Origin of the sequence: Chitinophaga pinensis, assembly GCF_007896845.1 — a bacterium.
GTDB classification, from domain to species: domain Bacteria; phylum Bacteroidota; class Bacteroidia; order Chitinophagales; family Chitinophagaceae; genus Chitinophaga; species Chitinophaga pinensis_C.
This window is the reverse complement of record NZ_VOHS01000006.1, coordinates 1-115,343: the sequence shown is the minus strand read 5'-3', so window position 1 is coordinate 115,343 and position 115,343 is coordinate 1. Positions and strand designations below refer to the sequence as shown.

The window sequence follows — 115,343 nt, the reverse complement described above, 5'->3', positions numbered from 1 at the left end:
CACTCTTATACTAATTTTAACAAGTTTCTTAATTGGATAATTGCATTCCTCATCCTCGTTTTCACAGTACCCAAAGGGATTTCCAGCACCTTGGAAATTTCTTCCTGGGTGCAACCCTTATAGTACGCTAAATCAATGATGATTCGTTGTTCCTTAGTTAATTTTTCCAGAACCTTTGAAAGTCCAAGATGGTCAACGGACGGGTGTACAGTTAAATTACCTGTATATAAATGTACGTCATCACCAATGTCTTGGATTTTCTGATCCATTTTATGTGCCTTCGAGCGGAGCGTATCAATTGCGGAGTTACGTGTAATGTTGAGCATCCATGTGAACAGACGTCCTTTGCTTTCATCGTACCGGTCAATATTACGCCAGATTTTAAGGAACACTTCCTGCAATACATCATTCGCGTTGCTTTCGTCGTTGAGCACTTTAAGTGCTACTCCGTACAAAGCAGGCGAATATCGGTCATACAGGTAGCCGAATACCTTCTGGTCTTTGGCCTTTAGCCCCTGTACCAGCTCAGATTCCGTATATGTGAACGCGGATTCCAAAACAGTTAAAAATTTTGTTAAAAATACTTTTCACAGTGTTCACCACATTTCAGCTGCAGGTGCTACAGTACTCGAAACTGTTACCAGTACAACCTGATGTTCCAATCCAAATAAGTCCTAAAATGATGGTTAATGGGAATGCAATAATAAAGGAAAGATAGCAATTATTACGGAATAATTGATAATGAGCGCTATAGTTGGAGGAAAGGAGTAAATGAAGCGTTAAGGTCAACCAGCAACTTTACCGGCGACGAACATTTGTTCGAGTGTCGGTTCAGGGCTGCCGCCTTTCTTTTCGAGGGTTACTGCGAATACCTGTGCATTCTCAACCTGTTTCACCTTTTGCAGTGTGTGCGCTTTGGCGCCCAGTTCGAATACACCTGCGTCGATGGGTTTTCCGTTTACGATAGCCCAGAGTTGGTATTGTTTATCAGCAGGAGGCTCAGGTAATGCCTGAGCGAGGATGAATGTTTCTTTTGACTGAGGATTCCATCCGATAGTGGCCATTGCACCGGTATGTTTACCGACGCCGGGCATGCGGACCCATTTGAAAGAAGGATCTTTCATCAGGCCCAGTTCTTTATGTGCATAATCAAGCTGTTCTTTCAGCGCTTCTTTCTCTGCGGAAAGAGCGGCCTGTTCATCCTGCAGTGAGGCAAGTTGACCGGTCACGCTGTCTGATTTGCTATATGACATAATGTTCATGCTTACACTACCGAGCAGCAGTGCGATTGCTGCTGCTGCAGTATATTGCCATATGCGGTTTGGAGAGCTGTTTGTCCCTTTATCTTCGGAGAAAATGTCTTCGTATGTTGCTGTGCTTAATACAGGCGTTGCGGTAGTGGCTGGTTCTTCGCGTACATCGTCTTTGTGCAGACGTTCCATCAGCTGCCGTCTGATACCGGCAGGAGGTTTTTGCGCCCACAGCTGTATGTAATACTCCATATCCTGCTGTATGGCATCCGCAGCAGCCTTTATCTCAGGATGTTGCTGAATGGCACTGACAACCTCACGTGATTCTGGTTCTGATAGTAATCCCGTAACATGGTTTTCAATAACACCGGACGATATGTAACGTTGAACATCCACTTGCTTAGATCTGTTTTAAAATATTCCGCAATTGTATGATCGCATTACGCATCCTGGTCTTCACCGTTCCAAGAGGGATGTCCAATATCTTCGCAATTTCATCCTGAGTGCATCCCTTATAATAAGCCAGGTCTATAATAACACGTTGTTCCTTGCTAAGTTGTTCCAACACTTTCACCAATCCGAGGTGATCCACGGAAGGATGAATAGCCAGCTGGTCTGACGCAAGAGCGTTGCTCCCTAATTCTGCAACTTTTTGTCCCATCTTGTGAGACTTTGAGCGGAGGGTATCAATGGCAGTATTACGGGCAATATTCACCATCCAGGTGAACAGACGTCCCTTTTCGCTATCATAGCGTTCGATACCACGCCAGATCTTGAGAAAGATTTCCTGCAGCACATCACCGGCTGTCGCCTCATCGTTCAGCACTTTAAGGGCAATACCATATAATGCCGGTGAATAATGATCATATAAGTACCCGAAATGTTTTTCGTTCCTCGCCTTTAGGCCAAGCACCAGTTCGGATTCTGTATATGTGACTGCGGATCCCAATGTATTGTATTAGTTTGCAGGCACTAAAATAAAAGGGATTTCTTACATTACAAAATTTTCACTTGTTTTATTTATGAAATATCATCTTATAATCCACGTTGATCTTGCCTTTGGAGATATCATCCAGCTTACCTTTGATCATTCTGCGTTTTAATGGTTTCAGGTGATCGATGAACAGTTTACCATCGATATGGTCGTATTCATGAAATATAACACGGGCGGTAATGCCGGTAAAGGTCTTTTCCTGTGGCTGGAATTTTTCATCTACATAACGCAGCGTTACGGATTCCGGACGGTATACGTCTTCACGCACTTTCGGAATACTGAGACAACCTTCGTTGTACGCCCATTCTTCTCCTCCGGTGCTTACAATATGTGCATTGATAAATGCCTGTTTGATACCATTATCGCCAGGGTAGTCTTTCTTCTCATCTTCTTCGAGGCTGCTGATGATCTGTTCACTATCCACTACAAATAAACGGATCGGTCTGTTGATCTGCGGAGCAGCCAGTCCTACACCATTTGAAGCATACATGGTTTCCCACATATTGGCAAGCAGTTGCTCTAACTGAGGGTAATCAGGGGTTATATCTTCACACATTTTACGTAATACCGGATGACCGTAAGCAACTATAGGTAGAATCATTTTATATTTTTTTCAGAAATGCAAAGGTAAGAATGAATTAGGAATTACTTGTTCTGCAAGTACTCCTGTAATATGATTGTAGCGCTGATCTCATCTACCAGCCCTTTATTCTGGCGGTCCTTCTTTTTGAGTCCGCTGTCAATCATGGTCTGGAAAGCCATTTTAGAAGTGAAACGTTCGTCCACTTTCTTCACAGGCACCTGTGGAAAATTCTTTTCCAGAATACGCACGCATTCAATAACCAGTGGGGTCGCATGTGTAGCGCCGCCATCCAGATTTTTGGGCTCTCCTATCAGAAACAGCTCCACAGCTTCCTGTGCCAGATATTTTTTCAGATAAGGAATGAGATCGTGTGTCGCAACGGTGGTCAGACCGCTGGCTATCAGCTGTAATGGGTCAGTTACTGCCAGCCCTGTTCTCTTTTTTCCGTAATCAATTGCAAGTATACGCGCCATATTGCTATTTTATCCGATGATGAACATATCAGCGATCGCAAATACAGCATACACCACACTCGCAATACCATTTGTAGTCATAAATGCAATATTGACACGGCTCAGATCATTCGGTTTCACCAACAGATGCTGAGATACCAGCATAATAATAAATACAAGGGCGCCGATCGCATACAGCCAATGGAATGAACCATAAAGGCCGATAATCACTGCCAGTGCGCCTGCTACGAGGTGTAAGCCTTCGGAGAAATGCAGGGCACCTGCCTTACCCAACCATGTAGGAATTGAGTTTAAAGCCAGTGAACGGTCAAACTCTTCATCCTGCAAGGAATAGATAATATCGAAACCAGCCACCCAGCACAATACCAGTACAGACAACAATACCGGCAATACAGCAAATTGTCCTGTTACAGCCAGATAGGCGCCTACCGGTGCCAGTGACAGTCCCAATCCAAGCACCAGATGACAAAGCGCTGTGAATCTTTTAGTATAACTATAACCCAATACCACCAGCAATGCTATAGGTGATAACAGGAAACATAAGAAGTTAATGAACCATGTGGCAGCCATGAACAGTAAACAATTCACGACCACAAATATGAGCGCGTTCTTTTCTGTGATTACGCCTCTCGGGATTTCACGCTGTACGGTACGGGGGTTTTTCCTGTCGATGTCAGCATCCAGATAGCGGTTGAAAGCCATGGCTGCACTACGTGCAAAAACCATACAGAGCACTACCAATAAAAATAACTGCCAGCTGAAACTGGCGTCAGTCTTGATGGTGGCAATAAAAAAACCGGTCAATGCGAAAGGCATTGCAAATATGGTGTGGCTGAATTTAACCAGCGATAGGTATTTATTAACCGTTGCGATCATTGTGCCTGTTGTTTTTTCAGTTTTGCAAAGATATCCCAAACCACGATACCAGTACTCACAGAGATATTCAAAGAATGTTTCATACCGGATTGCGGTATTTCGATGCAGCCTTCTACCATTTTCATGACTTCAGCATCTACACCGGTAACTTCATTTCCGAAAACCAGCGCAAGCGGTTTATCTGCTGCCGGCGTAAACTGATCCAGCATGATACTGTTCACTGCCTGTTCTACTGCCATCACGGTATACCCTGCTTCACGGAGTGCTGCCACAGCTTCGACAGTTGTTGCAAAGTATTGCCATTCCACTGTTTCCGTTGCACCCAGTGCGGTTTTCTGAATATCGCGGTGAGGAGGAACCGGTGTATATCCACAGAGAACGACCCCCCGTAAGAGGAACCCGTCTGCTGTCCGGAATACCGATCCGACATTATGCATACTGCGTACATTATCCAGTATCAGTACCAAAGGTGTTTTATCTGCCGCCCGAAACTGATCAACCGTCTTACGGCCCAGCTCATCCATGCTTAGTTTTCGCATTTTGCAAAAGTACGATAAAATGTAAAGTGTTCAGGAACTGACAGCTTTTGTGCCGGTTCCTGCCAAAGCCCCCTCCTTCTCCAAAAGGTACCAGAAGCATCTGCAAGACAATGAAAAAATAGATAAATCCTTGTTTTTCAAAGGAAAATACATCTTCACAGCTAAAAAAAGGGATGTGTACATCTCAAATTCAGCACATCCGCACATTATTATATATTTGCCGAATGGCAAAAAGCAAATCGGTAGAAACCCCGCTCATGCAACAGCACAACGCCATCAAGGCACGTTACCCGGATGCTGTCCTGTTGTTCCGCGTGGGAGATTTTTATGAAACTTTTAATGACGATGCAATCATCGCGTCGAAAGTATTAGGTATTGTACTCACCAAAAGGGCCAATGGTTCTGCTTCACAACAGGACCTGGCAGGTTTTCCCCATCACTCCCTCGATACATATCTTCACAAACTGGTAAAAGCTGGTTATCGTGTAGCAGTATGTGATCAGCTGGAAGATCCTAAAATGGCCAAAGGCATCGTGAAACGTGGTGTGACCGAAATGGTTACTCCGGGTGTGGCTGTGAATGACAAGATTCTTGAAAATGCCAGTAACAACTTCCTGGCTGCCGTTCATTTCGGAAAAGAATTGACTGGTGTGGCATTCCTCGATATTTCTACCGGTGAATTCTTCGTAGCACAGGGCAACCTGGAATATGCGGATAAACTCCTGCAAAGCTTCAAGCCGGCAGAAGTCATCTTTGCCCGTCCGCAACAGAAACATTTCAAGGAACAATTTGGTTCCAAATTCTATACATATACTCTGGAAGAGTGGATCTTCACAACCAATTACGCAGAAGAAACCCTCCTCAAACAATTTGAGACGCATAGTCTGAAAGGGTTTGGGGTAGATGGTCTGCAGGACGCTATTATTGCTGCCGGCGCCTGTCTGCACTATCTCCGTGACACAGAACATCCACATCTGCAACATATCACCAACATCCAACGCATCGAACAGGATGATTTTCTCTGGATGGATCGTTTTACGATCAGAAATCTGGAACTGTTGGGCAGTAGTGTTGAAAACGGTCATACCCTGCTGAAAACACTGGATACGACTGTTACCCCTATGGGCGCCAGACTGCTGAAACGCTGGATGGTATTACCATTAAGAGATATTAAACAGATCAACGAAAGACTGGATGTAACGGAGTATTTCATCAAAGAAACAGATCTGTCAGGAAATATACTGCAACACCTGAAACAGACAGGGGATCTGGAACGACTTGTATCCAAGATACCGCTGCGCAAGATCAATCCACGTGAAGTGATGATGCTGGCGAAAGCATTACAGCAGGTAGAAGGTATCAAACAGTTACTGGCACAGACGGGGCATCCTTATCTGACTGCTATTGGCGAGAAACTGAATCCATGTCCCGGTATTCTTTGCCGCATCCTTGAACAGATCGTAGAGACACCGCCAATATTAGTCAGCAAAGGCGGTGTTATACAAAACGGTATACATACTGAACTGGACAACCTGCGTACCATCGCACATTCAGGTAAAGAGTACCTGCTGCGTATTCAGCAGACGGAATCTGATGCAACCGGCATTCCAAGTCTGAAGGTCGCTTTCAATAATGTATTCGGCTACTATCTTGAAGTAACGAATGCGCATAAGAATAAAGTACCGGAGAACTGGATCCGTAAGCAGACATTAGCCAATGCGGAACGTTATATTACACCTGAGCTGAAGGAATATGAAGAAAAGATCGTAGGAGCTGAAGAGAAAATCCTTGCACTGGAAATACAGTTGTTTGATGAATTACTGGTTGCCTTACAACCACACATTCAGGCCATCCAGCAGAATGCACAGCTGATGGCGCGGTTAGATTGTCTGCTGAGCTTTGCCAATAACGCTATTCAATATAAATATCGTCGCCCAAATGTCACTGATGGCTATCATCTGGATATCCGTGAAGGCAGACATCCGGTTATTGAAAGAGGTCTGCCACCGGGAGAAAGTTATGTAGCAAATGATATTGTACTGGATAAAGAACAACAGCAGATCATCATTCTGACGGGTCCGAACATGAGTGGTAAATCAGCGCTGTTGCGACAGACAGCCCTCATTACACTGATGGCGCACATGGGTAGTTTTGTACCGGCAGCGGCGGCGGAGATTGGTCTGACAGACAAGATCTTTACGCGTGTAGGCGCTTCCGATAACCTGAGCGGTGGAGAATCTACCTTCATGGTTGAGATGAACGAAACAGCCAGCATTATCAACAATATTACGCCACGAAGTCTGGTAATACTCGATGAGATCGGCCGTGGTACCAGTACCTATGATGGTATTTCGATTGCGTGGAGTATTGTGGAATACCTGCATGATATGACGCCGCATATGCCTAAAACACTTTTTGCGACACACTATCATGAGTTGAATGAACTGGAGAATAAACACAATCGTGTCAAGAACTATCATATTACCAATAAAGAGTCCGGCAACAAGGTGATCTTCCTCCGTAAGCTGGCACCGGGTGGTAGTCGCCACAGCTTTGGTATACACGTGGCACGTATGGCGGGTATGCCTCCTCAGTTACTGCAACGCGCGAATGAAGTATTGTCACATCTGGAGCAAAAGCATATTGAAGCACCGCTGGAAAAACATGTGAAAGAGATGGCAGGTCCTACGCAGAAAGTACAGCTCAGTATCTTTGATGCGCATAGCGATACTTTCAAAGAGATCAGGGATATGTTGAATGATGTGGATATTAACAGACTGACACCGGTAGAGGCGTTGCTGAAACTGAATGAGATTAAGAATCTGTTGTAGAAAAATTAAGAATTAAAATTGCAGCTGGTTTGCTGTTAACATAAAACGGGCATGGTCCTTCTGACTTGAAGAACCATGCCCGTTTTTATATTATTTCAGGCAATTTAATTCTTAATTGCTTATTGACTTACGGTCGCTTCACCTCTTTCTCTTCATCTCCTTTTTCATAGGACAGCGACATAATAATCATGGTCATCATCTCATCTTTCGTACGCATGGCGCCATAGACGAGTTGTGGCGGGAAGGATGGATTGGCGGCGTTATTTACAGTATTGTCGTACTTACCTTCCATTGTCAGTATGGTGCCTTTCGGGATCTTTACCATTTTCGGGAACCAGTATATTTCCTGCCAGTTGAAATCCCATTGTGGAATGGACACGAGGCGGATCGTGTCTTTTTCCGGCGTTACGGCATAGGCTTTAAAAGTCTGGCCGAGGAGGTGCATATGTGGCCATACGTATAAGAGTGATTGTGTTTCGGTAAGTTTTACATTCAATTTAAAGCTCTTTTCCACATTCGCGGGAATATAGAAGAAAGGTTCGATTTCCTTCTCTCCTACACCACCGGAGCCATAACTGGTTGCTCTTATAATGCGTTTTACCGGCTTCTTTCTGAAAAAGAACTGTACCCCACTGATCACTTCTTCATCTTTTCCTACCGGTGCGTAATGAACAGTCAGCAGTACAACGCCCCGTTTGGGCATTACCCATCCGATGTCTTCAGGGTATGATTCATAGCTGCTACCCGGGATCCATCCACCGAAGTATTTCATCTTTTTACGATATTGTACATACTGTTGATAGTAGTCGAGATGTGACTCTGTATTATCCACATAATCTGCGGTGTTGGTGAAGTCAGCATCCGGCACGTCGTTAATCTCGTAGTTGGCGTGATGAATGACCTTGCGGTTATTGGAGGTAAATTCGATTGCTTCCACGGCAACTGAATCCGGTATTTCGAAAGGCAATTTATATACAATGAAGCGTTCAACGTTATCACCTTTAAGGGTATAGGCGGTATTCATTTTCACAACGAGGTCAGGCGGACGATGGAAGAGGGTCCCTTCTACAAAGGCTTGTGGCACCTCTTTTACTTCTCCTTCTCCTTTTGGCATACCATGTTCTGCCCAATCCCCTAACAGTTTAATTTCTTCGTCGCTCAGTCTTCTTTCATTGGCGAAGGTGACGTAGTGCGGGTCAGGTTTCCATGGTGGCATGTACCGGCTTTCCGTCACACGTTTAATAAAGGAGGCTCTCTTGGCGACTTCATCATAAGTCACGAGAGAGAAGGGAGCTGCTTCACCGTGACGGTGGCAGGGTGTACAGTTATGGTGAATGATGGGCGCAATATGCTGGGACCAGGTCACCTGCTGTGCGGAAACGTGGCGTAACGGCAATATCAGCAGGAGGCAGCAGCAAAATGATAGAAAACCTTTGTGCAGCATTTTCACAGGAATAAGGAATAAGTTAAGAACTGTAAGGTAGAAAAAAACGGGCAAAGGTGTGGGCAAAAAAAGGGCCGGCATAATGCCGGCCCTTTTTTGGATATCATTAGTGGAGATTATTTAGCCTCCCAGAAGATTGGCGTCTCACGCGTATCTTTTGCTTTTACTTTGTTGTACTCAACTGCGTTGTACAGTTGTTCGTTAGCCGGATACAACAGGCGTTTAGGTGGCTTAGGCGAAAGGCTACCTGAAACCGGGAAGTTCAATACAGGGTAACCTGTTCTTCTCAGTTCAGCCCATGCCTGACCAGCCTGCATGATGAAGAAGTTCTCCCATTTCTGGGTGTAGATTTTCACCAGCTTTTCAGTACTGGTACCAGTGTAAGCAATCGCTGCTTTAGCAAGATATGTGTTTATCTCTGCGTCAGTAGGAGATGCCAGTGGTTCACGGCTGAAGTTATCCTGACCTTGTCTCTTGATAGCACCTTTATTGATACTGTAATAGAAACCGATGGACTGTCTGATACCATTGTTATATTCAACAGATGCATCGCCACCGCCGAATCTTTCGAATGCTTCAGCTTTCAGGAAACTTACTTCAGCAGCAGTCATGATAACGCCAGGGATATTGTCATTGTAAGTGAAAGTAGCAGTATCAAATACAGCATACAGACGCTTAGAGTTTTCGATATCACCAACAGTACCATTCCATGGGAAACCTTTGTAACCATTCTCATCATCTTCATCCCACATTACACGGAGACGAGGATCGCCATTTGCTTCCTGAATGGTGTTGATCAGATACTCAGGTGCATAAGAACCGTTGAATGCATCTATCAGGTCACTTCTTACTGCGGTTGGGCTTTCCTGGAACAGTACGTTCTGATCGTTAGAAGCAACTAACGGGAAAGTAGCCGGTGCAGCCAGCATAGCGGAGATCTCAGCTTGTGCAGAAGCATCACTGTTAGAAATACGCATCAGCAGGCGCAGACGCAGGGAGTTTGTATAACGCTGCCATGCAGTCATATCACCTTTCAGTACGATATCAGCAGTTGTCAGTTCAGACTTAACGTCAGTTGCAACATTTACTGTGTCGAAGAAAGTGTTTGCAGCCTTCAGTTCAGCGATGAGTTTTGTATATGTTGCTTTCGCATCATCATAAGGTACATTCTTGGCAGTACGATCAGGGCTATTCAATCCACCTGCTTCGGAGAAAGGAATATCACCCCAAAGATCGATCATTTGCGCTGTCTGATCGTATAATATCACTTCAGCACATTTCATGAACACCTGATTTCTTGCCTGCTGATCTGCAGACATTTTGCTCAGGGTTGTCTGCATCTCGCGGTAGGAGCTCAGGATACCAGGACCATTGTAGTTATAGTCAGGTGTCTGTCCATCATCCGCACGTGAGCCGGAATAAAAATCTGTCCAGCGACCTTCCAGATAAGATGGGTTAGGCACATACATCTGATTGCCAGGAGCGGTTGCAACCAGCTGAGTGTAGTTCGCCATTGCCGGCATCAGGAATGTATAATAGTCATAGTAGCTTGGATGTATCCTTTTATTCAGATACATACCAGAAAACAGCTTACTCAAAGACCCTTCAGAGATTTTCTCAGGGTTTGTGTAAGACTCTTCGATCGTTTTTGAACAAGAGCTGAACAAGCCAGCCATTGAGCAGAAGAGAGCTATATTTACGAATACTTTTTTCATTATTTTCTTTTTATCCGATTTTCACAATTACATTTTAGAAACGTGCACGAATGCTTGCACCGTAACTTCTTGTAGGACCTGCTGTACCCTGATCGATACCCTGCTGCCACCACATAGAACCTACACCAACTTCAGGATCCAGACCTTTAGGCAGTGATTTGTAAACATACAGGAGGTTACGTCCGATTAAAGACACCTGCAGTCCCTGGAAGCGCAGTTTATCGCTGATCACTTTTGGAACGTTGTATGTGATAGCAACTTCACGCAGTTTGATATAATTGTTTTTCAGAACAGAAGCACTGTAGTCGCCATCGCCACCCCACTGGTATTGGTTGAAGTAGAAGTCGCTGGCAGTGATTACTCTGTCGTTTGGAGTACCATCAGCTTTAACACCCGGCAGGATCAGACCATCATGGTGAACACCATTTGCAGCCTGTGCCAATGTGAACTGAGACGGATCCTGCGAGCTTTCATCACCTACTACATTGTAAGCCAGACCACCTCTTGCAGCATCTCTGTACTGCAGGGTATTGTTCAGCAAACCTGCACCCATTGCATAGTAGTATGGAGTTGACACCAGGTTACCACCAAAACGGTAGTCCAGGGTGAAGTCCAGGGAGAAGTCTTTGTAAGCAACTGTGTTAGAGAAACCACCTACTAATTTCGGCAGGATGTTACCAACTTTCACATATTCACCGGTATTAGTGCTATACAGACCGTATTCATTCACCAGCTTGTTGCCTTTACCATCTGTGTTAGATGGGTGTATATAGATATTACCCAGAGACTCACCAACCTGAGAACGGATTACAACATATTGGTTATCCAGGTTTGTTGCATCCAGGAAAGTCTGACCGTCAGGCAGTCTTGTCAGTTTGTTTTTGTTGATAGCGAAGTTGAAACGGGTAGTCCAGCGGAGATCTTTTGTTTCGATCGGAGTTGCGCTGATCGCAGCTTCATAACCGTAGTTAGAGATATCACCTGCGTTTACCAGCTGGCTGGAAGCACCATTTGAGCTGGAGATAGAGCGATAAAGGATCTGATTACTTACCTTATTATTATAGTAGCTCAGGTCGAGGCTGATACGGCTATCGAGGAATCTTGCTTCCAGACCGATTTCAGATTCTCTCTTTCTTTCAGATTTCAGGTCTTCGTTACCGAAAGCTTTACCGTTAGGCTGCTGATACAGCAGGTTGTTCTTACCATAATTTACACCATACTGAGTGTACAGTACGTTTGCCTGATAAAGATTCGGGTGGTTACCTACGAAACCGTAAGAACCTCTCAACTTAGCGTAGTTGATTGCTTTAGGCATTTTCACTACTTCAGACAAGATGAAACCTGCGTTGAAAGACGGATAGAAGTAAGAGTTTACTTTTACAGGTAATGTGTTGGTAGACTCATAACGACCAGTACCTTCTACATACAGGAAGTTTTTATAAGCAAAGTTCAGGATACCGAAACCGGCAACATCATACTGAGTAGCGCGTTCTGAACTTGCATTCAGCTGCTGAGCGGAGTTACCCATGCTGAACCAGTTTTCAGATACCAGACCGCCATTGGTGGATACCTTGTTGTATCTGTAAGTAGTTTTACGCGCGGTATAACCACCTGTAACTGTCATATCCAGATCTTTAGTCAGCTTAGGATTGTAGACAGCCATTACGTCACCATAGAACACGTTATTATTTCTGCTTTCTGTTGCATAAGAACCGGTATAACCAAGCCTTGCAGGTTTTTCGTTATACCTTGTTTCAGAAGCAGCCAGGTTGGTGAAATCGCCACCCGCTCTACCTCTCAGGGTCAGGTTATCCAGTAATCTGATGCTCAGGGTAGCACTGTTGATGAAACGGTTCTGAGTTTCATTATAGCTGTTACGCAGGTTATCCCAGAAATAATCCAGCAACTGAGAAGGTCTCATGTTGTACAGGAACTTGTCCTCAGAGCCATAAGCGTCGTTGTTGTACAGCACGTATTTATAACCATCTCTTGTCTGATATCTTGTTTTCAGCACATTCATATCATCCATACGACCGAAGAAACCATTATAAGAGTTGGTAATGTTATTAATGGTGTTTGGACGGTTGTGGCTGAAGAAGTTGTTGTAGCTGGAAACAACATCGAGGGTTACTCTCTCGTGCAGTTTCAGAGTACCATTGAAGTTGAAGTTATTTTTATACAGATCACTACCTGGCATGATGCTCTTATAGTCGATACGGGTATAAGAGAAACGGAAGCTACCTTTATCGCTTGCGTTAGAGATCGCTACGTTAGCCTGGGAGTTGTAACCAGTCTGGTAGAAATCTTTATAGTTATCAGGCTGTGCCTCATATTTTCTTTTAGAACCATCCCAGTAAGTAACCTGACGGCCATCGAACTTAGGACCGAAAGAGCCATAAGCTCTGTAGTATGGGTGAACATCACCATTGTTCTCGGTGATCCAACCTTCACGGCTCTTATTGCCAGAAGCAGACAGGTTCAGTGCTGGTGTATAACCAGGACCAAATTCGTTCTGATAATCTGGAGACATAGCCAGTCTTTCCTGGTTGTAAGAGTAATTAGCTTCTACACCCAGACCGTTTTTACCTTTTGCACCTTTTTTAGTGGTGATTACGATTACACCGTTGGTTGCTTCTGAACCGTACAGCGCAGTTGCACTCGCACCTTTCAGAACGGTCAGACTTTCGATATCTTCAGGGTTGATATCGTTGGCACCGTTACCATCGATACGACCATTAGTAGTACCAAAAGTGTTGTTAGTAGGGTTGTTGAAGTTTCTCAGAGGCACACCATCAACTACGTACAGTGGCTGTGTGTTCAAACCTACAGAAGAGACACCTCTTACCTGGATGGATACACCACCTGCAGCACCACCTGGCGCCTGCGTGATCTTCACACCCGCAGCTTTACCATACAGTGCAGAACCGATGGTTGGGCTGGCAGTCTGAGTCAAATCTTTAGAGCTCACAGTGCTTACGGCATAACCCAGTGCACGTGATTCTCTTTTAATACCCATTGCAGTAACAACTACCTCATTCAGGTTTTTGTTGTCTTCTTCCAATGTTACGTTGATGGTAGTTTTTCCAGCAACCGGAATTTCCTGGGTAACAAACCCTACATACGAAACGACTAATGTGCCTTCAGCTGGAACCGACAGCTTGAAAGACCCGTCCGGGTTTGACATGGCGCCATTAGAAACACCCTTTTCTTTAACGGTTACGCCAGGGAGAGGAGTGCCCTTGGCATCTTTGATAGTTCCCGTCACTGCTATCTTAGTCTGTGCTAAAGCAGTAAAGCAGCAGCATAAGAAAAGCAATGTACACACTAAGAGAGATCTTCGCATAGCTTTCTTTTGGATTTTAGTTTATTATGTTTTGTTTAGTCCTTATGAAACACACAGGTATAGATGCACCTCTCCCATTAAGAGGTAACACATTATGTTACTCCATAAAAAATTTACTTGCAATGCTGAGATTAAAAAGCAGATTTCGATATACCGCCTGGCACAGTTTCCTTCTTCTTACAATAGACTAGCTTACGAAAATGGTACCGGGGATAAATAATTCGGCATAGGTATTTTATCTATTTATTCCCGCTACCTCTATTGTTGAAATTTCCATTGTTCTACATGTCCCTATTCTTTCGCTTTCCTCAAATCACACATTAAATAATATCATTATTTCACATTCGAACGCCAAGCTAAAAAATAAAAACAGAACGAGCAAGAAACATTTAACAGATTTTTGTGTTCTAGTTAACAATTGGGTTAAAATGATAATATTACACAATGAAATAAGAAAATAGTATTACTTCCTATTTCAGATTGCTTTCATTTTTTAGGTTAATCGTTTCGTCTTCTTTCTCATACGTCAGGTAAAGCATCACAAGTGTTAACATTTCATCTGTCGATTTCATGTCTCCGTTCGAGTAAATCAGCCGTGGTGGCGACGATGGGTTAGCCGGGTTAGCAGCGGTGTTATCGTAGGTCGCCTCTATATGGATGATCGTACCCTTGGGTAACTTCAATAATTTCCGATACCAGTAGACCTCCTGCCATTTGAAGTCCCAGTCAGTTACTGATACCATTTTAACTGTGTCTCCAGCAGGTGTAACGCCAAATGCCTTAAATTTTGTTCCGATGTAGTGCATGTGTGGCCACACATACATGATCGATTGGTCTTCAGGCACTGTAACTTTAAGACGGAAGGTTTTCACCGCATCCGCCGGTATATAAAAGTAAGGGTCGATGTCCTTCTCTCCTACTCCGCCTGATCCGAAACTTACAGCCCGGATCTCTCTTTTGACAGGCGTTTTGGTAAAAAACAGCTGAATCCCACTGATATTATCTTCATCTTTTCCGACCGGTGCATAGTGTACTGTCAGTAATATGACACCCCGCTTAGGCATTATCCAGCCGATATTTTTAGGGTAAGATTCACAGGTAGCGCCTGGAATCCATCCTCCGTAGTAAATCATATGCTGGCGAAACGGCACATACTGCACATACTTGTTCCGGTCGTCTTCTGTCAGATTGATATAGTCCTGTCCGGCATAAATATCCAGTCCAGGGTCAGACACTGCATCAATTTCATAATTAGCATGATGGATCACTTTCCGGTTATTGGATACGAACTCGATCGCTTCCACATTCATATCGGCGGCTAACTCGAACGGTATTTTATATACAATGAACCGTTCTTTGTTATCGCCCGGAATATGAAAGGGTTTTGGCATCTGCAGTACAGTATCCGGTTTGCGGTTATAATGTGTTCCCTCTACGAAGTGTACTTCCTCCTGCCGGGCAGTTTCTTTTCCTTTCGGCATTTTAGTGTCAGCCCATTCAGCGATCATGGCAATCTCTTCATCCGTCAGTCTTCTTTCATTGGCGAAAGAGGCATAGTGACTATCTGCTTTCCATGGCGGCATGTACCTGCTTTGGGTGACCTGTTTTATGAATGTGGCCCTTTTGGCAACATCATCATATGTCATCAGTTCAAACGGTGCAGCATCTCCTTTTTTATGACAGGGTGTGCAATTAGCGTGAATGATCGGCGCTATATGCTGATTCCACGTAATCTTCTGCGCTGACGCAGCCGGCATCTCCCATAAAAAAAGCGATAGTAAAATTATAACAACCCTGCACCGCATACTCACCTGATTGGCATATTGACTTAATAGTTACTGATAAGACAACCTATTGGTTGTGTAGCATATGTCAGGTCACTTCCTGACAAGAGGTTTTCAATCGCCAGCGCCAGGTACAGCTTTGTTGCTTTTGCACGTTTGGTACCCAGACCGGTTACCCAGTCATCAATCAGTCCTCTGTAATATTCACGTCCGTTCTCACCTATCAGCAGTGCTTCCGGCGTAACCGTTGCTCTTAATGATGCTGCTGCATGTTTATCCGGATCCATCAGTATAGGAAAAGTGATCTTGTAATCTTTAGCGTATGCTGCAACAATTTCTTTTGTAAACGTTTTTCCGCTCACGATACCATAAAATTGTATTTCAGGATATTTCTGCTGCATCGCCTGTAACACGGGGGCATAGTTTTTACACAAAGGGCACTCAGGTGAAAGGAACAGGTATACAACTGCTTTTCCTCTTGGCTTTATGGTATGCGTTTTTCCGTTGTAATCTTTCAGGCTCCCTCCTGTTGTAAATCCAGTGCCGGCTATCAAATTTGTCGTAATGGTTTGTAAGGATAGCAGCCCTGTTAACAGGACACACACAAGTAGTTTAGGCATAGTGGCTTTCGTTTTCTCATAACAATAAATCCGATCGTTGATGATGCAGAGTGGTGTAAGACCAATACTCAGGCTCTCATAGATTCCTACAGATGATCCGGTTGATAAAATCCCTTAGTTGTTTTTCACGTGGAAGCAATATACAATAAAACAGGTAATAAAAAAACTCCATGCATGATGCATGGAGTTTTTCTGATAGCTCTTGAGTATTAGTGCTTAGCCCACCAGAGCGGTGTCAGTACAGCATCTGATCCTCCGAGGAGAGAAACCGCTGCTGCATAACCGGCAGGGTTGCTGTTAGACAGACTGCTTGGGTATCTGATACGCTGTGGGAAGAACTTGATGTCGCTGGTCATATAATTGCTGGCAGTCAGGCCTGGCAGGTTTGGCAGCGGACGTTCAATCGCCGGATTCTCATAGAACGGCAGACCAAGTCTACGTTGATCGTTCCATGATTCCAGTGGCAACCAGGGCACTTGTGCAATAAATTTCTGCGTAATGATCTTGGTCAACGCGTCGTTCTTCACAGTACCACCTTTATACAGTGTGTTGGAAGGATAAAGGATGTTGGCAGTACCCGGTGCTTTGGTATAAGCATCGATGTAGCTCATGGCATGTGTTGCAGGAGGTTCTGCATTATGTCCCCAGCTTACAGAAGTACCTACGTTATTGTAAGCAGTAGAAGTCAGGTAAGCTCCGAGGAATTCGGTTACACCCCAGTATTCAAAACTTTTTGCGATACCTGTCTCATATGCCGCCTGTGCAGATACTGGTGTAGTCCAGCCTTTTACAGCAGCTTCTGCCATCAGGAAGTAAGTTTCCCATGGAGCAAAGAAAATACGCTGATTTTTACTGTTTCTGAAACGCTGTGCCAGACGAGGGTTGGTACCCGGATAAGTGAACAGGAAGTTCTTCGCACCTTTCTCACCCCAGTCACCTGTGGTAGAAGCATTCCATGTGAATGTCGCGTCAACTTCGCCATAACCATCCATACTACGTTTTACTGTTCTCGCATCGTTAGTATAGCTTGGATAAAAAGAGAAGTCAGGGTTATTGAACTGACCCGGTATGATAAACGCTTTATAGGCACGTGGATCCATTGTTTTATGCAAACCATCAAACCAGTAACCGATCGTTGGTTCGTTAGACATTGAAGCCATGTGATTAGCAAACTTCAGACCCAGATAATCAGCATCCTTGATAAAAGCATGCAGCGAATCAGGCAGCTGCTGTTCGGAGGTAATACCACCCAGACCAATATAGAGATTGTTCAGTGTGGCTGACAACAGCTGTGCATTCCATTCACGGCTCATTACACCTGTCAGGTCATCCCAGCCTTCTTTTTCCTGCACTTTAAAAGTCTGATCAGCATCAGTGATCAGCATACCTGAAGCTGCAGCTGCTTCAAATTCTGTTTTTGCTTTTGCTCCGTCTACTTCTGATAAACGCATTGCCAGACGCATACGCAGTGAGTTGGCATAACGTTTCCATTTTTTATAATCGTAGCCATATGCAGGATCGAATTTATCCAGTCCATCTGCATTTACTACAGATTCATCAATCGCTGCTACTGCTTCGGTCAGTTCTTTCAGTGCATAGTAATACACATCTTTCACACTGGAGAAAGTTGGATTCTTACCCTGAAAACCTTCAATAGGCATAGGACCGAAGTTATCAGACGCCTCGCTCAGCAGGTAAGCACGCCAGATACGCGCAACCTGTAAGAGGTTTTTGGTGTATGGTTTTGCAGTATTAGCCGCAATTCTTGATTCTGCCAGTTGCGCTGCCAGGTTCACTCCATTCAGCCAGCCGGACACCTGATTGTAATATGCTGTTGTCCAGCCATCATCATAGCCACCGCTGGATAAACCGCCCTGTCTGTGCTGACGACCTGCAGTTTTCCAATAGAGCACGAAAGATCTTTCTGCCACATCCGGGTTCATCTGCGCACCGGTAATTGCACCGTTGATCGCATATTCAACCTCTATCTGACTTTCGCTTGCGGAGTTCGGATCGTTGTTGATCTCCTCAAATTTGGAGCATGACTGAAACAGCATGCTACCGGCCATTAATATACAAGCACTCTTTATTATACTTTTCATAAATTCTTTTTTTCAGCAGTTAGAAACCAATAGATACGTTGAACAGGAAAGTGCGGGAAGTAGGCGCACTACCAGCTTCGAAACCTATAGCATTCGTGTTGGTCGCATATACAGACTCAGGATCTATACCTTTCATGTGGCTGGAAATGAGCCATACGTTTGTGCAGGACAAACCTACAGTTGCTCTCTGTACCAGTGTTTTTGACAGTAATTTAGAAGGCAGATTGTAAGCGATATTCAAATTTCTCAGACGAATGTTAGAAGCATCGTACAGGTTAGCTTCTACGATACCTACGTTTCTTACGTTGATACCATCCACCCAATATTGCTGAGGATTAACCGCTACAGTATTCTGATCGTATGTTTTGGTTGCATCATTGTATACAACACCATCTACTACGATCGGATCACGTTTTCCGTTCACAACAGTTTCTGCAGCTGCACCACCTCTCTGTAAAGAAGACAGGGTACCGGAGAACATCTTACCACCGAAACGGCCATCTACCTGGAAGCCCATAGACAGGTTCTTGTAGTAGAAGGTGTTGGAGATACCCAGCATTGCACTTGGCTGTTGATTACCTAATCTTACTTTATCACTGGTAGCCAGAGGATAACCACTTGCGCTAACGATCTGTTTACCGAAAGCAGGGCTCGCAGGATCTGTTACTCTCTGGTATGCAGTACCCCAGATCTCACCATATTTCTGGCCAGCTGCTGCATAGATCTGTACATCATCAAATCCACCCAAAGAATACAGGGAAATATCCGGAGAAATTGATTTCACAGTGTTCTTGTTGTTGGAGAAGTTCGCACCCATATCCCATGATAAGCCAGAAGGATTATCAATCAGACGGGCATTCAGCATCAACTCAATACCTGTATTCTCGATATCACCTGCATTAATCTTTCTGAAGGAATAACCACTCAGCGGATCCATTGGCAGATCAATCAGCTGACGGGTAGCATTGGATTTATACCATGCGAAGTCAACACCCAGACGGTTGTTGAACAATTTCAGTTCAGCACCAACTTCTGCGGATTTAATCAGCTCACTTTTTACAGTAGGATCGAACAGGGTGTTCTTTCTTTTAACAACAGTGTTGCCGTTAGGATCTTTACTTACATCATAGGTATTGTACAGGCTGTAAGGAGCAAGGTCATTACCTACCATTGCATAAGACGCACGTACTTTACCGTATGATATCCACTTAGGCATCTCGCCACCCATGTGACTGATCATGTCTGTCACGATGAGGGAAGTGCTCACAGATGGATAGAAATAAGATCTGTTAGCTTTGCTCAATGCAGAAGACCAGTCGTTACGTAATGTTACGTCTACGAACCAGTAAGCGTCCCAGTTTGCACCGATTGAACCATATACGGAATTGATTCTCTTCTCAGTTGAAAGCGGCGTAAGCGTTGGATTAGAACGGCCGTTGTTCAGGAAGAAGAAGTCAGGGATCTGCAGTTCACCCACATTCGCCTCCAGACGGTCACGTTGCTGCTTCATCAGGTTACCACCTGCTGTGATTGCACCACCGAGTTTACCAAACAGATTGTCTTTGCGGGCAGTCAGCAATGCACTGTAGTTTACTTCAGAGAAGGTTTCTTTAGTGCGGTTGTAGCTACCGTTTGCCGGAGATGGACTACCTGCATAACGTTTTGCTTCTGCATTGGTACCATAAATATCAGCACCTGCTTTCAACTCAGCGTTTAACCATGAAGTGAAATCATATTTCAATGATCCTGTCATCAGGAAACGGTCTCTGATATCTTCGTTCAGGTCATACAGCTTGCCCCAGTATGGGTTTACTGCATTTCCGGAACCAAACCATAACATTTTACCGTTCTCTCTTTTAGCAGCGCTGAAATCTCTTATATCAATATTGCTTGGCAGTGCATAAAGTGTACGGAATACGTTACCGGTATTATCACCATTCTGAGGGCGGTTGTTTGCCTTTGAATTGATGTACTGTACTTTGGTATCGCTGGTCCAGCGTTTGTTGGCACCAAAACGGGATACTGCACGTGCAGTCAGGTTGGTACGGTTCAGTTTACTGCCAGGGATGATACCTTTGTCAGTCAGGTGTGTAATAGAGGTATAGATAGAAGTACCTTCACTTACCTGCTGTTGAAAGGAAATTGTGTTTTTGAAGTTCAATCCTTTATCGAAGTAGTTCTTCACGTTGTCATAAGACTGCAGGGTTGTTTGTTTACCTGACCAGTCTGTTACGCTACGACCATCGATCGCTGGTCCCCAGCTGCTACCGGACAATGGATCGAAAACACCTTCACTACCCTGAGCAAAAGTATTTTGTCTGTCAGGGCTGGCAAAGATTTCAGAGAAACCTACCTGAGAACTGTAAGTGATACCTGCACCTTTCTGTTTTCTACCTGTTTTAGTGGTGATGAGGATAACGCCATTACCTGCACGGGAACCGTACAATGCAGCAGCAGAAGGTCCTTTCAGCACTGACATTGTCTCAATGTCTTCAGGGTTAACGTCAGCAAGACCGTTACCCATGTCTTTGGAAGGGTTCCAGTAATCGTTATTGGTGGCACCGGTGAAGTTATCTAACGGAATACCATCTACGACAATCAGCGGCTGGTTAGTTCCGGTCAGGGAGTTGTTACCACGCAGCGTGATCTTTGTAGAACCGGCAGGACCATTACTGGAGCGTAATACCTGCAGACCAGATACTTTACCAGTCAATGCATTTGCCAGGTTGGATTCTCTTGCTTCCACCAGTTTGTCACCACTTAATTCCTGCAGTGCATAACCCAGTGATTTCTTTTCACGTTTGATACCCAATGCAGTTACTACTACTTCACCGAGGTTTTTGTTATCTACTACCAGACTTACATTTAGGCTGGAGTTGCCATTTACGGCTATTTCCTGTGAGATAAAACCGATTCCGGAAATTACCAGCACAGCTTTGGGGTTTACCTGTAATTTGAAAGATCCGGCCGCATCTGTAAGCGCGCCGTTTTTAGTGCCTTTTTCGAGGATCGTAATGCCTGGCAGCGGACTGCCGTCTGCGTCTCTGATAGTACCTGATACCGCTTGTTTATCCTGAGCGGACACATTGAAGCATACGCATAGGAATAGCGATAAAAAGATCAGTAATCTTCTCATAGTTCGATAGATTGATGATGAATGTGGATAATAAAAAATATGACAATGCAACCAGTTAAACTGATATGCAAAAGTTGCATACAGCTAAGCAGCTCCCGTTTGTTTTTCCGTGTTTCTGTCCCTCTGTTTTGTTAATTAATTATTTAGAAAATTTCCCGAGTCCTGAATAATTAGTTGGTGGAATGATTTAGTTCCAGTTGATTTAAATATTGTTGATGACGTTTTCCTGCCAGAGCAGATGCTATAAAAACGTTTTAGTTGTTCTCGCTTACAGTTCGGTAAAAATACAGTAGTTCCGCGCTAATCAAATGACACAATGATGTTATATTCCTGAGTAGTAATACACGCAAAATATAAAACTATAACATGAAATGACCATGAAATGTTGGAACCATAAAAAAGCTATGTGGAAATACCTTGTTTTTTGAAAATTGATATAATAAATGCTAGCATAGTATCAGACATCCCATATCGTGGCTCGTGGAATCAGGCGTTCACATGGTGAACTGCCGGCATAGATGATTCTCTCTTTCTGAGTTCGAGAGACAGTACAACATGTTGTGGTTCACTTACTTCAGTGCTATGTTCCAGTTCTGCGATCAGCATATGTATCAGACGACGGCCTATTTCTTCTACCGGCTGTGCTACGCAGGTGATAGAAGGACTATGCAGACGGAAAATGTCATGATCGTCGAAACTGACCATGCCTATGTCTGTACCGATATGTAATCCGATAGAACGGATGCTTTCAATACCACAGATACCCAGATAGTTAGTAGCAAAAAACAAGGCATCAAGGTCTTTGTTTTGCTGTAGGTACTGGGTAATTTCCTGAATAAATCCTGCCCTGTCAAGGTCAAAAGGGAGGCGTTTGATTACATTCTTACCGGCGGGAAGATCATGTTTCTTCAAAGCATCTACAAACCCATCCAGACGCTGTTGCATCTGTATCTGAGCGGAAGTAGTGGTGATAATACCGATCTTTTTATACCCCTGTTCTACAAGATGACTGACAGCCGTATAGGCTCCCTGAAAGTTATCTACTACTACATAGTTAGAATCGGCAATATTGGGAAAGTAACGGTCCATCAGCACAACCGGCTTCTGGAGGGCGGCAATTTCCTTATCAAGATTGAGCGTAGGGGTGATAATATAACCATCTACCTGACGGTAACGAAGTACCTCAAGCAGACCTTTGGCTTTCTCTTCATTGTCTTCCGTACTACCGAAAAGCACTTTATAACCAAACTTATCCGCTTCGTCTTCTACCACTTTGGCAACATTGGCAAAAAAGATGTTGGCGATATCTTCGACCATTAATCCGATAGTTTTCGTTTTGCCGGTGCGTAACCCTCTGGCAAGCTGGTTGGGCTTATATTTCAGTTTTCCAGCTATTTTCAGGATCCTTTTGCTGACCTGTTCACTGATTCTTTTTTCTTTGCCTTTACCGTTCAATACAAAAGAAACTGTTGTAGGAGAAACACCTGCCTCTTGGGCAATATCTTTAATGGATATTCCTTTCACGAAATTCAGATTTGGTTTGATATTCGTTAGAAAATTAGAATCTTAAGTGCAGATTGCCAAATAAAATAATAGCAGGGGCCGTATTTTTTCAATGTGATTATTACGAATAAATGATGCTTTTTTAACCAAAATTTGATAATTTGGCACTTTCTGAGGAAAAGTTCTGTCAGGGGGATTTTAATTACTGCCGGCATATTATGGCAGGGGTCATATACCAGGATAGTGTTTACTACTATTTCGAGAGTCATTACAGGGTTAAAGGGAAGTTTAAATTTATAATTACATGAAACCCATACTTATAAAAGTGGGGGCATTTGCCGACAATCAGATCACCATCATTGAGCGATGTGATCCTTATTTCAATACACCGTTTCACTTTCATCCGGAATGCGAACTGGTATTCGTGATGGAAAGTAATGGTAAGAGGATCGTGGGAGACAGCATTGAAAGTTTTGATGTAGGCGACATGGTATTTCTGGGGCCACATATTCCACACGTATGGTATAATGATGAAAGCTACCACAAAAATAACGATCAGCTGAAAGCAAGGTCAGTAGTGATCTATTTCCCGAAAGATATCTTCGGAGAGAAATTTTATGGTCTGCCGGAAACCAAGTCACTCACAGATCTCTTTCATAGAGCGCAACGCGGTATGAAAATACTGGGACCAACCTACGACCTGCTGAAAGAACACATATTATCCCTGCCTAAAAAGGAAGGACTGGAACGTATTATCTCCCTGCTCAGTATCCTTAAGATACTGGCGGAGACAAAAGACGTGCAGTACCTCGCCAGCACAGGTTATTCACATGCCTTCAATGCCAAAGACAACCACAAGATTGATGAAGTATTCAAGTATGTGATGGGTAATTTCTCCAAAGAAATATCCCTGCAGGATGTAGCCAGCATTACCAACCTTTCTCCACAGTCATTCTGCCGTTTCTTTAAGAACCGTACGAAGAAGTCTTTTGTACAGTTTCTCAATGAGGTACGTATCGGCCATGCCTGTAAACGACTGACAGAAGAAGACTGGTCTATTGCAGAAATCGCCTATTCCTGTGGATTTAAGAACCTTTCCAACTTCAACCGCTTTTTCAAAGAGATTGTTGGTAAAACACCGAAGGAATATAAGAACGAATTAAGACTGAAAGAAGCGTGAGAGATACGCTTATAATAGCTTACTCCTAAAAATAGTAAGCCTATGCACTGATCCTCAGCCAGGTAAGCACCATGGCGCGGATAGGCCATTGTAAATTATTTGGTAATTGATTAAAATGTATTAATTTCCTTCCGGCTGATAACGAAAGATGCCAATATAAATGGAGTTATTTGCTGATAATAAACCATTTATCAACCAAAATCTTTTTTCTGTATTCCATGTATAGTAATTATACTGACCAAGAATTACTATCGCTGCTCCAACAAGACAGTGTAAATGCTTTTAACGTTATTTATGAGCGTTACAGTCAACCTTTATACCTTTATATCCTCAGTAAAATAGACGGTGCAGAAGCCGGTAAGGACGTTCTGCAGGACCTGTTTACCTCTCTCTGGGAAAGAAGGCAGTCCATTAGTGTCAATGAATCTCTGAAATCTTACCTGTACCAGTCAGCCAGACACAAGATCATTGATATCTACCGTAAAAATTCCACCTACCGTAAGTACCTGCAACAACTGATTGAGCACTTCGACGTACAGCCGGGCGGCATTGCCGAACTGGTTGACAGCAAGACCCGTACACAGGATGTGTTTGAAACCATCAATCATCTTCCCGAGCGTATGAAAGAGATCTTTATGCTGAGTCGCGTTGAACATCAGACAGTTGAGCAGATAGCCGTCAGGCTCGGACTCTCCCAGCAAACCGTTAAAAATCAAATTACCAAAGCCCTTAAGATACTTCGGGCCAATCATGCCAGAACAGATCTCGTACTATTTTTACTCACAACACAGGCGATGTACTCATTTTTTGCCAATTAATGGTACTTCTACCGCTCTGGTACGACATCAGATTATCATTGGGACATTTCAAAATTGCAAGCAGTGGAGCAAGATAAGATCAGGAAAATATTAGAACGTTATAACGAAGGCCAATGCACTCCGGAAGAAACAGCAGTTATCGAAGAGTGGTTTAACAGCATTGGCGACCAGTATACGTCGCCTAAAAATGAGCGCGAGATTCAGGCAGACCTCGCAGCAGTACAGCGTACGCTCATGAATCATATACAACCTGCCACCCCGGTACGCCGCCTCATGCGTTCCTGGTATTACGTAGCAGCCGCTGTTGCCGTACTGGTAGCCGCAGGTGCATGGTTTTTCCAACAAAAACAACGGGCAGCCAACCCCTCCTCGCCAGAACAACCTCTGGCAGGAAACATTGCCCGGACCAGCCGTACCGTGGCCGATGGCTTTGTCACCGTCAATACGCCCAAAGGTAACCGGGAACAACTGGTACTGGAAGACGGTAGTACAATCGTGCTCAATGCCGCTACCCGCTTACGCTATCCGGAACATTTTACAGGCAATAGCCGCGACATATACCTCGAGGAAGGTGAGGCATGGTTTGATGCCGCCCCGAAGCCTGAAAATGCATTTACCGTGCATGCAGGCAACGTCAGCACCATCGCCCTTGGTACTACCTTCAATGTGCGTGCTTACCCACACGAACAACAGATCACCGTGGCCCTGCTGACCGGCAAGGTGAAAGTCACCACCGCCTCTCAGGCCCCTGTTATTTTACAGCCAAGCGAACAGGCTAGCTTTGACCGCCGTTCATTACAGCTGGTGAAAACAACATTTAACACGGAAGAAACTATTGGCTGGCAAAAAGGATATCTGGTGTTCAAAGACGCTTCTTATGAACAGGTACGCATCGCTATCGAAAACCGGTACGGCGTAACTATCATTAATCAAAGCGACAAAAAAGACTGGACCTATACCGGCAACTTCAGACAGGAAACCCTGGCAAATGTGATCGAAACCATTTGCCTCACAGAATCACTTTCCTACACCATCGGAAAGGACACCGTACTATTAAAGAATAAATAAAAATATGCTGACAATACAATTGCCCCGTCAGCGGGCGCAGAACTTTTCACGACTAAAGCTGCTTTGTATTTAAACGTAAATGGGGCTATATGATGGGAGAATCATACTTCTGCAGAGTATGTATTATTGCCAGCTTCCTGTTAATGACCTCATTGACAGGAGTCACTCCCCTGCGTGCCCAACAATCCGCTTCCTGCCCCCAATGTGTTACCATCGCCGCCACTAATAAAACCCTCGCGGAAATCATGGCGGAGGTATCCACACAAAGCAGACTCAATTTCCACTACGACAAAACCGCCATAGACCTGCGGAAGAAAATTTCCCTCCACTGTAAAGACCTACCCATTCAGGATGTACTCGATAAACTATCCGTCCGTACCGGCTTGTCATTCCTCGTAAAAGGCGATAAGATCATAGTATGGGCCGGTATGCAGGAAACAACCGCCTCCGGCATGGAGACCGCTGACGGGAATGAACAGCTACAGATATCAGGCCGGGTAGAAGACAGCCGCGGACGACCACTTCCCGGTGCTACTATCCTTGTAAAAGACTCTCATAAAGGGGTACATACAGACGATGAAGGTTACTACAGCATCAAAGCAGCTCCCGCAGATGTACTGGTGTTCCGTTCCGTAGGATTCATCAATAAAGAAATCAGTATCAGCGAACGGCTGCTGATCGATGTTACACTGACAGAAAGTGTGCAGGGACTCAATGAACAGGTAGTAACCGCACTGGGTATTCCTAAAAGCAATAAAGAGCTTCCTTATGCCACCGGACAACTGCTCAATGAAGATATTTCCACTGTCAAAGACGCCAATGTGATCAACAGCCTGTCCGGGAAAATCGCCGGTGTCATGATCAACAGAAGCGCCTCCGGTATTGGCGGCTCCGCCAGAGTGATACTGAGAGGAAACAAATCTACCCGCGAAAACCAGCCCCTGTATATTATCGACGGTGTACCAATGGCCAACTTCACACCTTCACAACCAACCGATATATGGGGACAATCATCTGGTATCGTCGGTACCAGCGGAAGAGATGGCGGAGATGGTATCTCCAATATTAACCCTGACGACATTGAAAGCATCAGCGTACTAAAAAGTGCTTCTGCGGCTGCCTTGTATGGCAGTCAGGCCGCTAATGGCGTGATAATGATCACTACTAAAAAGGGACTGGCAGGGAAAGCACGTGTCAATGTATCATCTGATCTGATGATAGATAAACCGCTCCTGCTACCGGATCTGCAATTCCGTTACGGACAAACAATCCGCCCTTATAAAGACGATAAAGACAATCTGCAGCCGGGTTCTTCTGACAGCTGGGGTAATAAAACAACCGCCCGTAATCATGTAAAGGACTTCTTCCGCACCGGTCTTACCTCGACGAATGGTATTTCTTACAGCGGAGGAGTTGCCAATACGCAATATTACCTGTCATATGCCAATACGATGAACAGGGGTATATTACCTGCCAATAATCTGCAAAGACATACTTTCAACACACGTATCACAGCGAATCTGCTCAAAAAGAAGCTGTTGGTAGACGCCAACTTCTCTTACCTGATACAGGATGTCCGGAACAGACCTTCCTCCGGACTGTACTACAACCCTCTGACAGGCCTGTATAACCTCCCCAGAGGGCTAGATTTCGATAACTACAAACAATACCAATACTTTGATACCCAGCGCAATCTGCCGCTACAGAACTGGTGGAATATCCACAGTGACCTGAACTGGTCCGGACTGGACGATCAGCAGAATCCATACTGGATACAATACAATGCACAACGCCATGAAAGCAGGAACCGTACAATGTTCTCGCTGACTTTAAAATATAAACTGAAAGAATGGCTCTCCCTGCAGGTCCGGGGAAATGTAGACAGAAGTTATGATCTCTACGAAATGTCTGCCCATGCAGGAACACAACAGGTGTTAAGTCCGCCGAATGGACGCTACACCCGCGAAGCTGAACATAACACACAACTCTATGGCGATATGATGCTGACTGCCAGTCGCCAGTTATCCCCCAGCTTCAAACTGCAAACCATGCTGGGTGTCAGTATCACAGATGTGAAAGCGCATGACCGCTCTCTGGTCAGTACCAATCCGACGGCTGCGGAAGGACTCGTTATTCCCAACATCTTTTCTGTACATAACATCTCTCCCAGCGCCCTTGATGCGCAACAAAGTATAGATAAAAAGCAGCTGCAGGCCCTGTTTGGCAGTGCACAACTCAACTGGAAACAGCGCATTTTTCTGGATATGACAGGCCGTAATGACTGGTCAAGCACCTTCGCATTTACGCCTATCAAAAGCAAAGGTTATTTCTATTATTCAGCGGGTGTAAGCTCCGTATTGAGCGAGTGGTTTACCTTCCCATCTGCCATCAGTTTCGCGAAAGCGAGAATATCTTATGCAAAAGCCGGTAACGACATTGCACCTTATGCATCCCGTCCGGCCCGCTTTTTATTACAGACAACCGGTGGCGTCACAAGGGTCAATTTCAACACCCGTGCACCTTATCCCGGTATCTATCTGAAACCGGAAGATAACCGCTCACTGGAAGCAGGCGCTGAAATACGTTTTTTACAGGACCGTATCGGCATAGATCTGACCTGGTATAAAAACAATAACTATCAGCAGTACATGGAAGTGCGCGCACCTTCCGGCTCAGGCTATCTGTTCTATTATCTGAATCTCGGCAATATCCAGAATCAGGGCTGGGAAGCAGCAGTAAATCTGGTACCGGTACAGCATGCCGATCTGAAATGGAGCAGCACATTCAATCTTACCATCAATAATAACAAGGTGGTAAAACTGAGTAATAACAGTATTCCAGGCGCCGGTCCGGACAACTACTATATCCTGACGGATTTCGTTACCAATATGTACGGATCCTTTATTAAGGAAGGTGGTTCATGGGGAGATATTTATACTAATAAAGAGCTTTATAAAAACGAGAAAGGACAGTTTGTAATTGACAGCAGAGGAAATCTTGAAACACGCAACGTACTGAAAAAAGTAGGCAACCCTAATCCCCGCTTTATGCTCGGATGGAATAACTCTCTCAGCTACAGAAGTTTTGCCCTGAGTTTTCTGATTGATGGCCGTTTCGGCGGCAAAGTCATGAGCGTCACCAATTCCGTATTGGATGCTTATGGCGTCAGTGAGGCCAGCGCAAAAGCCAGAGATGCAGGAGGTGTGACCATCAACGCAGTATATGAAAACGGCACCCCGCTTACGACCCAATACGACGAACGCAAATTTTACGCTACGATCGGAGGAAGAGCAGGCATCGGAGAAATGTATATGTACGATGCCACAAATATCAGGCTAAGGGAGATATCACTGACCTGTAAATTACCGTTAAAGAGCAAATGGATCAACAGACTGCAGGTCGGTTTGATCGGCCGAAACCTTTGCTTCTTCAGTATCCGTGCACCGTTTGACCCTGAAGTATCCATGAGCAGCGGCAATGGATTACAGGGAATAGATGCATTCGGTGTATCGGCACTAAGAAGTATGGGGGCCAACATTAAACTGGTTCTTTAAAAAGAGCTTATGAATGAATAAAGGAAAATCTGTCTTTGTAGCAATCACCATTCTGCTAACAATATTGATATTGCAGGTTGCCTGTACCCGCAACTTTGAAAGTATCAATACCAACCCCTATGACGTTTACGATAATGAACTGCAGGGTGATTTTAAACTGATTGGTGACCCATTGGTACAGTCAATGCTGAATGTCTATGTCAGCAATGACGTATCTGTCTTACAACTACAACAGAACCTGATGGGAGACATTTTCTCGGGGTATATGATGACGCCCAGTCCCTTTCAGGACAACCGTAATAATATTACCTACGATCTGCTCGACAACTGGAATGACGACGCGTGGCTGACTGCATATGGCAATGTAATGCCCAACTGCCGTTTCGTAATGGATAAATGCAGAGGCAAATATCCTGACTTCTATGCATGGGCCCAGATCATCCGTGTACTGGCCATGCACAGGCTCAGCGATATTTATGGCCCTGTTATCTACACACACTACGCTATTATTAATGAAGACAGAAGTATTGATTACGACTCTCAGGAACAGGCTTACGATGCCTTTTTTAAAGACCTTGATTCCGCCGTCACAGCATTGACATTGTATGTACCTTCTGCCACCGACAACAGGTTTAAAAAATTTGATCTTTCCTACAATGGTGATTATGTCAAATGGATCAAACTGGCAAACACTTTACGTCTGCGACTGGCGCTCCGTATTTCCAATGTGAATCCCTCAAGAGCCAGAAAAGAAGGTGAAGCCGCTATCAATCAGACATACGGCTTACTCAGCACATCAGATGAAAATTTCAATATCAATATATCTCCTGTCACACATCCATTGAACGTTATCTGTAATTCGTGGAATGATATCAGGATGGGCGCTCCCATGGAATCTGTCTTATGTGGATATCATGACCCCAGACTACCTTACTATTTTGTGCCTGCAGATACAAAAGATTCCATTTACCATGGTATCCGCAACGGCATCACCATCACCAGCAAAGACGTCTATGCAGGATGCTCCAAACTGGCATGGCAGCCTTCGCGTATACAACTTTGTACGGCTGCGGAAGCATGGTTTCTGCTGGCAGAAGCCGCCCTCTATTCATGGAAAGGCGCCGGTGATGCAAAAGAGAATTATGAAAAAGGAATCTATGCTTCCTTCAGACAATATAATATCAGCAGCAGCCGCTATGAGAAATATAAAAATGACGATACCCTTACAGCAAAACCTTACAGTGACCCTCATAATAACCTGAATAATATTCCGGCAGGCAGTCCTTATCTGAGTAAACGAACCATCAAATGGGTCCACAATGCACCTGTACATGAAAAGCTGGAGCGTATTATCACACAGAAATGGATCGCTGTGTTCCCCGACGGACAGGAAGCCTGGTCTGAATTCCGGCGTACCGGTTATCCAAAACTTTTTCCGGTGGTAGTCAACAACAGCGGTGGTAAGATCTCCTCTACCCTATTTATTCGCCGCATCCCTTTCATACAATTTGAATACGCTACTAATCCCGCAGGCGTAAAACGCGCTGTGAGCAAGCTTAAGGGAGATGACAACGGCGGCACCAGATTGTGGTGGGATAAAGAATAATTTTTTTTCACTTCGCATGGTACCATTTTAATTTCCACACGACACCTTTTTATGCGCACGGTATTACTTGTTGAGACACAAAGGGACAAGGCCGCGTATCACGTAATGAACATGTAACTATTAATATCAACTAAGACGAATCGCAACATTCACATGTGTGGAAACCACACTGGTATGCATTGTTATGCCGTTCATCAACCAAAAGAAACACGTATCACAGAAATAGTATAGATGGCTTCTGGAAAAAAGAATGCATGGATGCATCCCCGCATCCAGACGCCCGTACTATGTCAAAAAAGGGTTCAAACATTTCAACCAAAAGGAGTATCTATGAGAAGTAAACTACGCTTTAACAAAGCATGCGTTACTGCAGGAGTAATGCTCGGTCTGATGCTTACGGAAGGCATACAGACCACATACGCAGCTCCTATGCCCCTCTCCAGCATGAGGCAGCAGAAGCAGGTAAGGGGTGTCGTTAGGGACAAAAACGGCAATCCCATCCCAGGTGTCAACGTTCTGGTTAAAAATGGTGCAGTAGGTACTGCCACCGGGCCAGACGGAAAATTTGTTATCTCTGTTAAATCCCCTACTGACATTCTTGTATTCAGATTTATCGGCTATCTCACACAGGAAGTTGCGGCCGGTGAACAAAGCTCCATTGATGTAACCCTGCTCGAAGATGTTGCTAACATTAATGAAGTCGTAGTAACAGCATTGGGCATACGTAAAGAAGCGCGTAGTAACGGTTATGCCGTATCAAAAGTACAGGGCGCTGATATGACCAAAGCGAGAGAGATCAGCGTAGCTAATGCACTGGTAGGCCGCGTAGCCGGTGTGAACAGTGCTCCTCCTGCAACAGGTCCGGGTGGTTCTTCCCGCGTAACAATCAGAGGTAACTCTTCACTGAGTGGTAACAACCAACCTTTGTATGTAGTGAACGGTGTTCCTATGAACAACGCTAACCTCGGTTCTGCCGGTAAATGGGGTGGTACTGACCTTGGTGACGGTATCTCCAGCATCAACCCGGATGATATCGAAGATATGACCATCCTGAAAGGTGCAGCAGCATCTGCATTGTATGGACAACGTGGTGTAAATGGTGTTATCCTCATCACCACCAAGTCAGGTAAAGCTGGCCAGATGCGCGTTGAACTGAACAGCAACGTGACTGTGGAAAAAGTAAATGACTTCTTCGATTTTCAGGAAGTATATGGTCAGGGTATCAAAGGCGCCAAACCTACCGATCAGCAGTCTGCACTTAACAGTGGCTTGTCCAGCTGGGGTAGCAAACTGGATGGTTCTTCCACAACACTGTTTGATGGTAAAGCACATCCTTACTCCAAACAAGGTAACCATATTAAAGACTTCTATAAAACAGGCGCTACTTACAGCAATACCTTAGCCATCGCAGGCGGTAGTGATAAAACCACCTACCGTGTAGCATTGGGTGACCTGCGCAGCAAGGGCGTATATCCAAATACAGAGTATATCCGCGATAACGTAAACATTGATGTCAACTATAAGTTATCTGACAAATTCAGCGGACAGACCAATGTTATTTACGCGAAAGAAATCACTAACAACCGTTCTAACCTGAGTGATGCACCCGGTAATGGTAACTATGGTATCGCATTCCTGCCTGCCAACGTTGCCGCCAGCTATCTGGACCCCGGTTACGATGGCCAGTTCAAAGAACAGGTGTATAGCAGCGACCTTTTCAGCACTAACCCTTTCTTCGCAGCCAACCGCTTCCGGAACAATACAAAGAAAGACCGTGTGATTGGCGTAACCAGTCTGCGTTACACTCCGTTACCATGGTTATTTATACAGGCACGTGTAGCTAATGACTACTTTGGCTTCAATGCAACCTCTATCACGCCTACTGGTACTGCTTACCGCCCTGCGGGAAGTCTGGATCTGGAGCGTAACCGTCAGTTCAATGAAACGAACGTGGACGCGTTACTCGGTATCAACAAAGAAATCACCAGCAAGTTAAACCTGAGCTTCACTGCCGGTGCTAACCTGTTAAAGAAAGTAGACAAGGTGAATGACGTAACTGCATCCAACTTTGCTTTCCCGTTTGTATACAATCCGGCTACTGCTGCTACCAAGAACAGTACCATTATACAATACAATAAACAGGTACAATCTGTATACGGATCATTGGAATTATCATGGGCCAGCACTTTATATCTGACCGTTACTGACCGTAACGACTGGAGTAGTACACTGCCAAAGAAAAATAATTCCTATAACTATCCATCTGTAAGCGGTTCTTATGTTTTCTCTGAAAATATCAAAACCAACTGGCTCAGCTTTGGTAAAATCAGAGCAGGTTATGCACAGGTAGGTGGTGATGCGGATGAATATAAAACTGCGCTGTACTACAGCACACTGGGAAATACTGTCAATGGTGTACCATTAGGTGATATTGACAACAAAATTCCAAACAAAGAACTGAAACCACTCAAAGTAAAAGAGATCGAAGTAGGTGCTGAATTGAAACTGTTCGACAATCGTTTATTCGGAGATTTCAGCTGGTATAATAAACAGGCATCTAATGACATCGTAACGGCTACAGTATCTTCCGGATCCGGCTACACCAGCGCACTGGTCAACGTAGGTAAACTGGAAAACAAAGGTATTGAAGCAATGATCGGTGGTACACCGGTGAAAACTGCCAACTTCTCATGGACCACTACTTTCAACTTTGCTCACAACAAAAACAAAGTAGTACAGCTGGCAGAAGGTCAGGCATCTATGCTGGTAGAAGGTGGTGAATCGCGTACAGAAGATGGCTTCATCAACCATGTAGTGGGTCTGCCTTACTCCCAGATCATGATATATGATTTCAAACGCAACGCAAAAGGAGAACTGATCGTAGACGCATCTGGTGTGCCTCAGCGTACAGACGCACTCATCGCGGCAGGTTCCGGTGTAGCACCTTATACTGGCGGATGGAGCAACGAACTGTCTTATGGCAAGTTCCACCTGAGCTTCCTGATCGACTTCAAATCAGGTGGTAAGATCTATTCAGGTACCAATGCCAATGCTTATAGCTATGGTCTGCACAAAGAAACATTGGCAGGACGTGAGGGTGGTGTTGTAGTAACTGGTGTAACTGAAAGTGGTGATGCAAAAACAACAACCGTTGTGGCTGACGACTACTATGCAAGACTCTCCAGTATCTCTGCATTGCATGTATATAAATCAGACTTCATCAAATTCCGCTCACTGGCACTGACTTATGACTTTTCAAGAGCAGCTCTGCACGAAAAACTGAATGGTATCAGCATTTCACTGGTAGGACGTAACCTTTTCTACATCAAGAAATCTACGCCTAACATCGATCCTGAATCCAACTACAGCAACAGCAACGCACAGGGTCTTGAATATGCAGGTCTGCCTACTACCCGGTCTATCGGTGTGAACCTGAATGTTAAATTCTAAAATCTGGAATAATGAAATCTCTGCATAAACTAATACTTGTACTCTGTCTGCCGGCATTACTACTGGCACCGGCTTGTACGAAGGACTTTGAAGATATCAACACTGACAAGAATAAATCCGGCGAGGCCAGCGGCGTACCTGAATACAACTTCTCCCGCGCTGTGCTGGAATTCACGGGTAACAGTGACTATAGCTATGACACCTGGCGTGTAAATATCATCTACTGCGCGATGATGATGCAACAACTGTCTAATGCGACCTGGTATGCGGGCGACAAATACCTGCAGAACGACGGATGGGCCAGTGCATACTTTGAACGTGCTTATCCTGATCAGGTGAAATACATCACAGATGTGGTAAGAGTAACAAAAGACAATCCTTTCCAGACGAATCTGTATAATATCAGCCGTATCACCAAAGTGCTGATCTTCCATCGTCTGACCGACATCTACGGAGACATTCCTTACTCCGAAGCTGGTAAAGGTTATAGTGACCGCATTTTCACACCAAAATATGATGCACAGCAGGATATCTATCTGGATATGCTGAAAGAACTGGATGAAGCAGCGAAAGCATTGGATGCTACCAAACAGATACCGGGACAGGGTGATCTGATCTACAACAAAGGCGGTTCTCAAAGTGCTGCGCAAGTTGTAGCTAACTGGAAAAAACTGGCTTACTCCCTGATGCTGCGTCTCTCCATGCGTCTCACCAAGAGAGATGAAGCACTGGCAAAAAGCTGGGCAGAGAAAGCATATGCAGGTGGTGTGATCTCTTCCAACGCAGAGAATGCCTATATTCTGCACGATGCGACCGGTGGCAGAACTACCGTAAACAGAGTAAGCAACATCCTCTCCGGAGAATGGAATGCGATCAATACTCCCGGTGAAGCAAGCATCAGCAAAACCTTCATGGACTTCCTGAAAAACAACAGCGATCCACGTCTGCAATATGTTGCTGTCGTACCTGCGAGCAACAGCGAAGTACCGGCTGACCAGCTGGGTATGCCAAACGGTTTTGATACCAATGGTTCCAGCAGTCCTACTGATATCACCAAAGCACCTGGTTATCCGGGTGATCTGAAGAAATATTCAGTGCTGAACAAAAATGTATTACTGAAACTGAACGGACCATCCTTCCTTGTGACTTACGCCCAGACAGAACTCTTACTGGCAGAAGCTGCAAAAAGAGGATGGAATGTAGGATCCGGTGCAGCTACCCACTATAACAATGGTGTAAAAGCAGCCATGGAACAACTGGCACAATACAGCGCCTCCGCTTCTATCAGCAGTGAAGCTATTCAGACTTATCTGACAGCGCATCCTTATGTTGACGCTGACGGTTACAATCAGATCAATACACAATATTGGGCAGCTTGTCTGCTCGACTGGTATGAATCATGGTCCAACTGGCGCAGAAGCGGTTATCCGCAGCTGACACCTGTAAACTATGTTGGTAATGCCACCGGTGGAAAGATACCGCGCAGAATGCTGTATCCTTCTACAGAGTTAGCCTCTAACCCTACTAATTACCAGGAAGCCATTACAAGACAAGGCACAAATGCTTTGACCACCCCCGTATGGTGGGATAAGCAGTAACAATTCTCGTATAGCCATCTATACCGCTATAAAAAAAGCAGCAATAACAAGCCGGACCTATCGAGGTCCGGCTTTTCTTTTGGCCGGTACTGCTGTGCAACTACAGGCATCGCTCATTACCTTTACAGCAGCATTCTGTCATATACAACCCCACAACACTCCTTACCGATGATGATATCCACAACATTTTCATTCATGTAATACTATATTTTCTAACACCCCAAAACAGATCATTCATGTCAAACCGATTATTACCGGCAGGTATACTGCTGGCCTCACTGTTCCTTTACGCATGTAAAAGCAATCAAAAGAAAACACCTGCAAAGAATATTGCCGCTGCCGCCGCAGTCATACCGGAGTTTGAACGTACCCCTCCCATCGCCGGCAGTATTCAGGTAAGATCCCTGAAAGAGCCCATAAATGGCAATAATGTACTGCTTACGGCGACTTTCCCACGGGGAGTGGTAAGGGATAATACCCTGTCCTTTCTGGTGGGTGATGAGACCTTAAGCCTCCGGGATGATGGTGCAGATGGAGACGAAAAAGCAGCAGACGGCGTTTTCTCTATTGCGGTTAATGAAGACCTCAATCGCTTCAAAGAAGATCTGATAGCTATCCAGAACGCAAATCTTGAAAAACTGAACAAAAGGGAACATCTCTTCAGATGGTCCGGCAGATCCGCTACCGTGATCGATAATATCGTCCGGGAAAGTCCGGTGAAAAGTCTGGATTTTGACAGGGGAGCCACACTCGACCCTGATCTGTTCAAACTCATTCCCGATCCTGCACTGAGAGAACGCTCCCTGATGATCACAGATCTGGGCGTTATAGAAGACCCCTCCCGGACATTCAATCCCTGTACTAAAAAGGGCAATCCCAAAGGCGTGTGGACATTCGGCCATCTTATCACACAAATGGCCAATACACCGTCCTCCGGCATCAGTGTAACTGCATTTATACAGTCCTGGCTGGAAAAATGGCTGGCCACACAGAACATCAATGCCGATATAGTAAATGCCCGTACCAATATGTTCAATACGGTGATCCTTCCGTGGGTAGAAAAAAGTAATCCCGGCGCCACTGTGACGATCAGCAACTGGAAAACATTCAATATCGATCCAACCCTCGCGCCTTTCCGGCTGCTGGCGATTGTAAACCGTCTCGACCTGCGGGGTAACAGTGGTTATACGGTAAGCAATGCAGGAGAAGGCCGGTTTGTATTTGGTGTACTGAATACCAACTGTAATCCGCTTCGTTTTACAACTATTCTGGAATATGGCATTCCGAAGAGTAACTGTAAGGAATTGATCGGTTTTGCACAGCAATGGTACAACCTTAAGAACCTTGTACCCGGTTCGGCTGCCTATAATGACGCTTTACAGGCGATTACAGACCAGTTCACCACCGCCGGAACAAGTCCATCCAAACCAAACGGAAGCAGCTTAAATCAGCTTAGAACAAACGAACTGGCAATAGGTAGTCCATGGGAGCTGCGGGAGTTTGTTATCAGTAAGAAAGGCGTATTTGACGAAGTAACTGTCAAACAGGAACCGCAGTCGAGGTTCAACCGGATTGCAGGGGCCACGCCGGCCAATCAACTATTGCTGGCTACATACGCGAATGGTAATGAGCCTTCCATCCTCGACCAGACTTACGCGATTCAGGATATTGAAGTAGGAACTAATTTCCTGGGAGGTAAAGCACATACGCTGACACCCGGACATTTCTGGGATGCCGCGACTACCGCAGGTGCTTCCCGCATTACCAATGATACAGTAAGACATATTCTTTCTGTGAATACCTGTAGCGGTTGTCATGGAGGAGAAGCCAATACGGCCGTGGGTAATCTGATCAATGATCCTGCCGGCGTATCGCATGCGGCTTTTCTGCAGATAGCGCCACAGCCATTTGGTGTAAAACCTACGCTGGCCGCATTCCTGACCGGCGATCCGGCACAGGTAGATGGCTTGTTTCGCGTAACAGATCCCGCTGGCCGTCCTTCCGGTGCCCCGATCAAATGGACCTTCAATGACCTCGCCAGAAGAGCGGAAGACCTTGAACAACTGATAAAGACGGGTTGTGGTAAATCGAGGTTAGAAAGTATTATCAGGGTGTTGACATTTAAGCCGCTGAACTTTACACACTAATGTTTCATTTTGCATTGTTCACTTCCTGAAACTGCGGACTAAAAGCCTGATGAAACTGCTCTGCATCCATTCAGATTAATTTTGTAGCTGTCTCCTCTTTCATATATACTCTGACTATACTCATCTTACGCTAATGCTACGTTTATAACGTAGCATTAGCGTAAGATGAGTATAGTCAGAGTATAGTCAGACAATATACAGACTGACACATCATTGTTAGTCAAGCCTATACAAATCTTTTCGGCATATTTATCTGAAATAACGGTGGAAATACATCAGCTGGTACATGATAGAATTACTCCAATAGTCCCACGCATGTGCTCCCGGTCTTTCAATATAATCATGTGATATTCCCAGTTCGAGCAGACGCTGATGCAGCTGACGATTCACGTCTATAAAAAAGTCCTTTACACCACAATCGATGATCAGTGACAATGAATCATTCTTCAGATCAGAGAGCTGATTGACCACTACGTTTTTATCCCAGTTAGTGGTATTATCTTTAAAAGTTCCCAGCCTTTTTGCGATATCCCAGTTATTAGGGAAAGGACGAAAATCCACCCCACCACTCATACTACCTGCTGCACCAAAAGTCTCCTGATGACGGATAGCGAGGTATAATGCACCATGCCCTCCCATACTCAGTCCCGTGATGGCGCGGTGCTGACGGTCTGTTTTCGTACGATAATGCTGATCGATAAAAGAAGGGATCTCTTTACCCACATATGTTTCAAAACGGATAGCGCTATCCAGCGGACTATCCAGATACCAGCTACTGAAGCCGCCATCCGGGAAGACCATGATCATCTGATACGTGTCCGCAACGGCCGCAAGACCCGGAATCTTTTTGACATAATCGGCATAATTACCACTGTACCCATGAAGAATATATACTACCGGATAATGCTCCTGTTTGTCTTTATAACTATCCGGTGTGACCACCACACATTTCAGACTTTTTTGCATGGCCTTGCTATAGATCGCTATTGTATCTACCTGAGCCGCTTTTGCGCCCGTAAAGCCAAGCAATAACAACATAACGCCTAATACATACTTCATATCGTGAATTTTGCTTTAAAATAATGCGTTTAGGCGATGACTGCAAATTCCCGTGGTGTAAATACAGGGAAAACTCTCTTTTGGCGGATTAATTCCTTTTGATTAGTTTTGATATCGAAATGATATCAAAACTATACTATTATGGAAAAGATCGTTAAACCCGTCTCCGGCTATCTGGCCATCTTTCTTAGCATTATCGGCTTCATTGCAGCTGCCTGCCTGTTTTATTTGGGAACGCAGACAGATATGGGCATTCTGGCATTGCTGGGAATCGTGCTTTTTATCGCGTTTGTCCTCACTATAAAAGGTATTATTATAGTGAACCCCAACCACTCACGCGTGCTGACATTCTTTGGTAAGTACATCGGCACCGTAAAAGAAAACGGATTAATGTGGGTCAATCCCTTCTATAAAACAGCACACCTTTCCCTGAGAGCGCACAACCACAATGGTCAGCAGCTGAAAGTGAATGACAAGCTGGGTAACCCTATCGAAATTGCCGCTGTAACCGTATGGCGGGTAACTGATACCTATAAGGCCTCCTTTGAGGTGGATAACTATCTGCAATATGTGAATGTACAGAGTGAAGCAGCCGTACGTCACCTCGCGGTGAGCTATTCTTATGACAGAATGGAAGACACGGACGTTGATGCAGACATCACCCTGCGTGATGGTGGTGATAAGGTGAACGAGATGCTGGAAAAAGAACTGAACGAGCGACTGAGTCCTGCTGGTATTACGGTACTGGAAGCACGTATCAGTCACCTCGCTTATGCACCTGAAATTGCTGGTGCAATGCTGCAACGTCAGCAGGCAACAGCTATCGTGGCTGCACGTACCAAGATCGTAGAAGGTGCTGTAGGCATGGTAGAACTGGCACTGGACAGATTATCACAAAAGGAAATCGTAGTTTTGGATGAGGAGCGTAAAGCGGCTATGGTGTCAAATCTGCTGGTAGTACTTTGCGGCGAATCAAAAGTAGCACCTGTTGTGAATACAGGTACCCTCCATCAATAACCAGGTAAATAAGGGGTATGGCGGATAAGAAAACATTTGTATTAAGGATTGATACCCAAACATATGAAGCAATTGAGAAATGGGCTGCAGATGAGTTCAGAAGTATCAATGGTCAGCTGGAGTGGATCATACACCGTGCACTGAAAGACGCAGGACGTACGGTTAAAAAAGGACCGGAAAAACCGGAAAAACCTAAAAAGAATGATCCGGCATAAGCTACCGCAACATCATTAAAACAGGAAGGCCTGATCTGTAACAGATCAGGCCTTCTTTATATACAGTGAGGTAAATCCTTCATTTACTATTTCCTCGCTTTCTGCATTGGGTTGCCACCTGTGGATGCACCACGTATGCCCTGTGACTGGCGGAAGATTTCAAAACGGGATGGAGCTGCTGCACGTGGCCAGCTATTGTTAGCCTCGTCAATATCAGCCGTCTCACGTAATGGATCCAGTTTCACACTTACAACTTCTTTATCTTTTGCGAAAACCTTTGTTACATTGTTTTCGTTTTTACGCCAGATGTAAGCAGAGATACGATCTGTTTCCTTTGTACCATCTGCAAATGTCCACTCGATGATCAGCGGCATTACCAATCCGCCTACGTTAGAGAAAGACAATTCGTAGAAATTCTTTTTGCTTTCGTACAAACGTTTTTCTTCAGGTGTCAGTCCGGCAGTAAATGCATCGTAAGCTGATTTATCTTCAGGCGTTACTTCGAAACGGTTCCATTTTACATAGAAGTCCTGCAGACTTGTATCTTTATCCACTTCGAAAGTCATACCTGCTGCTTTGTTACGTGCACGGGAGATATGATCTGCAGCACGGTCATATTTCGCCTTTGCTTCCGCTTTGCTGATCTGTGGATCTTTGGTATCAAGACGGAACCATTTCACGCTATCAAGAGAGATATCAACTGGTTCGGTACCAAAGAACCAACCACGCCAGAACCAATCCAGATCCACAGCAGATGCATCTTCCATTGTACGGAAGAAATCAGCTGGTGTAGGATGTTTGAATGCCCATCTGCGTGCATATTCACGGAAAGCGAAATCAAACAGATCTCTTCCCATTACTGTCTCGCGCAGGATATTCAATGCTGTAGCTGGTTTAGCATATGCATTCGGACCGAACTGGGAGATATCTTCGGAGTTTGTCATGATAGGCTCCAGCTGGTCTTTCGGCATCTTCATGTAGTCAGTGATCTTGTAAGCAGGACCACGGTTGGAAGGGAAGTTGTTATCCCACTCCTGTTCTGTCAGGAACTGGCAGAAAGTGTTCAGACCTTCATCCATCCATGTCCACTGACGTTCGTCAGAGTTAACGATCATCGGGAAGAAGTTGTGACCCACTTCGTGGATGATCACCCCGATCATACCGTTTTTGGTAGCTTCAGAGTAAGTACCGTCTTTTTCTGCACGACCGTAGTTGAAACAGATCATCGGATACTCCATACCATTGGCAGCTTCTACGGAGATCGCTACCGGATAAGGATATGGAATAGTATGTTTGGAATAAGTCTTTACTGTGTGTGCGACTACTTTCGTAGAATAGCGGTTATACAATGGATATGCCTCAGGACCGTAGTAAGACATCGCCATCACTTTCTTGCCTTCTACGTTGGTGGCCATTGCATCCCATACGAGGCGGCGGGAAGAAACCAGAGCGAAGTCACGTACGTTGTCTGCTTCATATACCCAGGTTTTACGACCTGTAGAATGACCTGCCAGCGCTTTATTCGCCTCATCCAGCGTTACTACCTCAACAGGCTGTTTCGCTGTCTGTGCCTGCTGCCAACGCTGATATTGCGCACCAGTCAGTACTTCTTTATAGTTCTGACACTCACCGGTAGCACCTACTACGTGGTCAGCCGGTACGTTCATGCTTACATGGAAGTTACCAAAGGTCAGTGCAAATTCTCCGCGGCCGGTGAACTGTTTGTTCTGCCATCCCTGAAAGTCAGAATATACTGCCAGACGAGGATACCACTGCGTGATCGTGTATAGGTAGTTTTTATCTTCCGGGAAGTATTCATAACCACCACGGCCACCCTGTACCATACGGTCAGAGATGTTGTACCACCACTCTACCTTGAAACGGAGTTTCTGGCCCGGTTGCAGGGTCTGTGGCAGATCGATACGCATCATGGTCTGATTGATGGTATAAGGCAGTGCCTTACCACTTTCGTCTGTTACCTTTACGATATTCACACCGAAAGCTTTGCTACCCGGATTACCGAGTAAACCATTTACCGTACGCATGCTCATTCTCTCTGACATGGTGCTCCCATCAAAGCTGTTGTTATCGCTTTTCAGGTCATGTTCGTTCTCATCCAGCTGTAACCAGATGTAGGTCAGCGGATCAGGAGAATTGTTAAAGTAGGTAACAGTTTCCGCTCCGGTGAGCTTCTGTTGCTCATCATCGAGGGTTGCGGTAATGTCGTAGTCAGCCCGTTGCTGCCAGTATTTTGGTCCGGGAGCGCCGGAAGCAGAACGGTACATGTTTGGATCTGCGATCATCGTACCCAGCTGTTCAAAGCGGTTACCATGATTAGAGCCAGGATTCTGCGCCTGCGCCACGGCTGTCATAAAGCCAAGGGCAAGCGCCAGTCTGAAGGATTTTTTTCTCATAAACAAATCTATATTTCAAAGGTCGCAGCTGGTTGAATACTGCTTACTTAACCAATAATTCTTTAAACCGCTCAACGGCCATCATAAAAGCAATCCCAAAAATAGCAGAAGAGAGAAACATATTCCAGTCTCTTCGCTTTACCCGGGTAATGTTGACAATAATGCCTGCCAGTAATAATACACCTGTAACGATCAGTATCTGACCAAACTCCAATCCCAGATTAAAAGCCAGTAGGGGTTTAACAATGTTTGTCTGGGATCCCAGTAAACTCTTCAGATATCCTGAGAAACCCATTCCATGGATTAAACCGAAAAAGCCTGCAAAAAAGTAGTTGACCTGCAGCTTCACCGGTACAGTCTGCTTCCTGATGATATTGGAAAATGCGGTAATAAATATAGTGACAGGTATCAGGAATTCTATCAGTTTACTACTGATATGTACCACATTCGTCACGCTCAATGCAAGAGTAATAGAGTGCCCTATTGTAAAAGCAGTCACCAGCACCAGCACTTTTCTCCAGTCTTCAAGCAGGTAAATAGCACACAGAGCAGCGATAAACAGAATATGATCTATCCCCTCCCAGTCTACAATATGCTGCCACCCCATCTGAAAGTACATCACAAACTCATTCATTACCCTATATTTGTTGCTAGTTTTAGTAATTATACAAAGCTCATCTTAATATTTAAAATTTTTTAGGCAAGTGGGGGTATTATTATATAAATGGTTGGTTTCGGCCTGGATGGTATTCCATCCATTTTACGTAAGTGTTACAGAAATTACGCATAACAAATCCGGTAATGAACTGGAAATCAGTTGCCGCATCTTTGCGGATGACCTTGAAAATACCCTCAGAAAACAGTCTAAAACCCCATTGGATATCATTCACCCGGCCAATAAAGCGGCCACTGACAGCCTGATAGCCGGTTATCTGCGCAAACACCTGTTTATACAGATTGAAGGAAAACCTGTCCGCCTGCAATACCTTGGCTACAAAATCGAGGAAGAGGCCGCGTGGTGCTTTCTCGCTGCCGAAAATATCCCTGCCTTTAAAACCGCGCATGTCAGGAATAACGTCCTGTATGATGAGCATCCTAATCAGATCAATATGATCCATGTTATTCTGAACGGAATCAGGAAAAGTACCAAACTGGACAACCCGAAGGCCGACGCCGACTTCTCCTTCTGATTATCGTCTGTCGATGAACTTGATAGGCTTCCTGCTGCCTTCAGGGAACTGCATTTTCATGACGTCTGCCTGTGAACAGTAACGCACCTGTGGTATCACCCGCAGTTTTGCCTGCAGATAGGAACGGATCTTCCTGTCTATGTCTTCTGTTTCCGCTACCGGCCAAAGATGCAACAGGATCTCATCTGTACCTATCTCATTAGAAAACACCTCCACTACAAATTCCTTTACCTCCTCCATATCATTCAGTAGATCAAACAAAGCAGGTGGATATAAAGTGGTTCCCTTGTATTTGATCATTTGTTTACGGCGACCGATCACCGGAGATAAACGCATGGTTTGTCTGCCGCAGGAACAAGGCTCCTCAAAATAACGACAGATATCGCCTGTCTTATAACGCAACAGAGGCATACCTTCCACGCCCAGCGTGGTAATGGTTACTTCTCCATCCTGACCGGGTCCCACCGGCTGATTATTATCATCCAGCAATTCTACATACAACAGTTCCGGGTGATGGTGTCCGCCCTGACCTGCCTTACATTCTGTAAAGGCTGTCTGCATCTCAGTAGATGCATAAGTCGAATACAGCTTAATATCCCATTGTTCTGTGATCTTCTTGCCCAGCACATTCAACGAGAAATCCACATTACGGATATTCTCTCCAATACATATCGCGCTTTTCACAGAAGAAGCGTTTATATCGATGTTGTGTTCCTTCGCAAAAGCAATCAGCTTTACAATGAAAGACGGTACCGCCACAATAGTGGTCGGCTGTATTCTGCTGATATTTTCCCATTGCAAAGAAGGTACACCCGGACCTACGCGCAGTACACCGGCACCCAGTTTACGGATACCATTGTAATATGCCATACCTGCCATAAACTGACGATCCAGTGTCAGCATCAGCTGATAGATATCGTTCTCTGTACCACCTGCGCAGCAGAATGAAATATATTCATTGTAGCTCAGCCGCTCCTGATCCTTCTGTGTCAACGCAATGATCACAGGGTTCCCTAAAGTGCCTGAGGTGGTTGTATATTCAGCGATCCTGCTTTTATCCACACAAAGGAATTCCCAGTTCTGCTGTTGCAGATGTTCTTTTGTAACGGGTGGTATCAGCCAGAGATCATTCAGTGATTTAACGGTGGAAGGTTGTATACCATGCTGCGCAAACCATTCTCTGTAAAAAGGAGAAAACTGACGCAGATAGCCCAGCAGGCGCAGTACTTCTGTTTCCTGATATTTCCTGATGGCTGCTGTAGATTGCAGTTCAATGTCGGGTATGTACATGGTTGTCGGTTTTCAGACCTCTATCAGCACCATAGCGACAGCGGTCGCTTTTATATGTGATAGAGAGACATGTATCTGTTTAATCTGTAATTCACTATAACTGGCAACTGCCGTACCGGTCAGTTGTAGTAAAGGTTTTCCTGTCTCGTTATTGACAATCTCTATTTCGTTGAAGTTGATCTTTCCATGCCCCCAGCCTGTGCCCATTGCTTTCAGAAAGGCTTCTTTGGCGGCAAAGCGGGCGGCATAATGTTGTGCAGGATGCACCTGCTGCTCACAGTATGCTATTTCATTTGCAGTAAATACCAGATCACGGAATCCTTTCCCTTTCTCTATCTTCACCGCAATGCGGTCTACTTCTACAATGTCAGTACCGATTCCGTAAATCATGATTATTTGCTTTTAGCGCATTTTTCAAGCTGTTTGCGGATATGATCTTCCTCTCCTTTCGTCGCTATTACTTTTGTCAGCGCTGCTTTATAATAAGTCGTTGCAGCAGCGTAGTCTTTCCTTTTAAACGAATAATCGCCCGCCAGCACGTAAGCATGATAGTATTCCGGATTAAGGCTGATCAGCTGTTTTACATCTGCCTCCTTACCATCCATGATATCGGTTTTTATCTTGCGGAAGGCTACAAATGCCTGATAGTCCTGTGTTTGCAGGAAAGGATCTGCGGCGATCGTTTGTGCACTGTCATATACTTCATGATCATACTGCAGGCCTTTCATACTGAAGATCGAATCCAGATTGTACGCAACAAATTTACCCAGCTGCCATGGTGCTGTAGACACCCATACCATTTTCTTCTTTGGTTCGAATACTACGGAGTGATGGGCTATAAACTGATTGATCGCTCTTTCATTTCCCATACCGATATTTCGTCCACCCATGCCTGCACGATCACGAAGGATATCAACGGTTTTCTGTACGGTGTTAGGACCTTTCGCTTTCAACAATTGTGATAAACGATTGAAACGATAACCTGAAGCTGTTTCCTCCCGTTGTTTGATATTCTTCTCTTCTTTCGCCAGACCAGTACCCTGAAAGTGATTGGTACAGGTGATAAACTGGTCTTTCGGATCATACATATCCATCTTTTCAGGCGTCTTTTCTATGATTGCTGCCCTATTATCTTCAGCAGAACCAACCAGAAAAGACTCGGATACGAACATCTTATGTTTATTGGCAATAGTCCATGCTTCATCGATGGTCTTTGCATACTGCAAGATCTCTCTTGCTACCAGAGATACCGGCGTAGCTGAACCAGTAGGGATATCACTTTTATCCGCGTTGATGGTCACCGTCAGTCCTTTTTCGTTCATACCGGAAGCGACGCCGGTGAAGCCTCCCCAGGTCACCATCATAAAGCGATAACCTTTCTCCGGATGGTAGAATGCAACGATTTTATCTTCTGCGAATTTGTCTCCTACATAAAAATCGAAGTTACGCCCTATGATCAGGTTGCTATCCGCAGAAGCCCCATCCCAGGTACCGAAAGAGGTACAAGCCACCAGTGCCATATTCTGCAAAGCATGCCCGATGTCATGCGCCGCATGGTAATTGAGCAGACGCTCATAATTGGTACCGATGAAATCGTATTTATCAGAAGCGGAAAAAGAGATCCCGTAGATCTCTTCTTTATTTTCTTCAGCAATATTATCAGCGAGATTTCTGTTGAAGAAACCAACGAAATAGCGCAGGAATTTCAGGTAAGACTGTGACGGGATCATCTTTTTGATCTGGTCGGTAAAATGATCCTCCTGACGTTTTACCAGTTCTGTCGTCAATTTACCCTCCACAACACCTCTTTCAAAAGGTTTGCCTTCTACATATAGTTCGTAAAGTCCACTCTCACTTTTACGGAACCAGCTATTACCGAGTGTATAGCTACTGCTATCCAACGCTTTACGCTGCCATTCCAGAGATGATTTATCTGCAATTTCCGGCGGATCAATATGCGATACACTCATCACATAGACCACCAGTATGATAATCAGCAGTATGATCGTGCCGGTAATGTATAACAGTGCCCTTCCCAGTTTACGCCATCCACTCCGTTTTTTTCCCCTTTTCAATGCCATCTCTCAGTTTATATTTATGCTGCGTTAATATCGTTTATCAGCTTTTCCATGCCCAGCAGTACCGAACTTGTCACTACTGCCGTCATTGTTACGCCCAAAATTCCATGCAAGTTCAGGTTTTGCCCGGTAAGATACAAATTAGGTAGACGAGTGGCAGCGGAAATGACCGTTTTTAAAGGATCATTGGCGTCTTTGGCCACCCCATACATACTTCCTTCCGGCATCGCAAGGTAATCCCTGTAGGTCAGCGGTGTAGAAGCATAATAAGCATGTATGCAGTCCCGTAAACCCGGGTACTGCTTTTCTACAAGGTCAAGCAATTTTTCAGACTTCTCCCTTTTAAATGCCTGATAGTCAGCATTTCTTTCATCCGGGCAGGAGTCTGTATTAAACGTATCGTGCCATGCCTCCACATCTGCATACCGCATGTAGGTCATGATAGACAGATTATCGGCGTATTCCTCTTTGCCCGTACCCGCCGCTACAAATAATGCATAGGTATTGGGCCAGTTGTCAGCCGTATAATTTACCCCATCCCATGCATTGTCTGACGCATGATGGTAGTAATTAAAGTTATGATATCTGAATGTGCCGGGTTTCAGTACAACGTTCAGCATAAAAGTGCCCGGCGTGTTTTCCAGACTTTGTATTCTGCTGCGGTATGCATTACGCAGACTTACGCTTTCCGTCATCTGCATGGTGATAGACGGATGTAGTCCGGAGATATAATGCCGTGCGCTCACCTCTTCCCCACTGTCGAGTACAATGTGGTCTACCTTCCCATCAAACTCCACGATACGTTTCACTTCTGTATTCCGGATGATAACGCCTCCATTCTCCCTGATAATTTTATTCAGGGCACGGGAAATCTGCGAACCACCGTCTATACACTTCCACGAACTTTCAATATAACTATGTTGTACCAGCGCATGCACATAAAACGGCGTTTTCCCCTGTTCACCGGCATATAAGAGATTGTTACCTGCGAGTACCTGTCGCAGGCGCTCATTACCGGTAATACTGCAAAGGAAGTCATACGTATCGAGCTTCATGACACTCTCCTTCTCCCGGTAATCTCCCATCCGCAGGTTAAACAGCGGGAATTTACCACACACTTCCTTCATCTTTTCACAATAGGCATGCAATGCATCTTTTTCATCCGGAAAGTCTGTCAATAACTGCCGGGTGAAATTATCATAGCCTTGCGCCAGCTTATATACTTTCTGCTCATTTCCGAAATGAATATGGTCGAAACCGTCCATCTCCATCCGTTTCAATTTCATGGTATCCATTATTCCCAGATAACGGAATACCTGATTCAGGGTCTGTCCATCTTCTAAACCTCCTATGTAATGTACTCCTGAATCTATAATAGCTTTATCGCGTGAAAAGGTCTGCAGACAGCCGCCTATTTGCCGGTTCTTTTCATAAATACAGACACGGTAACCATTCTTGCTGAGAATGGCTCCGCAGACGAGGCTTCCCAGCCCACTTCCTATTATGACTACATCATACTGCATGTACGGGGGATAACTTTTTGATGATGAAAATTACGTTTGAGGTATACTTTGTGTTGTCTATTTGTTCCATTACGGCACCATTCGCAGTAACGATTTCCCTGATCCGGGAAGATGAGAAGAAAGACAAGGGTTTATCTTTAGTTTTATTAAAGCCGATCAACTTCGTGGAAAAGAGTTCCGTCAGTTTAGTTCCTTCATGTCTCTCTTTCAGATCCGCATCGCCATCACGTACAATGATAACGCCATCTTCATTCAACTGACTGATACAGGCTGAAAGTACTTTCTCCTGTTCTGCCGGCTGCAGATAATGCAGCACGTCAAGAATCACAAAAGCATCATACTTTTCGAAACTATAATTGGTGATATCAGCATGCTCAAAACTAACATGTTCATTCCGCAGGTAACAATGTTGCGCGGTCGTAATTTTCTCTTCGTCGTAATCCAGTCCTTTTATTTCTCTTTCTGCTGACAACCAGTGCAGCATATAACTCATAAATCCATAACCGCAGCCGATGTCCAGTATACGCCCTTTCCTCGGCAGTAACTGATCAAACAAGGCATAGTTACCTTCCAGTTTTGTTTTGATACGCATGTACCATTCCAGTACCGGACCTTTATAAATATAGCTATAGATTAACTGTTCGCGGAAATAGACAGGTATTTCAGTAGCACGACGCAGTTGTTCGTATTCTGCTTTGAAATAACGGCTGATCTGTTTGGTCCTTGCGGCGTACCCTTCTCCCCAGCTGCTATCACCGGCTTTGATTCTCGGCAGGTATTTGATCGTGATAGTACCATCCTTAAGCAGGAAATCATTCTTACTCATGGTATAAGCTGTGCCATGCAATACGATTGGCAGAATATCCAATCCCATTTGCTCAGCAATATAAAAAGCGCCTTTGTGGAAACGTTTTACGCTGGCATCAGTAGAGCGCGTTCCTTCAGGATACACGACGATAGAATAGCCTTCTTCTACTTTTTTCTTCAGTTTTTCTATACTGCCTTCTGCACCTTCTGCCACCGGATAATAATCTCCCATACGCACTACAGCCCCAAATACCGGTGAATTCCATACCCATTCGCTTGTCAGCAGTATTACCTTCGGATGCAGCATGGTAGATATCAGTATATCCAGAAATGACTGATGATTACTGATAATCACAGCAGGTGTATCTAATTGCTCTCCAAGAGGATTGATGATCTTCTTTTTCACATTACCCATGATGTAGATCACCGAACGGGTGTAAGCAGACAAAATACGATGGTAGAGATATTTTGCTTTTTCCTTTTTCCTGAACGGGTTGAATTTCACCAATATCCATCCTATCACCGTTAATACCAGACAACCAATCGTAAAGTAAGTAAAAGAGAAAACGGACTTTACCCAGCCATGGAGCGTCCATGGAGCTTTGCCTTTACTTACACGATTCGTGATCAGCCAGTTGAACAACAAAGGTATCAGCACCTGTGATGTAAGCACCACGCAACTGATACCGATGATGGAAATCAGGGCAACCGACTTCAAAGACGGATGCTGTGCGAATATCATCACACCAATACCGAGTATCGTTGTCAGTGCTGATAAAAAGATGGAGGAACGGAAAGAAGCGAGGTTCTCTTTCTTCCCATATTTATATTCCTGCAGCAAACCATCCATGGTGAAGATGCTGTAATCATCCCCCAGACCAAAGATGAACGTGCTCAGAATGATATTAACAATATTGAATTTAATACCAAACAATCCCATGATACCTAATATCCACACCCAGCTGATGAGCATGGGAATAAAGGTGATCAATGCCAGTTCTATACGTCCATAAGATATCAGCAATGCTACAAATACCAGCAATGAAGTCATCCATGCAATGCTGTTAAATTCGTCACGGATGATTACTGCCAGTCGGTTTGCCACATACTGTTTGTCGAAGATGGTAGTATGCTCCAGTTCTCCGAAAGCTTTATACACTGCGTCTTTCTGTGCCGGATCTATTTTCAGCAATGTTACCAGTGAAACACTGCCTTTCTTTTCCGTAATAAAATCACCCAGATTACCTGCACGTAACGATTGCAGATCCGCTTCCGGGATCACTGTAAAATCCTGTTGTAACCATTGCTCAAAAGGCCCGAAAGCAGCCAGCTTGTAACCCACTGCCGGTCCGTGTTGTTGCAGGTAATTAATCAGCAGTTGCTTCTTTTCAGGTGTCCAGTAGCTATTCCAGCGTTGTATCCTCTGTTGTTGTTCCTGTTTTGAGAAGAGCAGCGTATTAACGCCTGCATATTTTTTGATCACGCCCTGTTGCTGTAACTGGTGTATCAGTCCCTGTAATTTCTCACTATTCTGTAGTGCATCTTCAAGGTTTCTGCCATCTGTCACCAGATAAACAGATTGTGCAGTATAGGCATTGATCTGATTGAATTTTGTTTCAGCTGCTTTCAGTTCGGGTCGCATGAAATTCATGCGCATCATATCACTTTCAAATCCCACCTTACCGGAGGTAAAGAAGAAAAACACTGTAAGTATCAGAATAACGATCACGAGGGCTTTATTCTTTTCAGGTCTGTAGGCAGCCAGCTTATCCAGCCAGGTATGTGCATGTGCATCGTGCTGTACAGACTGACGGCCCAATACAATCCAGTGGGGCAGGAATATCAGAGAAAAGAGTGCCGCGCCTATCAGACTGTATGCGGCAAATAAGCCGACATCCCGCAGCATAGGGGAATGTACAAACTGCAGACAAAGAAATCCGCCTACAGTCGTGAAACTACCGATAGTCATCGGCTCCGCCAGATCGCGGATCACTTCACGGATATCAGGAGAATGGCGATGATGATTGAAGATGTGCAGGGAATAATTTACAGCAATACCCAATACGGCAGCTCCTACCCCCAATGCAATACCGGAAATACTATGTTGTGTCAGGGCAATGATGGCTATGGAGAACAGGCCTCCAAATGCGACAGGTAGCATGATAACAACCGGTGCACGTTTTCTGCGGAAGAAGAAAGCAATCAGTACTACGAGCAAGGTGATAGTAATACCCAGTGTCAGGAAGGAATCCTGTTTGATCTGGGTGGCATTACCCGCGGACACTGCTGCAGCACCGAAATAGAATGCGGTTGTATTAGCTGAATATTGTTGCAGGGCATTTATTTCCTGTTGTAAGCCATTCAGCAGAACCATATTCTTCGCTGTTGCGCTGGGTGGATTGGCAGGTGTAATGAACAGCAATAAGTGTCGCTGGTCTTTGCTCATGACAAAGCCATCATACAATTCAAACTGCTCATCATATTGCAGATGTTGCAACTTTTTAATACCCAGCCATGACATGCCTACCGGGTCAGCTGCGATGACTTTTTTTACGACGAGTCCTGCGGGGGAAATAAGTGTATGGTAATTATTTTCCAGCGTCTGCTGCAGGCGCTCAGGCATTATGAGGGAATCAATCTGCCTGTAGTCTTTTTCTTCCAGAAATACAGGCAGGTGTTGCTGTATGACCTGCATCAGATCAAGCACAGTATTATCCTCTACTCTTGACTGAAAGTATTTGATCTGATCGGCATATTTTACACTTACTGTATCTGTAAGCGTCTGTGCAAATGCTGTCAGGCTATCCGGTTGCGGCGCCTGCGTGGTATCTTTCTGAGAGATGATGACCACGAGTTTATCTGCAAAACGGGAGTCGTTAAAGACCTGTTGCAGTTTATCAAGGGCTTTATCTTTGGGCAGGATACGGGTTATATCTTCTTCCAGCTCTATGCGGGAGGCAAAGAAACCAGCCAGCGCGAAACTGACGATAGTACAGATCCACAGCCAGGCCTTCTGCCGGTTAAAGAAATCATATATGCTTACGAATAACTTACCCATATTGTTTAATACCGGATACTAACGTACCTGTCGCTGTCTGGCCGGATCGTTTCGGAAAATGGCCAGTAGCACATATACGATCAGTGTAGCCAATACACCGCAGACGACTGCCAGCGTGCAGGCTCCTGTTAAATATTGAAATAAATTCTGTTTAATGATATCCAGTGACAGATTGGTACTGAAAGGCAGTAACAAGCTTCCATCTTTCACCCATATCCTGCCGGTGGCAAAGCTGGCGAAGATCACAAAAGGGATCATCGGTGGCAGACTGATATGACAGGACATGAACACCAGCGCCTTGTTCAGTCTGAACAATACTGCCAATGCCATGGCTGTTACCATCTGGAAACCCCAGATAGGCACAATACCCATGAATATGCCAAAACCGATAGAGATGGCTTTCCTGAAATTGGATTCTTCTTTATTCAGCACATGGTCATACCACATACTGCGCCAGTTCTCTGCCTTCAGCAGATAGCGGATGAAGTCCCTTGGTTTGATATACAGAAAAGCAATTGTCACCAATACTGTATTCAGGACGCTGATACGGGAAAAATCCCGGAAGGGGCGGAAATGGGAGACCCTTTCATCCGCAGGCGGATAATATACTTTTATTGGTGCCCAGTCTATTTTAATGCCTTTCCATGCACTACGTACCAGCACCTCTATTTCGAATTCGTATTTGGTACACCAGAAGCGCATTTTGCGCATGGCATATACCGGATACAGGCGATAGCCGGACTGTGTATCCGGTCCTTTCAGCCCTGTTTCCACATAGAACCAGAAGTTGGAAAATTTATTGGCGAAGGTATTCTTGCCCGGCATGTTCTCCTGTTGCAGATTACGTGCTCCGATGACAATTGCCTTTTGTTCTGTTTCCAGTTTTTCCAGCATCACCGGCAGATCAGACGCGAAATGTTGTCCGTCGGCATCTATCGTGATCACATAATCATATCCTTGTTCCACCGCATAGCGGAAACCGCGACGCAAGGCAATGCCCTTTCCTCTGTTAGGCGTGTATTCCACACGCTGTATCTGAGGAAAAGTATCCAGGATATCGGCAGTTTCGTCGGTGCTGCCATCGTTTACGACAATGACATGGGAAGTATAAGAAAGTACGTCTCTTATAACGGATTCCAGCGTTTTGGCATTGTTGTAGGTCGGCACCAGTACAGCCGCTTTCCGGGCAGTGAACTGATCATTATATTTTGCGGTATCGGTCATTATGCTTCAACAAATGTTCCCTGGAATTTCATAAAAGTGATTTCCTCATATTTCAGAGAAGCTGTCACCTTTATTTCACCTTCCTGTAATTTGTACTGAACAGCCGCTTCCACACGCGGGTGTGAATTTGGATCAATCATATTCAGGAACTTCATATTGGCTGCTTTCTTCAGTATTACTTTCTTTTGCAGCATTCCTTCCAGTAGTTCCTGCACTGTTTGCATCATGCAGACACCCGGTACTACAGGACGTCCCGGAAAGTGACCTTCAAATACAGGATGCGCTGCATTCCATAAGATCTGGTAAATACCCGCGTCTGCTGTAATCTGCGTCTGCTCAGCTGTATATAATTTTCCTGCTAACATTATTTCTGTACGCGTTGTAGTGAAATATTAAACTTAAAGCCCTGATGACGGATATTGATCGTATCCGGCACACCGGCTGTATAATGTTCCATCCATACCTTTACCACCGGCTTGCGTCTGGATGATTTTTCAATTCTTTCCAGCCGCTGACAGGCAGTATCTGTAATATAATAGTTGTTGCCTTTTTCCGTCGGCACTACTACATAGTGATAATTACTGTCCTGCTTTACAGTAGCCCTGCTAAGATCAGGGCGCAACAGTACCAGTTCAAAATCACCACGCAGCGTTTTTACTACTGCCTTTTTATCCATTTTGTCCAGCATGTAATGTTTTACAAAACCGCCGTCCTTTGTGAATTCAAAATCAAAAAACTTAAAGCCCATCTCATTGGCAAACACCACCCGTAAACTACTATCGGGCATCTGCTTAAAGAAGAGCAAACCGCTGAGGTGATGTTTTAACACGTCTACCTGCGTGCTGTATAATGTATTTGTAAACTGCGGACGGAACTTTGTGATACATTGTACGTCAGCATTGGTCTGCTGCAGATTTTTATATGCAGAAGAACAACCTGACAACAGACCTGTCAACAGTATACTACTTAACAGCAAAGACCGCATCGGCAATATTTACATTCATTTGTTTATGCAGGAAGCTGATACTGGTATCATCCCCACCGGCTTCATACATTTCAATCTTTGATACGGAATAATCCTTCTTGTCCACCAATAGATGAATAGACTTGAAATACTGAGACAGCGCTTTATTCACCGGCGTCATCTCGAGCAGATAAGATTGTCCGTTTTCCAATACACGGGTATTGAAATCTGCGTTATTCACAATATTCCCCTGCACACAGTCAATGGTGATCTTGTTGATCTGTTCAAACAGTTTATTGCCTTTGGTAGAAACACGGTTCTCTTTTTGTCCGTCCTTTACCTTGATATCTTTTCCATTCATCACCAACAGATAGTAAGAAGGCTGTGCATATTCCATCCGCACTTTATTCTCTTTTTTGAACCAGAACTTCCCTTTGGAAGTGATCTTATCTGCCAGCATGCTGAGATTCTTTTCCTGTACAAAATCACACTGTATAGACTGTGTCGCCTGCGAAGCCTTTGCAAACTGTTGTTTGAAAGCGGCTACATCAGCCACCGGTTTAAAACCGGTCTGCGCCATCATCGGCAGGGCACTCACGATACAACCCAATATCAAAAGCCATCTACGCATAAGCAGGTATGTTTAACAATTTGTCAATTCGTTCTATTGTGTATCCTTCCTTCTTCAGATGTTGTAACAACTCAGGTAGTACCTGTGCGGTCACTTCCATTGAGTCATGCATTAACAACACTGCTCCGGGGCGGATACCTTTCTTTATTCTGGCCAGCAGCTCTTCTTTATCTTTCGCCACTGTATCCAATGAGCGGATATTCCAGCCGATGGGTGTGTACCCACCTCTGCTGATTGCTTTCGCCAGATTAGGATTGGTTACACCATATGGCGGACGGAAAAGCCGGGGACGTTTTCCTGTAACATTTTCCACTGTTGTATCCATCTGTTGCAGTTCTGTCAGCATTTTCGCCGGACCAAACATATCAAACCAGAAATGATGAGAAAAACTGTGGTTACCGATTACATGTCCCTCCGCATCTATACGACGCAATAAAGCCTCTCTTCCCCCTATACGGTCTCCGATACAGAAAAAAGCAGCCGGTGCCTGTTCCTGTCTGAGAATATCCAGAATAACAGGTGTATATGCCTCCAGCGGGCCATCGTCAAACGTAATAGCGATCTTTTTCTCCTGTGTATCAGCAGCACATATTACCGGAACGTAAAAACCAGATCCGACATTGCAGGCTCCCCAAACCAGAGCGCCCACATAAGGGACAGGTAATAACAGGAACACCCACCACGGTAATGTCAGCCAGAGATTGTGTACCAGCAGTGCAACTGCCAGCAGCACGAACAGGCCGATATTTGCAATACGGTGTGTCAGCATGCGGTTAACAGGATCAGCGAATGATGCGTTTGCTTGTAATGATTGTAAATCAATACTTTCTTAATCTTTGTCGGCGTTGTACCGCGGTACATGGCAGCCGCAGCTACCTGCTGTTCTGCAATTGCTTTTGCGCCCAGCCACATACCAAAAGAAGCCGCAGTAGGATATTCACCACAGAGGTGCTTAAAGCAGGCTACGGGTTTACCGGCCAATGCATTATCCTCCATATGCTCATACCACTCGTCTCCGCTGGTATCACCATTACGGCCATTGATTAGCAGACTGACTTCATCTTCGCTGCAATTGTGCGCAGCCAGAAAAGCAGCTATATCGGCCGCAATTTCAGCTTTCCCTGCCGGTTTGTACAATGTAGTCACCCCGGTCAGTTTAGCCCTTGTATTCGCTCCTTTTTCGGTTCCCAGTACAAAGCAGGCTGCCCCCTCTCCCGCTACGGTACCAGCGGTCTGGCTATGCAACAGAGATGCGGGTGTAACAGGTTCTTTTTTATACAGGTCGAAACGGGAAAGTATATTAAAACTATGATTGGTCAGTTCGTCCATTGCACCCGTCAGGATACTCTTTGAACGTCCTTCCTTCAGTATCATCAGTGCATCCAGCAAGGCGCTTTCAAAAGAAAAGCCTTTATGCACAAATGTGTTGTTATAACCATGACAGCCCAACATCAATGCGATCTGTCCGGCCACAGTATTATGGGTGGATTGGATGAACGCTGTAGGCGTCAGCATCTCCTCCTGCTGATTGATCATTTTTGAGAGGAACACCCCGGTATCATCCAGACAACCATAAGCAGTACCGGTGATGATGGCATCGGGTTTCTGTATGCCTGCTTCCTGCAGACTAAGCTGTGCCGCGGCCACGCCCATTTTGATCACACGACTCATACGGCGTATCAGCTTCACATCTATCCACTGTTTGTAATCAGGCTCGTTTGCTTTCAGACGCGCACCTTCCCAGGGAAGTACATTCTCTGGAAATGTTCCGCCCTGCGCAGTTTCCTGCGGTGATACACAACCGGTTCCTTGTATATAGATGTTCATATTTTACGATTGCGCGCTTTTTGAAAATACCAGACTGGAACAGTTACCCCCAAAACCAAAGGAATTGGACATCACGTGCTGCAGCTTATTTCCTGTACTGAATTGTGTTACCGGCGCGAACGGCAGTTCTTTCATCTGCTTGCTGAAATTAGCATTCGGATAGATAATACCTTCTTTCACTGCCCACGATGAGAATACAGCTTCAATACCACCGCTGGCACCTAATGTATGGCCGGTAAAGGACTTGGTACTGCTTACCGGCGGATAATGTGGTTCGAACAGACGGGCAATTGCCGATCCTTCTGCCACATCATTATTCTGAGTGCCTGTACCATGCAGATTGATATAACTGACATCTTCCGGTTTGATACCACTCATTTCCATAGCGCCTTGCATGGCGAGGAAATTACCGATACCGTCCGGAGAAGAGGCCGTCTGGTGATAAGCGTCATTTGCATTCGCATAGCCGCTCAATCTGCACCAGGGTGTTTTACCTACAGGCATTTCAGCGGCCAGTGCATCACTTACCAATACTACATATCCGGCGCCTTCTCCCAGATTCAACCCGGTACGGGTATCATCAAAAGGGCGACAGGCTGCCTGATCCAGAATCATCAGTGTATTGAAACCGTTCAGAGTGAAACGGGTCAGTGCATCGGTACCACCGGCAATGACCACATCTACCATATTATTTTTAATCAGTCTTGCTCCATACATCAGTGCATTGGCACCGGAGGAACAGGCTGTACTGATCGTTGATATATGATGACGGATGCCCATCGCATCAGCCACCAGCTCAGTAATAGCACCACATTCGTGGTGTAATACCTGACTGAGATGACCTTTGGAATTATCCTGCAGATATTCCGCAAAGAACTCTTCCGTCTTGTCCATACCACCTACTGTATTCGCAGAAATAAACCCTACGCGATACTGACGGATATCTCCCAGTCCTGTACTCCGCCAGGCTTCTTCTGCTGCCACACGGCTCAGCAATGCGGTACGGCTGATCTTAGCCGGCATCTTCGTCCATTCTGCCAGCGTTTCGTTGGAAGCTTTTACTTCCACAACCGGAAATGTATGGCGGTGTACGGAGTGCAGATACTCCATATGGGCCATACCCGGCTCCATATGTTTGAATGCGTGCAGGCATTCAGACAGATTATTGCCTATACCGCAAATAACGCCGCCTCCGGCAATCCATACATCACTATGCATTATTTATTGGTTTGGTGCGCGGTAATGAATGCTGCGATCGTACGCACGGAATAAAATATTTCCGGGCCCTGTTCCGGATTAGCAATGCGGATGCCATACTGCTGTTGCAGCAACACAATGATCTCCAGCGCATCGATAGAGTCCAGCCCTAATCCATCTTTGAATAAAGGTTGGTCATCTCCGATCTCTTCAGGTTTTACTTCCTGCAGGTTCAGTTGCTCTACGATCTGGGCTTTCAGCGCCGCCATCAAATTTTCCATGATTATGTATTACGCGATAATGATTTAAATACTAATTGTTTTCTGCAGATTGTCAGCGTTGAATACGACACTGCTACCACTGCGCTCTATCCTGAACAGGAATATATCGTACACAGGTCCCATCACTTCCACCCACCCACAGATACAGGCCGCAATAGCTTCTTCTGCAAATAACTGACCGACATAAGCGCTCATTAAACCTGCATCAAAAGTATCAGCGGTAAAAAAGGCGTTTTCTCCTTTAAAACCGTGACGGATGCTGATTTCCCCCATGACGATATTGGACAGTGTGTATACAAATAACGCCGGACTGGCAATATCCTTTACGGTGTCAAAGTAACGCAGGTCTGTATCCAGACTGGCGCTTCTGTTAGCCAGTACCAGTCCGACCTTTTCAGCCGGATAGTTCAACGGCTGTTCTTTCAGCAGCACTTCTGTTGCCAGCCAGCCCAATTTACTCAACGGATCCATCTTGTGAAATTTAGGATACTGACCCGAAAAGTGATCGTATCCGCCACGCAGAAATTCAGGCAGTTCCTGTTCCTGTGGCGCTTCCCACAACAATGTGCCATCTCTGTACACCCGGTTGTTCCGGATCACACAACTACCCGTTATATATGCCTCGCCGTTATGCAAACTACTTGTCCTGTTTTAAGATTTCTGTTAATTCAATGGTACGTGCCAGTCGCTTCAGTGCTGTATCGTGGTTCTGCACATAAGGATTGCTCATATCCCATACGTATCCCGCCAGTACAGAACAGATCTGATTCTTTACATCCGGACGTTTCTCGTCAGAGAAGAAGATCTTATCCAGAGTACCATCGTACCATGCCATTACATAGGAGCGGAAAGTATTCACACCCTGCATGGTTGGCTCCATATATTCCTTTTCCCAGTTTACCGCTTCTCCTTTCAGTTTGCGGATCACCAGCTTTGCTGCTGTCTGTGAAGAAACACAGGCCAAAGTTACGCCGGATGAGAAAATAGGATCGAGGAATTCAGTTACGTTACCCGTCAATACAAATCCATCCCCGTAGAACTTATCAGTAGTGGCTGACCACGATTCCAGTACGCGTGGCTCAAACACAAATTCCACATCGCGGAAACGCTCTCTGGTAAATGGTTCTGCTTCCAGCATCGCCCTGTATTTTTCTTCCTGCGTACCCGGGAAACTGTCAAAGAAAGACGGATCGCCCACGAAACCCACAGAAGTAACCCCTGTTGAGAACGGAATGATCCAGATCCAGGTACCTGGCTGATGCACTACTGCTGTAATACGGTTCGGTTCATCTGCCATGGAACGACGTTCATCTACTGTATGTGCAAACAACGCTTTACGCGGCTGTAATACAGAGTTTTTTTCCAGATTGAACAGACGGGGTATCACCCTGCCATAGCCGCTGCCGTCTACAATGAAACGTGCTTCGATCTCGCTTTTATTACCATTGATATCTTCCACAGTTGTTACAGAATCCGATCCGTTGAACCGGATATCTGTCACAGTCGTTTCATAAGACACAGGCACACCCATTGATTCTACCGTATCCGCCAGTGTCTTGTCGAAATCAGCCCTTGTCACCTGCCAGGTCCAGTTCCAGCCTTCGGTATGTTGTTCTTTGAAGGTAAAGTCACAAACTTTATCCCCTTTTACGAACTTGGCGCCAAACTTCTCCTGAAAACCTTTCGCCTTGATCGCATCGATGAATTTTGCTTCTTCAAGCGCTTCCATACTGCGGGGCAAAAGACTTTCTCCGATCACGAAGCGCGGAAATTTCAACTTTTCCACAATCTTCACGGAATAACCCGCCTGATGAATAATTGATGCCGCTACCGTTCCTGCGGGACCTGCACCGATCACTAATACATCTACCTTTTCTGTAGTCATGGGATATGTTGTGTTACATGGATTATTTTTTCTTACACTTCAGCAGTGTATAGCTCAGCCCCATCTCGTTGTTTTCTTCTATGATCTGCAGTCCTGCATCGTCAATACATTTGAAGAAATCATCGGTATGGTACATCTGGCTGTTACCGTTAGCCATTGCGGTGAAGTACAACGAAGTCTGCTGCAGGGAAAAAGCTGCTGCTTTAAAACGCTGTCTGTTCCAGAAAGGCTCCAGAATATAGATGGTACCTGTTTCTGTCAGCGCGTCTCCGCAACGTTTCAGGATAGATACGATCTGTTCTTCTGAGAAGCAGTCGAGGAACTGGCTCATCCAGATAGCGTCAAATCCTGATGGGAAAGGCAGGCTTTCATCAAGGATATTTGCTTCATGGAAAGAGACGCGGTCAGCTACACCGGCGTCCTTTGCTCTTTGTGCTGCGATAGCAATCTCGCCGGGCAGGTCGAACATTGTCACCTGTACTTCCTTATCATAGGCTGTGCAGGCTAATGTCCATTTACCTGTATTACCACCGATATCCAGCAGTCTGCGGGGTTTATTTTCAAATACGATCGGCAATGCCTGTGGGAATGCCAGATCGGAGTAATAGTGATCAAAGTCGAACCAGCTTTTTCCTATTTCAGGAGGCAGCAATGGTAATCCCGGATAGATGGTATCCCATGGGCCGAGTTCTTTCAGACCTGCGGGTTTTCCTTCCTTCAGACTTTCCTGCAGATGATTCATACCGAGATAGCAGATATCCTGGGAGAAGTCCATGTTGATGCGGGTCAGTCTGTCATGCAGGATAAAATAACCTGTCTTGGTCAGAATGTATTTTTTGTCTTTGATGATCAGCAGTTCGATACCCAGACCTGCTTCCAGCAACACACGTACAGCATAACGGGACATAGGTACTTTTTCAAGCACCTCTTCGATCGTCAGCCCTGTTTGTCCGGCGTCACTGATAGCCTGCAGGATGCCCATATCACGTAATGCACGGGTGGCCTGAAATGCTATTGGTGCGAAGGCCAGTCTTAAAGCTGCTTCCTGCGCCTGTAGTGCTGTTTTCGTCTCTTTAGTAAAAAACTCCATTCTGAATTAAGATTAGATTATTTCGAAAATATCATGGCTGCATTACAACCGCCAAAACCTGATACAGTTTTCAGGAAATGCTGCATAGGTCTGCTGCTGATCTGGCTGCTCACCTTTACCGGATGAGGCACTCCCAGCGAGCGGAAACCCAGCGTAGGTATCACTACCTGTTGCTGTAATGCATGCATGCCGATTACCGCTTCTATCAGTCCGGCAGCGCCCAGTGTATGCCCGTAATAGCCTTTCAGACTATTGACCGGCACGTCCAGCAGTCCTGCGAGGTGCAGTGCTTTGGATTCCATTTCATCATTGTACAGAGTAGCGGTACCATGTGCTGAAACAAATCCGATATCTGCCGGTGTGAGTCCGGAACCTTTCATCGCCTGTTGCATGGCTGTACTCAACTCAGCACCCGTGCGGGATGGTCCGGAAATGTGGTTGGCATCATTACTCACCGCTCCTGCTCCGACACGGATGGCATTCGGGGTGACATATGCCTGATCACTGGTAAGGATCACAGTAGCTGCGCCTTCTCCCAGTGTTACACCTTTACGTTCTGCATCAAATGGCCGGCATGGCTCACTGCTGACAGCCTGAAACGATTGAAAACCGGATAATACAAACCGGGTTACCACATCTGCTCCTGTGACTACTGCATGATCATAACGGCCTGAAAGTATCAGCCTTCTGGCTGTTAAAATAGCCAGCAACCCTGAGATACAGGCGTTGCTGACTACAATCGGATCTTCTTTGTAATTAAAATATTGCGCAACTTTTTTTGCCGTAGCGAACAGCTCCATTTCCTGCAAAGGCGCATCTGCAGGGTTTTCCTGCTGTTCCAGCAATTCGATATTCCCCTTTGTGGTAGATACGATGAAAGCTGTGCGGCCATTGCTGATGTCAATAGATGTTCTATCCAGTGCATTCTGTACTGACAGGATTAACAGCTGTTCGAACTTTGTGTACTGCTCCAGACTTTCGTCATGCCAGCTGCTCTCCAGCTGACCTTCCGCCATCATGGCTGCATAGAATGGCCCTGCGGACATGGCAGGATCGTCGTGCAGACTGATACCACTCTGTCCGTTGCTGACATTCGCAAAGTTTTCTTCTGTCGTTCTGCCCAGCGGAGATAAAATATTATCCGCCACTACGTACACACTTTTCATCTTTTCACATTATTAGGAGGAAGTACCTGTCCGTGATCGGCTTTCCATTTTTCGAAAAACGGAGGAATGGTCAGTTGCAGGGAAGATGTGGGGACATCCAGAAATACCTGTACCGAACTACCATCAGCTACCAGTTCGCCTGTTACAAAATTGTACAGTTTATACTCGAACCTGATCTTCGCAGCAGCTGTATTTACATAGGTAGTTTCAACAATTACACGATCTCCATAACGAAGAGAACGTTTGTAATTGCATTGCACATTCACAACCGGAACGGTGTATCCTTCCTTATAAATATCGAGGTATCTCAGCCCGTATTTTTCACCGAAAGCTTCCCTCCCGTCCTCAAAATAACGAACATAATGTCCATGCCATACGATCCCCAGCGGGTCCGCTTCATTGAACTTCACAAGTATATTCGCACTCTCGGTCAATACAAGGCTCATTCTTCTTTATTTTTCCTGATTAGTTAGCCATCTGCCAGTGCTGGCTATCGGCTGCAGCTACTTTTGTATCAGCAGTAGCTGTTGATTTCGATTTCCACTCTTTATATCTTCCATGGTCAATGGAATTGAGTACTTTATAGATCGTATAAGCCCAGTAGTTACGGAATCCGAAACCCTGTGCCTTACCGGTAATACGTTCTGACAGCAACACTTTTTTAGTAGACAGATCGATCAGAGTAGCATATACGTATGCTTCCTTGTTCGTTTTGCTCATACCATCCATGATGAATACCAGTCCGATACCTTTTTTACCGGAAAGGTCATATTTCTTCACATGTTTTTCGATATCAGCAGTCGTTAATCCCTTTGTCACATCACCCACAGCGTCTGTTTTGATCTTATCAGGGCTAACCGCAGCATTTACTTTTTTAACAGCTTCCAGTGAGTTGGTCACACTGGGACGTCTGAAAGTACCCGCTACATCATACTTTTTAGATTCTACAACGATCACAGAGTTGATTGGTTCGAACTTATTCACAATCTCATCGCCTGTAGCTGTTTCTCCTTCTACTTTGGTAGCAGAGAAGTCAACACCGAGATAAGTTAAAGGAGTTGATTCATCGCCGAAAAAGTCTTTCAGGGTCTGAGCATGGCTGTTACCTGCGGAGAGGCATACGGCAACCAGCGCAAAGCTTGCCAGCAGGCATTTCTTTAAGGTGGTCATTTACAAATGGATTTTTATGGGTTTATGAAAATTTTAAGCTCACATTGCGCCATTACTTTTCCGTCGAGGGTCACTTTGGCGGCTACCATAGTTGCGTTGAACACCTGACTTTGTATTTCAGTAGTGGTTTCAATAAAGGCACCCGCCGGTGGGAATCCGAACACTTCGAAATCTTTTACTGCGCCGATAAAACCGATCGGAACAGGTGTATTTTCCTGTTGAGCGATGTATCCTACACGGGCGGCGGCGGTCTGTGCCATGTTCTCCAACAATCCCGGTGATTGCAACACGCCATCTTCCACAAAAATATTATCGGCCGCAATCTGCAGGCCGGTACGGGTAATGGCATCCTTTACTTCCAATATGCCACTGATCATCACGATTGGCGGACGCTGCGGAATATATGCTGTAATGTTGTCGGTATGGATGAACATAAATACTTTATTTTTCTTCCGGTATTGACCAGAAATCGTAATAATTAAACCATTGCTCAGGATATTTCTTCACCATGACTTCCAGTTCCTGTACAAAATCCTGCACAGCATTTTCTACCCCCTGCCGGCGACGGCCATGATATTCCCTTGGCTGTGTAGCATACAGGTGATAATGCGTATTCGTCTCCTTAAAAGCAAACACCATCGATACCGGTACCCTGAATGTAGACGCCAGCAGAAAAGGTCCTGCCGGAAAACGGGCATCTGCCCCCATAAAGGGAACAGTTACTGTTTTATTGCCTTCGAGGAACCTGTCGGCATGCATACATACCAGTTCCTTGTTACTCAATGCGTCATTGATGGCGTAAATGTGCGACAAATCATCCTTAATAACAATAATATTCACATTACGTTCTCCTGTAACGGATGAAAGGTATTTTTTTATGCGCTCATGCTCGCCATCAAACATGACAATATTGATACGGGTCTCAAGACGACGGAACAAATGCCCCGCTACTTCCCAGTTTCCAAGGTGCGCACTGAGCATAATACCGCCTTTACCTGCGGAGGTAATCTCCCGCAGGTACTTTTCCCCTTCAAATTCAAAGGTGAACTTATTACTGATGCCGGACATGACAACGACCTTATCAATAAGTACCTGACCGAAAACATAGTAGTTCCGGTAAAGACTTATCAGGGAATGCCACCAACCATATCCGACCCTGGTTTTAAAGTAGTGAAAAATGGGGCGTGAGGAGCTGTAGGAGAACAAAAAATAGTACGCGGCTACAAACCTTAATAATATATAAGCAGGCAGTACGCCTCCATAACGCAACGTCCCGATAAAAATACTGTACCCCAGCTTATTTCCTTTGGATTTCCCCTCCCAGGAAGACATTATACCAGTTCCTTTTGTTTGATACGATCAGCCACGTAGTCATAAAAGTTCTGGAATGTGGCTATACTCTGGAAATCCTCCGGATTTACTTTAAATCCAAAGTTGTTTTCAATAACTACCACCAGATCAATATAGTCAAGGCTATCCAGATCAAGGGTAGCTTTAAGATTGGCATCAGGCGTAATCTTGTCCCCATCCGCTTCAAATTCCTCTACCAGGAATGCATTCGTGATTTTTATGATTTCTTGTTTGTCCATATCAGTGTAACTCTAGGATATAGGTTGAGCTATATTCGTTGTTATTCAGAAAATAATAATTCGCTTTAGATTGGCTGTTAATCCGGACTAATGCTTCTTTCAATGTGGCCTTCCTATAAATCGTTCACCTGATCAACCTTCCTTGCGACTGTTTTTTAGTCCCTCAAAGGTAAAAATATCCGGGCAGATATTAAATATTGCCTGTTTTTGTGGTATAAAAGTGTTGACAGTTAATTACTTACTTCATCCATTTCCTGACAATGAGAGAGGAATTCGTACCCCCAAAGCCAAAAGAATTAGACAAAAATATATTAAAATCTTTATTAATAGTCGTACTGTTTATATTTAAGCGGGCAGCCGCGCCATCCGGATTCTCCAGATTAATGTTCGGCGCAATAAACCCATTTTGCATCATGAGCATTGAATAAACAATCTCACTGGCACCTGCCATCCAGCATTCATGTCCCGTCATAGACTTTGTAGAACTTACGTACGGTTTAGAATCGCCGAATACCTGATCAATCGCAGCCGCTTCACTGGCATCGCCTGCCGGAGTGCTGGTTGCATGGGCGTTGATATATTCGATATCCTTCGCCTGCAATCCTGCATCCTGTAATGCTATTTGCAAGGAACGTGCCGGTCCTTCAATGGTCGGGTTAGAAATGTGTGCGCCATTGGAAGAAAACCCGTAACCGATTACTTCTCCCAGTATAGTAGCCCCTCTGCGCTGTGCAGATTCCAGACTTTCCAATATCACCGTAGCCGCTCCCCCACTCGGTACCAGTCCATCACGGTCACGGTCAAACGGACGACTCGCCTTTGACGGATCTCCCTCTCTTACAGAAAATGCGGCGATACCATCGAAATTACCCATAGAGTAAATATTGATCTCCTGAGCGCCTCCGCATACAACGCAATCCTGCATGCCATTACGGATAAACATATATCCGAGTCCGATAGCATGTGACCCGCTCGCACAGGCCGCACTCACGCTGAAGTTAATGCCTCTCAGTTTGAAGATCGTGGCGAGGTTCATATTTACAGTAGAGTTCATGGTCTGGAACACAGAACCGGAACCTACCAGCATCGTATCTTTCTTCTCCCGCATGATGTCATTCGCCTCAATCACCGGTTTGGAAGAACTATCGTTACCAAACAATAATCCAACCTCCGTTTTCTCTATGTAATCAGGATCAATATTTGCCTGTGCCATCGCCTCACGGGTACTCATATAAGCAAACTCCGCCTGCTCCGGCATCATCGTGCGGGCGCGGCGGTCAAGTACTCCCTTCAGGTCAGGACGATCTACAAAACCTGTCAGACCGGAACGATAGCCAAAAGCTTTTCTGGCCGGATCCAGAATAATACCAGATTTACCCTGATATAATGAATCTCTTACGTCGTTCAGGTTCTTGCCAATACAGGAATATATTCCCAATCCTGTTATCACAACTCTGTTCATGCGAATCTATTTGAATCAGGAATTATCAATTAAGAATGAAGGATTAACCCACAATCATCCAGCCGCTGCATTCAATGCTTACATGTTAATTGTTAATGCCTGATTGAATCAAGTATAAAGTCCTCCGTTGATTGACAACACCTCTCCTGTTATATAAGAAGATGCTTTGGAGGCAAAGAATGCAACAGCTTCTGCTACTTCTTCCGGTGTACCGAAACGGTTCATCGGCACCTGCGCAGCCAGTTCCTTTTCATTCAGCTCGGCTGTCATATCCGTTTTGATAAAACCGGGCGCCACTGCATTGACAGTCACCCCACGTTTGGCCACTTCCTGTGCCAGTGCTTTGGTAGCACCAATCACACCTGCTTTTGCAGCAGAGTAGTTGGTCTGACCGGGCAGACCTTTAATACCTGAAAGCGACACAATATTGATGATGCGTCCATAACGCTTCATCAACATGCTGTTCACTACCTGTTTGGTCACATTGAAGAAACCATCCAGACTAATGTTCAGCACATTTCTCCACTGTTCTGCATTCATCCAGAACAGCAGATTATCTTCACGGATACCAGCGTTATTCACCAGTACCTCGATCTGCTTTTCTTTATTATTTTCTATCCAGCTGCCTAAGACTGCCACTACTTCCTCATTGTTACCCACATTGAATTGCAGTAACTCTCCATCGCTTCCTTTTGCTCTTACCGCTTCCAATGTTTCGTTGGCAGCAGCTTCATTTCCCTTATAGTTGATCAGTACATAGTACCCCAACTCCGCCATCTTCACGCATATTGCCCTGCCTATACCTCTGGAGCCACCTGTTATTAAAGCACATTTCATCCGTTAATTGTTTTAGTAGGTTTACCACACGATAGCTGGATCATGCTGTAACAGGTATTCCTTGATCTTTTTAGCGTCTTTATACTTAGGACTGTCCTCGATAAATTTAGGGAAAATTGCCCTTACTTCGCTGTAAATACGGTGTGAGAAAGACGACAGTCGCTCGTGACAGTTCAGGTAGTCAACAGCCTGCAACATCGTCATCACCTGGATCGCCAATACTTCGTAAGCATTCTCAATCACACGGTTAGTCATCAATGCGGCATTACAACCCATACTCACAATATCCTGATTATCATTATTGTTAGGGATACTGTGTACATACATCGGGAAAGAAAGCGTCTGATTCTCCGCTACAGTAGAGGTAGCGGTGAACTGAATACCCTGCATACCGAAATTCAGTCCCAGTTTACCAAGGTTCATGAACGGCGGGAATTTGTGGTTCAGCTTATCATTCATCAGGTAGTTCAGCTGTCTTTCAGACAACATTGAAAGCTTGGTAATGGCGATCTTCACTTTATCCATTTCCAGAGAGATATAATCTCCATGGAAATTACCACCATGGAATACATTCTCCTGATGGTGATCCACTACCGGGTTATCACTCACGGAATTCAGCTCCTGTACCACGATCTGCTCTGCATGTACGAGGGTATCATAGATAGGCCCCAGTACCTGTGGCACACAACGCAGGGAGTAGTATTCCTGTACTTTATCTTTAAAAATCTCTTCTTCCAGTTCTTTATAGAAATGATCAGGACGGTGTCTGATCATCTTGCTGTCTTGCAGAATATTGCGCATGGCAGCAGCGACCTTATTCTGTCCTTCATGACGCTTTACAGCGTTCAGTTCTTTGGACAGGTGGTCATCAAATGCTTCCACCACTTCGTTGATCATGGATGACAGGATACAGCTCCAGCCCAACAGTTTTTTTGCTTCGATGATATTTACAAGAGCAACACCCGTCATAGCAGATGTACCATTGATAACGGCCAGTCCTTCACGAACATGCACGCCCATTGGCTTCAGACCCAATTGTAAAAATACCTCTGCAGTAGGACGGACCTTATCTTCATATACCACTTCGCCTTCTCCGATCAGCACCAGCGCCAGATGGGCCAGCTGTACCAGATCACCGCTGGCTCCTACGCCACCGTGTTCACACACACATGGATAAACATCTTTGTTGATCAGGTCTTTGAGCAGATTTACCACCTCAGGATGCACACCGGAATGTGCCTGCATAAAGCTGCTGAGACGGGCGATCATAAGACCTTTTGTTAACAGGGGCGACATAAACTTGCCGGCACCTGAACTATGGCTGCGAATAAGATTGTATTGTAACTGGTGCGTATCGCTTTCGCTGATGCGGTACTGTGCCATCGGACCAAAGCCGGTATTGATACCATAAATCAGCTTTTTGGCCGCAAATGTCTTCAAAAACTCAAAGTTCTCAGCTACCTGCTGTAAAGCGGCTTCCTCCAGGCTCAACTCCTCCCCATCAAATAACACGCGGTACACTTCGTCCAGTGAAAGCACCTTACTTCCTAAAACAACCATTATCTTAAATTAAATTATTTGATTATGTAAAAAAGTGCTCAAAATTAGCAAAAAACAATTACGAATCACAAACGGTGAACTACGTAATTTATAAGCATGATAAACCTACGTATTTTGCCCATTTACAATTCGTAACCAATGCGTTCTCCAATTATGGTATGTGTGATCAGCCTTCTTCAATATCTTCTTCCGGTGCCTCAACCAGTACTTTATCAATACGGTGGGCATCCATATCGACGATTTCAAAGGTAAATCCTCTCCAGGCAAACTTTTCCCCGATTTTAGGGATGTGCTCCTGATGATGAAGGATAAAACCAGCCATCGTATCAAATTCCTGTTCAAATTCTCCCATCCAGTCTTCCTTGTCAAATTTGCTCAGAAAGTCATAGAAAGGAATCTGCCCATCTACCAGATAGGAACCATCTTCCCTGCGAACGATCTCATAATCATCATCCTGTCCCGTTTCCGGCATATCGCCCACAATTGCTTCCAGAATATCATTCAGGGTGATCATTCCCAGAAATGTGCCGTATTCATCAACGATAAAGGCAGCATGAATCTGTGTTTCCTTGAATTTTTCCAGTACCTGATATGCGGAGTTATTTTCGGGTACAAAGAGAGGTTTTTTCATGATAGGACCAAGTGCATGCATATTATCAGCAGCAGCCATATACAGGTCCTTGATAGAAATAATACCCCTGATATTATCAATTTCGTCATCACAGACAGGATATACGGAGTGCGGACTCTCGAATATCTTGCTGCGGATAATCTCTCTCGGATCATTCACATCCAGCCATACTATGTCTGTACGGTGGGTCATCAGTGAAGTGATATTCCTGTCTCCCAGATGAAATACACGCTCAATGATCTCCTGCTCAGTCTCTTCAATAGCACCCGAGGTAGCACCTTCGTTGATCAGCGCCTTGATCTCCTCCTCTGTGGCATTGTTATCCACAGTCGGCTTCAGATTGAAAATATTCACCAGAAAATTGGTAAAAATGGTCAGCAGCCAGATAAACGGATAGGTGACCATTGCCACCCATTTCATCGGACCAGCTACCTGACGGGCCACGGATTCGGGCCGCAGGATACCCAGACGTTTGGGTACCAGCTCTCCTATTACCAATGTAAAATAGGTCACTACCACCACAATAATGGTGATGGCAATACCATCGCTATATGCGCTTATCTGTGGATAACCGGAAATATAAGACGCCAGGTCCGGCTTGAGGCTGATACCTGATAAAACGCCTATTAAAATGCTGATAAGTGTGATACCTACCTGGACAGTGGAAAGAAACCTGTCCGGATTACTGGCCAGCTTGAGTGCGGCCTTTGCCTTTTCATCCCCTCTATTGGCCAGATATTCGAGCCTTGCTTTACGAGCGTATTCCATGGCAATCTCTGACATTGAGAATAAGCCATTTAGTAGAATAAGGATGAGGATAATGACGACGACTTCCATGTTTAAAAGCCTAAAAATAAAGAATTATTCAAATATTAAGGTAAGAAATGCTAAAACCAGACCTCCCGCTATGGCCAGTACCTTCCGGTAGCTGAGCTCATGGTGTTTGGTGCCGCTTTCATAAAAAATGGTGGTGGAAATGTGCAAAAAGGCCCCTATTACCAGCGCCACAATATAGGCGGTAAAACTGGAAATAAATGCTGAATGCGCCCCCAATTCTGACGCCAGTAATGCCGCTGCCGGTGTTACCAGTGAGAACAGTATCAGGATCCGCCAGAGTTTTGGTGCCCTCTGGTGTGCGTGTACCATCACCGTGATCAGTGTAAAGGCCTCCGGCAGTTTGTGTGCCGCTACCCCGATTACCAGCGAGGACAGTGCTGCCTGATCATGAAAACGGAATCCCAAAGGAATTCCTTCCATAAAGGCGTGTATAGACAATCCCAGCAGCAGCGGCGCCAGATGCACATGCTGATGCTTGTCCGTCGGAACATGGGTATGCCCGTGCTCCGTACCGTGTGACAACGTCTGCAGAGCTACCTGCAGGAAAAAGCCCAGTACTATATAGATACCGGCCTGATGGCCCAATTCGTGATACACTTCCGGCAACAGGTGCATGATAGTGATTCCGAACAGACAGGCGCCGGTAAATGCCAGCATATAAATGGGGAAATTAGGGTTTACCCGTTTTACCACCATTGGAATAAGGCCCCCGCCTAAGGTAGCCAGTAATACAATTAATAAAAAGATCCAGTTCATGTTGCTAATTCAGGTTCCAGTCTGATACGCCGTTGGAAAAAACTGCCACTCATGCTTCCGAGGAAGAGCCCCAACAGGCCGCCGCCCAATACATCCAACGGATAATGAACGCCCACATAGACCTGTGCGTAACAGATCACAGCAGCCCAGACAAAAAACATAGCGGCAAACCATTTAGAGAGATGCCTGAAAGTGAAGAAACAAAAAGTGCCCACAGCAAAGTGATTGGCTGCATGGGAAGAGGTAAAACTACCGCTACCCGGACAGTACACTACCAATACTCTTACGAAATGCTGCATTAAAGGATCACGGCAGGGTCTTAACCTTCCTACCGCCTCCTTGATAAACAAACTGGACTGGTCTGCCAGACCGAAAGTGATCAGGAAAAAGACGATCCACCAGAATCCTTTCCATCCGTAATTGATCGTTACAAACAACAACAGGAAAAGGTACAGCGGCGCCCACACATAAGGTTCTCTTAACCAGGGTATAATAGCGTCCAGTACAGGATGCTGCCATACATTGTTAATATGAAAGAATAGTTTGTAATCCAGTCTAAGCAGTCGTTCCAGCATGGCTATTGTTTTGCAGCAATGATGATCAGTCTTGGCGAATGCTGTTCATCGTAACTATTAAAATGATAGTCTCCAAAGATATCCGTTATCTGTAAACCCTGACGGGCAAACATCTCTTCAAAGTCTGACAGCGTAAAAGCGCTTACATTCTCGGTAAATGTCGTCCGTTGTAATCTGGCCCGGTCCAGTATATTGATCTGCTTCTGGAATTTGCCATCGTTCATCTCCCGCACAATATCAAATACCACATCGCCTTTCTCTTTGACTTCATTTGGCACCAGATTAGCCGCCACATAAGGACTGTTCAGGTAGTCCAGTACCAGTCTCCCGCCCGGTTTCAAAGCGTTTTTCATTGTCCGCAACGCATTCTCATTTTCACGTGCGGTATCAAAATAACCAAAGCTGGTAAAAAAGTTAAATACAATATCAAAATAGTTCACCCGGAATGGCAGACGCATGTCATGCTGAAAAAAGCTGAGATGGTCATTTTCCAGTTTCTTTGCGATGTTAATACTGCGGATTGAAAGATCAATCCCTGTTACAGTATACCCTTTGGATGCCAGATAACTGGAATGACGGCCGGTACCACAGGCCACATCCAGCATGGTCGCATTAGCAGGCGGACGTAAATAATGCAGGAGCTTGTCGATGAATGCTGCTGCTTCCGCTGTATCCCTGTTGCTATATAACAGATGATAATAAGGAGAATTGAACCAGTCTTTAAACCAATGTTTTTGTATTTCCACTGCTAATTCATTAAAAACTTCCATGATCAGATGAACGCCCCAAAGCTCTATTTTTTATTGTTAAACATCAAATATCGGGTGCTTTCGTAAAAAGCCCGCGTTAAATTATCAAGTGCTTTGGCCGTATCCGGATATTGTTGCTTCACATCTTTCAGCGGATCCCCCTGCATATCATACAGAAAGGACTTCTGCGTGTAGGTATTGATCTCATATTGATAGCGCTGACCAATCAGTGAAATATGTGTCTGAAGATTCTTTAAATAAGTCGCAAAGGCATAACGGTTGGTAAGGGTGGTATCCAGCATGTCCTGTCCAAGCGTGTAGTTTTTGAATGACACACCAGCCAGTTTCGCCATCGTCGGATAAATATCCACCAGACTCACGGCATAGTTCACCACCTGTGGTTTCACTAAAGCCGGACAGTAAATAAAGCAGGCAGCATGTACCCCACCGCTGATCAGCTCATATTCCGGTGTCGGCATAAAATGATACGGATTCAGCGTACAGTTATGATCACCAAACATGATAAAAATAGTATTATCAAGATATCCGCCTTTCTTTGCCAGTTCCATCAGATGACCAACATTGTAGTCTTCATAACGGATCGCATTAAACTGCTCTATTGATACAAAACCAGCCTTTTTGAATTTCTCCATGTCAATGTCCTTCTCCGTCACCTTCCTGAAATCACCTCTTCCCTTTGTAGTGGTATATGGCGGGTGATTGTCTGCCAGCTGAAGAAATGCTACAAAAGGTTTCTGGCGTTTATTGGCATCCCGGAAGATCTCATCCGCTTCTGTAATCAGGTCAAAATCAGATACTCCCCAGACGTCTGCCTTGGGAGCCTTATAATAGCCTTCCTCAAAAATCCGGATACCTTCAACATTGTTGGTAAATACCGCCCTGATGTTTGCCCAGTTCGTATTTCCTCCCAGCAGATACAGTTTCTCATACCCCTGAAACTGATCCATTACCACCCGCTGGTCCACCATCTGCGGATGGCGGGAAGCTGTTTTCGTCAGGGTAATATCCGGCAATCCCGTTGTTACGCCATACACTGTTCTCGCCGTGCTGATCGCAGGTACAAAGAAATTATTGAAAAGAATACCGCTGTCCGCCAGTTGTTTCATATTAGGCGTCGGCATCATCGGGTTATTATACATACTGGTAACGGCTGCACCGGTTGATTCCAGCATCACCAATACCACATTCATTTTTTTACCATCCCTGCCGGGTATACTCCGTACAAAATCCAGTTTATCCACATCTGGCCGGTCTACCTTCAGATAATCTGCCATGACAGGATAGAACTCTTTTGTCTTTGGGATATCGTAAGAGTCCTTTTGTACGGACATATTGGATACATAATATAATACCGGATTCAAAGCCAGACTGGTAACACCGTTATCTTTTGTAAACATTGCCTGACTCCAGCGCAGTGGGAAATAAGCAATATTCGCATAGATACCTGCGGCAAACAGGATCACCATAGATGCGAGCCAACCTGTATATTTCCAGTTACCCAGTTTTACCGCCGGTTCTTTTCCCATCCGATAGTAAGAACGGGTAAACTGTATCGTAATCAGGAAAAGAAACAGACCGATGCCAATCAGGGTACGTACCACCGGGTAGCTCTGCCATAACATCCGCGCATTATCTGCACGTTCGCCATAGGCCAGAAAACGCGTCACAGTCGGATCCATACGCAATCCCAGATAAGCATAGTGGCCCAGGTCAAACACATAACCAAAGGTCATGACAAGGTATACCACAAAAAGGTATACGAACAAGGGTCTGCGGATAGCTCCTTTTGTGAAAAAATGATTTCGGGCAATAAAAGCGGTAAGTAAGATGGGTACCCCCAGTATCAGGGCCAGTCGCATATCGAACTTTAACCCAAGACTCCAGGCTTTCAGGATAGGTGCGCTGCCTGTGACAGTAGTCTTAAAGAAGAAAAGAAAGAAAACCAGGCGGAAAACGACCATGAACAGGTACAGGAATAAGACTTGAACGATCACATACCGAATATACCTGGGTATACTCTTCCATAAATATTTCATGTAAACGTAGCTGTTGATTAATTTGACATGCAAAAGTATGCTAAACTGCGGCATTAAAGAAAAACGGTCCAAAGTTTCCTAACCCCTATATAATTAGCCTACATTAAAACTTTAACACATTCTTTTATTTTAATATGTCACTATCAGACAGTGCAATACATTTAATTCATTTGTTCTTTGCTGATTGTAATTTTATATTTGCCCTTCCTTTAAAAATTGAAATTCGTGGCACTGATCAAATCGATTTCTGGTATTCGCGGAACCATCGGAGGTAAACCTGGAGAAGGCCTCTCCCCTCTTGATGTCGTAAAGTTCACAGCAGCATTCGGCACCTGGCTACTTAAACAATCTGACAACAAAAAAGTAGTAATCGGACGTGATGGCCGCATTTCGGGAGAAATGGTGAAGCAACTCGTCGTAGCTACTTTGAACGGATTGGGCCTGGACGTAGTGGACCTTGGCCTTTCCACTACTCCTACTGTTGAGATTGCGGTAACAGCGGAGCAGGCTGCAGGTGGTATTATCCTTACCGCCAGCCACAATCCTAAAGAATGGAATGCGCTAAAACTGCTGAACGCTGATGGCGAATTTATTTCCGGAGAAGATGGTGCTATTATACTCGACCTTGCCGCCCGCGAAGATTTTACCTTCGCAGATGTCAATAAACTCGGTTCCTACAGACAGGACGACACTTACATGCAGAAGCACATCGATATGGTGCTGAACTATCCACTGGTTGACGTTGAAGCTATCAAAGCACGCAACTTCAAGATCGTGGTAGATGCTGTCAATTCAACCGGCGCTATCTTCGTGCCGGCCCTGCTGAAAGCGCTTGGTGTGGAAGATATCACCGTACTGTTCGAAGAAGTGAACGGCCGTTTCAGTCACAATCCGGAACCTCTTCCGGAAAACCTGACTGCTTTAAGCAATGAGGTTAACAAAGCAGATGCCGACATGGGTATCGCTGTTGACCCGGACGTAGACCGCCTTTGCTTTGTATGCGAAGATGGCAATATGTTTGGCGAAGAATATACCCTCGTAGCAGTAGCTGATTATGTACTCAAAACCAGAAAAGGTAACACCGTTTCCAACCTGTCGTCCACACAGGCCCTGAAAGACGTTACCCTGAAAAATGGCGGCGAATATCACCCATCCGCAGTAGGAGAAGTGAATGTAGTACGCAAAATGAAAGAAGTTAACGCTGTGATCGGCGGTGAAGGTAATGGTGGTATCATCGTTCCCGACCTGCATTATGGCCGCGACGCACTAATTGGTATCGGCCTGTTCCTGAGCCATGTGGCACTGAGTAAAAAGAACCTGAAAGCCCTCCGCAATAGCTACCCTGATTATTTCATCTCTAAAAATAAAATAGAGCTGGATAAGGGTGTTGATGTGGTTACCATCTTCGACAAGATCAGAGGTAAATACAAAAACCAGCCGATCAATATCGAAGACGGACTGAAAATAGAGTTCGACCGGGATTGGGTACATTTACGTACTTCCAATACGGAACCGATTATCCGCATTTACGCAGAAAGTCAGAATGAAACGACCGCTGATAACATCGCTAAACGTATCATGCAGGATATTCGTGAGTTTATGCACTAATAATCAACTGATTAAATAACAAAAGGGCTGGCCGGAAGTATACCACTTACAGTCAGCCCTTTTACTTTTATTACAGATCAAGTCCACCTCATATCCGGATCAAGTCCACCTTAAGTCCACCTTTAATTCAGGTTAACGCCGTCTCACATTCCCCTACTTATCACGTTCCTCACCTGTTCTTCTTTATCCTATAGTCATCCTTCGTTGATGCTACGTTTAAAACGTAGCATCAACGAAGGATGACTATAGGATGACTATTATATAGCCAAAGACTCGCCCCTGCTACATTTATTTTTTTTCTCCTATATCAGTACACCGGGATCTGAATAATTTTCCATATCAGGGTACAAACATACTTTCCGGATGTAAACTCAATATTAATTCCCGGCGGATGGGTTGTAGAGATATCCGTACCGCTGATCATCACAATAATGTCATGTAGCATATTACATTGGGCTTATTTTCTAAAAAAGTCAGACATTTGTGACCGCCAACGGCATTTTTTTATCAAAAACCACCATCACTTGAAAAGAATTTATTTTGATAATGCAGCCACCACGGCGCTGGATAAAGAAGTGCTGGATGTGATGCTGCCCTATCTTACAGAGAAGTTCGGAAATCCATCCTCGATCTATTCCTACGGCCGTGAAAGCAGACTGGCCATCGAAAACGCACGTAAATCCGTAGCCAAAATCCTGAACGCGCATCCGGGAGAGATCTTCTTTACTTCCGGCGGTACTGAGAGTACCAACACGACCGTGAGTGCGGCCATACACAACCTGGGCTGCCGCCACATTATCTCTTCTGAAATCGAGCACCATGCTACGCTTCACTCTGTAGAGCATGCGCATTCGAAAGAAAAGATCAAGCTGAGCAATGTACGTCTGCTGCCAAACGGTCACGTGGACATGGAGCATCTCCGGGAATTACTGGCTAATTCTCCTGAACGTTGTCTGGTAAGCCTGATGCATGCCAACAACGAAATCGGTAACCTGCTGGATATGCATGCTGTAGGTAACCTGTGTAAGGAGTTTGATGCAATCTTCCATTCTGACACCGTTCAGACGGTAGGCCACTATCCATTTGACCTGCGTAATACGCCGGTACACTTCATTAATGGTTCTTCGCACAAATTCAACGGTCCTAAAGGTGTGGGTATTCTTTACGTCAATGAGAATGTGAAGATATCTCCGTTCATCCATGGGGGCTCACAGGAACGTAACATGCGTGCCGGTACGGAGAACGTATATGGTATCGTTGGTTTTGCGAAAGCACTGGAACTCGCTACAGAGCATATGGAAGCGCACAGCAAACATATCAATGATCTGCGTATGTACATGATGGATGAGCTGAAAAAGCATATTCCTGAGGTGGGATACAATGGAGATCTGTATGGACGCAGTCTGTATACGGTATTGAACGTCTCCTTCCCTAAAACTGAGAAGAGTGAAATGTTGCTGTTCAATCTGGATATCAATGGTATCTGCGCTTCCGGCGGCAGTGCCTGTACATCCGGTGCGGATGCAGGTTCTCACGTGATCCGCGCCATCAACAGCGATCCTAACAGAATTGCTGTACGTTTCTCTTTTGGTAAGGATAATACTACTGAAGAAATAGATACGGTGATCGCTAAACTGAAAGAGATCATCTAAGCGGTCCGCAAAAGAATATTCATAAATAAGAAAACGGTAAGCAGTATCACACTGTTTACCGTTTTTCTTTTTATGCTGTTGCTATTGCAGACGTATTAACTGTTCCGGTTGATCACGTCATAAAACTTATCCCGGTAGCCATCACTGATAGGGATAGACTGATTAGCGATCATCACGGTATTCTTTTCTACAGAATTGATTTTGTTCAGTGACACTACATAAGAGCGGTGTACTCTGATAAATTTCTCTGCAGGCAAACGGGTTTCAAATGATTTAAGGCTGCGCAGTGTAAGTACTGGCTGATGCGGAGTATAGATTTTCGTATAGTCTTTCAGTGCTTCGATGAATAAAATATCTTCCAGATTGATCTTGATGATCTTGTATTCTGTTTTAATGAAGATGTAGTCATTGACGTGCCCGTTGGAGCTGTCTCCATTCTTCTGCTGGGACATACTTCTCAGTTCAAGCGCTTTTGTAGCCGATCGCAGGAAGCGTTCGAATGGTACGGGTTTCAAGAGGTAGTCCACCACTTCGAGGTCAAATCCTTCCAGTGCATATTCTCCATATGCGGTGGTAAAGATGACCATAGGCGGATATTTCAGGGACTTCATCAACTGAATACCAGTAATGTCCGGCATTTTAATATCGAGGAAAAGCAGGTCTACACGCTCTTCCTGCAGAAAGCGCAATGCTTCGGTCGCATTTTGGAACGTGCCTACCAGTTGCAGGAAGGGCACTTTCCTTGCAAAATCAGTGATTATTTCCAACGCAAGTGGCTCATCATCCACCGCTATACACCTGATCATTTTTCAACACGATTTTTAAATCAACAATAAATTGGGTTTCGGATTCCGTGATTTCCAGCTCATGGTGATCGGTATACAGTAATTCGAGGCGCTTACGCACATTCTGTAAACCGATGCCACCTTTTTCTGCCACCCGCTGACGGAAACGGCTGTTTTCCACAACCAGTCTCATTTCATTCTTTTCAATAGCCAGTGCAATGGCAATGAAGGAAGGTTCAGCGTAACTGATCCCATGTTTAAAGGCGTTTTCCACAAAGGGCACCAATAACATAGGGGCTATTTTTAGTCCTGCCGGATTTCCCTGTACCGCATAATCTACTACTATATCGTCAGGCATTCTCAGACGTTGAATATCAATATAGTCTTCCAGGTATTGCAGTTCCTGTTGTAGCTGTACCTTGTCTTCATTGGAATCATAGATCATGTACCGCATAATGGTAGACAGTTTGACAATCGCGTGTTCTGTCTGGGCGGAATGTTTATGGGCCAGTGAATAAATGGTATTCAGGCAGTTAAACAGGAAATGAGGATTAATCTGTGACTTCAGAAATTTCAATTCAGCATTGAGATTTTCTACCTTCAACACTTCCCTTTGCTGTTCACTCTTAAACCACTCCTGTGCTATTTTGATGAATCCGCTCATAAAAAGCATGAGCAGTGCTGCAAAGACTGATTTCCGCAAGATATCCGGAAACAGGATATAATCCAGAAAAGACAGTTCCTGCTGGCTGCTGATATATTCCCTGCCCCGGAGCCCCATGGAGTCATTCAGACTGGCGGCTGCGTACAGGGGTACATGGTTATCCCCATCTTTTTCATGCAGGCGGCTTTCCAGCAGATGATACCGCATAAATCCGGAAGGCGCCGGTGTAAGCCGGTTGTCCCCGTTTCTGGGAGGTACCAGCACTGTTTCTTCAGCTGCGAAGGTTTTCCAGAAAACGTACTCTGTAACTGCCTGTTGTACAATGATAAAAACCAATGTCAGTACCACAAAAGACAGGTAATAGACGATTTTCTTTAATGTGAAAAACCTGGGGATCAGTACATAAAAATTGAGATAAAACAAGCCTATGAGAAAGAGGTTGTCCACTATTTCCCGGGCAAAGAACCAGGGGTGCTGGATCTTGATCCGGTAGATAAAAAAGGGAAAGAACAGGAAACTGGTCCAGACTACAATATGCAGACCTACCCTGAATAACCGGTTCTTATAGAGTTGTTTTAAATTTATCATGTAGCCCAAAAGCGCGATAAACTTACACTCAATTCCCGTAAACAGGCTGTTAAAATTTGTTAAGTGTAGTAAAAGGAATGTTAAAATTTCGGGGGGAATAGGTAGCCGGTATGGCCAGACACAGTACTGTGGCCAATATTAATATAAGTTTCAATATGTCTACCGGAGAGTTTTAGTGCTACTCTACACCGGCTATTTTCATATCAAGCAGCTCCTGCCGGGTTAAATCTGGCAGTCCGCCGGGGTTTTTCCTGAGCTTGGCGGCAATATTTTCACCTACTTTTCTGGCATCCTCTTCTGTTTGAAAAGGTTTGTTGCCAACTACGACAGGGATGAATGGCTGTTCAATGTAGGTATGAGTGCCTTTATTGATCTTATAGCCCCAACCACCCTTGTCGGGCTGAAATGTTACTACCGCAATGCTATCATGCACTGCGGTAGTAGTTATTTCCTGAGTATGTTCAGTTCGTTCTGTCTGTTTCTGCTGACAGGCTGTGAAAGCCAGTCCGGCAACCAGTGAAGCGATCAGAAAAGACCTCTTATTAGTCATTCGTATCGTTTTCCTGGTCAGGATAGAATTCAAACAGGTCATCCAGATAAGTGCTGCTGGAATAACCAGTTCCTACGAAACCTCTGTTTTTAACGGAGAAACCAACTGCGCTGGTACGGCTTGCACCATCGAAAGCGGTTTTTTCTGTCCAGCGGTCGCTTACTGGTTCATATTCCCATGTTGCAGAGCTGGAACCTGTAGTTACATAAGCTTTATTGTTGATTACGAGCGCAACACCACCGTAGCGGGAGATAGAAGAGTAATCATCATCGAAAGAATCGTCAGTTGCGTTTTCGATCTTAGCTTTCTCTTTCCATACATCGTTAGCTGCATCGTACACATACATACGGGTAGGCACTGTACCTGCACCTGTACCGGTTACTACGTACGCGCTGTCTTTGATAACGAAGGCAACAGCCTGTCTTCTTTTATCTTTCAGTGCAGTGATCGGTGTCCAGCTGTTGGTAGACGGATTGAACTTAAAGAAGTCACTCATGTTGTTACCACCATCGTAACCTGTACCGAGATAACCCTGATCTTTTACAGCGAACGCTACCGCGAAGTAACGTGCAGCACCTGGAAAATCAGCTTTGCTGCTCCAGCTATTTGTAGTCGGGTCGTATTCCCATGTATCTTTCAGTGATTTGAAATCTGCATCACTACCAGTAGCAACATAACCTTTACCAGCAGCAGCAAAAGCTGATGCACCTGTACGTGCCAGGTTTCTGGTAGCATTATTCGGATCCTGTAAAGACGCTATCATAGTCCAGTTATCTTTCGCCGGATCGTACTTATAAAATGAACTTAATAAAGTACCTCCATCAACACCACTGGTGCCAGTTCCCACATACGCTGTATCTCCAATCACAAAGCTTACTGCTTCCCTTCTGGCGTCGCCCTGGTAATCTGCTCTTCTTACCCAGTTACCCAGCTTGGTCGTATCGTCGCTTGATGAACAGGAGGCTAACGTAAGTGCGGCCAATCCCAGAAAACATACATTTAAATAGCGCATAAGTTATTTTTACTTTTTTAATAGCTGCCAAAATTATCCGCACTTATTTAAGCTCAATCATAAAATAGATATTTGGGTAATTTTGACAGACAAATCACGTCTTTTTATCTGCCAACTGGTTTTTTCCTGTAAGGGGGAGCTTGCTACCCCAACAGTAGCACAAGGAACATGAATGGTTATTCGTCGATAAAAAGAGCTTATTCGCATATTAAATAAGCGTGAAGTTGGGTTCCTGTCTAAAATTGCGCTCCATGAATAAAAGTATCCGCGCCAAAGTGGCCTGTAAATACCTGGTTTGTGCATTATTGATCACTGGCGCCGCTGCCTGTGAAAAAGAAGGCTTTTTGTATGATGGTATCACAGATCAGAGTGGTACAGAGTATCTGGTAACAGATACCATTACAATGACAATGAGCACGGCATACCTTGATTCTGTTCCGACTTCCAACCTGGGTGTAGCCCTTGTTGGTACCAACAATGATCCTGTATTTGGTAAAATATCTTCTACTTCTTTCTGGCAGGTAAATGCTTACAGAGGTACCGCCATTCCTGACAGGGCTATCTATGACTCCATGGTGTTGATGATACATCCGAAACTGGAGCATTATGGCGATACAACCCTGCCTCAGCACATTGAAGTATACCGTGTTAATGAGACGATCAAACGTCCGGGTAACAGCGCTTTCTTATATAGCTACAGTAATTTCGCGACTGATCCGGGCAATATCGGTTCCATTCAGACAGTGATTCGTCCTCACCGTGATACTACACTTCGTATCAGAATTAATGATGTGCTGGGTAAAGAGTTCTTTGACCTCGCGGACAAGAACAGTACTACCATCACCAATCAACAGCAGTTCCTGCAATACTTTAAAGGTCTGGCATTGAAACCGGGCGCTAACAGCCAGGTGATCACTGCTATTGAGGCAAATGACTCGCTGAACCTGCGTCTCTTCTTCCATACCACTCCGGGTGAGATCAAACAGGAATACAGAGACTTTGCAGTATACAATTCTGCGTTGCAGTTCAACCACATAGATGTACAACGTCCTGCTGGTTCTCCGCTGACTGCATTAGGACCGACCAAACGCTTACTCTCTTCTGCTGATGCAGACCGTAAAATATTTGTACAGCCGCTGACCAACATCGTAGGCCGTATCGACTTTCCTTATCTCAGAACGTTCAACCTGTTGAATAAGTTCTCCAAGATCATGAGAGCGACTCTTACTGTCAGACCGGAAAAGGCGACTTACAAGTACCCTTACTTCCTGCCTGCCAACCTCCCACTTGGAGTGATCAACAGCGGTAACGTCATTGAAGATACACTCCGCTCCCCGCTTACCGGTGCTATCCAGTACGGAAGTCTGGTGACTGATCTCGTCTACAATACAGGTACTGCATATACCTACGATATTACCAATTATTGCATTGCACAATTAAATACGACTGACAATTCTTACCGCGGACTGGCATTATTGCCTCCAAGAAACACTGGTCTTAGTAACTTTGACCGTGCGATCCTTGGCGACAACCGGAACTCCACCAACAGAATTACAATTCAGATTTATTACCTGCGGTATAAATAATGCAATCAAGAATTGACTACATGAAGCGAATACAATATACGACCGGCTTATGCGGCCTGATGCTTTTACTGGGCGGCAAGGCAATGGCACAACACGGTATCAATTCACTCTACTCTGCGTATGCCATCGGCGACCAGGAGGAACATGATTACACCCGCAACTTCGGTGTAGGTAGCACCGGTATCGGCCGCCGTTCAGATAACTACCTGAACGAGCTGAACCCTGCATCCTATGCGGCATTGCCTCGTCAGCATTTCATGTTCGACGTTTCCCTGCGCGCACAGTCCGTTAATTATAAAGATGCTACCACCCTGAACAGGCAGGCGGGCGATGTCAACATCAAACGTCTGGCAATGGGCTTTAAAGTAAACAGCAGATGGGGTATGAGCGCCGGTTTCGGTCAGTTCAGCAACGTCGATTACAAGCTGGTCTCTACCAAATTCGTTGATACATCACCCCAGACTACCACCACGGAAGGTACAGGTGGTATTTATAAAGCATACATCTCTAACGGCGTAAGAATAACCAAAAACTTCGCTGTTGGTGTGTCCACCAATTTCCTGTTCGGTCCTAACAATACTACAGAAAACGTGGGCGGCGATACCGTATCTACCAAGATTCAGCGTTACGCTTTCAATACCAACTTTAATGCGGGTGTACAATATGCCGGCAGACTGGGTGGTGATTGGGTACTGGGCCTCGGTGCTACCTACCGCTTCAAAACAAAGCTGAGCTACGAGAAAAAGCTGATAGTGATGAACTCTTCTGAAACCACACTGTTTCAGGATGATCTCGCTAAAGAAAAATATACCCTGCCAGAACAATACGGCGCCGGTATCCACCTCGGTAACGGTACCATCAGCTGGCTGGCTGACTGGCGCAGACAGATGTGGGGTGATACAAAACCTGCCAGCACCAACTACCAGTTTGCCAACTCTGAGCGCATGTCCACTGGTCTGGAATATACTTTCAGACGTATGTACGGTTCCCAGCAGATTGAAGGTGTAGTGATACAGGCAGGTGCCTCTTACTACAAATCTTATCTGGTAGTGAATAATAACCAGATCAAGGATGTAGCAGGTACTGTAGGTGTATCCCTTCCTTCCAAATCCAACTACCTGCGTTATTACATAGGTATTGAAGTAGGACAGAGAGGCACTACCAGTGGCGGTCTCGTCAAAGAAACATACGTGAATGGTGTGTTCCACTTCTCACTGAGAGATATCTGGTTCCTGCGCAGAACATACGATTGATCTGATAACGGATTACCCGAAAATATTAAAGCCCATAGCAGCAGCTATGGGCTTTTTCTATATTACAATCATTTGAAACGGCTTTCTGAAGCGGAACACTGCTTACTTTTTCAAAAACTCACTGAACCATTGTCCTGAGCTCTTCATCGTCCGTACCTGCGTATCACGGTCCACATGTACCAGACCGAAACGGGCCTTGTATCCTTCCGCCCATTCGAAATTATCTGTCAGCGTCCACGCAAAATACCCATCTATAGGTACTCCTTCATTCTTCGCCTTCAGTACTCCTGATAAATACTCCTTAAAATAGCCGATACGGTCCTGATCGTCAACCACCCCTCCGCTCATAATATCTGCAAAGGCAGCTCCGCTTTCTGTCACCATCAGTCGTTTAATGCCCTTATAAGCGCTAAACTGTTTCAGGATAGCATACATACCTTCTCCACTGATTTCCCACCCCAATGCGGTCATTGGTACCCGTCTGTATTTTGGTTTTACTTCAGATATACCCACCACCGGCATAAAAGCATTCCTGCGCACGACCAGCGGGAAATAATTTTGCACACCAATAAAATCGAAATCGAATGACAGCTGATCCCAGTCCCGCCACAATGCATATCGCCTTTCTATACGGCGTAACAGCGGGAAATCATTCACCGGATACCCCATCCCCAGCACCGGCTCCAGAAACAGCCGGTTAAATAGCGCATCTGCCTTCTTTGCAGCCTGTATATCGGCTTCCTGTTGAGTATATGGATAAATATATGAGCAGGACAGACAAGTCCCGATATTGGCGCCTTTAACTGTCTCCCGGATGACCTTCGCTCCGGCAACCTGTGCCAGCAATACATGATGCACTGCCGGAAGAAAATAGGAAACACCAAACTTACCCGGCGCATGTACCCCCAGCATATACCCCAATGAGGTAAAGCCAAAGGGCTCATTCATCACGATCCAATTTTTCACTTTGTCTCCAAATGCCTGCACGCATATACGCACATATTCTTCAAAGGCGAAAATGACACCACGATGGCACCATCCTCCCTTATGTTCAATAGCATGCGGTAAATCCCAGTGATATAAGGTAACGTAGGGGGTTAATCCGGCTTCAAGACAGGCGTCTATCACCCGGTGATAATAATCGATGCCCGCCTGATTCACCCTGCCGGTCCCTTCCGGCAGAATACGCGGCCAGGAAATAGAAAAACGGAACACATCAAAGCCCATCTTTTTGACGAGTTGAATATCTTCCCGGTAACGGTTATAAAAATCAACTGTCACAAGCGCGTTGGTACCGTCTTTTATCTTTCCCTTCTTTGTGGTAAACTCGTCCCAGATAGATTTTCCTTTACCATCGGCATCGCAGGCCCCTTCATTCTGAAATGCGGAAATCGTCACTCCCCACAGGAAATTCTCTCCAAAATCATGACGGCTGAAAGGTGCGCTGAATTGTTCCATATATAAAACAAGGATGCAGTTTACAATAGTTTATTTGTATCACCCATTATTTAATTGTTAAGGGACCTAAAATTTAACATACAGATTCACGATCTTAGGGGAATGTTTAGTAATCCTATTGCCATATGGACACTGGGCCTCAGCGTATTACTGTGCGCCTGTCATAATAACCCGCCGTCCGGAACGCCTGCACGCGACACGACTGCGTCACTCACGGAGAGTGATACACTTAATCGCATGGTGCTCATACCCGGTGGTACTTTCACCATGGGAGCAGATGATGCCGAAGCGCATCCGGACGAAAAGCCACGTCATGATGTACGTGTAGACAGCTTCTGGATGGATGAACATGAGGTGACTAATGCCGAATTTGCCGCCTTCGTAAAAGCAACGGGCTACCTTACTATGGCAGAACGGCCTATTTCCAAAGAGGAGCTGATGCAACAATTACCAGCCGGTTCACCAGAGCCGGACAGCAGTATGCTGCTCCCGGGTTCTATCGTGTTCACACCTCCCTCCCACCCTGTTCCACTGGACGATGTATCACAATGGTGGTCCTTCATACAGGGCGCCAGCTGGCAACATCCGGGTGGTCCGGCTACCAATATCAATGGTAAAGAACACCTGCCGGTTGTTCACATCTCCTGGAACGATGCGCAGGCATTTGCCCAATGGGCTGGTAAACGTCTGCCAACAGAGGCTGAATGGGAATATGCGGCCAGAGGAGGTTTGAAAGACCAGCCTTATCCCTGGGGGTCCGAAGCATTGACAACAGGCAAGGTGAAAGCCAACACCTGGAATGGTCATTTCCCTTATCAGAATACACAGACAGATGGTTACTTTGGGGCTGCTCCTGTAAAAAGCTTTGCGCCTAACGCTTATGGCTTATACGATATGTCAGGAAATGTGTGGGAATGGTGTGCAGACTGGTATGACAGCCGTTATTACAGTCTGAAGCAGGGAGATAATCCGAAAGGTCCTGCTGCCGGTTACGATCCGGAAGATCCTGCTACCGCGAAACATACTATCCGTGGGGGTTCTTTCATGTGTACCGATGAATACTGTTCAGGATACAGAGTAACTGCCAGAATGAAAACATCACCGGAATCAGGGTTGGAAAACCTTGGTTTCAGATGTGTAAAGAATAAATAAAAGAAGAGGATGTATCAAAAATAAAAGAACGTCTTCAGAATAGCTTAAATGACCACCTGATGCTATCAGGTACCCGAATAAAAAGGCTGCTCAAAAGTATTGAGCAGCCTTTTTATTCTTTCGTGCAGTATTATAAAACAATGTTGTACCAGCTTACCTTTTTTCTTCAGACTTTACGTCTGCTTTGGTATCGGTATTTGTATTGGTATTGGCATTACTGCCAGCTGTAATGGTACGGACAGTATTACCATCCTTGTAACCAATCACAGTGATCACCTCATCATTTTTCTTTTCTCCGGCGGGCACAAATTTTATTGTTGTCGGCGTTGTCGAAGTAGTACCCGGCTTAGCAGGAACGAGCACATCACGTTTTACCAGTGGCGCGTTGTTATAGCCTTTGCTGTAGATCTTCACTACACCATTCTTCCCTGCGTCACCATAAATGGCGGTAGCAGACTCTCCTTTGAGGACATGTATAGCACTGATATCCTCCGGGTTAATCATACCTTCCGGCAGATTAGTGCCTATCACCATCTCATCCAGCACATAAAGCGGTTTTGCCTGTGCATCGCCCCTGAGAACAATACTTGTCTTTTCAGCAGCAGGAGCATCGGGATTTTCTGCTACGGACAATCTCAGTTCTTCCTTTGCTGCCGGAGCAGGTGCTGCTGCAGGTGCAGGAACAGCTGCCGCAGCCGCTGGAACCGGTGGTACTGGTGGAGGTGGTGGTGGAACCTTCACACCTTTTCCTTTCCCCTTTACCGGAGGCGCTGGTGGAGGTGGAGGAGGTGGGGGTAATGGTGCCGCTGGTGGTGGAACCTTCACTTTCGATGTATCCTCCTGGAATGCGTTTGCCAGTACACGTGCAGACGTCTCTGCTTTAGCAATTGCACGGGAGAAATTCAGGGAAAGTACTGCGATCCCCATCACAGCGCCCAATACTACATAACGCAGTAAATGATAGCGGGATGATCTTTTCTTATTCATCATCATGATCCTTTGTTTTAAGTGTGAAAAATTGAAATTGTTTGCGATGGCCGTCGCATATGGGATCCCACTTACTTTTAAAAGACTGTATTGATAAGCTTTTGCATCTATTCCCTGCCGGAGAATGCTCCTGTCTGTAATAAACTCCAGGTTCTCGCGGATGGCAATACTCATTAACCATGCACCGGGATTGAACCAGTAGAAGATCTTGTTCAGTTCTCCCAACAGTACATCCAGTGTATGCCATTGCCGCACATGCACCTTTTCATGCTGGATGATTGAGGAGAACTCCTCCGGTGTGTGCAGGGATGGATTAATATATATGTTGCGCATGAAGGAAAACGGATTCGCATTCCGCTCCATAATCCGCAATGATTCGTCTCCGAAAACAGTTCTCCGGGTCTGATGATGCAGTTTCCATAAAGAAAAAAGCTGCATGGCAAATCGAATGGTCATAACCATTACCCCCAACCAGAACACATATTTTACAAGGGTATTGATAAAAGGCTCTGATGGATGCCTCTGTAAGGCTGACAGATCAAGCATATAGGTCTCTGCCACCACATTCAGCTCATGATGTTCCCTTATGAATACAGATGGATCTATCAAAGGACCCACAGTCGCACACAGGATACCACCGATCAGAAAAAAGCGGTTCAATGAATAGAAGGTCAGACGCCTCAGACCGAAGCGATAAGCCAGGTAAAACAAAACAAGCGCTATGTTAGCTTTAAGCAGATAAATAAGCATGGTTATCAGTTTTTTTCGATCATCCTGACAATTTCTTTCAGTTCTTCCGGTGTGATCTTCTTCTCTTTTGCGAAGAATGTGACCAGAGCTTTATATGAATCTTCGAAGTAGTCTTTTACAAACCCGTTCATAAACTTCTGTTTGTACTCAGATTCAATGATCGCAGGTGTGTACTCATATACATTACCTGTTTTACGGCTGGTCAGATACCCTTTTTTCTCCAGGTTCCTGATGGTAGAGGCAAGCGTCGTATAAGGAGGTTGTGGAGAGGGATGTTGCTCCAGAAAATCCTTTACTGAACCGGTGCCCGTTTTCCATATTGCCAGCATGGCAATTTCCTCCTGCTGCGTAAGCTTTTCCATATTGATTTAATTTAAAGACAATCATCTACGATTGTTTCGTAAATCTACGAAACTTTCGTAAACTACCAAATAAAAAAATAAAACCACCTGTTTTAAGCAGGTGGTTTTCGTCACTATATCTACGTGTACTTACTTTAAAAGTTCTTCCAGCTTGCGTTCTAATGCATCGCCCCGGAGGTTTTTGGCAACGATATTTCCATTAGGGTCAATCAGGAGGTTCTGAGGTATTGCCTTGATACCATATTTCTCTGCTACCGCATTTTTCCAGCCTTTCAGGTCAGATACCTGTGCCCAGGCCAGATTATCAGCCTGTATTGCGGCCAGCCATTTCTCTCTTTTTTCATCGAGGGAGATGGATACCACATCAAATCCTTTGTCTTTAAAACGGCTGTAAGCCTTCAGGACATTTGGATTTTCCGCCCTGCAGGGACCGCACCAGCTGGCCCAGAAGCCTAATAATACATATTTCCCCTTATAGGCAGCCAGTGTGATATCTTTTCCATCTTTGTCAGGCTGGGCAAAATCCATGGCCGGCTGTCCGACTGCTGTCTTTTTTGCTTTGTCCAGTGCTGCGGCAAAATCCTTTCCGGAGGGCGTGTTACGCAGCGTTTTCCCCAGCTTATTGAACATAGGTTCAATCTCTACCAGATCAATATCGTAGTCCGCATATTTATTCAACACGTACAGTGCAATCGGTGAATTACTGTTATTCTTCAGATAATCAGCAAGGATCTGTTTCTGCTGGGCTTCCAGATCATCAAACTGCGGCTCCAGTTTCCTCATACCTTCCTCATCTTCAGCCATATACGCCTGACGATACTGTTTTTCCAGTTCATCCAGTTTACCGTTCACATCTTTCAGCAGTTCGTTGAGATGAATATAGTCATCATTAGCTACGGCACCTTTCACAACGCCATGGCTAATAGAGTCTTCTGCACTAATACTGATATTACCTTTATCTAAAAACAGCGTCAGCACATCGCAACTCTTCCGCTCCTGCGCGTCAGAAGGCAGGACAGGTTCCAGTACTTTGAGGTACAGGTTGGCCATTGTAGGTTCCGCCAGTTTGCCGGAAAAGGAGAATTTACCATCCTTTACTTCCGCACTATCCAGTGTATTATCGCCACAACGCCTGATATTTAAATATACTTTTGCCGGCTTCTGTAATGCAGTAACAGTTCCCTGTATCGTAAACGCTTGCTCGCCCTTCCATTTTTCCTGCGCCAACAGGACCATAGGCGCAAGAAGCGCCACGGCCATCATTACGGACTTCATTGATTCAGATTATTTAATACTAACGAAATTCACATATCCCGGCAGGAAAATCAACCTGATTGTGATAAACGGTGAAGGTGGTGACAGTAAAAGAAGCGGCCTCGTGTAGGTACGAGGCCGGTAAGTCAATTATTTTAATATCTGTTGCAATTTGGCTTCCAACGCACTGCCTCTTAAATTAGTGGCAATGATGTTCCCCTGAGGATCTATCAGGAAATTGGCAGGAATTGCACGGACGCCATACATCTGTGCGGCCTCATTCCCCCATCCTTTCAGATCGGATACCTGGGTCCATTGCAGATTATCCTGCTTAATGGCTCCCATCCAGCGGGTTTTATTGTCATCCAGCGATACGCCAAGGATGGTAAAATTCTTGTCTTTAAAACGCTCAAAAGCCTTTACAACGTTCGGATTCTCAGCACGGCACGGACCGCACCAGCTGGCCCAGAAGTCGATCAGGACATATTTCCCACGGAAGGAAGATAAGCTGACAGGTTTGCCGTTCACGTCATCCTGTGTAAAATCCAGCGCCACTCCGCCAACATCTCCTTTTACACTGCGCAGGTATTTAAGCGCTGCCTGTCCATACCTTGATTCTTTGAGCGGTTTATCCAGTAAATTGAAGTATTCCTGAAAATCATCCGGTTCCAATCTGCCACGTAACTCATTGAGTAGTATCCAGATGCTTGCCAGTTGTTTTGGATGCCCCTTGATAAAGCCTGTACCGGTATTGACTACATCTTCGTTGAACATAGACGCTTTGGCACGAAAGGCATTTTTACCGGCTTCATCATCACCGGAGATCTTTGCAGCTTCAACATTCAGGGCCTGTGCTTTCTGCACCAATGCCAGAAATGTCTGCTGATACGCCTGCATGGCCTTATTTTCTTCGTTTCCTTTCATGGAAGAAGCAATCGGAAACTGCTGGGCCTCCAGTGTATATTGCAGGGACTCCTTACCGGATACCAACAATAACGGATTGTTCACGTCCTGCAGGATAAGGGCAAACACCCGTGGTCCTTCTGTGGCTGGTACCTTAAAAGAGAATTTATTTCCGCTCAGTACTACGGAATCTTTCGGATTATTATCGTCGTCTGAATACAGATAGACCTTCTTACCATCTGCTCCCTTTAATGTGCCGGAAACAGTCTGTTGGGCAAAGGCTGTAAATGAAAATAGCACCGCGAAGGCGCCGGTAACAAGTTGTTTCATTCCCTCTAATATATAAAAAAACTGCTATTTACTATGCCTTTTCTGCAGAACAGCCAGTACATCTGCCAGCTGGTAACCCTTGGCACTCAGCAGTACAAGGTAATGGAACAGCAGGTCAGCCGACTCGTTCAGGAAAAGCTCCTCATTATCATCTTTCGCTTCTATAACGAGTTCTACTGCCTCTTCCCCTACTTTCTGTGCAATTTTATTAATACCTTTTGTGAAAAGAGAGGAGGTATAAGACGTATCAGCAGGATTATTCTTTCTGTCTGTAATGATGCTTTCCAGCTTTGCCAGAAAATCGTTGCTTACATTACTTTCTTCCCAGCAGGTATCTGCGCCGGTATGGCACACTACGCCGGCAGGAATAGCCTTGATCAGCAGTGTGTCGCTGTCACAATCTACCCTGATTTCCTGCAGGGTCAGGAAATTACCGCTTTCCTCACCCTTTGTCCACAGACGTTGTCTGGAACGACTAAAGAAGGTTACTTTACCTTCCTGCAGGGTTTTATCCAGGGCTTCCTGGTTCATATATCCCAGCATCAGCACTTTGGCAGTTGCCGCATCCTGAACGATTGCAGGCACCAGACCGTCAGCGCATTTCTGAAAGTTGATCTGTTTGTTATTATACATGAAGTGCTCTTGTTTGTTAATCATATACCTTATCCGGCCCCTGATTTCCCCGATTAATCCTTAATTCATACTGTTTTAGCGAACAGGTGGCCGTAAAATTAATAGTTTTTCTCCGCCTTAGAACCGGATATTCACACCCCGCTGATACAGGTAAGTCTTCAGCGCCGGTATTTCGATCTCTTTATAGTGGAAAATGCTGGCTGCCAATGCGGCGTCTGCCTGCGCATTTTCAAATACGTCCATGAAATGATCCATGTTACCTGCTCCGCCGGAGGCGATCACCGGTACATTTAAATTTTGCGACAGTTTACCGGTAATATCCAGTGCAAACCCTTTCTTGGTCCCATCGTTATTCATGGAAGTCAGCAGAATCTCTCCTGCGCCTCTCTGTACCGCTTCTTTTGCCCAGTCATACGCCTTGATATCTGTTTTTACACGTCCTCCGTTCAGATACACAAACCAATCGCCATCCTCAAAACGCGTATCAATGGCCAGTACCACACACTGGCTACCAAATTCACGGGCCAGTTCATCTACCAGCTCAGGACGTTTAAAAGCAGAAGTATTAACAGAAATCTTATCAGCGCCTGATTGCAGCAGTACATTCACATCTTCCACTGATGAAATACCTCCACCCACAGTAAAAGGAATATTCACATGTTTTGCGATGCGGGTCACCAGTTCAGACAGCGTCTTTCTGCGTTCATTTGTCGCGGTAATATCCAGAAATACCAGCTCATCCGCGCCCTGCTCTGCATATAATGCACCCAGTTCTATCGGATCGCCGGCATCACGTATATTTTCAAAGTTCACACCTTTTACGGTGCGTCCATCCTTTATATCAAGACAGGGGATAATGCGTTTTGTTAACATGATTAATAGTTAATAGTCGAATGAAACAACGAAATATTGTATAGCCAGCCTAATTCCTGATTCCTGATTTAATAAAGTCTGTCAGTTCCTTCATACTGATCCTCTCCTCATAGATCGCCTTCCCTACTATCACACCGCTACAGCCGGCTTCCGCCAGTGCATGCACATCAGCCATCGTACTCACGCCTCCGCTTGCCACAAAGTCAATCTGTGGAAAGCGTTGCAGGATCTTTTCGTATAAAGCGACAGAAGGTCCCTGTAACAGACCATCTTTGGCAATATCAGTACAGAAGATATGCTGTACACCCTGTTTCACATTTTCTTCGAGGAAGTCAAACACTGACAGCTCGGTTGTTTCCAACCATCCGCCTACTGCAATTTTCTCTTCTTTTACGTCAGCACCGAGGAAGATCTTATCTGCTCCGTACTTCTTCACCCAGCCGGAAAACAGGGCCGGATCTTTTACCGCTATACTACCAATGGTTGCCAGTGCAGCGCCATTTTCATATACAATACGCAGATCGTCTTCTGTTTTAATACCACCACCGAAATCAATCACCAGATTGGTCTTACCGGCAATCGCTTCCAGTACTTTCCAGTTCACAACAGCTCCTTTCTTTGCACCATCCAGATCGACCAGATGTAAACGGCGTACGCCAATGCTTTCAAAAGCCTTGGCTACTTCCAGCGGATGCTCATTGTATACTTTCTTCTGTGCATAATCGCCCTGTGTCAGGCGTACACATTTGCCATCTATAATGTCAATAGCCGGAATCACGGTAAAGCCGTTATCCGTTGTTTTATCCAGTTGAACTTTCATCTTGATGAAGACAATGTTATCTTTTACGAAATGATCTCCCCAGTATTCGAACCCACGTTTTAAATAAAATCCTTCTGCAGAAGCACGGGCATTACACCATAACAGGGAGATATGCTCCTTTCTGCAAAAATCTGTTATATGCTGCATCAGCATATTGCCATAGCCTTTGCCCTGACAATCCGGATGTACAGCCAGTTTACGGAATTGCGCCTGACCGTTATGCGGGAACAATGACACTACGCCCCTCAACCTGTTATCTTCAAACAGACCAAAATGTAACCCATCTTCGTCATGATCAAGCTTTACCCTGGTCAGTTCCCAGTCAGGATACAACACTTCTCTGCGCAACTCCAGTGTATCATCGGTTGTGATCCTTCTTATCTGTATCGCTCGAATCATTACTTATAACTTCAGGAAATTTTCCAGTATTTTTTGTCCTGCCGTCGCTGATTTCTCCGGGTGGAACTGTACGGCATAAAAATTATCTTTCTGTAATCCTGCACTGTAGTTAATCACGTAATTGGCAGTTGCCACTGTATCAGGGCCCAGCGCCGCATAATAACTATGTACAAAATACATGTAGGAATTCTCCGGCACCTGCTCAAACATAGTGCTGTATAATCCCGTGATATTGTTCCAGCCGATCTGCGGTATTTTCAGCAGATTATCCACTGGTGAAGTGAAGCGTTTTACTTCCACATCAAAGATGCCAAGGCAAGGTGTGTTATTCTCTTCAGAATGTTTGCACATGAGCTGCATACCCAGACAGATTCCCAGCACCGGCTGTTTCAGATCTTTGATCAGTGTATCCAGTTTTCTTTCCTTCAGATAATTCATCGCAGTACTGGCTTCTCCCACACCCGGGAAGATCACCTTATCTGCAGATTTTATCGCTTCCGGATCGTCTGTTACAATACCCTCCACGCCTATTCTGTCCAGTGCGAACATCACCGAACGAATATTACCGGCATTGTATTTTATGATAACCGTTTTCATATTCTAGTTGTGTTTTACGCCCGCAATAAATGTTTTTATTGTAGCGTCCAGGTTGGTCGTATTTTCAATTGCGCGGATAAAGGCAGTACCGATAATTCCACCATTACTGTTGGAAGCGGCAGCATCAAAGGTAGCTTTATCTTTGATACCAAACCCGATCAGTACCGGATTCTTCAGGGCCAGCGCCTTCAGTCTTTCAAAGTAGGCCTGCTGATTTCCCATATCCTTGTCCTTTCCGGTAGTGGAAGAAGAGGATACTGCATATACAAAACCTTTACTCACACTGTCGATCTTTTTGATCCTTTCTTCGCTTGTTTCCGGCGTTACCAGAAAGATCAGGTGCAGGTTGTATTTTTCAAACACCGGCTTATACGCATGTTCATATTCATCCATCGGCAAGTCTGGCAGTATGACACCATCAACGCCCACTTCTGCACATTTCTTACAGAAGTTTTCAATACCATATAGTAACACCGGATTGAGATATCCCATCAGTAATACCGGCAGGTGGATATGCTGTCTGAAATCTTTCAGCTGTTCGAACAGCACTTTCAGACTCATACCATTTTTAATAGCACGGGTGCTGCTATCCTGAATCACCGGCCCGTCAGCCAGCGGATCAGAGAATGGCATACCCAGTTCTATCATATCAGCCCCATGCTGTTGTAAAGATTGCATGACAGGCAGCGTATCGTTCAGTTCAGGAAATCCTGCTGTGCAGTAGATGTTCAGTACACCCGTTTTTTTGCCGGCAAATAATTGATCTATACGATTGCTCATAAAATATATTTATACGTTACCGCCAGTGTTAGCAGGCAAATTACGAATGTATGTTTCCATGTCTTTATCACCACGGCCACTCAGACACACTACCACCACATCTTCCGGTTTGAAAGCTACCTGTCCCAGTTTTGCCAGTGCGTGAGAAGATTCCAGTGCCGGGATAATACCTTCCAGACGGGTCAGTTCATAGGCAGCCTGTAAAGCCTCATCATCTGTTGCATTCAGGAATGTAGCGCGGCCGGTTTCATACAGATGTGAATGTAAGGGACCAATACCCGGATAATCGAGTCCGGCGGAAATAGAATACGGCTCAGTGATCTGGCCATCTTCTGTCTGCATCAGCAATGTCTTGCTCGCATGAATGATACCCAGTTTACCCAGCTGCGTAGTAGCTGCTGAATGTCCGGAATGTACGCCTTTACCACCTGCTTCTATTGCGATCAGTTTCACATCCGGTTCGTCCAGAAAGTGATAATAAGCACCTGCTGCGTTACTACCTCCACCGATACAAGCCATCACATAGTCAGGGTTCTCCTTACCGGTCTTTTCCAGTAACTGTTTCTTTATTTCTTCACTGATCACAGACTGGAAGCGGGTTACCATATCCGGATAAGGATGCGGACCAGCAGCTGTTCCGAGGATATAGTGCGTGTCCACCGGATTGTTAATCCAGTCACGGATCGCCTCATTACAGGCATCTTTCAGTGTCTGACTACCGCTGGTAGCAGGAACGACTGTAGCGCCCAACATTTTCATACGGGCCACATTCGGCGCCTGACGCTGAATATCGATGCTACCCATATATACTACACACTCCAGTCCCATCAGCGCACAAACGGTGGCTGTTGCCACGCCATGCTGACCGGCGCCGGTTTCTGCGATGATACGCGTTTTACCAAGACGTTTTGCCAACAGGATCTGTCCGATGGTGTTATTCACTTTATGTGCACCGGTATGGTTCAGATCTTCGCGTTTCAGGTAGATCTGTGCTTTATATTTTTCAGACAAACGTTTTGCAAAATACAGCGGAGAAGGACGCCCTACATAGTCGCGCAACAATTGATCAAACTCCTGCTGAAAGGAAGGATCCTTCAGGATCTGCAGGTAATTGCGCTGTAGCTCGTCTACATTCGGAAATAACATTTCCGGAATGTAAGCGCCGCCAAATCTGCCGTAAAAGCCTTTCTCATCTACATGATACTTAGAGCCGAACGTGTTTTCCGCTATCTTCATGCTATGATTATTTTAAATAAGATGATTGAATCTGATCTGTAAATAAGCGCACCTTTTCCATGTTCTTCACACCCGGCTGGTCCTCAAATCTGCTGTTTACATCTACTGCGAATAAAGCAGGCATTTGCAATTGCAGCAGTTCAGGCATTTCGTCCAGTCCGATACCTCCGCTCAGATAAAAAGGATGCGTATATGGATATGTCTGCAGTAATTCCCAGTTGAAACGTTTGCCGGTACCGCCGTAAGCCTTACCCGCTTCTGTATCAAACAGGAAATAATCTGTCACCGGTATATATGCGGCCAACAGCTCCTCCCAGTTAACATGCTCTCCTACTCTGAAAGCCTTGATCACCTGTACCTGTTCACGGATAGCAGCACAGAAGGCAGGTGTTTCATCACCGTGCAGCTGCACCATGTCCAGTCCGTAGTCAAGTATTGTACGCTGTACCTGTTCCTGTGACGCATTGACAAACACGCCAACCTTTTTGATACCATCGATCTCTCTTACCGTGCGACCATCTATTTTAGGCGCTGCAAAGCGGGGAGACTTTTCGTAAAATATAAAACCGGCATAATTCACCTGATATTCGACCAGTCTTTGCAGGTCTTCCTTCCGGGTGATACCGCAGACCTTTATTTTCATTGTGCTGATTTGTTGGCCAGTTCTGTTACAAATTGTTCAAATGCTCTTGGTGGATGCTCCTGTCTCATGAAATGTTCTCCGATAAGAAAACCCTGGAAGCCTGCTTCTTTCAGCGTAATGATCGCATCTGTGTTACTGATACCACTTTCTGCCACCTTACATTTACCGGCAGGTATCTGTGGTGCCAGTTCGCAGGAACGGTTAAAATCCACCTTAAATGTAGTCAGGTCACGGTTGTTTACACCTACCAGCTGTATATGATCGGTCACTTTATCCAGCTGATCGCCGCTGTGTACTTCCAGCAACACTTCCAGTCCGAGATTGTGGGCAAATTTAGCCAGCTGTGCAACTTCTTCTTTCGTAAGACATTCTGCGATCAGCAGGATCACATCAGCGCCAATGGCTTTTGCTTCAATGATCTGGTATTCGTCAACAATAAACTCCTTCCGCAGGATGGGAATATTATTTAACGTACGCGCCTGTTGCAGATCATCAGAAGAACCACCAAAGAATTTCTCATCAGTCAGTACTGATAATCCGGATGCACCATAGCGGGTATACGCAGTGGTTACGTCCTGTACAGTCACCTCACCGTTGATCAATCCTTTTGAAGGAGAGCGCCTTTTGAATTCGGCAATGATACCTGTTTTGGCAGGATCTTGCAGAAACTGCGCCAGTGACAGGGAGCTACGTTTAAACCAGGATGCCTGTTCCAGCTCTTCCACGCTCCGCTGTTGTTTGCGGGCTGCCACTTCCACGTGCTTATGGGCTACTATTTCTGTGAGGATATTTTTCATGATTGCAAGCTTATCAACTTCTTAAACGCGTTGTGTGCGGCGCCTGATTCCAGTGATTCAACAGCTGCCAGAAAACAATCCGCGTAGTTATCATATTTTTTCATGCAGTAGAGTCCCATAGCGGCATTAGCCATTACTACGGAATTCTGTGCCCAGGTACCTTCACCTTTCAGGATCTTCATAAAGATCTTGGATGCCGCTTCTACAGTGTTACCACCGTAGATATCTTCCGGGTATACCTTACGTTTACCCAGCTGCTCAGGCGTCCAGTCTCTTTCACCTTCATTGGTGATGACACGTGTATCCGCTGTCAGGGAGATCTCATCATAACCATCCAGGCTATAAACGATCGCATAGCGTTTGTCAGTCTGCTGGAACAGATAATTATACACTCTTGCCAGTTCAAGGCTATAAACGCCTATCAGCTGATGCTGTGCGAAAGCCGGATTCACCAGTGGACCAAGCATATTGAAGAAGGTACGGATGCCCAGCTGACGGCGGATGCCTGCTACATTTTTCAATGCAGGATGGAACAATGGAGCATGCAGGAAACAAACGCCTGCTTCTTCCAGTTCTTCTCTCAGTTTAGCATCATCATTCTTGAATTTGTATCCGGCCGTCTCCATCAGGTTGGACGCACCACTGATGGATGATACGCCGTAGTTACCATGTTTCGCCACCTTTCCGCCTGCACCTGCCACGATGAAACAGGACAGTGTGGATACGTTGAAAGTATTTTTACCATCGCCGCCGGTACCTACGATATCCAGTACTTCATATCCATTCAGATTAACCGGGATACAGAGTTCCAGTAATGCGTCACGGAAACCCAGCAGTTCTTCTACCGTAATGCTGCGCATGAGAAACACAGTCATGAAAGCGGCCAGTTCACTTTCATTGTACATGCCTTTGGAAATACTGATCAGTATCTCTTTGGCTGCCTCACGGGTAAATGTTTTATGTTCAAAAAGGTAATTAAGTATCTTTTTCATTACTCGGAATTTATGCATTCAACCAGTTACGAAGGATCTGTTCACCACGTGGCGTCAGTACGCTTTCCGGGTGGAACTGTACGCCACTCACATCATATGTATTGTGTTGCAGCGCCATGATATAGTTATTGTCGTCTTTTGCTGTTATTGTCAGCTCTGCCGGCAATGTTGCTTCATCGACTACCCATGAGTGATAACGGCCTACTTCCAGTGTATCAGGCAGGCCGTTGAACAGTCTGCCATCTCTTGCAGTAATGTTCACATTGGTAGCCACGCCATGGTACACGTCTTTGAGGTTGATCAGCTTTGCACCGAAAGCCTCTCCTATTGCCTGCTGGCCAAGACATACACCGAAGATGGATTTGCTTGCTGCATACTCTTTGATCAGTGGCAGCAGCAGTCCTGCTTCTTCAGGAATACCGGGACCCGGAGAGAGAATGATCTTATCATAGTCTTTTACTTTCTCCAATGGAATTTCATCATTGCGCACCACCGTCACTTTACCATTGATGATCTTTTCTACCAGGTGCACCAGGTTGTAGGTAAAAGAATCGTAATTATCAAACACCAGAATGTTCATGTCAGATATTTTGAGCCAGGATGATGGCCTGTTTTAATGCATTCAGTTTATTGTTCACTTCCTCCAGTTCGGACGATGCCACAGATTTTGCTACTACGCCGGCGCCTGCCTGATAGTAGAGTGTATTCGCCTTACTGAGTATAGAGCGGATCATGATAGCGTGGTTGAAATCGCCATTGAAACCTACGGAACCGATACAACCACCATAGAAGCCACGTGCGGTCGGTTCATTTTCATCAATGATCTCCATTGCTCTGTACTTTGGTGCACCTGATAAGGTTCCTGCCGGGAAGGTTGCTGCCAGTAGTGAGAAGGGATTGAGTCCGGGCTGGATCTTACCCGTTACTTCACTTACGAGGTGAATAACGTGTGAGTAATACTGGATCTTTCTGTAAGATTCTACTTCCACATCTGTTGCCAGTCTGCTGAGATCATTACGTGCCAGATCTACCAGCATCACATGCTCTGCATTCTCTTTCGGATCTTCCAGCAGTTTAGCGGCCAGTTCACGGTCCTGTTCGTCATCGCCGGTACGTTTGAAAGTACCTGCTATCGGGTGAATAATGGCTTTATTGTCTTTGATGATCAACTGTGCTTCAGGAGAAGAGCCCATCAGTTTGTAATCACCGTAATCGAAGAAGAAGAGATAAGGAGAAGGGTTAATAGAGCGGAGGGCGCGGTACACATTAAATTCGTCGCCTTTGAATTGCTGTTGAAAGGCTCTGGAGAGTACTACCTGGAAAACGTCTCCGCGGAAGCAGTGTTGTTTACCTTTTTCGACGATTTCCATGAATTGTTCATTCGTCAGGTTGCTCTTTTCTCCGCCTTCTGCCTTGAATCCGTAGCTGGGCACATCTTTTTGTCTGATAAGTGACTCGATGTGATCAAACTCGCTGTCAAGGCCGTCCACCATGTTCTCACACAAATACAGTTCGTCTTTGAAGTGATTGATGGCGATGATATATTGGTAGAACCGGTAGCGCATCAATGGGATGGTGTTCCCGTTTTGCTTGTCCTTATTGAATTCTATTGTTTCGAAAAACTGAACGGACTCAAATGTGCTGTATCCGAAGAGGCTATGTACAACAGGCAGTACAGGCTTATCTGCGAAGGAGAAATTACCGAGGAATTTCTGCAACTCATCCAATACGCTCTGTTTGTTTTTCAGTTGTTTTCTTTCAGGCGGGAGGTTCGGATATTTAAATTCAAAATCCTTTGTACTGGTAACTTCTATCCCTGCTATGGGCTGAATACAGATAAAGGAGAAGCTGTTTTCGCTGGCACGATAGTCAGTACTTTCCAGCAGTACCGTACCGGGGAATTTGTCGCGGAGCCGCAGATAAATACCAACAGGCGTGAATACGTCTGCCAGCATTTTCTTGAATTTTGATTTGACTTGAATACTACCCATTGGATTTGTGATTGAGTTTTGTTGGGTGACTATCTGAAAACGAAGAAGGCCCGCTGTGTAACAGCGGGCCTTCCAAATTATATTTCATTACGAAACATGGCACTGTAACACACTATCAGGATCTGATATCGTGCCACCACCAATGCTTGTTTGTAATAACTGTTGTCATGTTTTAATTTCTTGCGGAACAAATATCCGGTGTTTTTTGAAAACATGCAAATTTTTTTTGAGATTCTTTGTAAAGTGATAAGTTCCCGGGTATTTATTGATTTTCTATTAATAATAACCGGTTTTATCATTTCACGATTTTTCAGATATGTCTGTTGATCATCACAATCCATGCAGACGCTGCAGGTAAATACTTGCTGCGGCAAACACGCTGCGTTCCTCAATTGTTATTACAACACGCCTTTGGTACTTGGCAGCTGCATATTCATCGGATTACGCTTTACCGCCATCTTGATAGCTTTTGCAAATACTTTGAATATCGCTTCAATCTTGTGATGTTCGTTTTCCCCTTCCGCTTTGATGTTCAGATTACATTTTGCTGCATCAGAGAATGATTTGAAGAAATGGAAGAACATCTCTGTTGGCATTTCTCCTATTTTTTCGCGGCTGAACTTTGCATCCCATACGATCCAGTTGCGACCGCCGAAATCAATAGCAGCTTGCGCCAGACAATCATCCATCGGTAAGCAGAACCCATAACGTTCAATACCCCTCTTATCAGCCAGCGCCTGTGCGATGGCCTCTCCCAATGCTAAACCGGTATCCTCAATAGTATGATGCTCATCAATATGCAGATCACCTTTTGCTTTTACAGTCAGATCAATACTACCATGGCGTGCAATCTGATCCAGCATATGATCAAAGAAACCCAGTCCTGTTTCGATATCCGCCTTACCGGTACCATCCAGATTCAGCGAGATAGTAATATCTGTTTCTTTGGTAGTACGCGTATGTGTTACTGTGCGTAATCCTACTTTCAGGAACTCATAGATCTTCTCCCAGTCAGTAGATTCCAATGCAATAGTATCTTTCAGTGCAGCAGCGCTGTCTTTGATTTCAGCACCACCAAGACCGGTACCTTCATTCAGCCAGATAGCTTTTGCACCGAGGTTTTTTGCCAGCTCTACATCTGTGATACGATCACCGATCACAAATGAATTCGCCAGATCATATTCAGGAGAGAAATATTTTGTCAGCATACCTGTGCGCGGTTTACGCGTAGGTGCATTTTCATGTGGGAAAGAGCGGTCAATATAAATTTCGTCAAACTTCACACCTTCATTCTCAAAGGAACGCAGAATAAAATGCTGTGCAGGCCAGAAATCAGCTTCAGGGAAGCTGTTGGTACCCAGACCATCCTGATTGGTGACCATCGCCAGTTCATAATCCAGCTCCGCTGCAATACGGGCCAGATAAGTAAATACTTTCGGATAGAACTCCACCTTTTCAAGGCTGTCGATCTGATAAGTAGGCGGTACTTCCTTGATCATTGTACCGTCCCTGTCTATGAAGAGGACTCTTTTCATTATACTGTTTTATTATGGCGCTTTGTATTTGTAGAGCCGGCAGTTGTTGATACTGCCGGTTTGATATCTTTCCTGCTATTATGCGTTTACGGCAACCTGTGCGATTGTTTCCAGCAGCAAGGTATTTTCGTCTGGTGTACCAACGGTGATACGCAGACAACCATTACAGAGTTCTACTTTGGAACGGTCACGTACGATAATCCCTTTTTCTACCAGATAATTGTAAATACCTTTTGCATCTGTTGTTTTTGCCAGCAGGAAGTTGGCATCACTCGGATACACTTCCAGTACTTGTGGCAGACCGATCAAACCTGCCGCCAGTTTATCTCTTTCGATCACTGTTTCGCGGATCCACTCATTCACCTGATTGATATTATCCAGTGCTTCCAGTACGAGATCCTGTGCTGCCTGATTGATATTGTACGGTGGTTTTACCTTGTTCAGTACATTGATGATATCTTCTCCGGCGAATGCCATACCTACACGCAGTGCTGCCAGTCCCCATGCTTTGGACAAGGTCTGCATTACAACCAGATTAGGATATTCAGTCAGTTCGGATATAAAAGTTTTCTGACGGGCGAAGTTGATATAAGCCTCATCAACTACAACGATCCCATCAAAATTATTCAGGATCATTTCTATATCACTACGGTCGATTGAGTTACCGGTAGGGTTATTCGGAGAACAGATAAAGATCAGTTTTGTACGCTCATCCACAGCTTCCTGCAAGGCGGCCATGTCTATCTGGTAATCCGGTGTGAGTGATACTTTTCTTACGATCACATCGTTGATATTGGCGCTCACCTCATACATGCCGTATGTTGGCGGAAACAGTACCACGTTATCAATTCCCGGCCGGCAGAAAGAACGGTACAGTACATCGATCACTTCATCACTGCCATTACCCAGAAAGATATTCTGTGGCGGCACACCTTTGATATCCGCCAGTTTATATTTCACCTTCCACTGCATAGGATCCGGATAGCGGTTATAGTTAACCGGCAGCGGAGAGCCAAAGCTGTTTTCATTTGCATCAAGGAAGACAGATGCTTCTCCTTTGAATTCATCTCTGGCGGTGGAGTACGGCACCAGACGTTTTATATTGTCGCGTAGTAAGCTATTGAGATCGAACATTGTAGTAGATTTTAAGATTGAGCCTTTTGTTTCAGACGTACTGTAACTGCATTTTTATGTGCATCCAGTCCTTCTGCCGCTGCCATCGTTTCTATTGTTGCACCTATCTGCTGCAGGCCTTCCTGTGTCAGACGCTGGAAAGTGATCTTCTTTACAAAACTATCCAGAGATACACCACTGTAAGCAGTCGCATAACCGTTGGTCGGCAGTGTATGGTTTGTTCCTGATGCATAATCACCGGCACTTTCCGGAGAGTAATTGCCAAGGAATACAGAACCTGCATTTACTACTGCATCGGCAACAGCGATATCATCTTTACACGCTACAATCAGGTGTTCCGGAGCATAAGTGTTGAGCAGTTCCATTGCTTCGGCAGTATCTTTCACCAGAAGTATACGACTGTTTTCCAGTGCACGTGCAGCAATGTCCTGACGTGGCAGCTGTGCCAGTTGCGCTGCTACTTCCTGTTGTACTTCTGCGATGATTTCAGGCGCTGTAGTAACCAGTAATACCTGACTATCCGGACCGTGTTCTGCCTGAGACAGCAGATCAGCCGCTACAAATGCGGGTACACATGTTTCGTCTGCCAGCACGGCTACTTCTGATGGTCCTGCAGGCATATCAATGGCTACACCACTTTTATTCACCAGTTGTTTTGCGCAGGTCACGTACTGATTACCCGGACCAAATATCTTATGCACACGAGGCACGCTTTCTGTTCCATAAGCCATGGCACCGATCGCCTGTACACCGCCTATTTTGAACACACGTTCCACACCTACTTCCTGTGCGGCAAACAATACCGCAGGATGTACTTCGCCTGCTGCGTTGGATGGCGTACAAAGTACGATCTCCTTACAACCGGCGATCATCGCAGGAATACCCAACATCAATATGGTAGAGAACAAAGGAGCAGAACCTCCGGGAATATATAATCCTACTTTTTCGATCGCAACAGGTTTACGCCAGCACTGCACACCGGGCATTGTTTCAATTACCTTGCTGTGTTCCTGTTGTGCTTTGTGGAAAACCTCAATGTTATGTTTGGCCTGAAGAATGGCTTTCTTCAGTTCAGCATCGAGTGATGCGGTTGCTTTGGCAAATTCTGCGGGAGTGACTTCCAAAGCCTCCAGCTGTACTTTATCAAACTGCTGCGCATATCTGCGTACAGCGGTATCGCCTTCCTGTTTAACAGCAGCGAGTATATTGCCTACACTGGTTTCCAGTGCTGTTGTATCTAAAACCGGTCTTTGCAATAATTCCGGCCATTGTGAGCGTTCGGGATATTCGAATACCTGCATGTGCGATTAGGAATTAGAAATTAAGAATTAGGAATTAAGCATGACCTCATATTTAATTCCTGTCTTGCCTGAAGAAATAAGCAGCTCATTACTTAAAGCTGCTTATCTCTATACTGGTCATTATATAATCATCTTTTCGATCGGCACTACCAGAATACCTTGTGCACCGGCCGCTTTCAGATTCTCGATAATATCCCAGAAAGCATTCTCATTCAGTACGGAGTGTACAGAGCTCCAGCCTTCTTCTGCCAGTGGCAGTACGGTAGGACTCTTCATACCGGGTAACAGGCTGATGATCTCCTGCAGTTTATCATTCGGAGCATTCAGCAGTACGTACTTATTGTTTTTCGCTTTCTTTACAGACTGTATGCGGAACAACAGTTTCTGTAACAGTGCTTCCTGCTCAGGGGTCAGGTTATCATTGCTGATGAGTGCTGCTTCAGATTTCAGGATCACTTCCACTTCTTTCAGACCGTTCATGAACAGAGTGGAACCGCTGCTTACCAGATCACAGATAGCATCTGCCAGACCGATACCCGGAGCAATCTCCACAGAACCACTGATCTCGTGAATATCAGCAGTAATGTTGTGTTGATTCAGGAAATTCTGCAGGATAACAGGATAGCTGGTAGCGATACGCAGTTTGTCCATGTCTTTTACACCGTTGTACTCCGCAGCCTTTGGTATTGCAAGGGAAAGGCGACATTTACCAAAACCCAGTTTCTCTGCAATTTTCACAGGACGAGCTTTTTCAATGATCACGTTCTCACCTACGATACCGATATCTGCCACACCGTCTTCAACGTATTGCGGAATATCATCATCACGCAGGAAGAAGACTTCCAGCGGAAAATTGCTGGCTTCTGTTTTCAGTTTATTAACACCGTTGTTGATGTCTATACCACATTCTTTCAACAGTTTGATGGAGTCGTCGTGCAAACGACCGGATTTCTGAATAGCAATTCTCAGTTTCATGTTTTTAACAATGTTCCGGTGAAAACAAAAAAGGGGCTTACCGTTCGGTAAGCCCCTGATTATGTTCTAATGTTTTTATTATTTAGTACATAAAATCATCCCAGCCTACCTGCGCGGTAAGAATGATGGTGATGATGTGTATGTACGTTAATGCTCATAGTTTGAAATAACGATGCGAAGGTAATAACTATTTTGAATAATCAAACTAATTTTTGCCTTATTGACCATTATTTTAATGTAAACCCTGCTGACTGTACATCCCTGCTATTTGTACCCACAAATACGGTAAAATCGCCCGGTTCTGCCTTCCAGTGCATATCCTTGTCATAGAACCGGAGGTCTTCCGCAGAGAGTTCGAAGGTGACGGTCTTTGTTTCTCCCTTCGCAAGGGTAATCTTTTTATAGCCTTTCAGCTCTTTTACAGGGCGGGTCACAGACCCCACCAGATCTCTTACATACAGCTGTACCACTTCTTCCCCGTCAAAATTGCCATTATTAGTCACCGGAATGCTGACCTGCAATTTGTCGGTGGCGGAAATCTGCTGTTTGCTCAGTTTCAGGTCGCCATAGCTGAATGTAGTGTAGCTCAATCCATATCCGAACGGAAACAGCGGGTCATTTTCCGTATCTAAATACTTGGTGGAGTATTTATTATAGGGATTCAAGGGACGCCCGGTGTTCTTATGGTTATAGTAAATAGGTATCTGACCTACGTTACGTGGGAAACTCATGGTCAGTTTGCCGGCAGGATTGTAGTCACCGAACAGTACAGCGGCAATGGCATCGCCGGCTTTTGTTCCCAGAAACCAGGTTTCCAGTATCGCCGGGATATGGGCATTTTCCCATTCCAGTGTGATCGGGCGGCCATTAGACAATACCAGCACTACCGGTTTACCGGTGGCATATACTGCCTTCAGCAGCTCCCGCTGATTTTCCGGAATACTGATATCAGACCGGCTGGCAGCCTCTCCCGTCATACCCTGAGATTCTCCCAGCGCCATTACCACAATATCAGATTGTCTGGCCAGTGCTACAGCAGCAGCCAGCATCTGTTGACTATCAGCGGTATCTGCAGCATCCAGTTTTGATTTTTGGGTAGCTCTTTTATAGAGGGTGGTGTCCTGCGTATAATGGGCACCCGGCAGGTATTGCACATTGGCGGACCTTTTCTTCAGGGCTTCGAGCAGGGTGACTGCTTTGGTGTAGTCACCTGCAGCGGACCAGTTACCGATCATATCCCGCTGACTGTCAGCCAGTGGACCGATCAGGGCGATTTTTGCTTCTTTTTTCAGGGGCAGGAGCTGGTTTTCATTCTTCAGCAGTACAATAGAGCGTTCTGCGATCTTCTGAGCAGTGGCCAGATTTTCGGCTGACATGATCTCTTTTGTGGCTCTGGCGGTATCGCAGTATTTGAAAGGGTCTTTGAACAGGCCCAGATCATATTTGGCTGCCAGAATACGGTATACGGCGCTATCAATTTCTTTCAGAGTCACCTTTTTGTCCTGTAAGAGCTTTTTTAGTTGTCCGGCAAAAATACCGCCCTGCATATCCATATCAACCCCTGCATTCAGGGCTGCGGCGCCTGCCTCATACTCATCTTTCACATTGCCGTGGGCAATCATTTCATTGATAGCAGTATAATCTGTCACTATAAAGCCTTTAAAGCCCCAGTCTCTCCTCAGGAGGTCGGTCAGCAGCCATTTGTTGGCCGTAGCCGGCGTACCATCAATCTCATTAAAGGAGGTCATGGCTGTCGCAACACCTGCGTCAATAGCGGCCTTATAAGGCGGCAGATAATACTGGTACATCTGCCGGCGGCTCATGTCTACCGTGTTATAATCGCGTCCCGCCTCAATAGCGCCATATAAAGCAAAGTGCTTTACACAGGCGAGGATGGTATTATTAGCCGACAGATCTGAACCCTGATAACCTTTTACCTTGGCTTTCGCCACCTGTACGCCATACCACGTATCTTCTCCGACACCTTCTGCCACACGGCCCCAGCGGGGATCACGGGCAATGTCTACCATTGGGGAATAAGTCCATTGCAGGCCATCAGCGCTGGCTTCCTGCGCGGCAATACGGGCGCTCTGTTCGAGAAGGGTCATATCCCAGGTACAGGCTTCTCCCAATGGAATGGGGAATATCGTTTTGTGTCCGTGGATAACATCATACCCGAATAACAGCGGTATTTTCAGTCTGGTATTCATGGCCATTTCCTGCAGCTGGCGGGTGTATTGTGGTGTATAAGCATTGAATATGGAGCCGCATAAGCCGGCTTCAATGTCTTTTTTATACCCCGGCTTCATAAACGGTCCGGTAACGTCCATATCACTGGTGAGCAGGTTAAGCTGGCCTATTTTCTCATCCAGCGTCATACGCTTAATAAGATTATTCACGAAGGTCTGCTTAGGGGTTTGTGCCTTCACGCTGAGAGCTGCCAGTAGCAGGGTGGCTACGAGCAGGCGCTTCGGGTTCTTCATAACTGTGTCATTTAGAGTTAAAGTGGGTTTAAAGGTAGGAAAAGTTTGGAATGGAGGTGTTGTTGTTCAGTTTGTTCATTATGGGTGATATGATGGGTGTGATGATGCTGCACAGAAAATAAGATGTAATTTTGGGTTACTACACAGGAAAATTCTCTCCCTTAAATTAAATATACATGGACGGTCAGATTGCTGGCTGCGTTACTGTATTTTCTATTTTTTAAAACACATTTAAAACTATATATAATGACACATCAAGCCTATCTAAGACTTAAAAATGCGCTTATTCAACGAAAACGGGAAGTGGCTAATTCGAAAGAAGCGGCAGACCGAATTATTGATGAATTAGGTATTAGAGATCTTATTATACCTATTAATTCAGAAGATAAAAAAAGGCAGCTCCCTTAAAAACTACGACACGAAAAAGGGCTGCAAAATAACATACTGTTTGTAACCTCTATAGTTCAGATTACATTATTAACACAACATATAATTATTCGAATTATGGTACCAACCAACTATATCTATTCAGCTGATCCCGGACCAATATCAAAGGACATGAAAATTCTAATGACAAATTAATAAGGCGATTAAATCCCCTTCACCACCACCTTGTTTAACCCCTTCCCATTATACACCTCCTTCCCATCCACAACAACCCTCAACCCCTTCCCTTGTCCATACCGCTCCCCCGTCTTATCCCATCTCACACTCACCACCTTTCCATGATAAGGCACTCCTTCCAGATAAAACCAGTCCCATTTCCCCTGCGGTATCAACGGATACAATTCCAACTTACCATCTGCCGCCGGCTTCAACCCAATAAGATCATTAATCACGAGATCACAAAAACCAGAATGATTATAGTAACTACTTCTCGGATCATCTCCTTTCAACCAGTAACCGTTACGCTCATCCTGATACTCGCCAAGATAAGGCACCCCATTTTTCTGATGCGAACGGGCATATACCAACAAGGTATTGTAATAAACAGCCGCTGTCATCCCATCTTTATGCCTGTAATGGGTCAGTAAGTTCGCCAGTCCTTTTAATGTCTGTGTAGTTGCAAAAGGCCATATTGCGCCATCCCATTCACAACCACCGCTGCCATGAGAACGAAACAGGGGATGCCTTCTCTCAGCAGTTGTTAATCCCCATGGCGCATTAAATCCGCTGGTATCTGTCAACTGTTCCCATGCAGCTGCATATGCAGACTTATCCGCAGGCAGATCGAAATACCAGGGGATAAACCCAATCTGTTCGCGTGCATTGGAAAAACGCGTGGCGTCACTACCTTTAATCACCTGTCTTACTTTAAAGAATGCAGCAGTATCATCCCAAAGCTGTGTCTGTACAAGCTGCCGGATCTTTTGTGCATCGGCGGTATAACGGGCGCGCAAAGTATCATTACCTGCCATCTTTGCGATCTTCGCGAGCGCATTGGCATTGCCATACATATAACTACTGATGGTAGGACGTGTATGCTTTTCACGCCTTGCACCACTGATAGATTCTTCCATACCATCTTTTACATCAAACTGCCAGAACAATCCGTCAGGTAGTCTTTTTTCTCTTTCCCACAGACGATAATCCTCATCCATCGCCGGCAGTAATGCCTGCACAAAACTGCTATCTCCATCTACCAGAAAACGGTTGTACACCGCATCCGCAGCCCAGCTGCTGAACTGATGAAAGCGTGGTGCTTTCTGCTGCGCATCTTTCAGGTACCAGTATTGTATATATTGATCCAGATATGTTTTATTGCGTAACCATCGGGCTTCATACACATGATGACCAAAAGCACAGCTTAATGCATTAAATCTGCCGGCATGTTTAACAGGCGTAATAAATTCAGTGAAGATGAAACCATCAGGCGTCTCCTTCAGGTGTTTACGGAGTGTCCACCATCTGTAATAATAAGTCTGTTCGATAGTACTATCCGGACAATCCAGCAAAGGTACATTGGCCTTCAGCCAGTCGAAAGCATCCGCATTACTCACATAGTTTTTAACATATTCTGAGTCAAGACGATTAAACCGGTCCACGTACTTTTTCAACACTGGTTCAAGTGTCAGTGCATTCCCGGAAGAAACATTCACCTGCTGCGCCAGTAAACGCAAAGGCAGGAACAGACAAACAGCGATAATTACTTTAACGGATCCCAATTGCCAAATACTTTAGTGAGTGTAATATCTTTTGCAGACTGCGTTGATAATTGTGCGGACCATGCCACACGCTTATCATGTGTTGCGCCGGCGCCCGTATTGCGATATTCTGCATATCTCGCAGTCAGTTCATTCTCTTTTTTGTCCCAATTATGCCAGCCCTGCGCCAATATCTGCGGACCCAAGACGCTGTTCATAAAAACGGTCGCTGCATAGGGTCTCCACGGACGACCCAGAAATACCTTTTTAGCTGCACTATCTGCTGTTAATTTACAATGGTTGAATACAAACCCATAAGACTGCCGTTGTGTGGTAGAAGCAGCTGTAATGTAAGAATCTCTTTTACTGTGGATCGTACAGCCTTCAAACCATACCGTTGCCGCACCGAATATAAAATCAGTGGTACCTTCTATGTGACAATCCTGATAATACTGTCTGCTGGTCTCCTTTCCGGCATATAAAGTATCCTGATTTCCTAACAGCCGGCAATTACGGAATCGGCACCGGTCACCTTCTACATGTAAGGCAACTGCCTGTCCTACCGGCCCCGCTGCATTTTCAAAAGTGAGATTTTCCGCTATAATGTCATCGCCCGCAATAAATACGGTATAGGAAGTAAATGTGCCGAACTTATCTCTGCCGGACGCATCCTTCCCCGGATATACTTTCCCTGAATAATCTGCATTGGTAATGACCGTACTATCCCTATCTTCTCCCTGTAATGTAATCGTACACTTCCAGCTGGGGATACACAGTTTTTCATGATACACCCCCTTACGGATGAAAATAGTCACCCGGAATAAAGTAAAATCCCTGACAGCATTCACCGCCTCCTGGATCGTCTTATAATCTCCTGTTCCATCTGCTGCCACTACCAGTCGTGCACGGGGATCCTGTGCCCGTAGCGATACGACTGACAACAATAGAACCGGAAGGAAAATTATCAGAAAACTCTTCTTCATAACAAGGAATTTTATCGCGCACCAGCTCATGACAAGCTAAAAAATTTCTGCTGCTTTTTCCAATAGCAGCAAGGCTTTATTTACGCAATCGTTACCGGAAACTACAATCAGGATAAGCTATCCGTACTATACCGTCACTACGCTTACATCCGGACCATATATCTACGTTCCTGAACGGATAGATACCGGCATAGTAGCGGTATACCTTCGTCCTGCATCAAAGGATTAACACCTATCATATTAAAAACCATCAACTTAGACCTCATTTAAAGGAAGAAAACTCATAATCACCTGACCCTAAATGCATTATAACCCGCTCATTATCAAACTGGAATTGCTTCGGATCCACCGGCTTTCCTCCTTCTGTTATAACACTTCCCTTTGCAGCTGGCAACTTAACAACAGCGTTGCTATTAGCAGGAATACTGACCCGAAACAGCAGCTTCCCATCCTTCTTTTCCCATTCACTGCGAACCGTCCCGTAAGGGGTATTATAAGACGTTTTTACCCAGCTGATGTCGCCCGTTATCTCCGGACAAATCTGCATCTGTTTATAACCTATTGATCCCGGCTGCTGGGTAATACCTCCCAGACCAGTATAAAACCATTCCATCAGATGTCCTAACATCAGGTGATTGTTAGAAACCTGCTCCAGCGCTGCCCATGATTCCGTCAGCGTAGTAGCGCCTTTCGCCAGCTGAAAACCATAACCCGGCACATCGCTCCGGTTATTCATCTCATACAACAGATCAGAAGCTCCACCTTCCTGTAAAGTCTGTACCAGAAAATGAAAACCGATATCACCGGCGGTCAGTTTATTGCCCTGCTGACGAATAGAATCCACCATATTACTGAACACCGCCTGACGATATTGTTCATCTACCAGTCCCACGCATAAAGGCATCGCCATAGCAGTCTGACTACCGGTTGAATAGACTTTTGTCTCTTTGTTAAAATATTCCCGGTTGAAGGTCTCTTTCACCTGCACCGCCTGTTTATGAAACAGTTTTGCTTCTGCTGTTTTTCCAAGAAGCCCGGCCATATTACCAGCCAAAACAAGATCATAGTAATAGATCGCTGTAGCGGTAACGCCTTTGGGGGTGAGCTGTGCAACTCCCGGCCGCTGCGGACCATTATCAAACCAATCACCCAATCCATATGACAGTATATTATGCTGTGCTTTTGTACCCAGATATTCCACATACTTTTTCACCATCGGATATGCTTCATTGATAACCGTCTTATCCCCATACCACCGATACATCAGCCAGGGTACTATCACCCCTGCACTACCCCATTCCGGAGAATCCCTGAATCCAAAACCATGATCATCAAAAAAGACAAATTCAGGTGCAATATCAGGTATCAATCCTTCGCTTGTCTGCGCTTCTTTCATATCGCGGATCAACTTGCGATACAACAGATCAATATCATAACTGTACTGTATCGCATTCCCCATCAGATAGTCCTGTTCCAGCCAACTGAGCTTTTCTCTATGTGGACAATCCGTTAATACACTCTGCATATTGCTCTTAATTGCCCACAGTATCCGTATGTATACGATTGAATAAGTCATTGGAACAGGAAAATGTTCCGTTCACCGGAGCCGCATACGGGTATGCAGTAAATCCAGTGAAATAATTTGTGGCACATCCCCTGTATTTAAAGCCGTATCAGGCGCTGCACCTTCCACCTGTACATAACGGAATCCATAATAAGTAAAACGCGGTTGCCAGGTCTCTATACTATCTCCTTTAAAGTATAACTAAAGTAATACGGACTACCCGTCGCTTTCTGGTTAGCCAGCTGCTTATCATTAGTCAGTTCAGCAGGTATCAGTCTGACCGTCTGCCCCTTCTTTCCTTTTATCTTCAATCGATAATCCCGGACGCGTTTTGTCCGAAGTCATACATATAAATGCCAGGTTGTGGCTGTGAAATACGTTGTACCGGCAGTACTTCCATTACCTTCACCGGATGATCTTCTTCCGGCAACAATTGTTTTTCCGTTGCCATTACCACTATCGCCGGCTTCCATTGTGTATCATCAAATCCTGCCTGATTCCATCCTGTCTGTTCTTTTCCGGCGTCATAGTCTTCTCCTCCATAAATGCTGGTAAAAGTATCGGTGAAGCGCTCGTTTTCCAATCAGTATCTGAAACAATTTGCGGGTCTTCCCATTCTCATAGGTGATCAACAAGCGGCAGATCATTCTCGGCATACCATACACAACCGACAACTTACGGTAACGTTCTTTATTCACATTGAAGAATCCATTACCCACTATCACCCCAATGTATTCGCCCCTGATTGCAGGGCATTTGTCAGATCGTAAGTATTATACAGCACCGTTTCACTATAATGCGTCCAACCCGGCGCAA

General features: G+C 45.1%; 97 protein-coding genes. 18 read left to right on the top strand and 79 right to left on the bottom strand.

The window, feature by feature from the left end:
• Window positions 1-5: 5 nt before the first annotated feature.
• The 7 genes from FEF09_RS08270 to FEF09_RS08240 form a co-directional block, all read right to left on the bottom strand.
• Window positions 6-557, bottom strand: coding sequence for an RNA polymerase sigma factor (locus FEF09_RS08270; RefSeq protein WP_012789579.1), 552 nt, complete (start codon window positions 555-557; stop codon window positions 6-8).
• Between the two features lie 228 nt (window positions 558-785).
• Window positions 786-1,646, bottom strand: coding sequence for an anti-sigma factor domain-containing protein (locus tag FEF09_RS08265; RefSeq protein ID WP_146304667.1), 861 nt, complete (start codon window positions 1,644-1,646; stop codon window positions 786-788).
• Between the two features lie 4 nt (window positions 1,647-1,650).
• A complete protein-coding gene (locus FEF09_RS08260; RefSeq protein ID WP_146304666.1) occupies window positions 1,651-2,199 on the bottom strand; it encodes an RNA polymerase sigma factor in 549 nt (182 codons plus the stop codon).
• A 67-nt stretch (window positions 2,200-2,266) separates the two neighbouring features.
• Entirely contained in the window at window positions 2,267-2,845 is a 579-nt protein-coding gene (gene def / locus FEF09_RS08255) for a peptide deformylase (RefSeq protein WP_146304665.1), read from the bottom strand.
• 44 nt (window positions 2,846-2,889) lie between these two features.
• Window positions 2,890-3,300 carry a Holliday junction resolvase RuvX gene (gene ruvX / locus FEF09_RS08250; RefSeq protein ID WP_089808908.1) on the bottom strand — a complete coding sequence of 137 codons (411 nt, stop codon included), beginning with the start codon at window positions 3,298-3,300 and terminating at the stop codon, window positions 2,890-2,892.
• A 9-nt stretch (window positions 3,301-3,309) separates the two neighbouring features.
• Entirely contained in the window at window positions 3,310-4,176 is an 867-nt protein-coding gene (locus tag FEF09_RS08245) for a UbiA-like polyprenyltransferase (RefSeq protein ID WP_146304664.1), read from the bottom strand.
• Window positions 4,173-4,715: an RNA methyltransferase gene (locus FEF09_RS08240; protein WP_315898151.1), complete on the bottom strand. Its 543-nt coding sequence runs from the start codon at window positions 4,713-4,715 to the stop codon at window positions 4,173-4,175. The genes FEF09_RS08245 and FEF09_RS08240 overlap by 4 nt, the downstream gene beginning before the upstream one ends.
• Before the next feature lie 224 nt (window positions 4,716-4,939).
• Here FEF09_RS08240 and mutS point away from each other — a divergent pair, with 224 nt between their 5' ends.
• On the top strand, window positions 4,940-7,546 hold the full coding sequence (mutS, locus tag FEF09_RS08235) for a DNA mismatch repair protein MutS (RefSeq protein WP_146304663.1): 2,607 nt from the start codon (window positions 4,940-4,942) through the stop codon (window positions 7,544-7,546).
• 127 nt (window positions 7,547-7,673) lie between these two features.
• On the opposite strand, the gene FEF09_RS08230 is transcribed toward mutS, so the two are convergent.
• From FEF09_RS08230 to FEF09_RS08195, 8 genes are all read right to left on the bottom strand, one after another.
• Entirely contained in the window at window positions 7,674-8,990 is a 1,317-nt protein-coding gene (locus FEF09_RS08230; RefSeq protein ID WP_146304662.1) for a cytochrome c, read from the bottom strand.
• A 116-nt stretch (window positions 8,991-9,106) separates the two neighbouring features.
• The gene (locus tag FEF09_RS08225; RefSeq protein WP_146304661.1) at window positions 9,107-10,705 is read right to left on the bottom strand and encodes a SusD/RagB family nutrient-binding outer membrane lipoprotein; all 1,599 of its coding nucleotides are present in this window, start codon (window positions 10,703-10,705) and stop codon (window positions 9,107-9,109) included.
• Between the two features lie 34 nt (window positions 10,706-10,739).
• Window positions 10,740-13,970: a SusC/RagA family TonB-linked outer membrane protein gene (locus FEF09_RS08220; RefSeq protein ID WP_186774241.1), complete on the bottom strand. Its 3,231-nt coding sequence runs from the start codon at window positions 13,968-13,970 to the stop codon at window positions 10,740-10,742.
• A 548-nt stretch (window positions 13,971-14,518) separates the two neighbouring features.
• Window positions 14,519-15,805 carry a cytochrome c gene (locus FEF09_RS08215; protein WP_261387390.1) on the bottom strand — a complete coding sequence of 429 codons (1,287 nt, stop codon included), beginning with the start codon at window positions 15,803-15,805 and terminating at the stop codon, window positions 14,519-14,521.
• Window positions 15,806-15,876: 71 nt separating this feature from the next.
• Complete coding sequence (locus FEF09_RS08210; RefSeq protein WP_146304658.1) at window positions 15,877-16,452, bottom strand: redoxin domain-containing protein; 576 nt, start codon at window positions 16,450-16,452, stop codon at window positions 15,877-15,879.
• Window positions 16,453-16,661: 209 nt separating this feature from the next.
• Window positions 16,662-18,554: a SusD/RagB family nutrient-binding outer membrane lipoprotein gene (locus tag FEF09_RS08205; RefSeq protein WP_146304657.1), complete on the bottom strand. Its 1,893-nt coding sequence runs from the start codon at window positions 18,552-18,554 to the stop codon at window positions 16,662-16,664.
• Window positions 18,555-18,573: 19 nt separating this feature from the next.
• The gene (locus FEF09_RS08200; RefSeq protein WP_146304656.1) at window positions 18,574-21,690 is read right to left on the bottom strand and encodes a SusC/RagA family TonB-linked outer membrane protein; all 3,117 of its coding nucleotides are present in this window, start codon (window positions 21,688-21,690) and stop codon (window positions 18,574-18,576) included.
• Window positions 21,691-22,176: 486 nt separating this feature from the next.
• Window positions 22,177-23,214 (bottom strand): LacI family DNA-binding transcriptional regulator, encoded by a 1,038-nt coding sequence (locus FEF09_RS08195; protein WP_146304655.1) that lies wholly within the window; start codon window positions 23,212-23,214, stop codon window positions 22,177-22,179.
• Window positions 23,215-23,497: 283 nt separating this feature from the next.
• Between FEF09_RS08195 and FEF09_RS08190 the strand changes: the two genes are divergently transcribed.
• From FEF09_RS08190 to FEF09_RS08155, 8 genes are all read left to right on the top strand, one after another.
• On the top strand, window positions 23,498-24,373 hold the full coding sequence (locus FEF09_RS08190; protein WP_146304654.1) for an AraC family transcriptional regulator: 876 nt from the start codon (window positions 23,498-23,500) through the stop codon (window positions 24,371-24,373).
• Between the two features lie 218 nt (window positions 24,374-24,591).
• The gene (locus FEF09_RS08185; protein ID WP_089808931.1) at window positions 24,592-25,191 is read left to right on the top strand and encodes an RNA polymerase sigma factor; all 600 of its coding nucleotides are present in this window, start codon (window positions 24,592-24,594) and stop codon (window positions 25,189-25,191) included.
• 63 nt (window positions 25,192-25,254) lie between these two features.
• Window positions 25,255-26,259, top strand: a complete 1,005-nt coding sequence (locus FEF09_RS08180; protein WP_146304653.1) for a FecR family protein — start codon at window positions 25,255-25,257, stop codon at window positions 26,257-26,259.
• A gap of 89 nt (window positions 26,260-26,348) precedes the next feature.
• A complete protein-coding gene (locus tag FEF09_RS08175; protein ID WP_146304652.1) occupies window positions 26,349-29,813 on the top strand; it encodes a SusC/RagA family TonB-linked outer membrane protein in 3,465 nt (1,154 codons plus the stop codon).
• 13 nt (window positions 29,814-29,826) lie between these two features.
• Window positions 29,827-31,419 (top strand): SusD/RagB family nutrient-binding outer membrane lipoprotein, encoded by a 1,593-nt coding sequence (locus FEF09_RS08170; protein ID WP_146304651.1) that lies wholly within the window; start codon window positions 29,827-29,829, stop codon window positions 31,417-31,419.
• Window positions 31,420-31,749: 330 nt separating this feature from the next.
• On the top strand, window positions 31,750-34,869 hold the full coding sequence (locus FEF09_RS08165; RefSeq protein WP_186774240.1) for a SusC/RagA family TonB-linked outer membrane protein: 3,120 nt from the start codon (window positions 31,750-31,752) through the stop codon (window positions 34,867-34,869).
• Between the two features lie 11 nt (window positions 34,870-34,880).
• Window positions 34,881-36,467 carry a SusD/RagB family nutrient-binding outer membrane lipoprotein gene (locus FEF09_RS08160; protein ID WP_146304649.1) on the top strand — a complete coding sequence of 529 codons (1,587 nt, stop codon included), beginning with the start codon at window positions 34,881-34,883 and terminating at the stop codon, window positions 36,465-36,467.
• Between the two features lie 236 nt (window positions 36,468-36,703).
• A complete protein-coding gene (locus FEF09_RS08155; protein ID WP_146304648.1) occupies window positions 36,704-38,614 on the top strand; it encodes a choice-of-anchor X domain-containing protein in 1,911 nt (636 codons plus the stop codon).
• 249 nt (window positions 38,615-38,863) lie between these two features.
• Here FEF09_RS08155 and FEF09_RS08150 read toward each other — a convergent pair whose 3' ends face one another.
• Window positions 38,864-39,673 (bottom strand): alpha/beta hydrolase, encoded by an 810-nt coding sequence (locus FEF09_RS08150; RefSeq protein WP_146304647.1) that lies wholly within the window; start codon window positions 39,671-39,673, stop codon window positions 38,864-38,866.
• 141 nt (window positions 39,674-39,814) lie between these two features.
• Between FEF09_RS08150 and FEF09_RS08145 the strand changes: the two genes are divergently transcribed.
• Together FEF09_RS08145 and FEF09_RS08140 are read left to right on the top strand one after the other, a co-directional pair.
• The gene (locus FEF09_RS08145; RefSeq protein ID WP_146304646.1) at window positions 39,815-40,690 is read left to right on the top strand and encodes an SPFH domain-containing protein; all 876 of its coding nucleotides are present in this window, start codon (window positions 39,815-39,817) and stop codon (window positions 40,688-40,690) included.
• A 17-nt stretch (window positions 40,691-40,707) separates the two neighbouring features.
• The gene (locus FEF09_RS08140) at window positions 40,708-40,905 is read left to right on the top strand and encodes a hypothetical protein (protein WP_146304645.1); all 198 of its coding nucleotides are present in this window, start codon (window positions 40,708-40,710) and stop codon (window positions 40,903-40,905) included.
• A gap of 86 nt (window positions 40,906-40,991) precedes the next feature.
• Here FEF09_RS08140 and FEF09_RS08135 read toward each other — a convergent pair whose 3' ends face one another.
• Together FEF09_RS08135 and FEF09_RS08130 are read right to left on the bottom strand one after the other, a co-directional pair.
• Window positions 40,992-43,319: a M1 family metallopeptidase gene (locus tag FEF09_RS08135; RefSeq protein WP_146304644.1), complete on the bottom strand. Its 2,328-nt coding sequence runs from the start codon at window positions 43,317-43,319 to the stop codon at window positions 40,992-40,994.
• A 43-nt stretch (window positions 43,320-43,362) separates the two neighbouring features.
• A complete protein-coding gene (locus tag FEF09_RS08130; protein WP_146304643.1) occupies window positions 43,363-43,953 on the bottom strand; it encodes a HupE/UreJ family protein in 591 nt (196 codons plus the stop codon).
• Window positions 43,954-44,023: 70 nt separating this feature from the next.
• Here FEF09_RS08130 and FEF09_RS08125 point away from each other — a divergent pair, with 70 nt between their 5' ends.
• On the top strand, window positions 44,024-44,509 hold the full coding sequence (locus FEF09_RS08125) for a DUF6702 family protein (RefSeq protein ID WP_146304642.1): 486 nt from the start codon (window positions 44,024-44,026) through the stop codon (window positions 44,507-44,509).
• Here FEF09_RS08125 and FEF09_RS08120 read toward each other — a convergent pair whose 3' ends face one another.
• From FEF09_RS08120 to FEF09_RS07975, 30 genes are all read right to left on the bottom strand, one after another.
• Entirely contained in the window at window positions 44,510-45,799 is a 1,290-nt protein-coding gene (locus tag FEF09_RS08120) for a phenylacetate--CoA ligase family protein (protein ID WP_146304641.1), read from the bottom strand.
• A gap of 12 nt (window positions 45,800-45,811) precedes the next feature.
• The gene (locus tag FEF09_RS08115) at window positions 45,812-46,189 is read right to left on the bottom strand and encodes a holo-ACP synthase (RefSeq protein WP_012789548.1); all 378 of its coding nucleotides are present in this window, start codon (window positions 46,187-46,189) and stop codon (window positions 45,812-45,814) included.
• 2 nt (window positions 46,190-46,191) lie between these two features.
• Entirely contained in the window at window positions 46,192-47,880 is a 1,689-nt protein-coding gene (locus FEF09_RS08110) for a C45 family autoproteolytic acyltransferase/hydolase (protein ID WP_146304640.1), read from the bottom strand.
• 14 nt (window positions 47,881-47,894) lie between these two features.
• Window positions 47,895-49,400 (bottom strand): phytoene desaturase family protein, encoded by a 1,506-nt coding sequence (locus FEF09_RS08105; protein WP_146304639.1) that lies wholly within the window; start codon window positions 49,398-49,400, stop codon window positions 47,895-47,897.
• Window positions 49,390-53,265: a trifunctional MMPL family transporter/lysophospholipid acyltransferase/class I SAM-dependent methyltransferase gene (locus FEF09_RS08100; protein WP_146304638.1), complete on the bottom strand. Its 3,876-nt coding sequence runs from the start codon at window positions 53,263-53,265 to the stop codon at window positions 49,390-49,392. The genes FEF09_RS08105 and FEF09_RS08100 overlap by 11 nt, the downstream gene beginning before the upstream one ends.
• Before the next feature lie 18 nt (window positions 53,266-53,283).
• Window positions 53,284-54,489, bottom strand: coding sequence for a DUF2062 domain-containing protein (locus FEF09_RS08095; protein WP_146304637.1), 1,206 nt, complete (start codon window positions 54,487-54,489; stop codon window positions 53,284-53,286).
• A complete protein-coding gene (locus tag FEF09_RS08090) occupies window positions 54,489-54,854 on the bottom strand; it encodes a 3-hydroxyacyl-ACP dehydratase (protein WP_146304636.1) in 366 nt (121 codons plus the stop codon). The genes FEF09_RS08095 and FEF09_RS08090 overlap by 1 nt, the downstream gene beginning before the upstream one ends.
• Window positions 54,854-55,474, bottom strand: a complete 621-nt coding sequence (locus tag FEF09_RS08085) for a hypothetical protein (protein ID WP_146304635.1) — start codon at window positions 55,472-55,474, stop codon at window positions 54,854-54,856. The genes FEF09_RS08090 and FEF09_RS08085 overlap by 1 nt, the downstream gene beginning before the upstream one ends.
• Window positions 55,452-56,084, bottom strand: a complete 633-nt coding sequence (locus FEF09_RS08080; protein ID WP_089808977.1) for an outer membrane lipoprotein carrier protein LolA — start codon at window positions 56,082-56,084, stop codon at window positions 55,452-55,454. The genes FEF09_RS08085 and FEF09_RS08080 overlap by 23 nt, the downstream gene beginning before the upstream one ends.
• Window positions 56,077-56,853, bottom strand: a complete 777-nt coding sequence (locus tag FEF09_RS08075; protein WP_146304634.1) for a polysaccharide deacetylase family protein — start codon at window positions 56,851-56,853, stop codon at window positions 56,077-56,079. Before FEF09_RS08075 ends, FEF09_RS08080 begins: the two co-directional genes overlap by 8 nt.
• Window positions 56,847-57,911, bottom strand: coding sequence for a beta-ketoacyl synthase N-terminal-like domain-containing protein (locus FEF09_RS08070; RefSeq protein WP_146304633.1), 1,065 nt, complete (start codon window positions 57,909-57,911; stop codon window positions 56,847-56,849). The genes FEF09_RS08075 and FEF09_RS08070 overlap by 7 nt, the downstream gene beginning before the upstream one ends.
• 3 nt (window positions 57,912-57,914) lie before the next feature.
• Window positions 57,915-59,129 (bottom strand): beta-ketoacyl-[acyl-carrier-protein] synthase family protein, encoded by a 1,215-nt coding sequence (locus FEF09_RS08065; protein ID WP_146304632.1) that lies wholly within the window; start codon window positions 59,127-59,129, stop codon window positions 57,915-57,917.
• Window positions 59,129-59,389, bottom strand: coding sequence for a phosphopantetheine-binding protein (locus tag FEF09_RS08060; protein ID WP_146304631.1), 261 nt, complete (start codon window positions 59,387-59,389; stop codon window positions 59,129-59,131). The genes FEF09_RS08065 and FEF09_RS08060 overlap by 1 nt, the downstream gene beginning before the upstream one ends.
• Window positions 59,390-59,413: 24 nt before the next feature.
• Window positions 59,414-60,025 (bottom strand): hypothetical protein, encoded by a 612-nt coding sequence (locus FEF09_RS08055; RefSeq protein ID WP_146304630.1) that lies wholly within the window; start codon window positions 60,023-60,025, stop codon window positions 59,414-59,416.
• Between the two features lies 1 nt (window position 60,026).
• On the bottom strand, window positions 60,027-61,274 hold the full coding sequence (locus FEF09_RS08050; RefSeq protein ID WP_146304629.1) for an NAD(P)/FAD-dependent oxidoreductase: 1,248 nt from the start codon (window positions 61,272-61,274) through the stop codon (window positions 60,027-60,029).
• 22 nt (window positions 61,275-61,296) lie between these two features.
• Entirely contained in the window at window positions 61,297-62,364 is a 1,068-nt protein-coding gene (locus tag FEF09_RS08045; RefSeq protein WP_146304628.1) for a methyltransferase, read from the bottom strand.
• Between the two features lie 17 nt (window positions 62,365-62,381).
• Window positions 62,382-63,530: a beta-ketoacyl-[acyl-carrier-protein] synthase family protein gene (locus FEF09_RS08040; RefSeq protein ID WP_146304627.1), complete on the bottom strand. Its 1,149-nt coding sequence runs from the start codon at window positions 63,528-63,530 to the stop codon at window positions 62,382-62,384.
• Complete coding sequence (locus FEF09_RS08035; RefSeq protein WP_146304626.1) at window positions 63,527-63,976, bottom strand: acyl-CoA thioesterase; 450 nt, start codon at window positions 63,974-63,976, stop codon at window positions 63,527-63,529. Before FEF09_RS08035 ends, FEF09_RS08040 begins: the two co-directional genes overlap by 4 nt.
• A 19-nt stretch (window positions 63,977-63,995) precedes the next feature.
• On the bottom strand, window positions 63,996-64,700 hold the full coding sequence (locus tag FEF09_RS08030) for a hypothetical protein (protein ID WP_146304625.1): 705 nt from the start codon (window positions 64,698-64,700) through the stop codon (window positions 63,996-63,998).
• Window positions 64,701-64,714: 14 nt separating this feature from the next.
• Window positions 64,715-65,134 (bottom strand): 3-hydroxyacyl-ACP dehydratase, encoded by a 420-nt coding sequence (locus FEF09_RS08025; protein ID WP_146304624.1) that lies wholly within the window; start codon window positions 65,132-65,134, stop codon window positions 64,715-64,717.
• 7 nt (window positions 65,135-65,141) lie between these two features.
• On the bottom strand, window positions 65,142-66,032 hold the full coding sequence (locus FEF09_RS08020; protein WP_146304623.1) for a lipid A biosynthesis acyltransferase: 891 nt from the start codon (window positions 66,030-66,032) through the stop codon (window positions 65,142-65,144).
• A complete protein-coding gene (locus FEF09_RS08015; protein ID WP_146304622.1) occupies window positions 66,032-66,289 on the bottom strand; it encodes an acyl carrier protein in 258 nt (85 codons plus the stop codon). Before FEF09_RS08015 ends, FEF09_RS08020 begins: the two co-directional genes overlap by 1 nt.
• Window positions 66,290-66,527: 238 nt before the next feature.
• Window positions 66,528-67,751, bottom strand: a complete 1,224-nt coding sequence (locus tag FEF09_RS08010) for a beta-ketoacyl-[acyl-carrier-protein] synthase family protein (RefSeq protein ID WP_146304621.1) — start codon at window positions 67,749-67,751, stop codon at window positions 66,528-66,530.
• 108 nt (window positions 67,752-67,859) lie between these two features.
• The gene (fabG, locus tag FEF09_RS08005) at window positions 67,860-68,588 is read right to left on the bottom strand and encodes a 3-oxoacyl-ACP reductase FabG (protein WP_146304620.1); all 729 of its coding nucleotides are present in this window, start codon (window positions 68,586-68,588) and stop codon (window positions 67,860-67,862) included.
• A 21-nt stretch (window positions 68,589-68,609) separates the two neighbouring features.
• Window positions 68,610-70,148: a histidine ammonia-lyase gene (gene hutH / locus FEF09_RS08000; RefSeq protein WP_146304619.1), complete on the bottom strand. Its 1,539-nt coding sequence runs from the start codon at window positions 70,146-70,148 to the stop codon at window positions 68,610-68,612.
• 166 nt (window positions 70,149-70,314) lie between these two features.
• Window positions 70,315-71,616, bottom strand: a complete 1,302-nt coding sequence (locus tag FEF09_RS07995) for a hemolysin family protein (RefSeq protein WP_146304618.1) — start codon at window positions 71,614-71,616, stop codon at window positions 70,315-70,317.
• Between the two features lie 24 nt (window positions 71,617-71,640).
• A complete protein-coding gene (locus tag FEF09_RS07990) occupies window positions 71,641-72,372 on the bottom strand; it encodes a ZIP family metal transporter (RefSeq protein WP_146304617.1) in 732 nt (243 codons plus the stop codon).
• Window positions 72,369-72,947 carry a phosphatase PAP2 family protein gene (locus FEF09_RS07985; RefSeq protein WP_146304616.1) on the bottom strand — a complete coding sequence of 193 codons (579 nt, stop codon included), beginning with the start codon at window positions 72,945-72,947 and terminating at the stop codon, window positions 72,369-72,371. Before FEF09_RS07985 ends, FEF09_RS07990 begins: the two co-directional genes overlap by 4 nt.
• 2 nt (window positions 72,948-72,949) lie before the next feature.
• Window positions 72,950-73,693 (bottom strand): class I SAM-dependent methyltransferase, encoded by a 744-nt coding sequence (locus FEF09_RS07980; RefSeq protein WP_261387389.1) that lies wholly within the window; start codon window positions 73,691-73,693, stop codon window positions 72,950-72,952.
• A gap of 47 nt (window positions 73,694-73,740) precedes the next feature.
• The gene (locus FEF09_RS07975) at window positions 73,741-75,711 is read right to left on the bottom strand and encodes an LTA synthase family protein (RefSeq protein ID WP_186774239.1); all 1,971 of its coding nucleotides are present in this window, start codon (window positions 75,709-75,711) and stop codon (window positions 73,741-73,743) included.
• A gap of 267 nt (window positions 75,712-75,978) precedes the next feature.
• Between FEF09_RS07975 and glmM the strand changes: the two genes are divergently transcribed.
• Together glmM and FEF09_RS07965 are read left to right on the top strand one after the other, a co-directional pair.
• Window positions 75,979-77,361, top strand: coding sequence for a phosphoglucosamine mutase (gene glmM / locus FEF09_RS07970; RefSeq protein WP_146304613.1), 1,383 nt, complete (start codon window positions 75,979-75,981; stop codon window positions 77,359-77,361).
• Window positions 77,362-77,885: 524 nt separating this feature from the next.
• Complete coding sequence (locus FEF09_RS07965) at window positions 77,886-79,013, top strand: cysteine desulfurase family protein (RefSeq protein WP_146304612.1); 1,128 nt, start codon at window positions 77,886-77,888, stop codon at window positions 79,011-79,013.
• Window positions 79,014-79,108: 95 nt separating this feature from the next.
• Here FEF09_RS07965 and FEF09_RS07960 read toward each other — a convergent pair whose 3' ends face one another.
• The 4 genes from FEF09_RS07960 to FEF09_RS07945 all read right to left on the bottom strand — a co-directional run bounded on the left by FEF09_RS07960 (window position 79,109) and on the right by FEF09_RS07945 (window position 82,612).
• Entirely contained in the window at window positions 79,109-79,819 is a 711-nt protein-coding gene (locus FEF09_RS07960) for a LytR/AlgR family response regulator transcription factor (protein ID WP_146304611.1), read from the bottom strand.
• Complete coding sequence (locus FEF09_RS07955) at window positions 79,794-81,050, bottom strand: sensor histidine kinase (RefSeq protein WP_146304610.1); 1,257 nt, start codon at window positions 81,048-81,050, stop codon at window positions 79,794-79,796. The genes FEF09_RS07960 and FEF09_RS07955 overlap by 26 nt, the downstream gene beginning before the upstream one ends.
• A 178-nt stretch (window positions 81,051-81,228) precedes the next feature.
• A complete protein-coding gene (locus FEF09_RS07950) occupies window positions 81,229-81,600 on the bottom strand; it encodes a DUF4907 domain-containing protein (protein WP_186774238.1) in 372 nt (123 codons plus the stop codon).
• Window positions 81,593-82,612 carry a Kelch repeat-containing protein gene (locus FEF09_RS07945; protein WP_146304608.1) on the bottom strand — a complete coding sequence of 340 codons (1,020 nt, stop codon included), beginning with the start codon at window positions 82,610-82,612 and terminating at the stop codon, window positions 81,593-81,595. The genes FEF09_RS07950 and FEF09_RS07945 overlap by 8 nt, the downstream gene beginning before the upstream one ends.
• 251 nt (window positions 82,613-82,863) lie before the next feature.
• On the opposite strand from FEF09_RS07945, the gene FEF09_RS07940 reads away from it, so the two are divergent.
• Both FEF09_RS07940 and FEF09_RS07935 read left to right on the top strand, forming a co-directional pair.
• A complete protein-coding gene (locus tag FEF09_RS07940; RefSeq protein WP_146304607.1) occupies window positions 82,864-84,198 on the top strand; it encodes a DUF4270 family protein in 1,335 nt (444 codons plus the stop codon).
• A gap of 20 nt (window positions 84,199-84,218) precedes the next feature.
• The gene (locus FEF09_RS07935) at window positions 84,219-85,451 is read left to right on the top strand and encodes a hypothetical protein (RefSeq protein WP_146304606.1); all 1,233 of its coding nucleotides are present in this window, start codon (window positions 84,219-84,221) and stop codon (window positions 85,449-85,451) included.
• A 102-nt stretch (window positions 85,452-85,553) separates the two neighbouring features.
• On the opposite strand, the gene FEF09_RS07930 is transcribed toward FEF09_RS07935, so the two are convergent.
• Window positions 85,554-86,909 (bottom strand): GH1 family beta-glucosidase, encoded by a 1,356-nt coding sequence (locus FEF09_RS07930; protein ID WP_146304605.1) that lies wholly within the window; start codon window positions 86,907-86,909, stop codon window positions 85,554-85,556.
• Between the two features lie 102 nt (window positions 86,910-87,011).
• On the opposite strand from FEF09_RS07930, the gene FEF09_RS07925 reads away from it, so the two are divergent.
• Complete coding sequence (locus FEF09_RS07925) at window positions 87,012-88,061, top strand: formylglycine-generating enzyme family protein (protein ID WP_146304604.1); 1,050 nt, start codon at window positions 87,012-87,014, stop codon at window positions 88,059-88,061.
• A 153-nt stretch (window positions 88,062-88,214) separates the two neighbouring features.
• On the opposite strand, the gene FEF09_RS07920 is transcribed toward FEF09_RS07925, so the two are convergent.
• From FEF09_RS07920 to bglX, 20 genes are all read right to left on the bottom strand, one after another.
• Complete coding sequence (locus FEF09_RS07920; RefSeq protein WP_146304603.1) at window positions 88,215-89,798, bottom strand: M56 family metallopeptidase; 1,584 nt, start codon at window positions 89,796-89,798, stop codon at window positions 88,215-88,217.
• A gap of 5 nt (window positions 89,799-89,803) precedes the next feature.
• Window positions 89,804-90,160 carry a BlaI/MecI/CopY family transcriptional regulator gene (locus tag FEF09_RS07915; protein ID WP_146304602.1) on the bottom strand — a complete coding sequence of 119 codons (357 nt, stop codon included), beginning with the start codon at window positions 90,158-90,160 and terminating at the stop codon, window positions 89,804-89,806.
• A 129-nt stretch (window positions 90,161-90,289) separates the two neighbouring features.
• Complete coding sequence (locus tag FEF09_RS07910; RefSeq protein WP_146304601.1) at window positions 90,290-91,435, bottom strand: TlpA disulfide reductase family protein; 1,146 nt, start codon at window positions 91,433-91,435, stop codon at window positions 90,290-90,292.
• Window positions 91,436-91,564: 129 nt separating this feature from the next.
• Window positions 91,565-92,647: a TlpA disulfide reductase family protein gene (locus tag FEF09_RS07905; protein ID WP_146304600.1), complete on the bottom strand. Its 1,083-nt coding sequence runs from the start codon at window positions 92,645-92,647 to the stop codon at window positions 91,565-91,567.
• A 24-nt stretch (window positions 92,648-92,671) separates the two neighbouring features.
• Window positions 92,672-93,280, bottom strand: a complete 609-nt coding sequence (gene hisIE, locus FEF09_RS07900; RefSeq protein WP_146304599.1) for a bifunctional phosphoribosyl-AMP cyclohydrolase/phosphoribosyl-ATP diphosphatase HisIE — start codon at window positions 93,278-93,280, stop codon at window positions 92,672-92,674.
• Window positions 93,281-93,397: 117 nt separating this feature from the next.
• Window positions 93,398-94,153, bottom strand: a complete 756-nt coding sequence (hisF, locus tag FEF09_RS07895; RefSeq protein WP_146304598.1) for an imidazole glycerol phosphate synthase subunit HisF — start codon at window positions 94,151-94,153, stop codon at window positions 93,398-93,400.
• 49 nt (window positions 94,154-94,202) lie between these two features.
• Complete coding sequence (gene hisA / locus FEF09_RS07890; protein WP_146304597.1) at window positions 94,203-95,372, bottom strand: 1-(5-phosphoribosyl)-5-[(5-phosphoribosylamino)methylideneamino]imidazole-4-carboxamide isomerase; 1,170 nt, start codon at window positions 95,370-95,372, stop codon at window positions 94,203-94,205.
• 3 nt (window positions 95,373-95,375) lie between these two features.
• Entirely contained in the window at window positions 95,376-95,969 is a 594-nt protein-coding gene (gene hisH, locus FEF09_RS07885) for an imidazole glycerol phosphate synthase subunit HisH (protein WP_146304596.1), read from the bottom strand.
• A gap of 3 nt (window positions 95,970-95,972) precedes the next feature.
• Complete coding sequence (gene trpA, locus FEF09_RS07880; RefSeq protein ID WP_146304595.1) at window positions 95,973-96,749, bottom strand: tryptophan synthase subunit alpha; 777 nt, start codon at window positions 96,747-96,749, stop codon at window positions 95,973-95,975.
• Window positions 96,750-96,758: 9 nt separating this feature from the next.
• Window positions 96,759-97,985, bottom strand: coding sequence for a tryptophan synthase subunit beta (gene trpB / locus FEF09_RS07875; protein ID WP_146304594.1), 1,227 nt, complete (start codon window positions 97,983-97,985; stop codon window positions 96,759-96,761).
• A gap of 7 nt (window positions 97,986-97,992) precedes the next feature.
• The gene (locus FEF09_RS07870; protein WP_146304593.1) at window positions 97,993-98,628 is read right to left on the bottom strand and encodes a phosphoribosylanthranilate isomerase; all 636 of its coding nucleotides are present in this window, start codon (window positions 98,626-98,628) and stop codon (window positions 97,993-97,995) included.
• Window positions 98,625-99,425 (bottom strand): indole-3-glycerol phosphate synthase TrpC, encoded by an 801-nt coding sequence (gene trpC, locus FEF09_RS07865; protein ID WP_146304592.1) that lies wholly within the window; start codon window positions 99,423-99,425, stop codon window positions 98,625-98,627. Before trpC ends, FEF09_RS07870 begins: the two co-directional genes overlap by 4 nt.
• Window positions 99,422-100,417: an anthranilate phosphoribosyltransferase gene (gene trpD, locus FEF09_RS07860; RefSeq protein ID WP_146304591.1), complete on the bottom strand. Its 996-nt coding sequence runs from the start codon at window positions 100,415-100,417 to the stop codon at window positions 99,422-99,424. The genes trpC and trpD overlap by 4 nt, the downstream gene beginning before the upstream one ends.
• Window positions 100,418-100,427: 10 nt before the next feature.
• Window positions 100,428-100,997: an anthranilate synthase component II gene (locus FEF09_RS07855; RefSeq protein WP_146304590.1), complete on the bottom strand. Its 570-nt coding sequence runs from the start codon at window positions 100,995-100,997 to the stop codon at window positions 100,428-100,430.
• A 1-nt stretch (window position 100,998) separates the two neighbouring features.
• Window positions 100,999-102,408 (bottom strand): anthranilate synthase component I family protein, encoded by a 1,410-nt coding sequence (locus FEF09_RS07850; RefSeq protein ID WP_146304589.1) that lies wholly within the window; start codon window positions 102,406-102,408, stop codon window positions 100,999-101,001.
• Window positions 102,409-102,806: 398 nt separating this feature from the next.
• Window positions 102,807-103,943, bottom strand: a complete 1,137-nt coding sequence (hisB, locus tag FEF09_RS07845) for a bifunctional histidinol-phosphatase/imidazoleglycerol-phosphate dehydratase HisB (protein ID WP_146304588.1) — start codon at window positions 103,941-103,943, stop codon at window positions 102,807-102,809.
• Window positions 103,944-104,021: 78 nt separating this feature from the next.
• Window positions 104,022-105,077, bottom strand: a complete 1,056-nt coding sequence (gene hisC, locus FEF09_RS07840; protein ID WP_146304587.1) for a histidinol-phosphate transaminase — start codon at window positions 105,075-105,077, stop codon at window positions 104,022-104,024.
• A gap of 11 nt (window positions 105,078-105,088) precedes the next feature.
• Window positions 105,089-106,378 (bottom strand): histidinol dehydrogenase, encoded by a 1,290-nt coding sequence (hisD, locus tag FEF09_RS07835; protein WP_146304586.1) that lies wholly within the window; start codon window positions 106,376-106,378, stop codon window positions 105,089-105,091.
• A gap of 120 nt (window positions 106,379-106,498) precedes the next feature.
• Window positions 106,499-107,353 (bottom strand): ATP phosphoribosyltransferase, encoded by an 855-nt coding sequence (gene hisG / locus FEF09_RS07830; protein WP_012789489.1) that lies wholly within the window; start codon window positions 107,351-107,353, stop codon window positions 106,499-106,501.
• Between the two features lie 227 nt (window positions 107,354-107,580).
• Window positions 107,581-109,836 carry a beta-glucosidase BglX gene (gene bglX / locus FEF09_RS07825; RefSeq protein ID WP_146304585.1) on the bottom strand — a complete coding sequence of 752 codons (2,256 nt, stop codon included), beginning with the start codon at window positions 109,834-109,836 and terminating at the stop codon, window positions 107,581-107,583.
• Window positions 109,837-110,082: 246 nt separating this feature from the next.
• Between bglX and FEF09_RS30645 the strand changes: the two genes are divergently transcribed.
• Window positions 110,083-110,244, top strand: a complete 162-nt coding sequence (locus tag FEF09_RS30645) for a hypothetical protein (protein WP_186774237.1) — start codon at window positions 110,083-110,085, stop codon at window positions 110,242-110,244.
• Between the two features lie 182 nt (window positions 110,245-110,426).
• Here the strand turns inward: FEF09_RS30645 and FEF09_RS07820 are convergent, their stop codons facing one another.
• The 6 genes from FEF09_RS07820 to FEF09_RS30635 form a co-directional block, all read right to left on the bottom strand.
• Window positions 110,427-112,001, bottom strand: a complete 1,575-nt coding sequence (locus FEF09_RS07820) for an MGH1-like glycoside hydrolase domain-containing protein (RefSeq protein ID WP_146304584.1) — start codon at window positions 111,999-112,001, stop codon at window positions 110,427-110,429.
• Window positions 111,983-112,963 (bottom strand): pectinesterase family protein, encoded by a 981-nt coding sequence (locus tag FEF09_RS07815; RefSeq protein WP_146304583.1) that lies wholly within the window; start codon window positions 112,961-112,963, stop codon window positions 111,983-111,985. The genes FEF09_RS07820 and FEF09_RS07815 overlap by 19 nt, the downstream gene beginning before the upstream one ends.
• 262 nt (window positions 112,964-113,225) lie before the next feature.
• Window positions 113,226-114,488 carry an alpha-L-rhamnosidase C-terminal domain-containing protein gene (locus FEF09_RS07810; protein WP_186774236.1) on the bottom strand — a complete coding sequence of 421 codons (1,263 nt, stop codon included), beginning with the start codon at window positions 114,486-114,488 and terminating at the stop codon, window positions 113,226-113,228.
• Between the two features lie 72 nt (window positions 114,489-114,560).
• A complete protein-coding gene (locus FEF09_RS30640) occupies window positions 114,561-114,707 on the bottom strand; it encodes a family 78 glycoside hydrolase catalytic domain (RefSeq protein WP_186774250.1) in 147 nt (48 codons plus the stop codon).
• A 127-nt stretch (window positions 114,708-114,834) separates the two neighbouring features.
• Complete coding sequence (locus FEF09_RS07805) at window positions 114,835-115,110, bottom strand: alpha-L-rhamnosidase N-terminal domain-containing protein (protein WP_146304581.1); 276 nt, start codon at window positions 115,108-115,110, stop codon at window positions 114,835-114,837.
• 138 nt (window positions 115,111-115,248) lie between these two features.
• A complete protein-coding gene (locus FEF09_RS30635; protein WP_261387393.1) occupies window positions 115,249-115,311 on the bottom strand; it encodes a hypothetical protein in 63 nt (20 codons plus the stop codon).
• Window positions 115,312-115,343 lie beyond the last annotated feature (32 nt).

Coding starts and splice junctions, on each gene's coding strand:
- FEF09_RS08120 (WP_146304641.1), bottom strand. CDS start 45,799: ATGTACATACCCGACATTGAACTGCAATCTACAGCAGCCATCAGGAAA.
- FEF09_RS08110 (WP_146304640.1), bottom strand. CDS start 47,880: ATGGCATTGAAAAGGGGAAAAAAACGGAGTGGATGGCGTAAACTGGGA.
- FEF09_RS07935 (WP_146304606.1), top strand. CDS start 84,219: ATGAAGCGAATACAATATACGACCGGCTTATGCGGCCTGATGCTTTTA.
- bglX (WP_146304585.1), bottom strand. CDS start 109,836: ATGAAGAACCCGAAGCGCCTGCTCGTAGCCACCCTGCTACTGGCAGCT.
- FEF09_RS08205 (WP_146304657.1), bottom strand. CDS start 18,554: ATGAAAAGTATAATAAAGAGTGCTTGTATATTAATGGCCGGTAGCATG.
- FEF09_RS08035 (WP_146304626.1), bottom strand. CDS start 63,976: ATGAGCCTTGTATTGACCGAGAGTGCGAATATACTTGTGAAGTTCAAT.
- FEF09_RS08170 (WP_146304651.1), top strand. CDS start 29,827: ATGAATAAAGGAAAATCTGTCTTTGTAGCAATCACCATTCTGCTAACA.
- FEF09_RS07930 (WP_146304605.1), bottom strand. CDS start 86,909: ATGGAACAATTCAGCGCACCTTTCAGCCGTCATGATTTTGGAGAGAAT.
- FEF09_RS08050 (WP_146304629.1), bottom strand. CDS start 61,274: ATGACTACAGAAAAGGTAGATGTATTAGTGATCGGTGCAGGTCCCGCA.
- FEF09_RS07870 (WP_146304593.1), bottom strand. CDS start 98,628: ATGAAAATAAAGGTCTGCGGTATCACCCGGAAGGAAGACCTGCAAAGA.
- FEF09_RS08030 (WP_146304625.1), bottom strand. CDS start 64,700: ATGACCACCTTAAAGAAATGCCTGCTGGCAAGCTTTGCGCTGGTTGCC.
- FEF09_RS08215 (WP_261387390.1), bottom strand. CDS start 15,805: ATGCCGGCTGCGTCAGCGCAGAAGATTACGTGGAATCAGCATATAGCG.
- FEF09_RS08185 (WP_089808931.1), top strand. CDS start 24,592: ATGTATAGTAATTATACTGACCAAGAATTACTATCGCTGCTCCAACAA.
- FEF09_RS08015 (WP_146304622.1), bottom strand. CDS start 66,289: ATGGACAAACAAGAAATCATAAAAATCACGAATGCATTCCTGGTAGAG.
- FEF09_RS08150 (WP_146304647.1), bottom strand. CDS start 39,673: ATGAAGTATGTATTAGGCGTTATGTTGTTATTGCTTGGCTTTACGGGC.
- FEF09_RS08045 (WP_146304628.1), bottom strand. CDS start 62,364: ATGGAGTTTTTTACTAAAGAGACGAAAACAGCACTACAGGCGCAGGAA.
- FEF09_RS07990 (WP_146304617.1), bottom strand. CDS start 72,372: ATGAACTGGATCTTTTTATTAATTGTATTACTGGCTACCTTAGGCGGG.
- mutS (WP_146304663.1), top strand. CDS start 4,940: ATGGCAAAAAGCAAATCGGTAGAAACCCCGCTCATGCAACAGCACAAC.
- FEF09_RS07920 (WP_146304603.1), bottom strand. CDS start 89,798: ATGCTTATTTATCTGCTTAAAGCTAACATAGCGCTTGTTTTGTTTTAC.
- FEF09_RS07985 (WP_146304616.1), bottom strand. CDS start 72,947: ATGCTGGAACGACTGCTTAGACTGGATTACAAACTATTCTTTCATATT.
- FEF09_RS08135 (WP_146304644.1), bottom strand. CDS start 43,319: ATGAGAAAAAAATCCTTCAGACTGGCGCTTGCCCTTGGCTTTATGACA.
- FEF09_RS07995 (WP_146304618.1), bottom strand. CDS start 71,616: ATGGAAGTCGTCGTCATTATCCTCATCCTTATTCTACTAAATGGCTTA.
- hisH (WP_146304596.1), bottom strand. CDS start 95,969: ATGAAAACGGTTATCATAAAATACAATGCCGGTAATATTCGTTCGGTG.
- FEF09_RS08010 (WP_146304621.1), bottom strand. CDS start 67,751: ATGAACAGAGTTGTGATAACAGGATTGGGAATATATTCCTGTATTGGC.
- FEF09_RS07855 (WP_146304590.1), bottom strand. CDS start 100,997: ATGAACATTCTGGTGTTTGATAATTACGATTCTTTTACCTACAACCTG.
- hisG (WP_012789489.1), bottom strand. CDS start 107,353: ATGAAACTGAGAATTGCTATTCAGAAATCCGGTCGTTTGCACGACGAC.
- FEF09_RS07940 (WP_146304607.1), top strand. CDS start 82,864: ATGAATAAAAGTATCCGCGCCAAAGTGGCCTGTAAATACCTGGTTTGT.
- FEF09_RS08100 (WP_146304638.1), bottom strand. CDS start 53,265: ATGGGTAAGTTATTCGTAAGCATATATGATTTCTTTAACCGGCAGAAG.
- hisA (WP_146304597.1), bottom strand. CDS start 95,372: ATGATTCGAGCGATACAGATAAGAAGGATCACAACCGATGATACACTG.
- FEF09_RS08075 (WP_146304634.1), bottom strand. CDS start 56,853: ATGCTGACACACCGTATTGCAAATATCGGCCTGTTCGTGCTGCTGGCA.
- trpA (WP_146304595.1), bottom strand. CDS start 96,749: ATGAGCAATCGTATAGATCAATTATTTGCCGGCAAAAAAACGGGTGTA.
- FEF09_RS08240 (WP_315898151.1), bottom strand. CDS start 4,715: ATGCGAAAACTAAGCATGGATGAGCTGGGCCGTAAGACGGTTGATCAG.
- FEF09_RS08230 (WP_146304662.1), bottom strand. CDS start 8,990: ATGCTGCACAAAGGTTTTCTATCATTTTGCTGCTGCCTCCTGCTGATA.
- FEF09_RS07905 (WP_146304600.1), bottom strand. CDS start 92,647: ATGAAACAACTTGTTACCGGCGCCTTCGCGGTGCTATTTTCATTTACA.
- FEF09_RS08175 (WP_146304652.1), top strand. CDS start 26,349: ATGATGGGAGAATCATACTTCTGCAGAGTATGTATTATTGCCAGCTTC.
- hisC (WP_146304587.1), bottom strand. CDS start 105,077: ATGTTCGATCTCAATAGCTTACTACGCGACAATATAAAACGTCTGGTG.
- FEF09_RS08090 (WP_146304636.1), bottom strand. CDS start 54,854: ATGTTAGCAGGAAAATTATATACAGCTGAGCAGACGCAGATTACAGCA.
- fabG (WP_146304620.1), bottom strand. CDS start 68,588: ATGAAATGTGCTTTAATAACAGGTGGCTCCAGAGGTATAGGCAGGGCA.
- FEF09_RS07960 (WP_146304611.1), bottom strand. CDS start 79,819: ATGATCAGGTGTATAGCGGTGGATGATGAGCCACTTGCGTTGGAAATA.
- FEF09_RS08145 (WP_146304646.1), top strand. CDS start 39,815: ATGGAAAAGATCGTTAAACCCGTCTCCGGCTATCTGGCCATCTTTCTT.
- FEF09_RS08040 (WP_146304627.1), bottom strand. CDS start 63,530: ATGAAAAGTGTGTACGTAGTGGCGGATAATATTTTATCTCCGCTGGGC.
- FEF09_RS07945 (WP_146304608.1), bottom strand. CDS start 82,612: ATGCGCTATTTAAATGTATGTTTTCTGGGATTGGCCGCACTTACGTTA.
- hisD (WP_146304586.1), bottom strand. CDS start 106,378: ATGCAGGTATTCGAATATCCCGAACGCTCACAATGGCCGGAATTATTG.
- FEF09_RS08160 (WP_146304649.1), top strand. CDS start 34,881: ATGAAATCTCTGCATAAACTAATACTTGTACTCTGTCTGCCGGCATTA.
- trpD (WP_146304591.1), bottom strand. CDS start 100,417: ATGAAAAAGATACTTAATTACCTTTTTGAACATAAAACATTTACCCGT.
- FEF09_RS08140 (WP_146304645.1), top strand. CDS start 40,708: ATGGCGGATAAGAAAACATTTGTATTAAGGATTGATACCCAAACATAT.
- hutH (WP_146304619.1), bottom strand. CDS start 70,148: ATGGTTGTTTTAGGAAGTAAGGTGCTTTCACTGGACGAAGTGTACCGC.
- FEF09_RS07810 (WP_186774236.1), bottom strand. CDS start 114,488: ATGCAGAGTGTATTAACGGATTGTCCACATAGAGAAAAGCTCAGTTGG.
- FEF09_RS08200 (WP_146304656.1), bottom strand. CDS start 21,690: ATGAGAAGATTACTGATCTTTTTATCGCTATTCCTATGCGTATGCTTC.
- def (WP_146304665.1), bottom strand. CDS start 2,845: ATGATTCTACCTATAGTTGCTTACGGTCATCCGGTATTACGTAAAATG.
- FEF09_RS08155 (WP_146304648.1), top strand. CDS start 36,704: ATGTCAAACCGATTATTACCGGCAGGTATACTGCTGGCCTCACTGTTC.
- FEF09_RS08105 (WP_146304639.1), bottom strand. CDS start 49,400: ATGCAGTATGATGTAGTCATAATAGGAAGTGGGCTGGGAAGCCTCGTC.
- trpC (WP_146304592.1), bottom strand. CDS start 99,425: ATGAAAAATATCCTCACAGAAATAGTAGCCCATAAGCACGTGGAAGTG.
- hisB (WP_146304588.1), bottom strand. CDS start 103,943: ATGAAAAGAGTCCTCTTCATAGACAGGGACGGTACAATGATCAAGGAA.
- FEF09_RS08225 (WP_146304661.1), bottom strand. CDS start 10,705: ATGAAAAAAGTATTCGTAAATATAGCTCTCTTCTGCTCAATGGCTGGC.
- FEF09_RS08245 (WP_146304664.1), bottom strand. CDS start 4,176: ATGATCGCAACGGTTAATAAATACCTATCGCTGGTTAAATTCAGCCAC.
- FEF09_RS07950 (WP_186774238.1), bottom strand. CDS start 81,600: ATGACTAATAAGAGGTCTTTTCTGATCGCTTCACTGGTTGCCGGACTG.
- FEF09_RS30645 (WP_186774237.1), top strand. CDS start 110,083: ATGACACATCAAGCCTATCTAAGACTTAAAAATGCGCTTATTCAACGA.
- hisF (WP_146304598.1), bottom strand. CDS start 94,153: ATGTTAACAAAACGCATTATCCCCTGTCTTGATATAAAGGATGGACGC.
- FEF09_RS07955 (WP_146304610.1), bottom strand. CDS start 81,050: ATGATAAATTTAAAACAACTCTATAAGAACCGGTTATTCAGGGTAGGT.
- FEF09_RS07910 (WP_146304601.1), bottom strand. CDS start 91,435: ATGAAGTCCGTAATGATGGCCGTGGCGCTTCTTGCGCCTATGGTCCTG.
- FEF09_RS08130 (WP_146304643.1), bottom strand. CDS start 43,953: ATGAATGAGTTTGTGATGTACTTTCAGATGGGGTGGCAGCATATTGTA.
- FEF09_RS08070 (WP_146304633.1), bottom strand. CDS start 57,911: ATGAACATCTATATACAAGGAACCGGTTGTGTATCACCGCAGGAAACT.
- FEF09_RS07925 (WP_146304604.1), top strand. CDS start 87,012: ATGTTTAGTAATCCTATTGCCATATGGACACTGGGCCTCAGCGTATTA.
- FEF09_RS08025 (WP_146304624.1), bottom strand. CDS start 65,134: ATGTTCATCCATACCGACAACATTACAGCATATATTCCGCAGCGTCCG.
- FEF09_RS08060 (WP_146304631.1), bottom strand. CDS start 59,389: ATGGAAAATTTGATGGCGGCGCTGAAAGCCCAGATCGTAGAGCAACTG.
- FEF09_RS08065 (WP_146304632.1), bottom strand. CDS start 59,129: ATGCATAGTGATGTATGGATTGCCGGAGGCGGCGTTATTTGCGGTATA.
- ruvX (WP_089808908.1), bottom strand. CDS start 3,300: ATGGCGCGTATACTTGCAATTGATTACGGAAAAAAGAGAACAGGGCTG.
- FEF09_RS08085 (WP_146304635.1), bottom strand. CDS start 55,474: ATGCGGTCTTTGCTGTTAAGTAGTATACTGTTGACAGGTCTGTTGTCA.
- FEF09_RS07850 (WP_146304589.1), bottom strand. CDS start 102,408: ATGGGTAGTATTCAAGTCAAATCAAAATTCAAGAAAATGCTGGCAGAC.
- trpB (WP_146304594.1), bottom strand. CDS start 97,985: ATGAAGATAGCGGAAAACACGTTCGGCTCTAAGTATCATGTAGATGAG.
- hisIE (WP_146304599.1), bottom strand. CDS start 93,280: ATGTATAATAACAAACAGATCAACTTTCAGAAATGCGCTGACGGTCTG.
- FEF09_RS08210 (WP_146304658.1), bottom strand. CDS start 16,452: ATGCCTAAACTACTTGTGTGTGTCCTGTTAACAGGGCTGCTATCCTTA.
- FEF09_RS08165 (WP_186774240.1), top strand. CDS start 31,750: ATGAGAAGTAAACTACGCTTTAACAAAGCATGCGTTACTGCAGGAGTA.
- FEF09_RS08115 (WP_012789548.1), bottom strand. CDS start 46,189: ATGATTTACGGAATCGGTACTGACATTGTAGAAGTAGACCGCATTGCG.
- FEF09_RS07815 (WP_146304583.1), bottom strand. CDS start 112,963: ATGAAGAAGAGTTTTCTGATAATTTTCCTTCCGGTTCTATTGTTGTCA.
- FEF09_RS08080 (WP_089808977.1), bottom strand. CDS start 56,084: ATGCGTAGATGGCTTTTGATATTGGGTTGTATCGTGAGTGCCCTGCCG.
- FEF09_RS08190 (WP_146304654.1), top strand. CDS start 23,498: ATGAAACCCATACTTATAAAAGTGGGGGCATTTGCCGACAATCAGATC.
- FEF09_RS08020 (WP_146304623.1), bottom strand. CDS start 66,032: ATGTCTTCCTGGGAGGGGAAATCCAAAGGAAATAAGCTGGGGTACAGT.
- FEF09_RS07915 (WP_146304602.1), bottom strand. CDS start 90,160: ATGGAAAAGCTTACGCAGCAGGAGGAAATTGCCATGCTGGCAATATGG.
- FEF09_RS08095 (WP_146304637.1), bottom strand. CDS start 54,489: ATGACCGATACCGCAAAATATAATGATCAGTTCACTGCCCGGAAAGCG.